The sequence below is a fragment of the Cupriavidus sp. 05N38 genome (genome assembly GCF_056397345.1).
Genome location: NZ_JBFTNF010000002.1, coordinates 1 through 111,935, shown reverse-complemented (window position 1 = coordinate 111,935; position 111,935 = coordinate 1). Strand labels below are relative to the sequence as shown.

Below are 111,935 nucleotides of genomic sequence, written 5' to 3'. Positions count from 1 at the left end.
GCGGTGATGGCGCGCGCCACGGGCATCCCGCTGATCGCGGACGCCGACACCGGCTACGGCAATGAACTGAACGTCACCCGGACCGTGCGCGAGTACGAGGCGCGCGGCGTGGCGGCAATCCATATCGAAGACCAGGTCGCGCCCAAGCGCTGCGGCCACCTCGACGGCAAGGAAGTGGTGTCGCGCGAGGCGTTCGTCTCCAAGATCCGGGCCGCGGTGCAAGCGCGCCGCACGCCTGACTTCGTCGTCATCGCGCGTACCGATGCGCGCGCCGTGCTGGGCCTGGACGAAGCCGTGTGGCGGGCCAACGCCGCGCTCGAGGCCGGCGCCGACATGGCCTTCGTCGAGGCCGCGCAGACCCTCGAGGAAGTGGCCGCGGTACCAAGGCTGGTGCGCGGCCCCTGCCTGCTCAATGTGGTGCCCGGCGGCCGCACGCCGATCTTCGACCTGCGCGAGGCCGAGGCGATGGGCTACAAGCTGGCGATACTGCCCGGCCTGATGCTCAAGGCGGCCATCGAGGCCGGGGACGCCGCGCTGGCCGAACTCAAGTCGAGCTTCACCGCGCCGGCCGTATCGGCCAGCGTGGGCCAGACCTTCCGCCGCTTCGGCGCCGACGAATGGGACGGCCTGCGCCAGCGCTTCAACGCCGGCGCGCGCGCCACCAGCCCCGACGCGCCGGCCGGCGCCAGGGCAGCCTGACCATGGCCCGCACTCTGTTCGACAAGCTCTGGGATGCGCATGTCGTGCGCGAACTGGGGGACGGCTGGGCCCTGCTGCATATCGACCGCCACCTGCTGCACGACCTGTCCGGCCCGCCCGCGCTGGGCGAGGTGGCCGCGCGCGGCTTGCCGCTGCACGATCCGGCGCTGGTGTTTTCCACGCCGGACCACGCGGTATCCAGCCAGCCGGGGCGCGACGGCCATACCTTCCCCCTGGGCGGACGCTTGTGGACCGCGCTGCGCGATCAGTCGGCCGCGGCCGGCGTGACGATGTTCGATCTCGGCCAGCCGGGGCAGGGCATCGTCCACGTGATGGGCCCCGAGCTGGGCATCGTGCTGCCGGGCCTGACCGTGATCTGCGGCGACAGCCACACTTGCACCAACGGCGGCCTGGGTGCGATGGCGTTCGGCGTGGGCTCGTCGCAGAGCACGCATGCGCTCGCCACGCAGACGCTGCGCCAGCAGAAGCCGCGCCGCATGCGCATCCGCTGCGACGGCGTGCTGGCCGAGGGCATCACCGCCAAGGATCTGGCGCTGCATATCATCGCCAGGCTCGGGACGGCCGCCGGCGTGGGCCATGCCATCGAGTTCGCCGGCACGGCCATCGACGCGCTCGATGTGGAAGGGCGCCTGACGCTGTGCAACCTCAGCGTCGAGCTGGGCGCGCGCTTCGGCATGGTGGCGCCGGACGAACGCACCATCGAGTGGCTGCGCGGCCGCCCCCATGCCCCGGCCGGCGACGCCTTCGAGGCCGCCGCCGCCTACTGGCGCACGCTGGTCAGCGACGACGGCGCGGTCTTCGACCACGAGGAAGCGATCGATGCCAGCGAGGTGGCGCCCACCATCACCTGGGGCACCAGCCCCGAGCACGCCATCCCGGTCGGCGGCACGATCCCGGACCCGGCCACCGCGGCCGACCAGCCGGCGCGCGATGCCATCGATGCCGCGCTCGAATACATGGGCCTGGCAGCCAACGCGCCGATTGCCGGCACGCCGGTCGACTGGGTCTTCATCGGCTCGTGCGCCAACTCGCGCTTGTCCGACCTGCGCGCCGCCGCCGCCGTGGCGCGCGGGCGCCGCGTGGCGCCAGGCGTGACCGCCTGGGTGGTGCCGGGCTCGGAGAACGTCAAGCGCGCGGCGGAGGCCGAAGGCCTGCGCGCCGTGTTCGAGGACGCCGGCTTCGCGTGGCGCGAGCCGGGCTGCAGCATGTGCGTGGCCGCCAACGGCGAGCAGGTCCCGCCGGGGCAGCGCTCGGTGTCGACCTCCAACCGCAACTTCGTCGGGCGCCAGGGACCGGGCGCCCGCACCCACCTCGCCAGTCCCGCCATGGCCGCCGCGGCTGCGGTGACCGGCTGCATCACCGATGTGCGCAACCTCCGATGACAATGCAACCTTTCACCGTGGTAACGGGCGCCGCCGCGCCCCTGATGCGGGCCAACGTCGACACCGACGTGATCATCCGCATCGAGCGCCTGACCAGCCTGTCGCGCGAGGCGCTGGGTCCGTACGCGCTGGAGGCGCTGCGCTATCGCGCCGACGGCAGCGAGGACCCGGACTTCGTGCTCAACCGGGCTGTGTTCCGGAGCGCGCCGGTGCTGCTGGCCGGCGCCAACTTCGGCTGCGGCTCCTCGCGCGAGGGCGCGGTGTGGGCGCTGATGGCCATGGGCGTGCGCTGCGTGATCGCGCCGAGCTACGGCGACATCTTCTACAACAACTGCTTCCAGAACGGCATGCTGCCGATCCACCTGCCGGCGCAGGCGGTGCAGGCGCTGGCCGCCCAGTGCGCGCGCGGCGCTGCGCTGCGGGTGGACCTGGTGACAGCCACGCTGACCGCGCCCGACGGCACTGTCATCGCCTTTCCGATCGACCCGCTGCGGCGCGAAGCATTGCTGCACGGCCTGGACGATATCGGCCTCACGCTCAAGGACGATCACCTGATCCGCGCCTGGCAGCAGGCGGACCGCGCGCGCAGGCCATGGGCGTGGACGGTGGAACGCAAGAGCGCGCCATGACAAGCCGGATGCCGCCCCCCTGGGTAGTGCGCTGGATCGGCCTGCTGCTGCGCGGGCGCCATGCCGGCGATACCGCGCTGGCCTGCAACGATGCATCGCTAGCGGCGCTGCCCGCCACGCTGGCGTTGCGCAGCCCCGCGTTTTCCGATGGCGGCGCGATGCCGCTGCGCAGCGCCGGCACCGGCGTCGGCGCCAACCGTTCGCCCGCGCTGGACTGGAACCCGCTGCCGGGAGCCGCCACGCACTGGCTGCTGCTGGTGGAAGACCCGGACGTGCCGCTGGCCCGCGCGCTGGTGCATGCGCTGGCGTGGGGACCGGCCGCGCGGCGCGGCCTGGCCGAAGGCGCGCTCGCCGGCGGGCAGGCGCCGGCAGGCGTGACGCTGGCGCTCAACGGCCTGGGCGCGGCGGGCTATGACGGCCCGCGTCCCCTGCACGGGCACGGCCCGCACCGCTACGTGTTCCAGCTCTACGCGCTGTCGGCTTCGCCGCCCGCGGCGCTGGAGCGCGCCACGCTGGTGGCGTGGCTGCGCCGGCACGCCGTCGCGCGTGGCCGCCTCGACGGCGTGTTCCAGCGCGACTGGCGCGGCCGCGTGCTGGCGCCGGCCGCGGCGTTGCCGTGAGCGCCCGGATGTACCCGACAAAAACACAAGGAGACGACATGCAACCCAGTACCGAACAACAAGCCGGCCGCCGGCGCCCGGGGCCGGCGCCGGCAGCACTCGCCTGCGCGGCATGGCTGCTGGCCTGCGCCGAGGCACCGGCGATGGCCGCCGCAGCGCAGGCAGCCTGGCGCCCTGAGCGACCTGTCACCCTGGTGGTGCCCTACGCCGCCGGCGGCGGCACCGACGCCACCGCGCGCGCCGTCTCGAAGCAGCTCGGCGTGCTGTGGGGACAGCCCGTGGTGGTGGAGAACCTGCCCGGCGCCGACGGCCTGATCGGCACGCGCCGCGTGATGGAAGCCAGGCCCGACGGCTACACCCTGCTGCTGCAGGTGCCCGCCATCGTCGTCACCAAATACACGCCGGGCCTGAAAGGCATCGACCCGCTCGCGCGGCTGGAGCCTGTCACGGCCATCTCGCAGTCGCCCGCCGCCGTGGTGGCGAGCGGCAAGCTGCCGGTGAGGACCATGGCCGAGTTCGTGCAGTACTGCAAGGCAGTGGGCAGGGCGTGCTCGCTGGGCACCGGCGAAAGCGTGGCGCGCATCTCCGGCAGGCAACTGGCGGAAGAAACCGGCCTGCCCAATCTCATCATCGTCAACTACCGCGGCACCGGACCCATCGTCACGGACCTGATCGCCAACAACGTCAACCTGTCGTTTACCGGCATCACCGCGGCGCTGCCGCACTACAAGGCCGGCACGCTGCGGATCCTGGCCACCCAGGGGCAAAAGCGCGCGGCCGCGCTGCCGGAAGTGCCCACCACCGCCGAGGCCGGCTACCCGCAGTTCCAGTCGGTCACGTGGTACGGCCTGTTCGCGCCGAAGGGCACCCCGGCCGCGGTCACGCAGGGCGTGGTGGCCGCGCTACGCGAAGCCGTGAAGGACCCGGACGTGCAGAAGACCATCGCCGCCGCCGGCGCCGAGCCGGTGGTCAACTCGCCCGCCGAGTTCGCGACCCAGGTGCGCCAGGACAGCGAGCGACTCGGCGCGCTGGTCAAGCGCTACCCGTTCGAGTAGGCATGCCGCACGGCAAGGCAACGACCAGGAGCAAGACATGAAGCATTCAACCGACCGGCGCGCCGCAATGACGCGCGCCGCCGCGTGCCTGGCGCTCGCGCTGGCGGGCCTGCCCGCCTTTGCGCAGCCACGGTGGCCAGCCAGGCCAATCCGCCTGGTGCTGCCGTTCGCGGCCGGCGGTCCGGGCGACATCACCACCCGCATGATCGCGCGCGCGCTTGGCGCGCAGCTGGGCCAGAGCGTGATCGTGGACAACAAGCCGGGCGCGGGCGGCATCATCGGCACCGAGTTCGTCGCCAAGAGCGCGCCGGACGGCTACACGCTGCTGATCGCCGGCAACGGCGCGGTGGCCAACGCGCTGTTGCGCCCGAAGATGCCCTATGCGGACAGCGACCTCGTGCCCGTGGTCAGCACCAACGCCGCGCCGTCGGTGATGGTGGCGGGCAGCGCCGCGCCGTTCAGCGATCTCAAATCCCTGCGGGCCTATGGCAAGGCCAGGGGCGGCATCACGTTCGGCACCGCGGGCGCGGGCAGCACCGGGCATTTCGTCGCGGAGATGGTGCAGGCGGCGCTGGGCGTGCCGGTCACGCTGGTGCACTACAAGAGCGGATCGGAGACGCTCAACGCGGTGATCGGCGGCCAGATCGACCTGGCTTCGGAAGCGCCGGTGGGCGTGATGGGCTTCGTGCGCGGTGGCAAGCTGCGCGCGCTGGCGGTGGCCGACGACCAGCGGGCGCCGTCGCTGCCCGATGTGCCCACCACGGTGGAGCAGGGCTTTGCCGGCATCCGCATGGAGCATTGGGGCGGCATCTACGCGCCCCGGGGCACGCCGGGGCCGGTGCTGGACCGAATCGCGCAGGCCACGCAGGCCGCGTTCCAGGGCGACGCGGCCCTGCGCGCGCAGTTCGAGACCTATGGCTACCGGCCCGTGGCCGGCACGCGGGTCGAGTTCACGCGCTTTATCCAGCAGGAGAAAGCGCGCCTGGGCAAGATCGTGCACGATGCGCAGATGCGCATCGACTAGCCGGCATCACTCGCTACCTCCGCCGCCACTTTTTCGCGCGCCGGCTGGCGCACGGTGTTGTCGCGCATCAGCAGGCGCACCAGCACGGCACTCGTCAGCGCCGCCGCCGCGGCCACGCACAGCACCCACGAAAAGCCGCCCGCGAACGCGCCGCGCGCGAGCGGCGCCAGCGTGTCGCGCAGCGGCGGGGCGAAGGCGGCCAGCGCGCCGTCGAGGTCGCCGGCCGCCACGCGCGCCACGACGCGGGCAGCGGCGTCCTGCGGCAAGGCGCCGGGCGCCAGGGCGCGCAAGGCCGCATCGAACAGCGCTTGCATGTGCCAGGCCAGCAGGCCGGCGAGCAGGCCGAACGACAGCACGATGGCGCTGAAGCGGGTGGTGGTGCTGATGCCCGACGCCATGCCCGAGCGTTCGCGCGGGATGCAGGCCATGATGTTCTTCTGCGTATCGCCGTTGAGCAGGCCCGCGCCGCTGCCGGTGACCGCCATTGCCAGCGCGAATGGCAGGTAGCTCATGGTGGTGGCGGCCCACGCGCTCAGCAGGTTGCCCAGGCCGACCAGCACCAGGCCGGTCACCAGCATGGTGGATGCGTCGATCCGGTGCGACAGGCGCACGCCGATGCGCGGAAAGACCAGCATGGTCAGCGCGAACGGCAACATCGCCGCGCCCGAGGCGATGGCCGAGAAGCCCAGCCCGGTCTGCAGGTAGAGCGGGATCAGCGTCATCATCACCTGCGCGCAGCCGGCGTAGGCCGCCATCGCCAGCAGCGCGCCGATCAGGCGCGGGTTACGGAACAGCGACAGGTCCAGCATCGGCCGGCGCTGCACGCGCTGCGTGACGATAAAGAGCGCGAACAGCGCCGCGCCGCCGGCCACGCGCAGCAGCGTGTGCGGATCGCCCCAGCCGATGCGGTTGGCCTCGATCAGGGCCCAGATCATCAGGAACAGGCTGCCGCTGAAGGTGAGGGCGCCGCTCGCATCGATGCGCGCGGCGCCGGCATCGCGCGAGTTCTCCACATGCCGGATCACCATGGCGCCCAGCAGCAAGCCCACCGGCAGGTTCAGCAGGAACACCCAGCGCCAGCCCATGGTCTGGCTGATGATGCCGCCCAGCCCGGGCGCCACCAGCGTGGCCATGCCCATGCACGCGCCCCAGAACGCCCAGGCGCGGGCGCGCTCGCGCTCGTCGTGGAACGCATGCGCGATGGTGGCCAGGGCCGAGGTCAGCAGCAGCGCCGCGCCCACGCCCTTGGCCGCGCGCGCCAGGTTCAGCTGCAGGCTGGTGGCGGCAAGGCCGCAACCCAGCGAGGCCAGCATGAACACCGCCAGTCCCACCAGCAGCATGCGCTTGCGGCCGAACTTGTCGGCCAGGCTGCCCGCCGGCAGCAGGCCGCCGGCGAAGGTCAGCATATAGGCGCTGACCACCCATTCGATATCGGAGAACGTGGCATGCAGGTCCGCCGCGATGCGCGGCAGCGTGACGGCCACGATATTGGTGTCGAGCACGATCAGGGCGCAGGCGCCGGACGCCGTCAGGAGCGCCGCGCGGGAGCCGGTGCCGCCGCTCATGCTATTGCCCCCGATGAAACAATTGCGCCACTTGTGCCGCGCAGGCGGCCTTTTCGCCGCTGGTTCGCCGTATACCGCATGTCGTTGCTTCCTGTCTAGAGGAGCGCCAGCATACGTCTGGCCGTGGCCGGCGTTGTTGCGCTGGCCATGCTATTTTGTTGCCTACTAGCTAACAAAGCCTTGGGAGTGGTTGGCAACCAATGGAACTGCGTCATTTCCGCTACTTCATCGCCGTTGCCCAGGACCTGCATTTCACGCGGGCCGCGGCCCGGCTTGGCATTTCCACGCCCACCCTGACCAGGCAGATCCAGGAGATGGAGTCCGCGCTAGGGATCCGGCTGCTGGAGCGCAACCAGCGGTCGGTGGCGCTGACGCCGGCCGGCGAGGTGCTGCTGGTGGAAGCGCGCGCGGTGGTGGCGCAGTTCGAGTCAGCGCAACTGCATGCGCAGCGCGAGGCGCGCGGCGAAACCGGCGAGATCCATATCGGCTATGTGGCCTCGGCGGCGTATTCGGGCGTGCTGCAGCGGCAGGTGGAGGCCTTCCGCGCCGCTTGCCCCGATGTACGCCTGCTGGTGCGCGAGGCGCCGATGGACAGCCTGCCGGACCAGGTCAGGGATGGCCGGTTCGATATTGCCTACGTGCGCTCGCCGGTGCGCGTGCCCGAGGGCGTGGACGCGCTGCCGCTGGCCCCCGAAGGCTTCATCCTGGCGCTGCATGCCGCGTCCTGGCTGCGTGGCCTGCCCGAGATCCAGCCTGCGCATCTCAAGGAAGAGACGTTTATCCTGCCCGAGCAGGTCTCGGGCACGCTTTCCACCGCGGAGCAGGGCGGCTTCGCGCCGCGGCTGGGGCCGCAGCCCGGCGGGCTGGTCGCGGTGCTGACGCTGGTATCGCTGGGCGAAGGGGTGGCGATCGTGCCGAACGCGGTGGCCGGCCATATCAGCCTGCCCAGCCTGGTGTACCGCGAGATCGCCGGGCTCGGGGTGACTTCCTACCTCTCGCTGATGTCGCGCAGGCACGAACGGGGTGCGGCGATCCGGCGCTATATCGAACTGGTGTCGCGGCCGCCGCCCGGCCCGGAACCCGTTCGATGATGGCAGCCTCGGCGGCGCGGCAGACCGCCCGATGCGCGCCGGCGGGGCGGGCGGAGGCAGGCACTCACTCCATCGACAGCCGTGCCGCAAACGCCAGCAGCACCGCCGAGAACGACCAGCGCTGGACCGCCTGCGCGCGCGGGCTGCCGCGCAGCCAGGCGGCCATGCGCGCGGCGCCGAACACGCAGGCCAGGTCGAAGGCGATGCCGGTCAGCACCAGCACCACGCCAAGTTCCACCACCTGCGACCACACCGGCGCGCCGTGCGGATCGACGAACTGCGGCAGCAGCACCGAGCAGAACAACAGCGCCTTCGGGTTCAGCAGGCTGCTCAGCGCGCCGCGCGCGACCGAGGCGCGCAGGGGCGCGGCCGCGCCGGCGCCGCCCGCGCCGGTGTCGATGCCGAAGGCGGGGCTGCGCAGGATCTGGATGGCCACCCAGGCAAGGTAGAGCCCGCCCGCCACGCGCACGCCCTGGTAAAGCCACGGCGCGGCGCGCAGCAGCGCGGCCACGCCACAGGCAGACAACGTGACATGGGTGGCGCGCGCGAGCGCCAGCCCGGCCGCGTTGGCCAGGCCATGGCGGACGCCGCGGCTGGTGCTGGTCTGCAGCACCAGCGCCATGTCGGGGCCGGGCAAGGCGTAGACCACGGCCAGCGCGCCAATGAACGTGAGCAGCAGGTGAAGCGAAACCATGATGCACTCCTGTCGGGGATGGCGTCATGATGACGCACGGCGCGGAGGGATTTTTGGCGTTTTTCCACGGAAAAGTTATGGAAATTGGGGGAATGCGCTAATCTTCCGGGATTCCGTGGAGGCAGGACGATGGAACTCGATAAAGTGGATCGCGCGATCCTGATGGCGGTACAGGCCGACGGCCGCGCCACCAACGCCAGCGTGGCGGAATCCGCAGGGCTCAGCGAGACGCCCTGCGCGCGCCGGCTGAAGCGGCTGGAGGCGGAGGGCTATATCGAGGGCTATCGCGCGTTGCTGTCGCGGCAGGCGCTCGGGCTTGGAGTGATGGCGTTCACGCAGGTGCGCTTCGGCGTGCACAGCCGCGAACTGTCCGACCGCTTCGAGCGCGAGGTGCAGGCGATTCCGCGCATCATTTCCTGCCATAACGTCTCCGGCAGCGCGGACTACCTGCTGCTGGTGGTGTCGCGGGACCTGGACGACTACGGCATCTTCATGCGCGATGTGCTGCGCACCTTGCCCGGCGTGACGGCCGTCGAGTCGATGCTGTCGCTGCGCGAGGTCAAGCGCAACGCGGGTTTGCCGTTGCTCTGAAGGCAGGCGGGGCGCCCTTCAGCCCTCGCTGTCCCCGCCGCGATGCCGGGCCGCCAGCGCTACTTCGCGCGCCACCGCGAAGCACAGCAGGGCCGCCGCCGTGGCCAGGATCGCCAGCGTGATCGCCAGTTGCCTCCCGTGCCACAGGCCGCCGAACCACTGCGAAAACTCGGCCGCCAGCACCGCTGCCTTGCCGCCGATGCGCTCGAGCTGGAAATCGTATTGCCGCTGCCAGCCCGGGCCGTACAGCAAGTCGGCGGAGGCCTCTTCGCGCGCGGCGTTCAGGTAGATCAGCGCAGCACCGATCCAGCCCGCGCCGAGGATGACGGCGCCCAGCAGGTAGAGCCGGGCCGGCAGGGTCAGGCGCTTGCGCGCGGGCGGCGGGGTTTCGGTCTCGTTCATTGGGGCGCGGGGTCGTGCCTGGATGTTCCAGGCATTGTAGGCAAAGTCCGCCTAAGCCTCCGCCCCCGCCTCCGTCCCGGCCGTGCGCCGGGGTAAATATCGCTGCCGGCGCGCCGATATAGGGAGTGGGCTAGCAAGGCTTGCGGGTGCGTTGCATCGGCGCGCTGCCGTTTTTCTAGCCAGAGCCAGACCGGCGCGCATGCTGCGACCTGGTCTGCCCCGAACAAGACAATTGGCAGGCACCCCTCCTTGCCCCATTCCATGGCTACTGACCCAGGCGATGCGAGCAACCGCTCGAAGCGCTTGCGCCGGCTTCTTCTCTTGCGCATCGTGCCGGCCCTGTTCGCGGCGCTGCTGTGCGTGCAGCCGCCCGGCGCCGCGGCCGATACGGCCCAGCCGCGCTCCGAGGCGGTGATGCGCACCGTGTACAGCCTGCTCGGCTATGCGCGCTGGCCCGTCGAACGCGAGGTGCTGCGCCTGTGCGTGGACAGCTCGGCGCGCTACGCCGGCAAGCTGTCCGACGGCGGCACGCTGGCCAGCGGGCGCCCGATACAGTCGCGGCGCATCGATGTCATGGCCGCGGGCTCGATGACAGGCTGCGACTCGGTCTACCTGGCCGCGATGACCGACGCCAGCCGCAAGAAGGTCGCGGCCGATCTGGGCGGGCGCCCCGTGCTGGTCATCACCGAAGAAGACTTCGAGTGCGAGGTCGGCAGCATGTTCTGCCTGAGCGTGGCGGACAACCGCGTCTCGTTCCGCGTCAACCTCGATTCCGTCGCGCGCAGCGGCATCCATATCCATCCCGGCGTGCTGCAGCTCGGGCGCCGGCGGGGGGCGGCGTCATGAGGCCGCGCTCCCGCCCCGGCGCGGCGGCCGCGCGCCCCACGCTCTACCACACGCTGCGCCGCATCCACCTGAGCGTGGCGCTGATCGCCGTCTGCACGGCGGGGCTCTCGCTCACGGCGCTCGGCCTGGCCGCACTGCGCGTCTACGCCGACCACAACCTGCACCTGATCGCACGCTCGCTCGCCTACACGCTGGAGGCCCCGGTGGTGTTCCGCGACCCGGCGGCGGCAAGCGAAGCGCTGGTGGCCATCGCCACCGCCGAGGTGGCGCAGGCCAGCGTCTACCACCGCGACAACCGGCTGCTGGCCGAATGGCATCACCCGGCCAACAAGCGCCTCGCCGGCCTGCAGCGCATGGCGAGCAGGCTGATGGCGCCAGGCCCGGTGGAACAGGTCATCCTGCACGAGACCCAGGTGGTAGGCACCGTGCGCCTGTCGGCCGATCCCGCCAAGCTGTTCCAGTTCGTGCTCAGCGGCCTGCTTGGCCTGCTGGCCTGCCTGTTGCTGACCGCGGTGAGCGCGCACTACATGTCGAGCCGCATGCTGGTGCATATCATCGAGCCGGTGCGCAACCTGATGCGCGTGGCCCACGCGGTGCGCTCCGGGCGCGCGTTCGACCAGCGCACGCCGCCGGCGCGCATTGCCGAGCTCAATGCGCTGGGCGAGGACTTCAACGGCCTGCTCGACGAGCTCGAAAGCTGGCAGGACCAGCTGCAGCACGAGAATCGCTCGCTGGCGCACCGCGCCAGCCACGACAGCCTGACAGGGCTGCTCAACCGCGGCGCGTTCGAGGATGCGCTGCACCGCGCCGTGCGCTTTGCCGCGATTTCCCGCTCGCACGTGGGCGTGCTCTACCTGGACAGCGATGCGTTCAAGGAGATCAATGACACCTTTGGCCATGCCGCCGGCGACGAAGTGCTGGCCGGCATCGCCCAGCGCATCCGTGCCTGCCTGCGCGAGGGCGACCTGGTCGCGCGGCTGGGTGGCGACGAGTTCGCGGTGCTGGTCACGCCCCTGCGCCGGCCCGCCGACATCGTCCAGGTGGCCGAGCACATCCTGCAGCGCATGAAGGATCCGGTCCGGCTCAGCGGCGGCACCAGCATCGAGGCCTCGCTCAGCATCGGCCTGTCGGTGTTCCCGCAGCATGGGCAGAGCGCCGCCGAGTTGCTGCACAAGGCCGACGAGGCGATGTACGAGGCCAAGCGCGGCCGCGGGCGACGCTGGCAGATCGCGGAGCCGGGACTGGTTGCCGGCGAGCCCGTCGCCGAGCCGCAATAGGCCAGTGCCGGGAGCAGGGTGCGCCGGCGCCGGCGCGAAAGCAGCGCCATGGGCGCCGTACAAATCGCAAAGAGGATAGGAGAAGCATCGTGTCATCGAACCTGTCGGGAAGCGCAAGGCGATGCCTGGCCGCCGTCCTGGCCGCCGCCACGCTGGCCCTGGGCGCCTGCCAGAGCACGAGCGGCGCCGGGCTCAGCGTTCCGCAGATCGAGACGCTCAAGGAACAAGGCTTCACGCAGACCGAGAGCGGCTGGGAGCTGAACCTGTCCGAGAAAGTGCTGTTCGGCCTGAACGAAGACACCATCGGCACCGACCACGAGGCGATCGTGCTGCGCATCGGCATGGCGTTGAAGAGCGCGGGCATCGGCCGTGTCCGGCTCGACGGCCACACCGACGACTCCGGCCCGGCCGACTACAACCAGCAACTCTCGGTGCGGCGCGCGCAGGCAGTGGCCAGGGTGCTGGCCGTGAATGCCTTCGCGGCGCAGGACATCGAGGTGCGCGGGCTGGGCAAGAGCCGCCCGGTGGCGGACAACCGCACCGCCGCGGGCCGCGCGGAGAACCGGCGGGTTGCCATCGTGGTGACGGTGGAGTAGGGGACGCGCCTTGCGTGAAGTTTGCGTGCAAGCCTGCCCGCTGATCCGGCGATTGCCCGCCGCGCATTGCGCCTAGACTGGCGGCTCCGCATCGACAACGCAGCAGCATGGACACACAACCGGCACCACATCCGGCCGGCCAGGGCGCCGCCCAGGCCGCCGCCCAGTTTGGCGCGCTGACCGCACGCCTGCAGCAAGGCGGCGTGCTGCCGCCGGACGATATTCGCCAATGGTGCCAGCTCGGCCTCGAACAGGGCTACGCCGCCGCCGTGCAGCAGGTCTGCCAGAACCTGCTGGCGGCGCCGCAGGCGCATCCGGCGCTCCTGCCGTACTGGTTGTTCTTCCTCGGCACCGCATTGCTGCATCAGCAGCGCATCGAAGAGGGCGTGCTGGTGGAGCGGCAGGCGCTCGAAGCCTTGTGCGCGGCGCCGCTGGTCCACAATCCGCAGCCCGCCATGCGCAAGCTTGCCGATCCGCAGGTACAGGCTCTGCTGTGGCAGGTGCTGGCGCAACTCGCGGGCAGCGGGGTGCGCGCCTTCGCGCATGCCGGCACCCTGCTCGGGCTGGTGCGCGAAGGCCGCCTGCTTCCGTTCGACAAGGACCTCGACCTGGGCCTGCTGGTGGCGGAACTGCCGGCCGCGCACGCCATCCTGAGCGCCCACGGCTGGCAGCGCCCGCAGCCTGTCTTCGCCATCGACAATATGGCGACCTACCATCATCCGCGCCTGGACGTGGTGCTGGACCTCTGCGGCCTGCAGCCGCAAGCGGATGGTGCCACGCTGCTGGGCGGCTTCTGGACCGGCGGCGGCACGCCCGCCAGCCACCAGCGCGTGACCCGCTTCCCCGGCCCGCTGCAACTTGAACAAGCCGGCAGCCCCGCCGGTCAGGTGTGGCAGCTGCAGGATCCGCATGGCTGGCTCGAGGCGGTCTATGGCAAGGCCTGGCGCGTGCCGGATCCGGCCTTCGACACCATCATCGGCGCGCATAACCTGCTTGGCTTCTCCGCCCTGACGCAGTGGTATGCCTACTCGCGCATCGCCAATGCCTGCCTGAACGGCTACTGGGAGAAGGCGCTGCGGCTCGTGCGGCTGGTGCTGGAGCGCCATACGCCGGAAGACAGGCTGCTGCTGCGCATCGGCGGGGTGCTCGAAGGCCGGCTGGCCGGGTTGCGCCCGCCAGCCTGAAGCGCCGCGCCCGCACCGCTACGCACCGTTAAGCGGCGCGCTCCAGGCTGGCCAGAATGCGCTCGCGCAGCGCCGTGGTCGAGACCTCGCTGGCGCGCGGCGTCCAGCTCAGCCCGATGCCGAGCGCCGCCAGCCGTGGCGCCAGCCGCTCCCAGCGCGCGCTGCCGCGCCAGTCCTCGCCGATGAAGACGTGATCGACTCCCAGGTCCGCCACCCAGCGCACCGCGCCTTCGGTGTCATCCAGCCCGCCCGGCTGGAGCAAGGCCTCGTCCACCCACCCCAGCCCCCGCACGATTTCCAGCCGCTCGGCCTCCGGCACGGCCGGCGTGCGCCCCTTCCTGGCCAGCACGGTGGCATCGCGCGTGACCACCGTCACCAGCGTGGCGCAGCGCGCGCGGATGTATTGCAGGTAGCGCAGGTGGCCGACATGGAAGAGATCGAACACGCCCACGGCCAGGCCGCGGGCCGGGAGCGCGTAGAGAGGCAGGGTGGTTGCGCCGTGCGTGTGTGGCAGGTTGTCGGTCATGGGTGAACGCTGTCGGGGATGGCTTGCCGGCGGGGACCGCACGGCGGGATCGCCCGCGATGATAGTGCGGTGGGGCGCAGGGCAATCGAGGGAATAAGGGGGGGATTGGGGGCGGCGTGTCCCGCCTCTACGCGGAATGCCCTTTCAGCGGCAGTGCCACCACCGCTTCGAGACCGCCGCCGTCGCGCGCGCGGAACCGCAGCGAGCCGCCATGCAGGCGCGCGATGCGTTCGACGATCGCGAGTCCGAGCCCGGTGCCGCCCGAATGGCCGCGCGCGTTCCTGCCGCGGCTGAACGGCGCCTTGAGCTGTTCCAGTTCCTCCGCGCCGATGCCGTTGCCCCGGTCGCACACGGCGACGTACGCCGTATCGCCTTCGGCCCAGGTGCGCACGGCAAAACCCGCCCGTCCGTAGACGACCGCGTTCTGCATCAGGTTCATCAGCAGGCGCATCAGGCTTACCGGCCTGAACGGGAACACCGGCATGCCGCCGAGCGACAGCTCGAACTCGTGCCCGAGCCCCGCGAAATCCGCCGCGAGCTGGCTGATGAGCGCATCGACATCGCCGGGCTGCGGGACCTCGCGCTCGCCGCTGCCCGCGTAGTCCATGAACTGCTGGAGGATGGTGTCGATCTGGTCGAGATAGCCCTCCACCGATGCCACGAAGGTGTCGTCGGCGCCGCGCGGGATCGCCATCGCCATGGCGAGGCGCAGCTTGGTCAGCGGCGTGCGGATGTCGTGCGACACGCCGGCCAGCATCAGCGTGCGGGTCGCTTCGGCCTGTTGCAAGGCCTGCGTCATCTGGTTGAACGCGCCGCTCACCTGGGCGATCTCGGTCGGCCCGTCCGTGGGCAGCGGCACCGGGGCTTCGCCGGCGCTGACGTGGCGCGCCGCCCGTGCCAGGTCCTGCAGCGGACGGTTGATGTGCAGCTGGATCAGGTAGCCCGTGAGTGCCGCGAGCAACGCAAAGGCCGCCGACAGCGCGAGCGCGGCGGCGATGCCGCTCGCGCGCGCGTCTTCGGTCATCGGCAAGGCGATCCAGCTGGGCGCGCCGGCCACATGCACGCGGATCCATAGCCGCTCCGCGTCCCCCTCGCCGGTCTGCCATCGTACCGGCATGTCCGGCGGCAGATAGCGCTGCAATGCTTCCATGAAGACATCGCGCTGGTACGTACGAAAAATGCGGACCGGACTGGGCGGCGGCTCGAGTGCGACTTGCCCGGGCGGCTGCGCCATGGCGCCAAGCCGCGCGGCCGCCGCGCGGCCCTCGTCGGCCGGCATGGCGGCAAGCACGCCATCGAGCGTCTTCACGTAGTTGGAAAAGATGACCGCCGCGCGTTCGATGTGCGGGCGCTGCACGAAATGCAGCAAGACAGTGAGCGAGCAGACCTGGGTGAGCGCAACGAGCGCCACCAGCAAGGCGATGTTGCGCGCGAGCAGCGAACGGGGCAGCGCGAGCCGCATCACGACTCGATGCCGGCGATCAGCATATAGCCTACGCCCCACACGGTCTTGATGAAACGCGGCTTCGAAGGATCTTCTTCGAGGATCTGGCGCAGCCGCAGGATCTGCACGTCGATGCTGCGGTCGAGCGCGTCGTGGTCGCGGCCGCGGGCGCGCGCGAGCAGGTTCTCGCGGCTCACCGGCCGGTTCGGCGACGACCCCAGGGCGTGCAACAGCAGCATCTGCGCGGAATGCACCTCGACCGGTTCGCCGCGCAGCATCAGCGTCTGCTTGCCGACGTCGAACTGGAATTCGCCGAAGCGCAGGGTCTGCGAGGTCACGGTCGGCTCGCCGGCCGCCATTCTCTGCCTGCGCAGCAGCGCACGGATGCGCGCGACCAGCTCGTCCGGCACGAACGGCTTGGCGAGGTAGTCGTCGGCGCCGGTCTCCAGCCCGGCCACCCGGTCGACCGGATCGCCCTTGGCGGTCAGCATCAGGATCGGCAGTGTCTGTCCTTCGGCGCGTAGCCGGCGGCAGATGGTCAGGCCGTCTTCCGGCTCCATCATCAGGTCCAGCACGAGCAGGTCGTACGGCTCGCGCTGCAGGTAGCGGTCGAGGCGCTTGCCGTCGGCGACCACGCGCACCTGGAAGCCGTGCCCGGTCAGGAACCGTTGCAGCATATTGCGCAACTCGGCTTCATCATCGAGCACGATGATCCTGTTCGACTGCTCCATGGTGCGTCTCCGGCGATGATCGGGGAATCAGCGGGCCATCGATTTCTGTCTCATGAATTCCTCGATCTGCGCCAACGTGACGTAGCCGGCGCGCTGCGTGTCGATTTCGTCGAAGCGGCTGGCGACCATCGGCATGCCGGCCGCCGCCTGGTCCCGGGTCAGCTTGCCGTCGTGCGTCGTGTTGGCGCTGGCGAAGCGCGCCTGCAATTGCTGCATCGCACGCTCGATCCGGGCACCGCCACCCGCGGGCGGCGCGGCGACCTGAGCGGACGCGCCTGCAGAAACAATACACAAGATAAGAACTGCGATCATCTTCTTCATGATGGACTCCGTGGTGTAGCCGACACTCGGTGCCGGCCTGGTGATGGATGCCGAAGGGTTGAAAGGGCTGGAAAGACCGGAAGGACCGGAAGGACCGGAAGGACCGGATACCGGGTGGATGATGGTGCCGTTACGCCCAGTGCGCGGGTACCAGGACGCCGCCAGCCCAGTGCGCCGGTACCCATACCGCCGCACGCGGCGCCCGCGCGAAATAGACCGCGCGCGGCGCGACATAGACGACCCTCGGCGGCGGCGGTGCGACGTACACGACCTTGGGCGGCGGGGGCGCGACATACACCACCTTGGGCGCCGGCGCGACGTAGACCGGCTGCGGGGGCGGCGGCGGCACATAGGCCACCGGCGCCGGGGCGACCGCCACCGGCGTCGGGGCGACTACCACCGCCGCCGGGGCGACCACGGCCGGGGCGGGCGCGACGACCACGGGCGCCGGGGCGATGACCGCCGGCGCGGCACCGACTGCAACCGTGGCCCCTACCGTCGTCACCGTACCGCCGGTCGTTACCGTGCTGCCGTGTACGACCGTGGTGCCGCCGGTGGTCGTCACGACACCCGGCGCCACGCGGGTCGCGGTGCCGCCGTGCGTGACGGTGCCGCCGTCCGCACCCGTCACCGTGCCCGAGCGGGCACATGTCGACCCGGCGCAACTGGTCGATGCCGCATGGCTGACAGTGTTGCCGTTCGAACGGGTGACCGTGCCGGATGAGGAATACTGGCCCGGCGCCTCGCGCGTCACGCTGCCCGCCGTGGCGGCGGTCTGGCCATTGGGCCCGGTGACATCGCCGGTGTGCGAGCAGGTGCCGCCTGCGCAGCTGGTGTCGCCGGCATGCTGGACCGAACGACCGTTCGGCCCGGTCGCGGTGCCGGCGTTGGAGAACTGCCCCGGCGCGGTACGGGTCACCGTGCCGGTGTTGGTCGCGAGCCCGCCGTAGGGGCCGACGACACCGCCGGCGTGCGAACAGCTGCCGCCTGAGCACGATCCGAAGTGCGCGCCGTTATAAGTGCCGTGCGGCGTGTAGGCCGTGCCGTGGCCGGACCAGCCCGCGAAGGCCGGGGTGCTTGCAAGGATGATCAGCGAGGCGGTGGCTGCGAAGACGTAACGGGATGTCATGGGATGTCCTTCAGGTTCGGGTCTGGCCGCGCACTGCGACGTGGCAACGGGACGAACTATAGGAGCGGGGCGCGAAATAATCGCGGTGGAAAACATGTCGCGGTGTTACACCGGCGTGACTGGGCGACGGGCGGCGAATGCCGCGCCTGTCGGCGGCGCAAGCGCGCCAGGCACGCACGGCAGGGCATCCGCGCCACGTAAAAAAGGGGAGGCACGCCTCCCGGCGTGCCTCCCCTTTCTCCTTGTCAGCCCAGCCTTGTCAGCCTTGCCTGCGCCGACTGCCCCGGGCGCCTCAGAACGGCAGGCGGAGCTTCACCGAAGCGGTCTGGTTGGTGAAGCGGTCACGCACCTCTTGCGCTGGCCTTCGTTGTGGCCGGTGCCGAAGTCTGCCTGCACGCTGACGTCGGTGCGCGCATCCAGGCTGTAGCTGCCGTAGCCGATCAGGCGATAGCCGTCGACGCTGGCGCTCTGCGCCGCCACCGGCGAGTTGCCGTAGGTGCCTTCGTTGCTCAGTGTCAGGCAAGCCGCTGAAGTAGACTTGCCGCTTGTTTGTGTTCGCGACTTTCTTGCTTTCTTGCTTTCTTGTTGTTATGTGGTGCTCAAGGTGCCGGGGAACCGGTACCGCCTTGATTTCTTCCTTACTTCAATCCGTGTGTCTTTGCGTGTGTCGCCTCCCCGTTATTCGCCTGGTCTTTCATTCGTGCGGACCAAGGTCCTGATCCTGCTGGCGGCCCTGCTGCTGGCCGCCTGTACCCATTTCTCTCCTGCCGGGCGCCGGCAGGCCGCCGACGCGCTGGCGCTCACCCATGGCTGGCAGAAACTCCGCCTGCCCACACGGGATTTCGTGCTGACCGCCTATGCGCCGGCACCGGCCGTCGCGGCCGCCGCGGCCGATACGCTGGCCGTCTACATCGAAGGCGACGGCCTGGCCTGGCTCAGCCCGACGCAGCCCTCCGACGATCCGACCCCGCTGCGCCCGGTGGCCCTCGAACTCGCCCTGGCGCATGTCCGGGGCGCCGCGGCATACCTTGCGCGTCCGTGCCAATTCGTCGACGACCAAGACCTGCGCGGCTGCGGCACGGCCTGGTGGACCGGGCGGCGCTTCTCCACCGAGGTGGTCGAGGCCACCGGCCAGGCCATCGACGCGCTCAAGCAGCGCTTCGGCGCGCGCCGGATCGTCCTGGTGGGCTACTCGGGCGGCGGCGCGGTGGCGGCGCTGGTGGCGGCACGGCGCCAGGATGTCGCGCGCCTGGTGACCGTGGCGGGCAACCTGGAGCCGCTGGCGTGGACCACCCTGCACGGCGTGCCGGCACTCGAAGGCTCGCTCAACCCCGCCGACGACTGGCGCCGGCTGCAGGACATTCCGCAGCTGCACTTCGTGGGCGCGCAGGACACCAATGTCACGCGCGAGGTGGCCGCGGCCTATGCCGCGCGCTTTCCCGCCGCCCGGCGACCGCCCGTCCATCTGGTGGAAGGCGCCACCCATGCCTGCTGCTGGGCGCAGAAATGGCCGGCGCTGTGGCCGCTGGCCTTTGCGCCGGACGCGGGTAGCCCGGGCGAGCAGGCTTTCCTGCCCTCCCTGTTATCTGTCGGTCTTGTGATTTATTAAGCGGCGGGAGAGGAAGCCGGGGGCGCGGCGGGTGCGCCCGTGCCGCCGGTCCAGTCCAGCACCACCTTGCCGCTGTTGCCCGAGAGCATGGCAGCGAAGCCGGCCTGGAAGTCGTCCGCGCGGAAGCGGTGGGTGATCATGGGCGTCAGGTCGAGCCCGCTTTGCAGCATGGCGACCATCTTGTACCAGGTCTCGAACATCTCGCGGCCGTAGATGCCCTTGATCTCTAGGCCCTTGAAGATGACCTGGTTCCAGTCGATCGCCATCTTCGACGGCGGGATGCCGAGCATGGCGATCTTGCCGCCATGGTTCATGTGCTCGAGCATGGTGGCGAAGGCGCTCGGCACGCCCGACATCTCCATGCCGACGTCGAAGCCCTCGGTCATGTGCAGCGAGGCCGCGACATCCTTCAGGTTTTCCTGCCCGATGTTGACCGCGCGCGTGGCGCCCATCCTGCGGGCCAGCTCGAGCCGGTAGTCGTTGACATCGGTGATCACCACATTGCGCGCGCCCACATGGCGGGCGATGGCGGCGGCCATGATGCCGATCGGGCCGGCGCCGGTGATGAGCACGTCTTCGCCCACCAGGTTGAACGACAGTGCAGTATGGGTGGCGTTGCCGAACGGGTCGAAGATGGCGGCGATCTCGTCAGGGATGTCGTCGGGGATGCGGAAGGCGTTGAAGGCCGGAATCACCAGGTATTCGGCAAAGGCGCCCGGGCGGTTCACGCCCACGCCCACCGAATTGCGGCACAGGTGCCGGCGTCCGGCGCGGCAATTGCGGCAGAAGCCGCAGGTGATGTGTCCCTCGCCGGAGACGCGGTCGCCGATCGACAGTCCGCGCACCTCCTGCCCGATGGCGACGATCTCGCCCACGTATTCGTGTCCCACCTGCATCGGCACCGGGATGGTGTGCTGCGCCCACTCGTCCCATTTCCAGATATGGATGTCGGTGCCGCAGATGGCGGTCTGGCGGATGCGGATCATCACATCGTTGTGGCCGACTTCCGGCTCGGGCACGTCGGTCAGTGTCAGGCCGGGCGCGCGTTCGAGTTTGGCGAGGGCTTTCATGGCTGGGTTCCTGTGCTGGCGCGGGTTGCGGCTTCAGGCAATGGCGCCGAATTTCCTGCCCACCTTGGCGAAGGCGGCCACCGCGCGATCGATCTGCTCGGCGGTATGCGCGGCGCTCATCTGCGTGCGGATGCGCGCGCGGCCCTTGGGCACCACGGGGAAGGAAAAGCCGACCACGTACACATGCTCGGCCAGCAAGGCATCGGCCATGCCGGTGGCCAGCGCGGCGTCGCCCAGCATCACCGGGATGATGGGGTGCTGGCCGGGCACCAGCGTGAAGCCCAGCGCGGTCATCTCGCGGCGGAAGTGCTCGCCGTTCTCGCGCACGCGCATGCGCAGCGCGGCGCCTTCCGCGCTGGCCAGCAGATCGAGCACCTTCAGCGTGGCGGCGGCGATGCTGGGCGCCAGCGAGTTGGAGAACAGGTAGGGGCGCGAGCGCTGACGCAGCAGTTCCACGATCTCGCGGTGGGCCGCCACGTAGCCGCCGGAGGCGCCCCCCAGCGCCTTGCCCAGCGTGCCGGTGATGATGTCCACGCGGCCTTCCACGCCGCACAGTTCCGGCGTGCCGCGCCCGTGCTCGCCGACGAATCCCACCGCGTGCGAGTCGTCCACCATCACCAGGGCGCCGTACTTGTCGGCCAGGTCGCAGATCGAGCGCAGGTCGGCGATGATGCCGTCCATGGAAAACACGCCGTCGGTGGCGATCAGCTTGAAGCGCGCGCCGGCCGCGTCCGCCTCGCGCAGGCGGGTTTCCAGGTCGGCCATGTCGTTGTTGCGGTAGCGGTAGCGCTTCGCCTTGCACAGGCGCACGCCGTCGATGATGCTGGCGTGGTTGAGCTCGTCGCTGATGACCGCGTCCTGGTCGTCGAGCAACGTCTCGAAGAGGCCGCCGTTGGCGTCGAAGCAGCTCGAGTACAGGATGCTGTCGCCGGTGTGGAGGAATTTCGCCAGCACCGCCTCGAGCGTCTTGTGCACCGACTGCGTGCCGCAGATGAAGCGCACCGACGCCATGCCGAAGCCGTCCTGCTCCAGCCCGCGGCGCGCCGCCTCGATCAGGCGCGGGTCGTCGGCCAGGCCGAGATAGTTGTTGGCACAGAAATTCAGCACATGCTCGCCGCCGGCCAGCCGGATATCGGCCGCCTGCGGGCTGGCGATGACCCGCTCCGCCTTGTGGAAGCCGTCGGCGCGAATGGTGTCGAGGGTGTCGCGGAGATGGGAGAGATAGCGGTCGCGCATGGGATTCCCTGAGGTGGTGGATCGATGGCGTGTGGCGCCTCATGCGCCGTTGCTGTATTGCGTTGCAGCATGGGGAGGTGGGGTTTTGTTATGGTATGCCTGATGTGCTGTGGGTGGGGGAAATGGTTTGTTATCGGGTTTGTTATTGGTTTCTTGGGGGGAGGGATAGTCTTGGCTTCAGGGTCAACGTCTAGGGCGTAAAGGCTTTGGTTTTAATGTCGAAGACAACTTCGAAGGCGAATTCTCAAAGTCAACGTCAACATCAAAGGCAAAATCTTAAGGTCAACGTCAACGTCAACGTCAACGTCAAAGGCTTTCGCGCCCCCGGCGCGACCTACTTTCTTTTGTCCGAAAAGAAAGTAGGCCAAGAAAGCGGACTCCTGGCCGGAGGGGCAGAAGCATCCAGGGGTTACGGGATTTGCGGATTCGTGGTGGGTGTGTCGGTTCTGCTGGAATCTGCCGGTACCGGCGCTGACGGCCACTACACTGCGAGAGGTGCTTGTTTCGTGGTGATGCCCCTGAGCGCTGGTGCACTGCTTGTTCGGGCATCTGCCGTTACCGGGTCGGGCGGCCACGGCATTGTGGCCTCGCTGGTTTCGTGGTGGGCGTGGTGGACCGGTGGTCGAGTCAAAGCCGGCAGCTGCGGTGTTCGTCGCGCTGGCGCTGCTGCGCGCCAGGCGTGATCCTGTTCAAGGCGGTGGAATGGGCGGAAGAGCGGCTGCCTTCCAGCGGGCGTACGCCACTGGCATGCACGCCGCGCACGGCCGGTAGCCTGCCGCGATGGCATGTGCCTCGTCGAGAAAGAACACGCGTTGCGGCGCATAGCCGCCGCGGGCGATGGCGCGCAGCGCGCTGCGGCAATCGAGCCGGCCGTACAGGCGCCCGCCGCGGTGGCCGCCCAGCGTGCCGGGCGCCGGACTTTGGTATGGCTTGCCGTCCGGCCCGACCAGGGTCCAGTTGCGCGCCGCGGTCAAGCCTGCCCCTCGCGCTCCAGCAAGCTCCGCTTGCGCTCCACGCCCCAGCGATACCCCGATAGCTGGCCGTCGCTGCGCACCACGCGATGGCAGGGAATCGCCACGGCGATATGGTTCGCGCCGCATGCCTGCGCCACCGCCCGCACCGCCTTCGGCGCGCCGATGCGCGCGGCAATCTCCGCGTAGCTGGCGGTGGAGCCGGGCGGGATCTCCCTCAGCGCCTGCCACACGCGCTCCTGGAAGGCGGTCCCGCGTACATCGAGCGGCAGGTCGAAGCCCAGCGACGGCGCTTCGATCAGCCCGACCACCTGCGCGATCAACTGCTCGAAGCCGGCGTCGCCGCCGATCAGGTTGGCCTTGGGGAACTGGTCCTGCAACTCGCGCGCGAGCGCATCGGGGTCGTCGCCGAGCAGGATCGCGCAGACCCCGCGCTCGCTCTGCGCCACCAGGATGGAGCCGAGCGAGCACTCGCCCACGGCAAAGCGGATATCCGTGTTGGCGCCGCCGGCGCGGTAGCGGCTTGCGGTCATGCCGAGCATCTGGCCGGAGGTTTCGTAGAAGCGGCTGTTCGAGTTGAAGCCGGCGTCGTAGATGGCTTCGGTGACGGAGCCGGCGCGCCCCAGCCGGTCGCGCAGCTTGCGTGCGCGGTGGGCGCCGGCATAGGCCTTGGGCGTAAGCCCGGTGACGGCCTTGAACACGCGGTGGAAGTGGAACGGGCTCAGGCGGGCCTGGCTGGCGAGTGCGTCGAGCGCGGGCGGCTCGTCCGCGTTCTCGATCTGGCGGCAGGCCTCGGCAATCAGCGCGGCATGCTGGGCCGCCATTGCTGACTGGTCCGCCGCGGCCCGCTTGCTCGGGCGGTAGCCGGCAGCCTCGGCGGCTGCCGGTGTATCGAAGAACTCCACGTTTTCCGGGCGCGGCAACCGTGAAGGACTGCTCGGGCGGCAGTAGATGCCGGTGGTCTTCACCGCATAGACGAAGTCGGCGTCCGCCGCCGGGTCGCGCGCCAGCACGCGGGCCCAGCGCGGGTCGTGTTCGGTCGTTGCCTTCGTTGCCGCCGTTGCCTTCTTTGCTTTCATGATGCTCACTGTATGCCGATGCCGCGCGTTGCGCACGCCGTGGCTTGTGCCGCATGCCGCATGCCGCTAGGCGGCGTCGTGGAAGATGATGCCAAGCACATGCCGGTGTCCCGAACGCAGCCGGCTCACGCCGTGGCGCAGCTTGACACGATAGCTGCCGCGCGTGCCCTGCACCGGGCGCTGGTTCACCGCGAACACCACGGCGTCGCCCTTGCGCAGCGGCACCACCTCGGCGCGCGACTGCATGCGTGGGCGCTGTTCGGTCAGCACGAATTCGCCGCCGGTGAAATCCCTGCCCGGCTCGGACAGCAGGATGGCTACCTGCAGCGGAAACACATGCTCGCCGTACAGGTCCTGGTGCAGGCAGTTGTAGTCGTCCGGCCCGTATTGCAGGATCAGCGGGGTGGGGCGCGCCTGGCCGGCATCGTGGCAGCGGCGCAGGAAATCGGCGTGCCGTGCCGGATAGCGGATGCCGATGTCCATCGCGGCGTTCCAGCGGTTGGCCACGGGCACGAGATGCGCATAGAGCGCGCCGCGCAAGGCCTCGACCAGGCCGGGCAGCGGATAGCTGAAGTATTTGTATTCGCCACGGCCGAAGCCGTGGCGGCTCATGACCACGCGTGAGCGGAACAGGTCCTCGCGCGGGTAGAGCGCGGCCAGCGCATCGCAGGCCTGCGGTGCGAGCAGCCCGGCGATGACGGCGCAGCCCTGGCGCTCCAGTTCTTCGCCGATGGCATCCCAGGGCAACGTATCGGCATGCCGGCCAGCCGCCTGCGCGCCGCCCGTCAATGCGCCGCCGCTATCTGCCATTGCATGGTCTGCCTTCATGCCCGCGCCTCGCGCTGCAGCAGTTCGCGCTTGCGTTGCACCCCCCAGCGATAGCCGGAGAGCGCGCCGTCCTGCTTCACGATGCGGTGGCAGGGAATGGCGATGGCCAGCAGGTTGGCTGCGCAAGCACCGGCCACGGCGCGCGCCGCTGCGGGCCGGCCGATGCGTGCGGCGATGTCGGCATAGCTTGCCGTGCTGCCTGCCGGTACCGCGCGCAACGCCTGCCATACCCGCTGCTGGAAGGCGGTGCCGCCAATGTCCAGGGGCAGGTCGCAGGCACTTCCGGGCGACGAAGCCAGGCTGGCGGCCCGCGCCAGAAGCCCCGCCAGGTCTGGTTGCGCCCGCCGCAGCGTGGCGGCGGGGAAGGCCGCGCGCAGTTCGCCGTGCAGCGCCTGCTCATCCTCGCCGAGGAGCAAGGCGCAGACGCCGCGTTCGCTTTGCGCGACCAGCACGTAGCCAAGCGCGCAGGCGCCGATCGCGTAGCGGACTGGCGCGAGGCCAGGACCGGCGATCTTGCCTTGTGAGGTGGATGGCATGCCTTGCATGGCGGACTCCTTTGCATAGATGGCGATGAAGCCAACTCTAGGCCAGGATTCCTCGCCGATCACTCCGTGTCTTGCTGTCGAATTCCATGCCGGCGCGCCGCCGCGCCGGTGCGGTGGTGCGATTTCGGCGGGGCACTTGCATTTGCCCCGCACTCGCCTATCATCCTGTAAATCGTTTTAGTAAACCGTTTTACTGAAACACTTAAGACCTTGATTCCACCCACGGCCGTTGCGGCGCACCATAAGCAAGAAGCGTGGCAGGTGCCGAACAAGATCATCAGCGGCGCCGCGACCAGGACGAAGGCGCCACTGCCGTCGTGGGCGGCCAGCCCGGTCAGGGCCGCCTGCATCAGCGCGGGCAGCTGCTGCACCGAAAGCGAGAAGGCCAGGCTCGAGGCAGTGGCAAACACGAAGAGGATGCCTCCGGCCATGGCCGCGGCGCGCACGAACAGCCGCACCACCGCGCGCGCATCGAGTTCGCGGAACACCAGCACGCCGGCCAGCAACGCATGGAAGCTGGCCTGAGAACCCGAACATGGCAACCATACAAGATGTGGCCAGGCTGGCAAACGTATCCGTCAGCTCCGTCTCCAACGTGCTCAACGGCCGTACCGAGCGGCTCAATCCCGCCACCTTCGCGCGCGTGGAGCAGGCTATCCGCACGCTGGGCTTTCGCCCCAGCCAGGTCGCGCGCCAGCTCAAGACCGGGCAGACGCCGATGCTGGGCTTGCTCGTGCCGTCCACCGCCAATCCCATGTACGGGCAGTTCGCGGTCCTGATCGAAGCCGAGGCGCAGCGCCAGACCGGCTTCCGCGTATTGCTGGGCAATACCAACCGCGACCGCGACCAGGAAGCGAGCATGCTCGACGACCTGCTCTCCTTCGGCGTGCACGGCGTGATCATCGTCTCCTCCCTGACCGACGAGCTGCACTTCGAGGCGCCCGCGCGCCAGGGCCTGGCGATGGTGAGCTATGACGGCGGCGTCGATCCCAGGGTGCCGGCGCGCATCGACCACGTCCAGCCCGACAACTTCCAGGCGGGCCATCTCGCCGCCTCGCACCTCATTGCCCTGGGCCACCGGCGCATTGCCTTCGTCATGCCTGCCGGGCGCACCGTCAGCCGCGCCTGCAAGATCGATGGTTTTCTCGCCGCCGCGCGCGAGGCCGGCATTGGAGACGGCGCGGAGGTGCTCGAGTGCCCGCCAAGCGCTTACTATGGCGACGCCGAGCTGGCCGAGCTCGGCCAGCTCGAGGGCATGCGGCTGGCACGCAGCAAATCGCGTCCCACCGGGCTGATCGCGGTCAACGATATGATGGCCATCGGGCTGATGTCGGGCCTGCACCAGGCTGGCTTGTCGGTGCCGGCCGACGTTTCCGTGATCGGCATGGACGATATCGGCATGTGCGCCTACACCAATCCCGCGCTGACCTCGGTGGCCATGCCCTTCGGCGAGATGGCCGAGGCCATGGTGCGCCGGGTCGTGATGCGGCTGGCACAGCCGGAACTGGCGCCGACCCGCATGTGTTTCCCCAGCGGCCTGGTGCAGCGCCAGTCCACCGCGCCGCCGCTGGCGCCACGGCGCTGACGCAGGGAGCGGGTGGCCGGCACAACGGTTTTTACGCTCGAGGCACGCGGGGGAGCCGCGCGCCGCGGGACGCAGGTCGCGCGCGCCATGCCGTGCGCGCGGTGGTTGTCCGAGGTTGATTCTTGGAGCCGATTCATGGAGGAAACTGGAAATGGTGGTGGACAAAGAGGAACGCCGGCCGGCAGGAACGGCCAGGATCCACGTCGAGGCGGGCTACGCCATCGAGGTGGACATCATGCGGGTGGAGGACGGCTCGTGGGGGGCACTGGTGCGGTTGTCGAAGCTGGCCGACCGCGGCGCGCCCGCGGCCCATTTCATGCTCAACCGCACCTTCGGGGATCGCGCCATGGCTTTCTCCTACACGCTGGCGCTCACGCGCGAATGCGTGCTGCAGTTCGCGCCGGCCGAGGCGGTGGCCATTGCCCGCATGCTTGGCACTAGCCAGGCTCCGGCGAGCGGTAGCAGCGAGGACTAGCGGAGCGCCGCGCGAGGCAAGCGCGGATGGTTTTTTTCCACAAGGCGCAGATCGCGGGGAGATGACCAAGACGACACGCACGCCCCCGGCAAGAAGGGGCAGCGGTACGTCGTGGTGTCACGAAGGAGGGGCCGCCCGGCAAGGCGAGGGGGGCGACGATCACATTTCTGCCCGACGGCGAAGGACTGGCTGGCGAGGCGGGACAAGGGGCTGCACGCCGCGCGTGCGGCCCCTTTGCATTGGCGCGGCAGGTCCGGGCATAGCCCGCCCGCGCGGATCGGGGTGACGTGGAATGCAAGTGGGCGAGGGGGGCGCACTAAGCGTTTACCCCGCCTCATTTTTCTTTGACGTCCCTCTGTGACATGTCTACTATGATCGTGACATGTCAGCAAACGCTGGCGCTGATGATCCCATCCCAGGAGCCGAAATGGTCGCCGCGCGCAAAATGAAGTCGGGGAAAGTTGACGGAGCCCGACGCAAAGTCATCCACCAACTCGCCGGGGCGGCCGTTGCCGGCCTGGCGTTTCCCTATATCGGAGGCACGGCGCGTGCGCAGGAAAAGCGCATCGTCGTCCGGGACCCGGGCGGCCCGTATGCGGACGCGTTCGCCGAAGCCTTCTACAAGCCCTTCAAGGCCGCGACGGGCATCGAGGTCGTGCCGATCGTGGCGCAGTCCGATCCCACCGCGATGATCAAGGGCATGGTCGAGGCCAGGAACTATGCGTGGGACCTGGCGCTCCTGAACCGGCAGTCGCAGGAAGTGCTGACCGACCCCAGGACCGGAGTCTTCCTGGAAGAGGTCAGGGTCAAGGCGCCGGAGATCCCGGACAAGTACAACAGCCAGTACATGATCGCGACGCTGTTGCTGCAGACCGTGCTGGCGGTGCGCACCGACAAGTTCAAGGGCCGCGCCGTGCCCGCATCGTGGAAGGACTTCTGGGACGTGAAGAACTTCCCCGGACGCCGCGCGCTGCGCCGCCATCCGCAGGACACGCTGGAGGAAGCCTTCCTCGGCATGGGCGGCAACGCCGGGTCGGTCTACCCGATCGATGCGAAGGCGTCCTTCGAGGGGCTGGCGCGCATCAAGAAGGATATCCAGGTGTGGTGGACCAGCGGCGCGCAGACCTCGCAGATGCTAAAGAGCGGCGAGGTCGACATGTGCCCCACCTGGAACGCCCGTGCGCAGGCCGCCATCGATGAAGGGGCGCCCGTCAAGATCATCTGGAACCAGGGCCTGTGGAGCACCGAAGGCTTCTGCATTCTCAAGGGCTCGCCCAAGGCGGAGCTGTGCCGCGAGTTCATCAAGTTCACCTGCGACGCGCAGCGGCAGGCCGAATACACCAGGCGCCTCGCGTACGGGCCTTCCAACCCCAACGCCTACAAGTACATCGACCCGGTGCGCGCAAAGTCGCTGCCCACCCATCCCGACAACCTGGCCACCGCGATCCAGATCGATGCGCGCTACTGGGGCAACAACAAGGACAGGATGACGGAATCGTTCAACACCTGGCTGCTGGCATGAACCCGGCTGCGAGCAAAGGATGCAGAGCATGAAAATGGTAGCCAGGAAAGACGCCGGCGACGCCGCGCACGACCATCAGGCACCGGGCCAGGCCGAGGCCGGCGCCACGCCGCCGCAGGCGTGCCCGCAGCGCGCGGAAAAGCTGCGCATCGAATGCCTGTCCAAGCACTACGGCGATACCTGTGCGCTGGAGCCGACCGATCTCGCCGTGCGGCAGGGCGAGTTCGTGACCTTGCTCGGGCCGTCGGGTTCGGGCAAGACGACGCTGCTGATGATGATCGCCGGCCTTGTGCCGCCGACCTCGGGCAGCATCTGGATCGAGCAGAAGGACGCCACGCGCGCACCGCCCTACCGGCGCGATATCGGCATGATGTTCCAGAGCTATGCGCTGTTCCCGCACATGACGGTGGGCGAGAACATCGCCTTCCCGCTGCGCATGCGCAATATGGGCAAGGAGGCCATCGCCCGCGAGGTCGATGCGATCCTGGCCCTGATCAAGCTGCCGGGCATCCGCGACCGCTTCCCGGCGCAGCTCTCGGGAGGGCAGCAGCAACGCGTGGCGCTGGCGCGCGCGATCGTGCACAAGCCGTCGATCGTGCTGATGGACGAGCCGCTGGCGGCGCTGGACAAGTCGCTGCGCATCCATATGCAGGCGGAGATCCGGCAATTGCAGAAGCAGCTCGGCATCACGGTGCTGTACGTCACCCACGACCAGGAAGAGGCGATGACCATGTCCGATCGCATCTGCCTGATGAACAATGCCAGGATCGAGCAGATCGGCACGCCGGAATCGCTCTACTTCGCACCGCAGAGCCTGTTCGCCGGCCAGTTCCTCGGCGAGTCGAACTGCCTGCGTGGGGTGCTTGAATCGGTCGACGGCGAGCGGCAGCTTGCCTGCCTGCGCACCGCGTCGGGGCAGCAGCTGCGCGGGCGGCTGGCGCAAGCGGTCGAGCCGGGCCATGAGGCGGTGATGCTGGTGCGACCGGAGTCGCTGCGCGTCTCCATGAGCGTGGCCGACAGCAGCGCCAACCACCTGCCCTGCCGCATCGAGGACAGCGTGGTCATGGGTTCGCTGTCGCGCCAGCACGTCGTGCTCGCCGATGGCCAGCGCCTGGTGGCGGTGGGCCTGACGCGCGCGGGCCGGGCCGAGGGCGCGGGCAGCAGCAGCGCGGTTCATTTCAACGAGGCGGATGCCATGATCTTCGGAGCCCAGCATGGCTAGTCAATCGCTTGCCGCGCGGCAATGGACCGGCCCGGCGCTGGTCACGCCGACGCTGCTGTTCCTGGCCGCCACCGTGTTCGTTCCCGTGGTCCTGCTGCTCTGCGCGTCGCTGTTCGGCGCCGGCGGATTCTCCTCGTCCGCCTTCACGCGGCTGGCGAGCACGCCGGTCTATATGCAGGTACTCGGCCACAGCCTGTACCTGTCGGCAGTCGCGGCCACGGTTGCCGTGATCGCCGGGTTCCCCGTGGCCGCGGCGATCTCGCGGGCGTCGGGCGGATGGCGCCAGTTGCTCTGGCTCGGCGTGCTGCTGCCGTTCTGGACCAGCTTCCTGGTGCGCACCATCGCCTGGATCGTCATCCTCGGCCGCACCGGCGTGGTCAACAGCGTGCTCACGTCGAGCGGCATCAGCCAGGAGCCGCTCGAACTGCTCTACACCAACTTCAGCGTCATCGTCGGACTGGTGCATGTATTGCTGCCGCTGGCGATCCTGACCATGCTGCCGATCCTGGAGTCGCTCGACCGGCGCCTGCTGTCGGCCGCGCAGACGCTCGGCGCGCAGCCGGGCGTGACGTTCTTCACCGTGTACCTGCCACTGAGCGCGCCCGGCGTCACGGCGGCGTGGCTGACCACGTTCATCTCCGCGCTGGGCTTCTTCATCACGCCGTCGCTGCTGGGTTCGCCCAGGCAGACCATGATGGCGCAGCTCATCATCCAGCAGGTGCAGGAGATGCTCGACTGGGGCCTGGCCGCGGCGCTGTCGGTCCTGACCCTGGTCGCCACGCTGATCATCTACTGGTGCTACGACAAGCTGGTGGGGCTGTCCACGGTGGCGGGCGAGGCCGCCGCGCCGAAGGCCGGCGCGCGTGCCGGGGGCAGGCTTCGCAGTGCCGCCTATGCAGTCTGCTGGTTCCTCGGCAAGTCGCTCGACCGCGTGGTGGTGCCGCTGGCGCAGGCGCTGCCGCAAGCGCGCAAGGGTGCCGCCGATGGCCGGGGCCGGTTGTCGGCCACCGTGGCGGTGATCGTCATCGTCGCGCTCAGCCTGCCGGTGCTGCTGCTGATTCCGGAGTCGTTCACGTCCAGTGCGTTCATCGACTGGCCGCCCACCGGCTTCACCCTGCACTGGTACGAGGAGATCTTCGCCTCGCCGCTGTGGATGGGCGCGATCCAACGCTCGCTCGGCGTGGCGGCCGGCACCGCGGTGCTGGCCAGCGTGATCGGCATTCCCGCGGCCTTTGCCTTTGCGCACCAGCGACTGCCGCTGCGCTCGCTCGTGCTCGGCGCCATCCTCGCGCCCATGATCCTGCCGCGCATCATCGTTGCGCTGGGCCTGTTCTACGTGCTGTCCCGCCTGGGCTGGCTGGGGTCCTCCCTGGCGCTGGTGATCGGCCACACGGCGCTCGCGCTGCCGTACGTCGTGATCACCGTTTCGGCGTCCCTGCGGTCGTATGACCGCCGCCTCGACGACGCAGCCAGCATCCTTGGCGCCAACACGCTGACGCGGCTGCGCCGCATCACGCTGCCGATCATCGCGCCGGGCGTGCTGTCGGCCTTCATCTTTGCCTTCGTCACGTCGTTCGACGATCTCACGCTCGCGCTCTTCGTCAGCGGCGGGCTGTTCACCACGCTGCCCAAGCAGATGTGGGACGACGCACTGCTGAAGGTCAGCCCGTCGCTCGCCGCGGTATCCGTGCTGCTGTTCGGCGCGGTGCTGGCGATCATTGCCGTGTCTTACCTGCTGCGCCGCAAGGCTGCCGGCGCCGCGAGGGCATGATGAAAGAACAAACCATCGAGCAGGACGACGTGCTGGTCATCGGCGCGGGCATCATCGGCGTCACCGCCGCCTACAACCTGATCCTGCAAGGCCGGAAGGTCACGCTGCTGGACCGGCAGGCACCTGGCTTCGGTTGCTCGTTCGGCAACGCCGGCGGACTGAGCCCGGGCATCAGCTTTCCGCTGGCCACCCCCGGCATGTACCGTCACCTGGCCGGCTGGCTGCTGGACCCGGAAAGCCCCGTCACCGTGTCCTGGCGGCGCTTGCCCGCGGCGTTGCCCTGGCTGGCGCGCTTTCTTTTCGCGGGCACGCCGGCCCGGTCGCACACGGCGGCGGCCGGCATGCGCAAGATGATGCGCAATTCGCTGGAGGACTATGCGCCGATCATCGCATTCGCCGAAGCGCAGGACCTGATCCATCGCGTCGGCCAGCTGTACCTCTACAGCACCGATGCCGCGTTCGAGGAGGAGGCCGCCGCCGTCGCGGCGCGGGAACGGCTGGGAATCGCGCAGACGCTGCTGTCCGCGCAGGCGCTGGCGGAGTACGAGCCCGAGTTGTCGCCCGTGTTCCGGCACGGCATCTTTTTCCCGGGGCACGGGCATTGCTCGAACCCGCAGCAGTTCGTCGCCCGCATCGCCGATGCCTGCGTGCGCGCCGGCGGGGCGCGCCTGGTGCGCGATGAGGTAGTGCGTATCGCCGGTGCTGACGGCGGCATCCGCGTCTTCACGGCCAATGGCGAGCGGCGCGCGGCCCAGGTGGTGGTGGCGGCGGGCATCCATTCGAATGCGCTGATCCGCCCGTTCGGCTGGAAGGTGCCGCTCGAAAGCCATCGGGGCTACCATCTCCAGGTAGCGCAGCCGGGCGTCAACGTCACGCGCAACGTCATGTGGGCGGAGCGCAAGACACTGGTGACGCCGATCGGCGGCGGCTTGCGGGTGGCCGGGACCGCCGAGATCGGCGGGCTCGCCGCGCCGCCGACGCCGGCGCGCTTCACGCAGCTGGCGCGCACGCTGCAGGAAGTCTATCCGCGTGCCAATATCGGGCAGCGCTCGGAATGGATGGGGCACCGGCCCTGCACGCCGGATTCGCTGCCGGTGCTCGGGCCGCTGCCCGGCGCGGAGCGCGTGATCTGCGCGTTCGGCCATGGCCACGTCGGGCTGACAGCCGCCTCGTTCACGGGCCGCGTGATCGGCATGGCGGCAGCCAACGCGTCGATGTCCGATGCCTGGCAGGAATTCTCGATCGCACGCTTCGGTTGACGGCACGCGATCCACTACAAGGAAAACACAATATGAACGTTCGCGATCCCCTGCTGGACCCCGAACTCGGGGACAGCAAGAAGCCCTTGCAGCACCAGATCTTCGACGATATCAAGCGCCGCGTGATCACCTGCGACCTGCTTCCCGGCGCCGAGGTCACGGAAAAGGCGCTGGCCGACGAGTACGGCGTCACCAAGGCCCCGATCCGCAGCGCCCTGGCGCGGCTGACCGAGTCCGGCTGGCTGGTGAGCGCCCCGCGCAAGGGGCATGTGGTCTCGCCATTGACCGTCAAGGACGTGATGGAGATCTTCGATGCGCGCGAGCTGGTGGAGCCGCATACCGCGCGGCTGGCCGCGGGGCATGTGTCGCGCGCCACGCTGGTCAAGCTCAACGACGCCTGCACGCGCGAGTACGACCTGGACGACACCGAAGCCAAGCGGCAGTTCCTGCTGGCCAACGCGGCGTTCCATATCGGCATCGGGCGCGCATGCGGCAACGGCCGGCTGGCGCTGATGCTCGAGCAACTCCATGAGCAGGCGCTGCGCGTGCTGTACCTGAGCATCAGCGCGAGCGACCGCTCGGCGTCCTGGCGCCACGGGCACGAGTCGATGATCGACGTACTCGTCTCGGGCGACGCGGAAGAGGCAGCGGCGCGCACCCTGGCCGGCATCAGGCGCAGCCGCCAGTCGGTCATGGACATCGTCAGGCAGCACGAAGGCAGGATCTTCGTCTGAACGATCCTTGCCTTGCGCAGAACCAGTTTTTACCAACGGCTTAGCCATGGAGAAAGAGCAGGAAATGAGCACGTCTTCCATCACACGAATCAACACCGGCCCGCGCCTGTCGGACGTCACCATCCACAATGGCCTGGTCTACCTGGCCGGGCAGGTGCCCCGCGGCACGCTGGAGGGCACCATCGAGGAACAGACCGCGGAAGTCCTCGCCACCATCGACCGCCTGCTGGGCGCCGCGGGGTCGGGCAAGGAGCGCATCCTGTCGTGCCAGATCTTCCTGGCCGACATCGGCGAGATTGCGCGCATGAACACCGCCTGGGACGCCTGGGTGCCGCAAGGCAAGTGTCCGTGCCGCGCCACCGTGCAGGCGAAGCTGGCCAATCCCGCCTGGCGCATCGAGATCGTGGTGGTCGCGGCGCTCGCCGCGCAGCAACAGGCCGCCTGACATTCCCCTGGCCGGGCATGGCGCGGTCCGGCCACGTCATCGACGCTGGCTGTCTCCCGGCACCGGACCCGCTCCGATGACGCTGGACAGCACGGGCGGCAACAACGAATAGCAGCAACCGGTGCCCGGTGGCCCGCCACCGGCAAGGGCGGCGCTCGTCCTGAAAACCCGGGGCGGAAGGCTTTCCGCCCGGCAACAACCTGGTCGCCTCGCGCGCCGGCCACCGGCTGGCGTGCGGCGGCCTCCACTGACAAAATTGGAGCGAACGTGATCTCCCACCTGAAGCAAGCCGCCATCCAAACGAATATTTCCCAATCGTCCTCGCCGCAGGTGCGCCAGGTGGTCGAGGACGCGATCGGCCAGATCCGCGCCCGCGGCGACGCCGCGGTGCGCGATCTCTCGAAGCAGTTCGATAGCTGGGAGCCGGCCTCGTTCCGTCTCAGCCAGGCGCAGATCGAGGACGCCATCGCCAGGCTGAAGAACATCCCGATCAACTCCGTGGGTGCCTACATCCCCGGCGGGCGCTATCCGCTGCTGGCTTCGGCCCATATGATCATCACCACGGCGAAGGTCGCGGGCGTCAGGCGCGTGGTCGCCTGCACGCCGCCGAACCGCGGCCGCATTCCGGACGCTTCGGTGGCGGCGGCGCACCTCGCCGGCGCCGACGAGATCTACCTGCTGGGCGGCGTCCAGGCCGTCGGGGCCATGGCCATCGGTACCGAGACCATCGCCCGCGTGGACATGCTGGCCGGACCCGGCAATGCCTTTGTCGCCGAAGCGAAGCGCCAGTTGTTCGGCGAGGTCGGCATCGACCTGTTTGCCGGCCCGACGGAGGTACTGATCATCGCCGACGAGGCCGCGGATCCCTTCGTGGTGGCCACCGACCTGATCAGCCAGGCCGAGCACGGCCCGGACTCCCCGGCGGTGCTGGTGACCACGTCCAGGGCGCTGGGCGAAGCCGTGCTCAAGGAGATGGAAACCCAGTTCTCGAACCTGGCGACGCGCGATGTCGCGCAGGCGGCCTGGCGCGATTTCGGCGAGATCATTCTCGCCGATACGCTCGACGAAGCGTTCGCGGTATCGGACGAATACGGCAGCGAGCATGTCCAGGCGCTGATCAGGGAGCCGCGCCTGGCGCTGGAGAAGCTGACCACCTACGGCGCGCTGTTCATGGGCGAGAACACCTGCGTGTCGTTCGGCGACAAGGTGATCGGCACCAACCACGTGCTGCCCACGCGCGGCGCGAGCCGCTATACGGGCGGGCTTTGGGTGGGCAAGTTCCTGAAGACGGTGACGTACCAGGAAATCACCTCCCTGGAGGCCAGCGCCGCGATGGGGGCGCTGTGCGCGCGCGCCTCGCGCGCGGAGAACTTCGAGGGGCATGCCCGCTCGGGCGATGTGCGCGCTTCGCGTGCCAGCGGCGCCAGGCCGGAGTGGGCGGCCATGGCCGACGCCTGATGCCGCGCGGGCGGGGCAAGCGCGCGTGCATCGATGCGCCTGGGCCCCGCCAGGCGCGGGCGGCGCCGCGCGGCAGCCGGCAGGCGCCTAGCCAGGGCCCTCGCTAGGGCCCTCGCCCGGCGGTTGCCACGTCCCACCAGCCCGGCAACAGCGCCAGCACCTCGGGCCGCGCGAAGCGGTCGTCGATCAGGTGGACCACGCCGCGGTCCGCCTCGGTGCGGATGACGCGGCCCGCGGCCTGCACGACCTTCTGCAAGCCGGGATAGAGGTAGCCGTACTCGTAGCCGCTGCCGAACTCGGCTTCCATCCGTTGCCGGGTGAGTTCGTTGACCTCGTTGAACTGCGGCAGGCCGAGCGTGGCGATGAAGGCGCCGACCAGCCGGTCTCCGGGCAGGTCGACGCCTTCGGCGAACGCGCCGCCGAGCACGGCGAAGCCGAGCGCGCGGCCGCCCGGCTCGAAGGCACCGATGAATTCGGCCTGTGCCGCCTCGGTCATGGCGCGTGCCTGCCTGCGCACGGGGATATCGGGCCAGCCGAGCTCGAAGGCATCGGCCACCTGCCGCAGGTAATCGTGGCTGCTGAAGAACGCCAGGTAGTTGCCCGGGCGCGCGAGGTACTGCGCGGCCAGCAGTTCGGCGATGGGGCGCACCGAGCGCGCGCGGTCGCGGTAGCGCGTGGAGATGCCGCCGGCGATGTGCACGGCGAGCTGGCCGGCGCTGAACGGCGACTGCACTTCCAGCCATACCGTGTCGCGAGGCAGGCCCAGGGTGTCGCAGACAAAGCGTGCGGGATAGAGCGTGGCCGAGAACAGGGTGGCGGAGCGCGCCGCGGCGAAGCGCGGCGCGAGGAAGGGCGCGGGGATGATGTTGCGCACCGCCAGGCGCGCCCTGGCGGGGCGGGCCTTCGCGATGCCGGCGGGCGCGCCGGCGTCGTCCCTGCTGATGTCGAACACGGAATGCTTGTCGAGCGATCCGGCCAGGCGGGAGAAATGCAGCGCATCGAAATAGAAGCGCTGCAGCGCCGGGGTGACGCTGGCGGGCGCATCGGTGAGCTGGTCCAGGATCGCGGCGGCGGCGCGCTCGAGCGCGGCCATGAATGCCGGCGGGATTTCCGCATAGGCGGCGTAGGCGCCCTCCTGGTCCTTTGCCAGCCGGCTCCATTGCGTGCCCAGCCGGCGCAGCGCGCCCGCCAGCGGTTTCGGCGCGCCTTGGCGCAGCTCCGGCAGCACAGCCGGGTCGAGTTCGGCCGAGTACATCTTGCGCGCACGCTCGAGCAGGTTGTGGGCCTCGTCCACCAGCACCGCCACGCGCCAGTCGCCGGCGGCGGCCATGCCATGCAGCATGGCGCCGCGGTCGAAGTAGTAGTTGTAGTCGCCCACCACCAGGTCGGACCAGCGTGCCATCTCCTGGCCGAGGTAGTAGGGGCAGATGCCGTGCGCCAGCGCGACCTGGCGCAACGCGGCGCGGTCCAGACGGGTTTGCGCGGCGGCCTGCTCGCGCGCGGCCGGCAGGCGGTCGTAGAAGCCGCGCGCGAGCGGGCAGGCTTCACCGTGGCAGGCCTGGCCCGGATGCTCGCAGGACTTGTCGCGCGCGGCGAGTTCCAGCACGCGCAGGGGCAGGCCGGGGTTCGCGGCGCGCAGTCCCTGCGCGGCATCGAGCGCCATCTGGCGGCCGGTGGTCTTGGCGGTGAGGTAGAACACCTTGTCGAGCTGGCCCTGCGGCGCCGCTTTCAGGGTGGAGAAGAGGGTGCCGCCGGTCTTGCCGATGCCGGTGGGCGCCTGTGCCAGCAGGCAGCGGCCCGAGCGGCCGGCGCGATAGACCGCCTCGGCCAGCTCGCGCTGCCCGCGCCGGAAGGCGGCGTGCGGGAATGCCATGGCGGCCAGCGCGGTGTCGCGCGCCGCGCGGTGGTCGGCTTCCTGCGCGGCCCATTTGACGAAGCGCTCGCACTTGTCTTCGAAGAAGGCCTGCAGCTCGGCTGCATCGCGGTCTTCGCTGAACACCGACTCGCGCTGGCTCGTCATCTCGAAATACACCACGGCCACGCGCATGGCCGGCAGGCCGAGCCTGCAGCACATCAGCCATGCGTAGATCCTGGCCTGCGCCAGGTGCAGCTGCCGGTGGTTCTCCGGCAGCGCGGCCCAGTCGCCGCGCACGGTCTTGATTTCCTCGAGCTGGTTGGCGTGCGCGTCGTAGCCATCGGCACGGCCGCGCACCAGCAGGCCCTTGTACTCGCCCTGCAAGGGGATTTCCGCCTGGTAGCCGGCGCCGCGGCGTGCCTGCACCAGGGTGTGCGCGGCCTGGCCTTCGGCCGCCGTGGGCGAGGGCGTGAAGCGGATGTCGAGATCGCCTTGCTTGGCGGTGAACTCGCACAGGGCACGCACGGCGATGGCATAGGTCATCGGCGTGGCAGGCGCGGCGGGGCGCACTTATGGACGGAGATCACGGCGGTACGGGCATGGCAGAGGGGGACTGTATGAATATACAGTATCGCCCTTCGCTGCCGCCAGCCCGGCATGTCGTCCTCGCGTCCAGGACCCGTGGCATGCGCCATGTGGCCTGGCTGGCATCGCCGCCGCGCAGGACTGCCATGCATGCGGATCTGCGGGGGCTGCGCGAAGGGGCGCCCGATATCCGCGTGCGGCCTGCCGACGCGGCAGGCCGCACGGGTACGGCGCGCATCGTAGAATTGCACTGTTACCATGCCGGCGGCCGCGCGCGCCGCCGCGCATTCGCCAGCGCCGGGCCGCTGCTACGCGGCGGCGCAAGGACCAACGAGATGACCGAAAACTTCCTGAATATCTATTCCCACGGCTTTGCGCGCGTGGCGGTGGGCGTGCCCGTCTGCCGCGTGGCCGACCCCGCCTTCAACGCTGCCGGGACGATCGCCCTGGCCCGCCAGGCCGCGGGCCAGGGCGCGGCGCTGGTGGCCTTCCCCGAACTGGGGCTGTCCGCGTACACCTGCGACGACCTGTTCCACCAGCGCGCCTTGCTCGATGCCTGCGAGGCGGCGCTCGGCGAGATCGTCGAGGCCTCGCGCACCCTGGCCACCACGCTGGTGGTGGGGCTGCCGCTGCGGGTCGAGCACCTGCTGTTCAACTGCGCCGCGGTGGTGGCCGGCGGGCGCATCCTCGGCGTGGTGCCCAAGACCTACCTGCCGAACTACTGGGAATTCTACGAGGCGCGGCAATTCAGTTCGGCGGACAACGCCACGGCCAGCGAGGTGACCTTGCTGGGCAGGAAGGTGCCGTTCGGCGCAGGCCTGCTGTTCGAAGCCGAGGACATCGGCGGGTTCCGCTTCCACGTGGAAATCTGCGAGGACGTGTGGGTGCCGGTGCCCCCTTCGTCGTTCGCGGCGCTGGCCGGCGCGACCGTGCTGGTCAACCTGTCGGCATCCAATATCGTGGTGGGCAAGTCGGGCTATCGCCACCAGCTGGTCAGCCAGCAGTCGGCGCGCTGTCTCTCCGCCTATCTCTACAGCTCGGCGGGCAAGGGCGAATCGTCCACCGACCTGGCCTGGGACGGGCAGGCGCTGATCTACGAGAACGGCGAGTTGCTGGCGGAGTCCGAGCGCTTCGCCGACGATTCGCACCTCACCTTCGCGGATGTCGATCTCGAGCGCCTGTCGCGCGAGCGCATGCACCAGACCACCTTCGGCCATTCGGTGCGGCGCCATGCCGGCGAGGTGGAGAAATTCCGGGTCATCGGCTATGCGGTCGGCATCGGCGCGCAGGACGCGCTGCCGCTGCGCCGCAAGCTCGAGCGCTTTCCCTATGTGCCGTCCGACGCGCGGCGGCGCGACGAGCGCTGCCACGAGGTCTACAACATCCAGGTGCAGGCGTTGGCCCAGCGCTTGTCCGCCAGCGGCATCAGCAAGGTGGTGATCGGCGTATCCGGCGGGCTCGATTCGACCCATGCGCTGCTGGTCTGCGCCAAGGCGATGGACCGGCTCAAGCTGCCGCGCACCAATATCATCGGCATCACCATGCCAGGCTTCGCCACCAGCGACCGCACACTGGTGCAGGCCAGGAAGCTGATGGAGGTGGTGGGCTGCGTGTCGAAGGAAATCGACATCCGTCCAAGCTGCATCGAGATGCTCAAGGACCTCGGCCACCCCTACGCGGCGGGCGAGCCGGTGTACGACGTGACCTTCGAGAACGTGCAGGCCGGCGAGCGCACCAACCACCTGTTCCGCTTCGCCAATCACAACCAGGCCATCGTGATCGGCACCGGCGACCTGAGCGAACTCGCGCTGGGCTGGTGCACCTACGGCGTGGGCGATCATATGTCGCACTACAACGTAAACGGCAGCGTGCCGAAGACGCTGATCTCGCACCTGGTGCGCTGGGTGGCGGAGACCGGGCAGATCGGCGATGCCGGTTCCGGTGTGCTGATCGACGTGCTCGAGACCGAGATCAGTCCGGAGCTGGTGCCGGGCGCTTCGGCCAATGCGCCGCAGCAGAAGACCGAGCATTTCATCGGCCCGTACGAGTTGCAGGATTTCAACCTGTACTACACGCTGCGCTTCGGCTTCACGCCGAGCAAGATCGCCTTCCTGGCGCTCAGCGCCTGGGGCGACCGCGACCAGGGTAACTGGCCGGAGGGCCAGCACGTGGCCCGCAACGAGTACACGGTGGCGGACATCAAGCGCAACCTGCGCATCTTCCTCGACCGCTTCTTCCGCACCAGCCAGTTCAAGCGCTCCTGCGTGCCGAACGGGCCCAAGGTGGGCTCCGGCGGTTCGCTCTCGCCGCGCGGCGACTGGCGCGCGCCGAGCGATTCCGAATCCGTGGTGTGGCTCAGGGACCTGGACAAGGTGCCGGATTCGGTCTGACGCACGGGCGGGGCGCTATGGCCTGGCGGCGAGGACCATGTCCGCGCAGTTGCCGGACTCGTCGAGGATCAGCCTGACCGCGTGCCGCGCCGCCAGCACGGCCCCGGCTTGCGCCGCTTCTTCGCGCGTGTCGTATTGCAGAATCGCGGTGGCTGCGCCTGCCACCTTGAGCACCCAGCCGGTCTGCGTGGGCAGCACTATGAAATCCCGGAGCATTGCCTGGCCTCTGCATGCCCTTTGCGGGCGAGTCCGTCATGCATGAAGCCTAGGCGGGCCAGGCCTGCGCTGAAATCCGGCGGCGTCCTACATGACGTGGATTTCGTCCGATGCCCGCGCCTGGCGGCCGCGCAAATCGATGCGCGACCAGGCACGGGCGTCAGGCTGCCGCTGCATGATGCGGGTCTCGGACCCGTGGTTCCGCTCCGTGCCTCATCGCTGCGCCATCGCGCTCGCTATTCGCTGTTCGCTATTCCGCCTGCCTGGTCAGCGATGCCGAGCTTGCCATGGCCTGCGGCACCGCCTCGCGCATGGTTTCGACGAAGCGGCGCAGCTTGGCCGGATAGAAGCGCGCATACGGATAGATCAGCTGCAAGGGCAGCGGGGGAGGCTGCCATTGCGGCACAAGGTGGAGCAGGCGGCCCCGGGCGATATCGTCCGCCATCATCCACGCCGAGCCCATGCAGACGCCAAGGCCCGTCACCGCGGCGTTGCGCAGCGCATAGAGGCTGTCGGTGCTTACGCGAGGGCGGAACGACAGCCGCCGGGTCTCGCCGGTGCTCACGTGGGTGAGCGACACCTCGGTGCGATAGAAGGTGCGGATCGACAGCCACGGCAGCGCGGCCAGCGTGTCCGGTTGCGTTGGCGGCGCGGCACCCGCCAGCACGGATGGCGCCGCGACCACGATGCGCGGCACCTCCGCCAGCCGGATCGCCACCAGGGACGGGTCGCCGACCTCGCCCACATGGATGGCGCAGTCGATGCCGTCGGCGATGAAGTCGGGGGTGCGGTCGTGCAGCAGCCATTCCACGTTCACGCGCGGGTGGCGTCCCAGGTACTGCGCGAGCGGGCCCACCAGCTGTTCCTGGCCGAAGGCATGGGGCACCACCACGCGCAGCGTGCCCTCCGGCTCGTCACGCGCGCCGCGCAGGTCCGCCTCGAACGCCTCCCAGCCGGCTACCAGTTCCTTGGCGCGGTCATAGCAGCGCACGCCGTCCTCGGTCAGCTTCATCGCATGCGTGGAGCGGTGCAGCAGGCGCACGCCGAGCGAGCGCTCCAGCACCTGCAGGCGGCGGCTCACGGTGGGCTGCGTGGTGCCCATCTGCGCGGCGGCGGCGGAAAGGCTGCCGGCCTCCACGATGCGCACGAAGGTCTGCATCAGTTCGATGCGGTCCATGGCGGCCGCGGGCGTGGCAGCGCGGGGAGATGCGGGCAGGGCGGCTTTTGTCATACGCGAAGCGTATATCAGTTGTGCGGAGGGCGGTACTACCGCGGGACACGCCGCAACGGCAAACTCGGGTCTCGATTTCAAGTCAAGGGTAAACACCATGTCCTCCACGCAAGCCATGCCCGCAAGCGCCACCAGCCGCGCGGCAGACGGCGCCGCCCCCCATCAAACGAGCGATACGCCACAACTTCCGGCCAGGCTGATCCTGCTGCTTGCGGCGGGCGCCGGGCTGGCGGTGGCATCGCTCTATTACAGCCAGCCCATGCTGGGGGTCCTGAGCGGCGATATCGGCGCGTCCGATTCCATGGTGGGCCTGGTGCCTACGCTGACCCAGCTGGGCTATGCACTGGGGATCCTGCTGCTGGCCCCGCTGGGGGACCGCTACGACCGCCGGCGCATCATCCTGGCCAAGGCGGCGGTGCTCAGCGCCGCGTTGCTGGTCAGCGGCGCGGCCTCGGGCATCTGGCTGCTGCTGGCGGCCAGCCTGGCGACGGGCCTGGCCGCAACCATGGCGCAGGACATCGTGCCGGCCGCCGCCACGCTCGCGCCCGAATCGCATCGCGGCAAGGTGGTCGGCACCGTGATGACTGGGCTGCTGCTGGGCATCCTGCTGTCGCGCGTGGCCAGCGGTTTCGTGGCGGAGCATTTCGGCTGGCGCATCATGTTCGTGATGGCGGCGGCGAGCATTGCGGTGATCGGCGCCGTGGCCTGGCGCGCCCTGCCGCGTTTCAAGCCCACCACGCACCTGTCGTACCGCGCGCTGCTGGGCTCGCTGGGCAAGCTGTGGCGCAAGCACGGCGCATTGCGCCGGGCGGCGCTGGCGCAGGGGCTGCTATCCGTGGGTTTCAGCGCGTTCTGGTCCACGCTGGCGGTCATGCTGCACGGCGCGCCGTTCCACCTGGGCAGCGCCGCGGCCGGCTCGTTCGGCCTGGCCGGCGCGGCCGGGGCGCTTGCCGCGCCGCTGGCCGGGCGCCTGGCTGACCGCAAGGGGCCGGAACTGGTGACGCGCCTGGGCGCCGTGCTGACCGCGGTGTCCTTCGCCGGGATGCTGTTCTCGCCCCTGCTGGCGCCGCATGCGCGGCTCTGGCTGATCGCAGTCAGCGCGCTGGGCTTCGACCTCGGCGTGCAGGTGACGCTGGTTGCGCACCAGACCATCGTCTACAGCATCGAGCCGGGCGCGCGCAGCCGTCTCAATGCGGTGCTGTTCGGGGGGATGTTCGTCGGGATGGCTACCGGCGCCGCGCTGGGCAGCATGCTGCTCGCGCATTGGGGATGGATGGCCGTCACGGCCCTGTCCACAGCCACCGCGGGCGCCGCGCTGGCCGTGCGGCTGTGGCCCGGAGCGCGGCTGGCGGAGTGATCGCCTGCCGGCGCCTGGCGCCTGCAGCCAGATGACGGCGAGGGAAAGGCTCAAGCCGGGGCGAACGCCTCCTGGTAGTCCTGATAGTCCTGGTAGTCCTGGTAGAGCAGGCACTGGTCGCAGATGCGGCCGTCCATCTCATGGATCAGCAATTCCACGTGCTCGCGGCGCGCGTCCCGCGTGCCAGCGCGGATGGCGGCTTCCTGCGTGTCGTGGTGGGAATTCGCGTAGCGGGCGCCGTCGTGGATCACGTCCCAGCCATCGCCGTAGGGCCTGACATGAAGGTAGTGCGTTGACATTGCGTCTCCCGGAAACCGCGATGGCTCCATTTTGCGCAGGTGCCGCGGCTTTGCCATCGGTGCTTGTCTGACACGACGCGGCATGCGTCGCGATGCCGGCAGCGCCCGCGGCGTCTGGCGAGGGGCATGCGCCGGCCGGGCGCTCGCCCGGCGACCGAACTGGGGACTTCGGACGTCGAAGGCGCTGCGCGCCGCTCTCGCTGGCGCGCAGCGAGGATCAGCGTGTCGAGGCTTTCGCGGGTGGCCAGTCGTCGCCGATAGTCCTCGCCATTGAGGTCGGGTCCGCCGTTTCCACGCCATTTTTCTGCCAGGCCCGCGCCGGCACGTCTTCTTGTATCGCCTTGTATCGCCTTGTATCTACCGGGCCGACAGACAAACAAGGTTTCAATTTCTCTCGCTTGCGGAAACAGGGCGGATACACGCCCGCCGTCAAATTGCACGTGCCCCGGCACGCGCGCACGGCATGGCTCGCGCCTGCCTGGCCGCCGCGTGGCCGGCGGGCAGGAACAGGGCGGGCATGCACCGCCGCGGCCATCCGGAGCCGGATGGCCGCGATTCCTGCCGGCGATTCCTATCGCCTTTTCCCGAAATGAAGAGCCACAGACGACAATTGGAAATCCGATGAAGAAGACACTCGCGGTAGTCGCCGCATCCGCGGTAGCCAGCGCCGCATACGCCGAATCCGGCGTCACCCTGTACGGTGTCGCCGATGCCGGTATCGAGTACAACAGCCACGCAGGACGCGCGGGAGACAGTCTCTGGCGGCTGAGTTCCGGGAACCAGTCGGGATCGCGCTGGGGCGTGCGCGGCGCGGAGGATCTGGGCAGCGGGCTGAAGGCAGTCTTCGTGCTGGAGAGCGGCTTCGACCTGGATACCGGCAACGGGGGCCAGGGCGGCCGCCTGTTCGGCCGCAATGCCTACGTCGGCACCGAAAGCCGGTATGGCTCGCTGCTGCTGGGCCGGCAGCAGACGGCATTGCGCGACTTCGGCAACCTCTATGACCCGGCATCATTGGCCGACCACTACGGCATCCTGGGGATCGCGCCCGAGTTCGGCGCGCGCGCGGACAATGCCGTGAAGTATGTCGGCCGGTTCGGGGGGCTGACCGCCTCCGCCTTGTATTCGTTCCAGTCCAATGGCAGCGAGGTGGGCGGCAGCGCCGTATTCGGACGCGATTACGGCGCCTACCTCAGCTATGCCGAGGGCCCCGTTTCCGTGGGCGTGGCCTATGACGACGCGCATGTGGGCACCCCGGGCAATCAGGCGCCGGTCCTGCGGCGCTATGCGGTGGCCGGTACGTACGCGGCGGGCCCCGCCAAGGTCTTCGCGGGGTATCGCCTCGCCAAGGCATTCAATGGTGCCACCCTGCCCGGCGCGCAAGCGGCCAATGCCGGCTCGAGCTTCTACTGGCTCGGCCTGGGGTACAAGCTGACGCCGGCATTCTCGGTGACCGGCGCGGCCTATTACCAGGATTTCCGCCAGACCGGATCGGACCCGTGGCAGTTCGTGGTGACGGGCGACTACGCATTCAGCAAGCGTACCGACCTCTACGCGTCGGTGTCGTATGCCCTCAACAAGGACAAATCGTACCTGGGCGTCAACGGCTACAACAGCGGCTCCGGCGCGACGGCGGTCTATAACGTGCAGCCCGGCATGAGCCAGCTGGGCGCCGTGGTCGGGGTGCGCCACCGGTTCTAGGGCCTTGGCCTTCGGGGCACGGCGGGAGTCTCTGCCGCGCGGCAGAGATGGTGCCCTGGCGGGAAGCCGCCGGCTGGCGGGCCTCCCCATGCGTGGCTATCGTCGAGCGCGCCCCGGGACCATGGCACGGCCATCACGGCCTCCTGTTGCCGCAGCACTGCCACCGCAGAGCGCCTTTTCGACGGACATCGCAGGCTCCGTTATCGAGGCGGGATGCACAGGCGCCGGACAGCGGCGCCCGGGAACGCCTTAGTGACCGGCGCTCTGGCCGCCGTCGAGTCGTCCGGCAAGAATGGCGTCACGGAAACGCGCGGTCCCGCCCTCACGCTCCGCCTGCTGCACTTCTCTTCCGCACGCCCCTTCTGCGTTGCTCGTCGGGCAACGAAACGTAAGCATAGTTGCTCTTGCTGGATCAACCCGGCCTTGCCAATATGGATGGACCCGAAGGGCCCAGAAGAACATTGATGATTGGAGACAGGCATGCAAGCAATTCAGACCGCGAATGGACGGGACGATGTCGTGGCCCTCTACGACAAGCTCAACTGGCGATTGCTGCCATTTCTGCTGATCTGTTACCTCTTCGCCTACCTTGATCGCGTCAATGTCGGCTTTGCCAAGCTGGAGATGCAGAGTGCCCTGGGCTTTTCCGATGCCGCCTACGGGGTTGGCGCCGGCATCTTCTTCCTGGGCTATGTGCTGTTCGAACTGCCCAGCAACCTGATGTTGCCGAGAGTCGGGGCAAGGAAGACGTTCAGCCGCATTCTGATCCTGTGGGGTATCACTTCGGCGTGCATGCTTTTCGTACGCAACGTGCCGATGTTCTATGCCATGCGTTTCCTGCTTGGCGTTTTCGAGGCGGGTTTCGCGCCCGGCATGATCTATTACCTGTCTTGCTGGTACGGCCCGGCGCGCATGGCCCGTGCCATCGCGATCGTATTTCTCGCGGGTCCGATCGGCGGCATTGTCGGCGGGCCGGTCTCGGCGTGGTTGATGACCACGCTCTCCGGTAGTGGCGCTCTCGCCGGCTGGCAGTGGATGTTCCTGATCGAGGGACTGCCATGCATACTGCTCGGCATACTGGCGCTCTTCCTTCTGTCGAATCGACCCGCGGATGCCGCCTGGCTGAGCGCAGACGAGAAGCGCATGCTCGCGGCCGAACTCGGGACGTCGGCGGCACGAGGCCATTCCTTCAAGGCGGTTGCGCGGGACCCGAGAGTCTACATGCTTGCGTTCGCGTACTTCTGCATCATTGCGGCCATCTACGCCATCAGCTTCTGGCTGCCGACGATGCTGAAAGCGCAGGGCATCAACGATACGATTCAACTCGGCTGGTATTCGTCCATCCCCTATGTGGGGGCCGCCCTCGGGATGTATTTCATCGGCCGCCGGTCGGACAGATACGGCGAGCGGCGTTATCACAGCGCGGTGCCGGCAATCCTCGCCGCGATACTGCTCGCTTCGTCGATCTTGTCGGACGGCAATCTGCTGGTGACTCTTGTTCTGCTGACACTCGCCACGACCATGCTGTTCATGGCGTACACGGTGTTCTGGGCCATTCCCGCCGAGTACATCAAGGGTGACGCAGCAGCGGGCGGTATCGCCCTCATCAATACCATTGGATTGTCCGGTGGCTTCTGGGGGCCAGCGATCATCGGATGGACCAAGACAGCGACCGGCAACATGCATCTCGGCCTGCTGGTCCTGGCGTGCATGTCCATGATCGGCTCGATCCTGCTCGTCGCCAACCGGCTGCCAAAAAGGCAGTGAACCGTTCACTGCCGCCGGAAAACCAATGCGCCGCGTTTCAGTGGGAACCGGCTGAACAGAGGACTTCAAATGCTTTTACACTTATCCACCTGGGCTGAAATAGGGCAATTTCTGGAGCGCAGCCGCACAATCGTGGTGCCGATCGGTTCGAACGAGCAGCACGGCCCCACCGGCCTCCTGGGTACCGACTGGCTGTGCCCGGAGATCATCGCGCACGAAGCCCAGAAGACCGCCGATATCCTGATCGCCCCCACCTTCAATATCGGCATGGCCCAGCATCATCTGGGCTTTCCCGGCACCATTTCGCTTCGCCCTTCGACCTTTATCGCCGCCATTGGCGACTGGACGCGCTCACTGGCCGTCCATGGATTCGAGAGAATCCTGTTTCTCAACGGCCACGGCGGCAACATCGCGTCGATTGAAGCGGCCTTCTCCGAGATCTACGCCGAGGCCAGCTTCGCCAGGCGCCGATCGGGGGTCGCGCTGAAGCTGTGCAATTGGTGGGACCTGGATGGCGTCAGCGAGCTGGCGCGCGAGCAATTTCCAACCGGTCATGGCATCCACGCCACGCCTTCCGAGATTGCAGTCACGCAATGGGCTTTTCCCGACACCATCAAATCGGCCAGCTACACGCCGCAGATTGCCGCCTCGGGCCCGATCCGCGAGGCGCTCGACTTTCGCGCGCGCTACCCGGACGGACGAATGGGTTCCGACCCTGCTCAGGCGACGCCGGAAAAAGGCGCTGAACTGGTGAAGATGGCGGCGGCGAGCCTGGCAAGGGAGCTGGATGCCTTTAGCCGTGAGCCGCTACCGGACTGACTCGTCACGACGACAAGGCATCCTGGCGCGTTGCGCGGGGATGCCGGCTTTACCGATATCCGTTTCCGTGGCGAGCGCACCCGCATGTTCCTGACGGTTGTTGCGCGCCGGCCACTCTGCCGATTGCCGGGAGACCAGGCTGCATCTTTCGATGCGTGAGGTCGATCGGCAACCCCTGCGCTACCTTCGTGAGGTCCTCGCCGTGGCCCGGTTCTGTCGGGCCGTGCGCGTGCGCCAGCGCATGAGCCAGCGCGATTCGCGCTGGCGACCGGCGCGCCGGGCCTGAGCCCGGCGAATCCCCTCGTCATAGAAAGAGAAAGCATGGCACGGCGCCGCTCGCGCCGTGCCATGCAATCACGCCACTTCAACGATCAGTTCGATTTCCAGGCAGGCGCCGAGCGGAAGCTGCGGTACGCCGAACGCGCTGCGCGCGTGCTGGCCGCGCGTGCCAAACACCTCGGCGAACAGTTCACTGGCGCCGTTGGTCACCAGGTGCTGCTCGGTGAAGTCGGCAGTCGAATGGACGAGGCTCGTCAGCTTGACGATCCGCACGATCGCATCGAGATCGCCGGTGGCGGCATGCAGCGTGGCGAGCAAGTCGATGGCGACCAGGCGTGCCGCCGCGATACCGTCGGCGGTGCGCAGGTCGTCGCCGAAGCGGCCGGTGCGAACCTGGCCATCGAGGCGAGACAGATGGCCGGACAAATGGATCAGGTTGCCGGATCGCACGCTTGGCACGTAGGCCGCCGCCGGGCCGGAAGCCTTGGGCAGTTCGATGCCGAGCTGCGCGAGCTTGTCGTAGACTCCCGGCGCCGGCGCGAATGCCGGACCCTCCGGCTTCAGGCGCATGCCGGGCTTGAGATGCTTCCACGGCAGGTCCGCCGGATCCGCCATGAACGGACCGGGCGCACGCACCACGGCAATGTCTTCCGCGATCGCGGCGAAGTCGGCGCGGAAATGCACCGAGCTTTTGTTCACGAGGATCTTCATCTGCGCCGGTTCGATGCCGACCGCGCGGTACATGTTGCGGTCTAGCAGTTGTGCCTTGGTCGAGCTGACGGCGACGAGCACGCCGTCGATCCGCAGTCGCGCCATCGGCCCCATGTCGGCAGCCTTGCCATGCATCATCGGCCCACCGTAGACGAACTTGCCATCGGACAGCGCTTCGACCTCGAAGGTCGCCCGCAGCGGGGCATCCTCGCGCACCTGCGGGCAGCCCCCAAGCGCGATATCGAGCTTCGCGCCGACACCGGCCTGGTGCGCGGCCGCGGCCGCGGCGGGATCGCAGATGATGCCGATCGCGGCGTCCTGCGCGCCAGCCTTGAGAAGCGCGCGCAGCATGCCCATGGTGTTGCCATCGCCGCCGACGCCGGGGTTGTCCTGCGTGTCCGCGAGGATCACCGGCCGCACGGCCTGTTGCGCGATCCGCATGGCACGCTGCACAGCCGCATCCGGCTCCTCGAACTGCACGGCCCACTGGCTCTCGGGCTCGCAGATGCGCGCGAACAGTGTGTCGACGGCCTGCTCGATGCGCGCCTTGTCGAATCCGTAGCCCCAAACCACGGGGCCGCACTCGGCGAAGTCGGCCGCGGGAAAGCCCGGGGTGAACGACAGCGACAGCACGCCTTGCTGCTCCAGTTCTTCGAGCAAGGCGTAGATGCCTTGGGCGGGCTGCATCTCCGTGGACATGCTGTTGACCGGGATCAGGAACGGCACGCGCCGTGCCACCAGATGCGCGCGCGTCTGCCGCGTGCTCAGTTCCAGCAGCAGTTCGGCCGCGCGCTTGCCCGTGGCCGCCATGTCCACGTGCGGGTAGGTGCGGTATGCCACCGCGCCATCCGCGAGGGCGAGCATCTGCCCGGTGACGTTGGCGTGCAGGTCCAGCGAGACAACGATCTTCATGTCGGGGCCCGCCACGGCACGGATGCGCGCCAGCAATTCCCCCTCGCCATCGTCGAGGTGCCGGGCCACCATGGCGCCATGCAGGTCGAGATAGATCGCGTCGTACGAGGCTGTCCTTGCCGCCTCCACGATCTCGCCTGCGATGCGCTCGTAGGCATCGGCCGCGACGTGGGCCGAGGCGCCGGCGGCCGCCCAGATCACCGGCGTGACGGTGTGACCGTACTCGCGCATGTGGTGGATGAAGCCGCTGATCGGCACATTCACCGTCAGCAGGTCATAGATCGCTTCGCCGCGGACCATGGCGGGGAAATCCTCGCCACGGACGAAACTCTCGTAGGTGGCCATGGTTGGCGCGAACGTATTGGTTTCGTGCTGGAAACCGGCTATTAGGATATTCAAGGGAGACCTTCCTGGATCGGAGTGCTGGAACGAAGCAATGCCCATGGCGACGCCGGGACTGGCGCCGCCATGGGCATTGCCGTGACGGAGGAAACTATTGCGGCGTCAGCTTGATCGAGTGGGCCAGCTTCCTGAACTTCTGAGTCTCGTCGACGTAGAACGCCGCGGAGGCCTCGAGTGTCTGCGGCTTCATCGGCTGCACGCCGGAGAGCTCAAGCGCCTTGATCAGTTCGGCGGAGCGCAGCGCCTGCTGCGATGCTTCCAGCAACAGGCGCGCGCGTTCTGCGGGGATGCCGGTCCTGCCCATGACCCCCAGCCAGATCGAATAGACGAACTCGGACTTGCGCGCGACGCTGGTTTCGGAGATCGCTGGCACATCGGGCAAGGTTCGCATGCGCTGCGTGTCCAGCACCGCGACGGCCTTGATCTTGTGTGCCTCGAGCAACTGGGTGGAGGCACCGAGGTTCGGCAGGATCGTCATGTCGATCTGGCGGCCGGTCAGGTCCGCCAGCATCGGCGTGGCGCCCTTGTACGGCACCTGCAGCATCCTGGCGCCGGTCAGCTGCGCCATGTACTCGGCGACGATGTGGTACATGGTCCCGTAGCCCGGATTGCCGAAGGTCAGGCTCGGGCTGCCCGGCTGCCTGCCGGCCGCAATGATCTGTTCGAGTGAGTTGTACGGCAGGTCGCTGCGAACCATGACCACGAGCGGGTGGATCGAGACCGGGGCCAGCAGCGCCAGTTCCTCCGACTTGTACCTGGCGCTGGCGAGCGCCAGCGGCGTCAGGATGGCTTCGTTGGGCGAACCCATGATCAGCGTGTAGCCATCGGCCGGGCGGCTCAGCAGCCGCTGCACCGCCAGCGCGCCGCCGGCGCCGGGCAGGTTTTCGATGACCACGGGCTGGCCGAGCACCTTGGCCATGGTTGGCTGCATGGCCCGCGCAAGCACGTCGGCGGGTCCCCCCGGCGGGAATGCGACCAGCATCGATACCGGCTTGGTGGGAAACGCGTCGGCGGCGGACGCCGGCGCACTGGCCAGCGCAATCCCCAGGAGGGCGGCACTAAGCGCCACCCAGTGTCTGAGGGGGGATAGTCCTTGGTCTTGCATGTCGTCCTCGGCTCTCTTATTGGCATCGCGCGCATGACGCGAATTGGTTGGTGAGGACCATTGTTGGCTGTAATATTCGTTCGAGCAACAGCAATTAATCAGACAAATCGTTGCTATATGGGCAACGGAACGCGGACGGCACACCATGCGAGAAATCAATCAGAAGCGGCTGAAGTACTTTCATGAGGTGCTGGTGCACCGCTCGATCCGTGGCGCCGCGGAAGCGCTCAATACGGCGCCCTCGGTCATCACGCGGCAGGTCGCCTTGCTAGAGGAGGAAATCGGCCTCACGCTGTTCGAGAGGCGGGCGCGCGGCGTGGTTCCCACCGACGCCGCCGAGCATCTGCTCGAGTACTGGCGCGCTTGCCAGGCCCATCAGGAGCAGCTTGCCGAGCGCTTGCGCGCGATCGAGTCCATGGATGCCGGCATGGTCCGGATCGTCGTGAGCGAGGGGTTTATCGACGGCCTTACCGAGCAGATCGTTGCCCCGTTCTGCAAAGCGCATCCGAAACTATCGGTCGAACTCGATGCACAGCCCGCGAGCGATCTGAACAATGCGGTGATCGAGGACACGGCGCACATCGGCCTTGCCTACAATCCCGAACCCGATCCGCTGCTCCATTTTGTGATGAGCGCGCCGGCGCCGGCCAAGCTCATGGTGAGGGCCGGGCATCCACTGACCCGGATCGCCGCTCCGCTGCATCTAAGCCAGATACTCGACTTTCCGCTGGCACTGATGCCGCCCGGCTACGGCGTCGAGCGGCTGGTGGAAATGCTCGAGTACGCCGAGCACGTGAAGCTGCGCCCCTCGCTGCGCAGCAACTCGGTGACGGCGCTCAAGCGCTTCGTGCGATCGACCGATGGCGTGACATTCATCGGCGCGGGACTGGCCGCGGCCAACGAAATCGAGGCAGGCCAGATGGTCGCGCTCGAACTCGCGCACCCACTCTGCCAGACGGCACAGGTGAGGCTGTTCGTGCGCCAGGGACGGCCGCTGTCGGTGGCGGCCAACCGCTTGCTGACGGAAATCGAGAAGAACTTCTCCGTGTTCCTGGATCGGCCGGCCAGCGTGTGAGCCTTGTTCGCTCGATCCAGGCGGAACACTGCTGAGCGATCGGGGCAAGCACCGCACGCAAGTATTCGCGCTGGGGGATGTCGCCCTCGATGCGATGCAAGGCTTCCGGATGCTGCCGCATGTACGCAGTTTGAGTTTTGAGCTGGTGGGTGACGCCGAAGGAAACCCATGCAAGGATTGGTGGCACTTCACCCTGTGCTTCCGCGATGCCGGGCTCGACTTTCCTTGCGTATTCAGCGGCGTTTAAATCAGCCATAAATATATTGATACGCCGCATCCGCCTTCTGGCTGATTCTGTGCGCCCGCATCCGGCCTAAGCTGGTTCGCACTCATGCCTCTTATCGCGAATCCACGCAGAGCAGGAAGGGACAACAGATGGCCAAGACGATCTCTGTTCTATGTGTGCATGGCGTCGGTCATGGCGACGCCGATCCGGACCTGCAAGGTGGCTGGACCAGCGCGATACACGACGGACTGGTAGCGTGGAACCCGGCGCTGGATGGCGCCGTCACCTGCGACTTTCTACTGTACGACTCGCTTTTCGAAAAGGCGCCTCAGAATCCGGTCGCCTACGCAAAAGCCTTTGCCGGCCTGTTGGAAAGCGGCGTCGTCCACGGCATCGGTGACCTGTTCACGCGCGACCGTGGCCTGTTCGACATCCCCGAAACGCTGCGTTGGACCGCCGGCATGACAGCGCAGTGGGTGAGTGACGAGCAACTCAGAGCCGACGCGCGCGATAGCGTCCTCGCAAAGCTAAAGGCGGGCAGCTATGACGTCGTTTGTGCCCATAGCCTGGGATCGCTGATCTGCTATGACGCCTTCATCAGGAATCCGGCCGCGGTAAAGGACATGTACTTCGTCTCCTTTGGCTCGCAGATTGGCAATCCCTTTGTGCGCGACATTTTCGCCGGACGAATCGTGGCGTTGCCCCAGGCCACTACGTGGTTCCATCTGTTCAACCCGGACGATCACGTGCTGACCGCCGATATCCGCCTCTCCGCGGAGAACTTCGAGGAAATCGGGACGAAGTTCGACATCCCCAACGACGTGCTCAACCATAGTGCCATCTGGTACCTGGGGCATCAGAACACGCGCGCGACGGTGTGGCGAAACATCTCCGGCGCCAAGGTGGCCAGGACACTGGCCCGTGGCGGGAAGGAGTATCGCAGCCTCAGCGTCAAACCGACTCGCCGTGCCTTGCTGATCGGCATCAACGACTACCCGGACCCCGCCAACCGGCTCGAAGGTTGCGTCAATGACGTATTCCTGATGAGTGCCGTGCTGCAGGAATGCGGCCTGGCCGCGGAAGACATTCGCATCGTCCTGAACGAGCGTGCCACGGCGGCGTCGATCCTCGATCGGCTCAAGTGGCTGCTGGATGGCATCAAGGCCGGGGATGAGCGCGTGCTTTTCTACTCCGGGCATGGCGCGCAGATGCCGGTCTACGGGCCCAGTGACGAGGTCGACCACATGGACGAATGCCTGGTTCCCTACGATTTCGACTGGACCCCCCAGCACGCCGTCACCGACAAGCAGTTCGCGGAGCTCTACAGCCAGATTCCTTACGATGCCTACTTCGCCGCCATCTTCGACTGCTGCCACGCCGGCGGCATGACCCGCGAAGGCGGACGCCGGGTGCGAGGCCTCACGCCGCCCGACGACATCCGCCACCGTGCGCTGCGCTGGAACCCCAGTCTTCAGGTGTGGGAGGACCGTCCGTTGCCAAGTCCAAATCCGTCGCTGACGGACAGCAGGCAGGGGGTCGACTTCCTCGGCTCCGACGGCGCCACCTATCGGATGGGGCGGGCGATCCGCCTGCGCACGCTGCCCCAGAAGACCTATGACAGCGTGCGCAGCAAGCTCAAACACCACGGCCCATACCTTCCCGTCCTCATGGAAGCTTGCCAGGAGAGCCAGCTCTCCTACGAGTATCGCGACGGCGCGCAATCCTATGGCGCATTTACCTTCTGCCTTGCGGCCAGCCTCCGGGCTGCCCGCGCCAAGAACAAGAATCCGACTTTCACGCAACTCATGGACGATGTGAGTACCCGGCTCGCCGTCATGAAATATGACCAGACGCCAAATCTGCTTGGTGCGAAAGATATCCTGGGGAGCAAGGTGCCATGGACCAGGCCGGCCAGCCCGCCGCGCGGAAAGAGAAAGCCGTAGGGCTGTGCCGGGCCGGGGATTTGTGGATTCGCAGATGGGGAGCGCGCCGGCATGAAGGCACTGTCAACCTCCGCGTTCGGCGCCCACGCAAAAAAAAGGACCGCGGCCGCGGTCCCCGGGAAAAAGCTGATCCCAAAGGGGGTCAGAAGGATCAGTTCCTCCAATATCGACTTCTTTGATCGAGATGACCAGGTGGTGATTTGCTTGAGGTCAAGAATGTGTCGAGTCTGGCCGGACGGCCTCAATATGCACTCAATGCTCCGCGTGTGGCCGGGACGTGGAAGACCGAGACGGCGTCGCTCATCCGCTCCGCCTGTTCCTCCAGCGATTGCGCTGCGGCTGCGGATTCTTCCACCAATGCAGCGTTCTGCTGGGTAACACGCTGTGTCGCATCAATGTGCCGGCACTGCGGGCCCTTGCCAGTAACCTGCCGTCGCTGCACAACAATATCCTGCGCCTGCTCTCCACCGAGGTGCAGCGCGACCACCGGATGCTCTCGACGCTTGGCGTGATGAGCGCGGAGGAGCGGCTGATCTGCTTCCTGCTTGATTTGTCGGTCCGCCTGTCGGCGCGCGGCTTTGCGTCGAGCGAGTTCCGGCTGCGCATGACGCGCGAGGAGATCGGGCGCTATCTCGGCCTGCAGCTGGAAACCGTCAGTCGACTGTTCTCGCGGCTCTCCGATGCCGGCCTGATCGAAATTCGCCATCGCAGCGTGAAGTTGCTCGACGCCACGGCGCTGCACGCGATCTATGCCCGGACAATCGCGGAGGCTCCGGCCGAGCGCTGAGGGAACGCCGCCCAGGCGCAGCAATGGCTGGACGACGCGCACCGCGCCACTCGGCTGTTTGATATCCGCTCCGCGCAGGAATTTGCCCATCGCGCATCGTGTTCGACGACGACGGTGAAATCTCGGCCTCTCTCTTGTCGCCGCACCAACCCGGCCCCCATTTCCCCGGTGCTGTCCTATAATGGTTGACACTACAATCATTGATTGGGCAACAAAAATGATATCGCAGCCTCACCCGCCGCATAGCAGCGGGCAAGTGCTACCGTTCCGGGAGTCCCTCCTGGCGATGCTGGGCATCGCGTTCGTGGTGATGCTGGTGGCGCTCGACCAGACCGTGGTCGGTACCGCGCTGCCTACCGTGGTGGCGGAACTGCAGGGATTCGAGTACTACGCCTGGGTGGCTACGGCTTACCTGCTGTTCTCGGTGATCACGGTGCCGATCTTCGGGCGGCTGGGTGACTACTACGGCCGCAAGCCATTCGTCATGGCGTCGATCGTGGTGTTCACGGCGGCCTCGGTGCTGTGCGGGATGGCGCCGAGCATGCTGTTCCTGGTGCTGGCGCGCGGCCTGCAGGGCATCGGCGGAGGCATGCTGGTGGGCACGGCCTTTGCGTGCATTCCCGATCTGTTTCCCGATTCCCATGTGCGCCTGCGCTGGCAGGTAATGATGAGCGCGGCGTTCGGCATTGCCAACGCGGTGGGGCCGTCGCTCGGCGGCTTGCTGACCGAGGCCTACGGCTGGCGCGCGGTGTTTTATGTGAACCTGCCGGTGGGCGTGCTGGGCTTGCTGTTTGCCTGGCGCTATCTGCCGCACCTGCGCCAGCAGGCGCATGCGGGTGCGATCAAGGTGGACTGGCTGGGCGCGGCGCTGATCGGCGCGGGCCTTGGCGGCCTGCAACTGTGCGTGGAACTGATGCCGGAGCGCGGCTTTGGCTGGTTGACAGGGGGGCTGCTGGTGGCGTCGGTGTGCGCGCTGGTGGGACTGTGGCAATGGGAGCGCCGTGCGCCGAACCCGATCCTGCCGCTGGAGATGTTCCGCAATCCTGGCCTGGCGCCCTTGTTCGTGCTCGCGGTGTTCGTGGGTTTCACGATGTTCTCGCTGCTGCTCTACGCGCCGCTGCTGTTCCAGGGGGGCTTCGGCTATTCGCCGAAGGAGGCGGGCGTGCTGGTGACGCCGCTGGTCGTGTGCATCACCCTGGGCAGTATCCTGAATGGCCGTATCATCACGCGCATCCGCCAGCCCAACAATATGCTGTATGCCGGCTTCGCGATGCTGGCGCTGGCCTGCCTCGGGCTGTCGCAGGCCACGCGCGGGATGCCGCACCAGCTGTTGCTCGGCATCATGCTGGTGGGCGGATTCGGGCTGGGCTTCATCATGCCGAATCTGACCGTGTTCGCGCAGCAGACGGCGGGGCGCGAGCATCTAGGCATCGCCACGGCCATGCTGCAGTCGCTGCGCATGGTGGGTGGCATGGTGGGCACGGCCATCGTCGGGACGCTGGTCACGCGCAGCTACATCAGCGGTGTGCGCGATGCGCTGCAAGGCGCCGGTGCCGGCGAATGGCAGGCGCGCATGGCGGACCCGCAGATCCTGATCGACCGCGCCGGGCAGTCCAGCCTCGTGGCGCAATTGCAGGCGGCCGGCCACAATGGCGCCTTGCTGCTGGAGCAGGCCAGGCTGTCGCTGGTCGGCGCGATCCATATCGGGCTGGCGCTGGCGGCGGTGATTGCCGTGGTTGGCCTGTGGCGCTCGCGCCGCGTGCCGCCCGTGAAGCTGGAGCGCGCCGTGAAGCAGCAGGTCATGGCCGCGGAATGATTTTGCCCTGGGCCGTCCGGGGAACGCCCCGGATCATGCCGGGGTGCCGGACAGGTCCGATGGTTTGTGAAGCCGCCGTGCGCACGCAACGCGCGGCGGGCCCAGACGGGAGAGTGGATTGGAACTGGAGCGACAAAGCCTGGCTGTGCTACAGCAGTTCGGGCGGACTTACCGGGCCTATGCGGCCGCGTTCGAGCAACGCATCGGGCACCCCTTGCCGCGCTGGCGCATTCTCTACGCCTTGCACGGCCATGCCGGTCCGATCGCGCAGAAGCCGCTGGCCGATCGCGTGGGCATGGATCCGGGCGCGCTCACGCGCCAGCTCAAGGCCCTGCAGGAGCTGGGCTGGGTGGAGCGCAACACTAGCGAACGCGACAACCGCGTGACCAACGTCACGCTGTCGGCATTGGGCCTGAGCATCGTGGAGCAGGCGCTGCCGCAGCGCGCGTCCTTCCTGCAGGACGTGCTGGAGAACGTTTCCGAGACCACCATGCGCAATCTGTCCAAAGGCCTCGAGCAACTCGAGTCGGGCATCGCCCTTGCCGTGCAGCGCGGCGCCCAGGACAAGGCCGACGCGGCCTGACGACGGCTACCCCGCCGTGGCGCCGAACAGTCGCGCCACCGCCTGCGGGTTGGACGGAAAGTAGATGTGCGTATAAGAAGCGGTCAGCGCGCCATGCCGGAACACCGGCTCGCCACGCGAGCCATCGCGTGGCACGGTCGCATGACAGTACGGCGCCAGCGGCGTCTGCGCGCTGGAGTAATGGAAGGTATGGCCGCGCACCGTGCCTTCCGGGAGCGCCAGCCACTGGTGCCCCAGCGCGGCCAGCCGCGCTTGCATGGCGACCGTGCCGGGCAGCAGGCCCGCCAGGCTGTGCGCTTGCCCGGCCTTGTCCACCAGCGTGTCGAACAACATCATCATGCCGCCGCACTCGGCCAGCATCGGCAACCCGTTTGCGTGGGCGGCGCGCAGCGAGGCCAGCATGCCGCCGTTGGCCGCGAGGCGCGCCGCGTGCAGTTCGGGATAGCCGCCGGGCAGCCAAAGCGCGTCGCAGGCAGGCAGGGCTTCATCCGCCAGCGGCGAGAAGAAGACCAGGCGGGCGCCCAGCCCCTGCAAGGTGTCGAGATTGGCGGGATAGAGGAAGCGGCAGGCTGCGTCGCGGGCCACGGCGATGGTCCTGCCAGCCAGCAAGGGCGGCAGCGGTGGCAGCGGTGGTGCGGCTGCAATCCCGACGGCCGCCGGCAAGGCGGCGATCGGCTGCCCGGCCAGTGCGTCGGCCAGCCGGTCGAGGCGGGCGGGAAGATCGGGAAGCTCGTCGGCGGCATGCAAGCCGAGGTGACGTTCCGGCAACGAGGCATCCTTGTCGCGCGCCAGCCCGCCAGCCCAGCCGATATGCGCCGGCAGGCTCTCGCGCAGCATCTCGGCATGCCGTGCGGAGGCCACGCCATTGGCCAGCACCTGCATGGAAACCAGCGGCTGGCCATAGCCCGCCAGCCCGAAGGCCAGCGCGCCGAAGGTCTGCGCCATCGCGCCGGCCTGGATCACGCTGAGCACAGGCAGCCCGAAATGACGCGCAATATCCGCGCTGCTCGGCGTACCGTCGTGCAAGCCCATCACGCCTTCCACGAGTATCAGGTCCGCCTCTCGCGCAGCCTGCGCCAGGCGCGCCGCGGCGTCCTCGGCGCCGGTCATCCACAGGTCGAGCGAGTGAACCGGCGCGCCGCTTGCAGCCGCCAGTATCGACGGGTCCAGGTAGTCGGGGCCACTCTTGAAGACGCGGACCTTGCGGCCCTGGCGGCGGTGCAGCCACGCCAGCGCGGCGGTGACCGTGGTCTTGCCTTGCCCCGAGGCCGGCGCCGCGACCAGCAGGGCTGGCACGCGCAGGCTGCCGGCGTCGGGGGATGGTTTGCCAGCGAAGGCGGGTGAGGGGGCAGACATGACGAGGGCCGTGAGGAAAATCGAAGGGCGGAGCGCGCATGCCGGGCACGTGCGTGGCCGGCATGCCGCGGCGCTGCGATTATAGCCACTCGGTATGGCTGGGCCCGTCGGCGTCGGCGTGCAGCGGCAGCACCAGGCCCTGCTGCGCGGCGAAGTCGAACAGCTCGCGCTCGTTGCTGGCTCCCAGCTTGTGCATGGCACTGTTCTTCTGGCGGCTGATGGTCTTCACGCTGCGGCACAGCTGTTCGGCGATGCCGGTGACGGAGTTGCCGCTGAGATAGAGGCGCAGGACCTCGGATTCCCGTACCGACAGATTGACGGCGCCGGCGCGGCCCGGCGCGTAGTGCGCGCCAGACTGATCCAGCACGCGCGCGGCGGATTCGCCGATGAAGCGCAGCCCGCGCTCGACGCGGATGATAGCGGTGACCAGTTCGTCCAGCTGGGAATCCTTGAGCAACAGGCCGTGGGCGCCGGTGTTGAGGATTGCGCGCAACACGAGCGGGTTGGTGATCATGGTGAGGACGACCACGCCCAGCGCCGGGTGATGGCGCCGCAGGCTGGCGAGCAGGCGGATGCCGTCACCCGCGTTGGCACAGGGCATGTGGTAATCGGTGACCACGATATCGGGGCGGAATACACGGGTGGCCTGAAGCAACTCGGCGGCGCCGCGCACGTCGGCGCAGATCTCCCATCCGGTCTGGCCCCGCAATTGGCACCTGACCGCCAGCGCGATGGCAGGATGGTCATCGGCAATCAGGATTTTCAATGGCATGGCAACGCTCCTGGGCGGGCGCGCGGTTTCCGCGCTGCGGGTGCCCAGGCAGAATAAGCGTCGCTTTCGGCATATGGCCTGAGACTATTCTCAATTTGGAGCCGAAAAGTCCGGGCTTGACGCTGGCCGGCCGCCAGCCGCCGGGGCATCCGGGGATGGCTTGCCAGGCGGCTTGCGCGCGTGTCAGGCCGCGTACGCGGTGCGGCTTTCCTGGGCCCGGTGGCGGCGGTCGATGGCGACGACCGGATCGTGGAGGACCGCGCTGCCAATCTCGAGGATGCCGCGCAAGGCGTTGCCTGTGCTGGCCCGCGCCGGCGCCCAGAAATGCAGGGCGGCCCATTCGGGAAAGCTGCTCGGCGGCGCCAGCAAGCGCGTCTTCTGGTTGCGGGTGACCAGCGGCACATTGAAGTCCAGCAGCGGACAGGTGCCGCCCGCCGCGAGCAGCAGCGCTACCTGGGTATGCCAGGATGGCACCACGGTTTCCCGGTAAGCCGGATCGTGGGCAAGCCGGTTCAGGAAACCGTGCAACGGGCTGCCCGGCTCGGTGTCTTCCTGCAGCAGGATCCATTCGTTCCTGCCTTCCGCTTCCTCGGGGCTGCCGGGCCGGATCACGCTGACCAGGCGGCGCGGCGTGGCCATGATGCTGTGCAATGCCACCTGGTCGGGCACGAAATGGCTGTCCACCACGAATGCGCAATCCAGTTCGCCGCTGTCCAGCTGGGCGGCAAGCGCGGCGTCGGCAAAGACCGGCCGCGTCATGAAGCGGTCTTCGGGAAACTGCTCGCACAGCGCGGTGAGGATTTCGGTGATGACCGGATCGCCGATCGAAGGCGAAAACCCGATCGAGATGCGCCGTTGCGGGCTGGCTGCTTCGGCGGCTGGCGTGGCGGGGCGCACCAGGTGGGACCATTTCGACAGGATCTGCCGTGCGGTCTGTTCCAGCCGCAGGGCGTGCGCGGTCGGTTCCAGCGTGCCGTTGCGGCGGATGAAGAGGGGGTCGCCGGTGATCTCGCGCAGCCGCGCGAGGCTGTAGGCAATGGTCGGAACCCGGCCTTGCGTGCAGGCGGCGACGGCGCTGAGGTCTCGATATTCCATCAGCAGAACGAAGACGTGCAAAAGCTTGGTGCTGACGTGCCGCATGGTAGCTTCTCCCGATTTGAAACTTGGTTTTTCTTTTTTAGTTTTTTCTTGTTCGTGATGTTGCCGTGGCCGGTCATGGCCCCGAGCCAGTACCGGGATGAAGCGGAGCCTGGGCCATATACGTTGCCTCTCCAGATGTCCCGGCGCATGCGGGATCCATGAAGAAGTGTTTCTCCAGAATGATGGCCCGGTATAAAGACCCGTTCGCTGAAAAAACTGCAGCCGACCCGGCTTGGCGAAGGGATCCTGTCGCCTGTTTTGCACGGGGCATGGAGCCCGGCAACCGGCGATCGAAATTTAGTTAATGCCAGACAAGATTAATACATAACTTTGAAACTTGCCAGGGGTCCTTTCGTTGGGATTATAAAAAATACATCATCTAATTCATGTTGTTCGGACATAGAGACAATAAAGAATGCATGTGTTCTGCGAATCATAACTGCGGGTCTCCTGGGTGCCGGTGGCGGCATAAAATAGCGCAAGGCTTTCATTATCCGGTTGTTTTTCATGCGCTTTCAGTGGCGATGGCGATGTCACTCCCGGTTCACTCCGCAATTCGGGAAAATAATTCGTCAATTAAGTTGAGATCGATTTTGTCATCGGATATTCACGCGTCCAGCCGCGAAGGGTGGATCTAAAAAGAACTGAATTCACTCGTGGAAAATGTTTAATTGCCTTCCGTTTCCGTAGTGTTATTCTTAAAGGTTTGCCCGGGTCAGGTGGGGCTGGGGCGATAGGGATGTGCCGGCGTCACGCCGGCGTGGTTCTCCAAATTGCTTAACTCGCGTCATGAACACACTGAATTGCCTTTTGCGGTGCGGGTGGTAACTTTGCGGCAGGGGTAGAACTGGCCACGCACGCGCCTGCCGGGCGCGAGCGGCCTTTGCTAGCGGAGGCAGGCAGTGAACAGACGATTCTCGGAGGAGCAGATCCGCGGCTACCTTGCGGAAGCGGCGACCGGCGTGCCGGTGCGCGAACTGTGCGCGCGCTATGGCTTCAGTGATGCGTCCTTCTACGGCTGGCGTATCAAGTACGCGCACGGCGCGGGAGGGGAAGCGCGGGGCGAAAGCCGCAAGCTGCGTGAGTTGCAGGAGGAAAACACCCGTCTTAAGAGTATGCTTGCCGATGCGCTGCTCAAGCTCGAGCTGCTGCGCAACCCCAATAACCGTGGCGGCAACAGCAAGGAACGAAGCTAAGTCCGGATCTTCCCGCCATGCACGATTGACGGCGCTGAGTGCTGGCGACCCATGAGCCAGGATCGTCAGGGATGGCGCGTAGCGCCCCCACTGTGGAGATGAGAAATGAGACGGGCTTCGATAGTCATGGCTGGCCTGCTGGGACTCTGGCTGCCTGGCAGCCAGCTTGCCACCGCCGCCGCGCTGGAGGTTCCCGCGCCGATGGTCGCGCCACCGCCGCCGCTGATGCTCGACCCCGCCACCGACAATGCCGGCCCGGCCGCCGACGGTACCCTGACGCCGGCCCAGCGCACGCACTGCCAGGCCTTGCTCGACCGGATCAACGGATTGCCCTCGGGCACGCAATGGTCCGCCGGCAAGTCCACGGTGACTTCCGCCGATGGCAGCACCCACCAGATGATCGAACGCCAGGCCGACCGCAAGAAGCTCAACGAAGCGTACCGGCAGGAATGTGCCCAGGAAAAACGCTGAGCGCCTTGCCTGTGCCTCCCTTGCCGTGCCTCATTTGCTGTCGCAGCGCTCCGGCGGAATCGTGACTTCCCCTACCGGCTGGTTGCCCTTGCCCTGGTAGCGGTAGTTCAGCGTGACACCCATGCGGCCGAGCACCGGCACGTCCGGGTTACGGCAGATGCCCTTTACCAGCACCGGCCCCGCACTGGCCATGAAGGCCACGGTGCCCTCGCGCGAGGCGTCGACCCCTACCAGGCTCAGGCGGAATACCACCCGCTTGCCGGGCGAAACGCTGCAGCCCTCCAGGCGGGTCGCGTTGTCGAGCGTGAAAGGTCCGGCACGCGTCAGTTCCTGGCATGCCGCGACGAGTTCGGCGTCCGCGCCACCGCCTGTCAGCCGCGTGACCCCGCTCATGCCGGTGCCTTTGCCCTCGACTGTGCCGAGCAAGAGCCTGGCCAGCTTGGAGAGCGATGCCGGCGTGTTCGCTTGCGCAGCGACTGCCGGTGCGAGTCCGGTGATCATCAGGAAGGCAAGTGGCGCCGCGCGGATGCGCGCGGCAAAAGGGGAGTCCCGCATACAGATAGATACCGGAAACCAGGTCGGGCGCCGTCGCGCGCAGAGGACCAGCGCTGGCTGGCGTCTTCTGCGTGCACTGAGGCATGGGCTGACCATAACCGCGATTGCGCGGGCAAGCTGTCGGTCTTTGTCCTACGCCGCCGGCGCGCGCACGGCCCCGCCACGCTGGTGCGGCGGCAGTGAAGCCTTGGCCGGCGAGGCATTCCGCCCGGCACCCGGCCCGGCGCCTTCCCAGGTGGGCGGATCGTCACGCGCTCGGGGTCTTCGTCAAGCACAGCGAGCAGCTCGACATAGCTTCTTCGGACGTGGCCATGCGTTCTCCAATTCCCCGGAATTGACACCAATGCAGTATAACCACGGCCCTTCTGCCGCTAACTCGGGTGTATCTGTGTTCTTTTGCGCTCCGGATCAAATTTTTTCGATGCGGTAGCGCGGCGCCCCATGCGCGCGTTGCTGCACGCAGCGGGGCGCAATGTCTGCCTTGCATGACATGTGGCTGGAAAGCGACGGCGGGCGCGCCCTGGCGGCTGTGTTATGCTGCATCGCAACAATGCAGACAGCAGGAGTCTTCATGGCCAAGAGCCTTTCGGCGGACTGGCATGCGCAACTCCGGCACATCAGCCGGGCGCAGCCGCAGTCCGTGCGCCAACTCAAGACATGGTTCGACCGTATCGCAACTCTTAACCCGGCGTCCCCCCGCCTGCGGGCGCGCTCGCCCGCTCCCTTGCGCCTGCCGTCGCGGCAGCCTCTGCCCGGCGAATGGACCGCTCACCACCACGACCTGGCGCCATTGCCGGGCGAACTGGTGCCGCACCTGCCGTACTGGCTTTATGTGCCTTCGCGCGGGGCACGCCGCCCCATGCCGCTGGTCGTGATGCTGCATGGCTGCCGGCAGACGCCGGAAGACCTGGCCGCCGGAACCCGCATGAACGCGCTGGCCGAGCGCGAGGGCTTCATCGTGGCCTATCCGCAGCAGCCGCTGCGGCGCCAGATGCAGCGCTGCTGGCAATGGTTCGACCTGGGCGCCACGGAAGGCGGCCGCGAGGCGCAGGCGCTGTCGGTGCTGATCGATGCACTGGTGACGCGGCCCGACGTGCGCGCCGACCAGGTCTACCTGGCCGGCTTGTCCGCTGGCGCCAGCATGGCGGCGGTCGTGGCGTTGCGCTATCCCGGCAAGATCGCCGCCGTGGGCCTGCACTCCGGGGTGGTAGTCGGCGCCGGGCATACCCCGCACGACGGCCTGCGTGCCATGCTGCATGGCAGCAGCGTCGACCCGGCGATGCTGCTGGATGCCGCCGGCGCCATGCCGGGCGGACCCAGGATGCCCGCCATCATCCTGCACGGCATGGCCGACGATGCGGTGAATCCGGTCAACGCACGTCTGCTGGCGCGGCAATTCCTGGCCTACAACGGCATGACCGAACGCGTGGACGACCGCATGAACGGCGACGCGAAGCGGCACCCGGACCATGCCGGAGTGCCGCCCGCCGATGCGGCGGGTACCGGCGCCGCCGTTGCGCGCGTCGATCCGCCTTCCGCGGCCCTGCCTGCCGGCGACTACCTCGAGGCCAGCTTCGGCGTGTGGAACCGCGAGATGGTGGAAGTGTGCGAGATTGCCGGTCTCAGTCACGCGTGGAGCGGCGGTGACGGCGACTTTGCCTATCACTCGCCGGTCGGGCCCGACGCCAGCGCGCTGATGTGGAAATTCTTCAGGCAGCATCGCCGCTGAGGTGGCGGCCGCAAGGCAAATAAAAAGGGCCGCACAGCCAAGTGCGGCCCTTTTGCCTTTCCGGAGCGGGACAGCTGGTTCAGGCCAGCGAGCGATCCTTGACGAACAGCGCCGTCACCATGCCCAGTGCGCACAGCGCCACCACGTAGTAGGCGGGCGCGAGCGGGTCGTTCTTGAGCATCAGCGTGACGATCATCGGAGTCAGGCCGCCGAAGATCGCGTACGACAGGTTGTACGAAAACGACAGGCCCGAGAAGCGCACCTGCGCCGGGAAGGCCTTGACCAGCACGAACGGCACCGCGCCGATGGTGCCGACGAAGAAGCCGGCCACGGCATACAGCGGGATCAGCAGGTCGGGGCGCGTGTGCAGGACGCTATAGAAGATATAGGAGCTGACCGCCAGCAGCAGTCCGCCGACGAACAGCGTCACGCGGGCGCCGATCTTGTCTGCCATCAGCCCTGCCACCACGCAGCCCACGGTCAGGCACAGCGTGGCCACGCTGTTGGCCACCAGCGCGGTGCGCGCGTCGAAGCCGTAGATCTTCTGCAGGAAGGTCGGGGTCATCAGGATCACCACCACGATGCCGGCCGACAGCATCCACGTCAGCAGCATCGATACAGCAACCGCGCCACGGTGGTCGCGCACCACCGCCTTGAGCGGCATTTCCGCGGCAAGCGCCTTGCGCTTCTGCAGTTCGGCGAACACCGGCGTCTCGTGCAGCCAGCGGCGCAGGTACATCGAGCCGATGCCGAACACGCCGCCGAGCAGGAACGGCACGCGCCAGCCCCAGTCGGTGAGTTCAGCCGGCGTGAAGATGCTGTTGATGGCGGTGGCCACCAGCGAACCCAGCAGGATGCCGGCGGTCAGCCCGGCGGTCAGCGTGCCGCAGGCGTAGCCGGTGCGGCGCGCCGGTACGTGCTCGGAGACGAAGACCCAGGCGCCGGGCACTTCGCCGCCCACGGCCGCGCCCTGCATCACGCGCAGCAGCAGCAGCGCCACGGGCGCCAGCAGGCCGATCGCGTGGTAGGTCGGCAGCAGGCCCATCAGCAGCGTCGGCACCGACATCAGCAGGATGGAAAGCGTGAACATCTTCTTGCGGCCGAGCAGGTCGCCGAAGTGCGCCATGATGATGCCGCCCAGCGGGCGGGCCAGGTACCCCGCGGCGAAAATGCCGAAGGTCTGCAGCTGGCGCAGCCAGTCCGGCACCGAGGGCGGGAAGAACAGCTGCCCGATGACGGTGGCGAAGAAGACGAAGATGATGAAGTCGTAGAACTCGAGCGCGCCCCCGAGGGCGGCGAGGGCAAGCGTCTTGTAATCCTGTCCGGTCAGGGGGCGCGCCGGGATGCTGCGCGCGTCGTCTGCTCCGGCAGTACTGCTGATGGTCGACATGAGGAGACTCGCATGGAAAAAGTTCGCATGCGAAGCGCACAACACGGTTGACGTGGAGGGATCTGGCCGGAGGGTTACAGCGCGGGAGAAGCAGGCACGAAGTGGCGGATAAGCCGCTGGCTTGCGACAAGACGCTTCGCAAAGACGGAACAATACCAGATTGGCGCGGGCCCGGCCGGCACCAGCCCAGTTGAATGGATTATTTGCAGTCCTGAAATCGCCTTGAGATTAGTTTGAATGCCTTTGCTTTGCCCCGAACCGTTGCCATAATGTGGGTAAAAAGTGAAATCAGGGCCACAAAGTGGCCGATTCGCCGGATAGCCGCATAATAAAAGCGCATCTTCTTGCGTTGGCGGCAGGCGAATTCCGCGTGCGCAGCGTGCGCGGCTTTTCGGCAGCCCGGAAATAACGGGATTTCGGGTGAGGGTGTTTCGGGGTCGAATTCTTCAGGATCACATGGCAATCAAGTTCTCCATGCAGGCGGCAACCGCCACGCCGCGCCGCCGGGCTGGCGTGCGGGTAGCCGGCGGCATCGTGGCCGCGCTGGCGGTGTTCGGCCTGGCCGGGTATTTCGGCGGGCCACCGCTGATCAAGTCGTTCGTGGCCGGAAAGGCCAGCGAAGCGCTCGGCCGCAAGGTCACCTTCGGCGGCGCCCAGGTCCGGCCGTTCTCGCTGGCGGTCACCGTTTCCGACGTCACCATCTACGAGCCCGACGGCACCACGCCGATGCTCACGCTGGGCGAAGCGGAAATCGACGGCGCCATCGCCTCGCTGTGGCACATGGCGCCGGTAGTGGACGCCGTGCATATCGACAGGCCCGCGCTGCACCTCGCGCGCGATGCCAGCGGCCGCATGAATTACGCGGACATCCAGGAGCGCTTCGCCGCCAGGCCGGCCCCGCCCAAGTCCGAGCCGGCGCGCTTCTCCGTCAACAATATCGCCCTGACCGGTGGCAGCCTGGTGTTCGATGACAAGCTGCTCCAGCAGACGCAGCGCGTGGACGACCTCACCATCACGCTGCCGTTCCTGTCCAACCTGCCGCACGACGTAGAGATCGTCACGCGGCCCACGCTGAGCGCGCGCATCAACGGCTCCGCGCTGGCGCTCGACGGCACCATGCTGCCGTTCGCCGCCTCGCACGAGACGCACCTGAACCTGAATCTCGATGCCCTGGAGCTGCCGCGCTACATGGCATTCGCGCCCAGGCTCAAGGACGCCGAGATCAAGGGCGGCCTGCTGGATACGCGGCTGACGCTTGGCTTTATCCAGGACAAGGACAAGCAGGACATCTTCCTGGCGGGCACGGCGGCGCTGCGCGAGGCCGATATCCGCAAGCACGACGGCTCGCCGCTGCTGAAGGCGGGCCGCCTGGCCGTCGATATCACCCGCATCGAGCCGCTGGGCCACAAGGCGCACCTGCGCAGCGTGACGGTGGAAGGACTGGCTGCTAACGCCACGCGCCATGCCGATGGCACGCTCGACCTGGCCCAGGCCTTCCTGCCGCAGGCCACCGCCACGGCGCCAGCCAGGCCGGCAAGGCCTGCTCCCGCACCCGGCGCCGCGGCGCCGGCCTCCGCGCCGGCCGCGAAAGCCGCGCCCGCTTCGGCGCCCGCGGCGGCGGGCATCGCGCAGCCGCAGCCGGCCGAGGCACCGTGGACCTATGCGGTCGACCAGATCAGCATCAAGCAAGCCAGTCTCGCGCTGCGCGACGAGCTTGCCGCTTCCGGGCCAGGCACGCTGGCGCTCGGACCGCTGGACGCCGAAGTCGCGGGCCTGTCCGGCGACAGCGACAAGCCTGCCAAGGTACAGGCCAAGCTGGCGCTGGGCGAGGGGCAAAGCCTCAGCCACGAAGGTGAACTGACGCTGCGTTCCGGCACCATGGCCGGCACGCTGCAGGCCAGCGGCGTCAGGCCGCAAGGATTTGCCGCGTGGTGGCCGCCCGAGCTGCGCACCAAGCTCGGCGATACCGCCGTCAACGCCGAACTGCACTACAAGATGGCCTGGGGCGGCCCCGCCTTTGCGTTCTCGCTGGACAAGTCCCGCGTGGAGCTGGCGCCGCTTTACCTGAGCACGCGCGAACCGGTCACGGTACCTGCATTGGCCACCGGCGGCGCTGCGGCCGGCAATGCCGCGGCCAACAATGCCGCAGCCAGCAATGCCGCCAGCAATGCCGCCGACAATGCCCGCCGGCGCGATGCGCGCCGCGCCCGTGGACGCGACAGTGACAGCGACACTGCCAACCTGCCGGTCATGCGTGCCGAGCGCGTGGCGCTCGACGACATCGCGTTCGATCTCGCCGGCCATACCTTCCAGGCCGGCCAATTGGTGGTGGCCAAGCCGCAGGTGGCGCTCACGCGCGATTACCGCGGCCAGCTGCTCGAGAGCGCGCGCCTGTGGGCGGCGCAGTCCGAACAGAAGGCAAGCCAGCGCACGGCCGTCGCCACGGCCAAGACCGTCCAGCCGGAGAGCGCGCCGGCGGCCAGGTCACTGCCGTGGAAGGCGCAGCTCGGCAAGTTCTCGCTCGATGGGGGCGAGGTGCGCGTGACGGACTACGAGCCGGCCGTCGCCAACCGCGACCGACCTGTCATCCACCAGTACCGCAACGTGAGCCTGGCCACCGGCATGCTGCAGTGGCCCATGGCCGGCGGCGCGATTCCGCTCAAGCTCAAGGCCGAGACCGGCCGCCGCGGCGTGCTGGCCCTGGATGGCACCATGCTGCCCACGGTGCCGGCCGTGCAGCTGCAACTGGACCTGCGCGAGATCGACCTGGCACCGATGCAGCCCTACCTGGCCGACCGCTTCAACGCCGCGCTGCGCGGCGGCACCGCGACCGTGAAGGGCCGCCTGGGCGTGGATGCGCCAAGCGGCAAGCCGATTGCCGCGCGCTTCGCCGGCAATGCGCTGCTCGGCAATGTGCGCAGCGTGGACCGCGTGACCGGCGACGATTTCCTGCGCTGGCGCTCGCTGGCGGTCAACGGCATCGACTTCGCCATGGACGAGTCGAAGGGGCCGGTGAAGGTGGGCGTGGGCAGCGTGGCGCTGTCCGACTTTTACGCGCGCGTGATCCTCAACGCCAATGGCCGGCTGAACCTGCAGGATGTCCTGGCCGGCGGCGCCGCCAAAGGCGAAGCCGCGCCGAGCACCAGCCTGACGCAGGCCAGCCCGGCCTCTGCGCCTGCCGCCGCTCCCGCTCCGGCGCCCGCCGCCGCCAGGGCGGCTGCCAAGCCGCAGGTCCGCATCGGTGGCGTGACGGTGGAGAAGGGCAACATCAATTTCTCGGACTTCTTCGTCAAGCCCAACTACTCGGCCAACCTGACCGATATGAAGGGCTCGGTCTCCAAGGTCACATCGACCGATCCGGCCCCCGCCGACCTGACCCTGGCCGGGCGCATCGATGACGATGCCCCGGTCACGATCGACGGCAAGCTCAACCCGCTGGCCGACCAGCTCTACCTCGACATCGCCGCCAAGGCCGCCGGCGTGGAACTGACGCGCCTCACCCCGTACGCGACCAAGTACGCCGGCTATCCGATCACCAAGGGCAAGCTCACGGTGGATGTGGCGTACAAGATCGAGAACGGCAAGCTGGACGCGCGCAACCATCTCTACCTGGACCAGCTCACCTTCGGCGACAAGGTCGACAGCCCCACCGCGACCAAGCTGCCGGTGCTGCTGGCGGTTTCGCTGCTGAAGGACCGCAACGGCGTGATCGACATCAACCTGCCGGTGTCGGGCTCGCTGTCCGATCCGCAGTTCAGCATCGGCGGGGTGATCGCGCGGGTCATCGTCAACCTGCTGACCAAGGCCATCACCTCGCCGTTTTCGCTGATCGCCTCGGCCTTCGGTGGCGGCGGCGGCGACGAACTGGGCTACGTGGAATTCCCACCTGGCACCGCCACGCTGACGCCGGCGGCCAAGGAGAAGATCGCCACGCTCGGCAAGGCGCTGGCCGACCGCCCCGCGCTACGGCTGGAGATCAGCGGCCGCATCGATCCGGCCACCGACATGGCCGGCGCTCGCCGGGCCTGGCTCGACGCGCGCGTGGCCGAGCAGAAGGCACGCGACCTGCGCACCAGTGCCCGCGAGGGAGCGGTGGCCGAAGAGAATGAGGAGGGCGAGCAGGGTGCCAAGGTGACGGTGTCGGCGCAGGAATATCCGAAGTACCTGGAGGCGGTCTACAAGCGCGAATCGTTCAAGAAGCCGCGCAACATGATCGGCCTGTCCAAGTCGCTGCCGCCTCAGGAGATGGAAAAGCTGCTGCTCGACAATGCACCGGTGACCGATGTGGAACTGCGGCAACTCGCCGAGCAGCGTGCGCTGGCGGTCAAGCAGGCGCTGGAACGCGATGCCAAGGTACCGGACAGCCACCTGTTCCTGACCGCCCCCAAGCTCAGCGCCGAGGGCATCAAGGACAAAGGCGCGCCCAACCGGGTCGACTTCGCCATCCGCCAGTAGGGCCGGCAAGGCAGCAGCGCACCCGGCGCCACGGGCCGGCGGCGCAAGCCGCTGCCGGCCAAAAGCTTGTATGATCTGGCCCGGAATGGAAAACAGGAGTGCGTTTTGCTGCAGGAAGTCGTTGCCTACAAGACCTGGGTTTGCCTGATTTGCGGCTGGGTCTATGACGAAGAACAGGGATGGCCGGAAGACGGCATTGCCCCCGGCACGCGCTGGGAAGAGATTCCGGAAGACTGGCGCTGCCCCGAATGTGACGTGGGCAAGGGCGAGTTCGCGATGATCGAGATCTGAGCCGGAAGGCTCAGGCAAGGCCGTGGAGCGTAGCGCCTGACGCCTGGCATTGGTGTCCGGCGTGCGGCGCCCGGCCGCCGGCGGGCGGCTCAGTGACGCTGCCTCAGTGACGCTGCAATTCCTTGCAGATACCGCCGCGCCGCCTGCGTCCGGCACAGCGGCGATAGCGCATGCGATACGGATGGCTGCAGCGCCAGATCGCGGCGCCGACGGTGACCAGCAACAAAGTCACCATGATGGTGGCCAGCAGCCCAAGCGTCATCGCGGCCTCCTTTCCACAGTCAGCCCGCAGTTCCCTCGAACGCGCAATGCGTCGGGCAGTGCTCAGATGAGCAGTGGCAGCGCCTCGAGCAGGGCCACCGCCAGCAGGGCTCCGAAGATCGCGCCGGCCGCGCGGCAACTGATGCGCAAAGCCCGGGCCGTGAACGGAATCCCGCCGAAGGCGATCATGCCAACCAGCGCCATCGGGATCAGAAATACAAGATCATGTGACGTGAAGTGCAGCACGGCTGTCTCCTGTCTCTCTCCTTGTTGTTCCAGTATAGAAAGTGTCGGCGGTACGCCAAGCCCGATCGCGTCGGGGTTGTCACCTAAGCGGCACGCGGCACCCGCGCGCACGGTTGGCGCGGCAATTCATTGTGCGCTCCGCAATTCTTCCTTTTCGCGCCGCAGAAGGGCGCCAGGGCAATGGAAGGCGCGGCCTTGCTGCGCTGCCTCATAACTTGTCCTTGTCGTCCGCGTAAAAAACACCTAAAAATTGGTCAGGCCACTTTACCTTCAGGCCTGAACGGATTCCCGGGAGTTGCGCGCCGACATGCCCCTGCAGCAGATCGAACCCCGCCGCCTGTACCGCCAGATCGCCGACCAGCTGCGCCGGCTGATCGAGAACGGCGAATTCCCGGTCGGCTCGCGCCTGCCGCCCGAGCGTGACCTTGCCGCCCAGCTCGGCGTGTCGCGCCCGTCGGTGCGCGAAGCGCTGATCGCGCTCGAGGTGGAGGGGCTGGTCGAAGTGCGCATGGGCTCGGGTATCTATGCCTGCCCACCCGAGCGCGCGCGCGCCGCCAGCGTGGTGGCCGAGCCGCCGCTGGACGTGATCCGCGCGCGCCAGACCATCGAGGGCGAGATGGCGGCCAACGCCGCGCGCCACGCCACGCCGGCGCTGCTGGCCGCGCTCGAAGAGGCCATCGCCATCATGGAAGACGAAGCCGGCAGCGGACACATCCCGGCCAAGGGTGACCGCCTGTTCCACCTGCGCATCGCCGAAGTCTCCGGCAATGCCGTGCTGCAGCGCATGGTGGCCGAGCTGTTCGACGAGCGCCATAACCCGCTCTTCGCCCGCTTCGGCAGTCATTTCGAGAACGAAGCGAGCTGGCGCGCGGCCATCGCCGAACACCGCGCGGTGGTTGCCGCGATCGCCGCGGCATCGCCCGACGCCGCGCGCGACGCCATGTGCGAGCACCTCGAAGCCTCGCACGGGCGCTTCTATGCGGCATGGCCCGGCGCCGCGCCCGTCGCCGGCGATGCCGCGCCGGCGCCCTCCCCCAATTCGCGGCGCAAGCCGCGCAAGCCTGCCAAGGAGTCGTGATGTCGCTGGTCTGCCATATCCACGGAAGCGAAGACCTGCGCTTCTCCCATGTCGATCCCGCCGCCCCCGGCCCACACGAAGTGGAAGTGCGCCTTGGCGCAGCCGGCATCTGTGGCTCCGACCTGCACTACTATTTCCACGGCAAGGTCGGGGCCTTCGTGATCCGCGAGCCGCTGACGCCGGGCCATGAGGCCGCCGGCACCGTCGCCCGCGTCGGCAGCGCCGTCACGCGCGTGGCGCCCGGCGACAAGGTGGCGATCAATCCCTCGCACGCCTGCGGCCAGTGCGACTACTGCCGCCTCGGGAGCGACAACCTCTGCCGCGGCATGCGCTTTCTCGGCAGCGCCAGCGTCTACCCGCACGTGCAGGGCATGTTCCGCGAGCACTTCCTGATGCACGAGCGGCAACTCACGCCGGTGGATGCCGATATCTCGCTGGGCGAACTGGCCTTCGCCGAACCGCTCTCCGTCGCGCTGCACGGTGTCAACCGTGCCGGCGAACTGCTCGGCAAGACCGTGCTCGTGACCGGCGGCGGCACCATCGGCAGCCTGGTGGTGATGGCCGCGCGCCTGGCCGGCGCGGCGCGCATCATCGCCTGCGATATCGCCGACCGCCCGCTCGAGGTGGCGCGCAGCGTGGGCGCGGACGAGGGCATCCGCACCGACCAGGCCGACCCGCAAGCGCTGCGCGAACTCGCCGACGTCTGCCTCGAAGCCGCCGGCAGCGCCGCCGCGCTAGGCACCTGCCTCGCCGCCGCGCGGCGCGGCGCGCGCATCGTGCAGATCGGCACCCTGAGCGCCGAGGGCCTGCACTTTCCCGCCAACGACATCATGGCGCGCGAGCTGGACTATGTCGGCGCGTTCCGCTTCGGGCGCGAGTTCGACTGGGCGGTGCGCTATCTCACGCAGCGCCGGGTCGACGTGCGGCCGCTGCTGTCGGCGCAGCTGCCGCTGGCGCAGGCCGTCGAAGCATTCAGGCTGGCCGCCGACAAGACCCGCAGCACCAAGGTGCAACTCACCACCGCATCGATGCAGCAAACCTGAGCAGACCCGAGCAGACCTGAGCAGACCCGAGTGCCGCAGCGCATCCGCAAGAGAGCGCGCGGCCATACCCAACGAAAAGGAGACCGAGCATGAAGCCATTTTCCCTGCGCCTGCCTTCCACCCTGCTGCCCGCGGCCATGCTGCTGGCGGCCTGCGCGGCCACGCTCGCATGCGGCAGCGCGCTGGCCCAGACCAAGCTCAAGTGGGCGCACGTCTATGAAACCTCCGAGCCCTTCCACAAGTGGTCGGTGTGGGCCGCCGAGGAAATCAGGAAACGCAGCAACGGCCGGTACCAGATCGATGTCTTCCCCGCCTCGCAGCTCGGCAAGGAGAACGACATCAACCAGGGCCTGGCGATGGGCACGGTGGACATCATCATCTCGGGCTCCAGCTTCGCCGCCAAGTCGTTCCCGCGCATCGGCGTGACCTACTACCCCTACACCTTCCGCGACGCCAGCCACCTGCTGGCCTATACCAGGAGCGACATCTACAAGGAACTCACGCGCGGCTACGAGGAGAAGTCCGGTAACCATATCGTCGCCACCACCTACTACGGCACGCGCGAGTCCACCTCCAACAAGCCCTTCTCGCACTGCACCGAGATGAAGGGCCTGAAGATGCGCGTGCCCGATGTGCCGGCCTACCTGGCCATGCCGCGCGCGTGCGGCGTCAATACCTCGCCGATCGCCTTCGCCGAGGTCTACCTTGCCCTGCAGAACGGCACGGTCGAGGCGCAGGAGAACCCGCTCACCACGATCGAAGCGAAGAAGTTCTACGAGGTACAGAAGTACATCGTGATGACGGGCCACATCGTGGACCACCTCAACACCGTGATCTCCGGCGGCCTGTGGAAGAAGCTCCCCGAGGCCGACCGCAAGATGTTCACCGACGTCGCGCAGGAAGCCGCCACGCGCGCCACCGCCGACGTGGTCGCGCGCGAGAAGGAGCTGGTGTCGGTGTTCAAGCAGAAGGGCCTGAGCGTGACGGAGATCAGCGTGCCGGAGTACCGCGAGGCGGTGCTCAAGAACGTGAGCTTCGAATCGCAGGGCTATCGCAAGGCCGACTGGGAAAAGATCCAGGCGGTGCATTGAGGCTGGCATGCGCCGGAGCGCCGCGGCAAGGAACGCGGCGGGAAACGCGGCAGGAAACGCGGAAGAGGGCGCCCGGGCTGCCGCGTGTCGTCGCCCCTCTCCCGCACAGTGGGAGCGGGGCGACGACACATCGCCCGCGAGTCATCCGGGCAGAAGTCGATTGATCGCACACCAGACGCAGGCCAGCACCAATCATTCGCGGAGCACACCGATGGAAATGCAATCCAGGATCACGGCCGATGCGCCGGCGCAGCCCGCGCCGCCGGACGGCACGCCGCACATGGCTTCGGTCGAGGAGCTTGTGCACAGCTTCGAGGAGGCCGACGGGCAGCCGGTGGACCTGAGCGGCTACGCCGCCGAGGACTGGTTCACGCTCGGCCTGTTCTGGCTGATGACGGTCCTGGTCTTCCTGCAGTTCTTCACGCGCTACGTGATGAACGATTCGCTGGCCTGGACCGAAGAACTGGCCACCTACTGCCTGATCGGCGTGGTATTCGCCGGCGCCGCGATGTGCGTGCGCAAGAGCCGGCATATCCAGGTGGACCTGCTGTACCGCTACCTGCCGCAGCGCCTGGCGCGCGTGCTGTCGACCCTGGTCGATCTCGTGCGCACCGCTTTTCTCGCCTACGCCGGCTGGCTGGTCTGGCGCTACATCCTGGTGGTGGGCGACGAGCCGATGACCACCATCGAGTGGAGCAAGAGCTGGGTCTATTACCTCGTCCTGGCCGGCTTCATGCTGATGTTCCTGCGCTCCTGCCAGGTGTGCTGGCAGAACTGGACGCAGGGCTATTCCATCCTGGAGCGCCCCGAGGCGTTCGAGACCATCGACGACTAACCGGGAGCGCGCCTCCATGTGGATCCTGATAGTTTCCTTCCTGCTGCTGATGCTGCTGGGCCTGCCGGTCGCGATCTCGATGGCGGTGGCGTCGCTGCTCTACATCTGGGCTTCCGGCACCGCGCCGGACGTCATACTGGCGCAGCGCATGATCGCCGGCGTGGAGAGCTTCCCGCTGCTGGCCGTACCCTTCTTCATCCTGGCCGGCAACCTGATGAACGTGGCCGGCATCACCGGGCGCATCTACAACTTCGCCGTGGCGCTGGTGGGGTGGATGCGCGGCGGCCTGGGCCATGTCAACATCATCGGTTCGGTGATCTTCTCCGGCATGTCGGGCACCGCCATCGCCGATGCGGCCGGCCTCGGCACCATCGAGATCAAGGCCATGAAGGACCACGGCTACGAGACCGAGTTCGCGGTCGGCGTGACGGCCGCGTCGGCCACGCTCGGGCCCATCATCCCGCCGTCGCTGCCGTTCGTGATCTACGGCATGATGGCCAATGTCTCGATCGGCTCGCTGTTCCTGGCCGGCATCGTGCCCGGGCTGGTGCTGACGCTGTTCATGATGGGCACGGTGGCTTGGTTCGCCCACCGCCGCGGCTGGGGCAGCGACACGCCGTTCTCGTGGAAGCTGCTGGCCAATGCCAGCATCGAAGTGGCGGTGGTGCTGGCGTTCCCGCTGGCGATCTGGCTGATGACGCGCTTCGGCGTCTCCACCAACGTGGCGGCGATGAGCGCGCTGGTTGTGCTGCTGGCGCTCGACTGGTACTTCGATTTCTCCGCCGTGATGGCGCTGATGGCGCCGGTGATCCTGATCGGCGGCATGACGCTGGGCTGGTTCACGCCGACCGAGGCCGCGGTGGCGGCGGTGATCTGGGCGCTCTTCCTCGGGCTCGTGCGCTACCGTTCCATGACGCTGCGCTCGCTCGCCAAGGCCACGCTCGATACCATCGAGACCACCGCCTCGGTGCTGTTCATCGTCACCGCGGCGTCGATCTTCGCCTGGCTGCTGACGACCAGCCAGGCGGCGCAGATGCTGACCGACGCCATCCTCGGCTTCACCCACAACAAATGGGTGTTCCTGCTGCTCGCCAACGTGCTGATCCTGCTGGTGGGCTGCTTTATCGACACCACCGCCGCCATCACCATCCTGGTGCCGATCCTGCTGCCCATCGTGCTCAAGCTCGGCATCGACCCGATCCACTTCGGGCTGGTGATGACGCTCAACCTGATGATCGGCCTGCTGCACCCGCCGCTGGGCATGGTGCTGTTCGTGCTCGCGCGCGTGGCCAAGCTCTCGGTGGAGCGCACCACGGTGGCCATCCTGCCGTGGCTGGTGCCACTGTTCCTGACGCTGATCGCCATCACCTACGTGCCTGAGATCACCCTGTGGCTGCCCAACCTGGTGGGCAGCAAATGAGCGCCGCCACGATCGTCCAGGTAGAGCTGCTGCAGGTGGACCTGCCGCCGCGCGTGCCGCGCTCCGACGCCATCCAGTCCTTCGTCACGCAGGAAACGCCGATGGTGCGCATCCGCTGCGACGACGGCTCCGAAGGCACCGGCTACGCCTACACCATCGGCACCGGCGGCTCGTCGGTCATGGCGCTGCTGCGCGATCACCTGGCGCCGCGCCTGATCGGCCGCGATCCCGCCCATATCGAGGCGATCTGGCGCGATCTCCTGTTCGCCACCCACGCGACCTCGGTGGGCGCCATCACCAGCCTGGCGCTGGCGGCCATCGACACCGCGCTGTGGGACTGGCGCTGCCGCCGCGATGCGCAGCCGCTCTGGCTCGCCGCCGGGGGCGCGCAGCAGCGCGTGCCGGTCTACACCACCGAAGGCGGCTGGCTGCACCTTGACGCCGGCACGCTGGTCAGCGAAGCCGTGGCCGCCCGCGAGGCGGGCTTTCGCGGTGCCAAGCTGAAGGTAGGCCACGCGCGCGCCAGCGACGACGTGGCGCGGCTGGCCGCCGTGCGCGAAGCGGTGGGCGACAGCTTCGAGCTGATGGTGGATGCCAACCAGTGCTTCACCGCGGCGGAAGCCATCCGGCGCGCGCCGCATTTCGAGGCCATCGGCATCGCCTGGTTCGAGGAGCCGCTGCCGGCCGAGGATGTCGGCGGCCATGCGCGCCTGGCCGCCGCCACCACGGTGCCGGTGGCGGTGGGAGAGTCGCTGTACTCGCCCGGCCAGTTTGCCGAGTACGTCCGCCAGGGCGCCTGCGGCATCGTGCAGGCCGATGTGGCGCGCATCGGCGGCATCACGCCGTGGCTCAAGGTGGCGCACCTGGCCGAAGCCCACAACATGGCGATCTGCCCGCATTTCCTCATGGAGCTGCACGTGTCGCTGTGCGCCGCGGTGCCGAACGCGGCCTGGGTGGAGTACATCCCGCAACTGGACGACATCGCCGCCAGCCGCGTGCGCATCGAAGCGGGCCATGCCATGGCGCCAGACACGCCGGGGCTGGGCATCGAGTGGGACTGGGGCGAGATCGCGCGCCGCACGGTGGCGCGGGCGCTGGTTTCCTGATTGTCTTTGCCGGCCGCCGGCCGGAAACCTGGATGGAGAACGACAGATGAGCCAACGACTCGCGGGCAAGCTTGCCCTGGTGACTGCAGCGGGGCAGGGCATCGGCCGCGCCACCGCCGAAGCCTTCCTGCGCGAAGGCGCGCGCGTGATTGCCGCTGACATCGACGAGGCCGCGGTCGAAGCCTTGTCGGTGCTGCCGGGATGCACCGCGCTGCGACTGGACGTGACCGACGCCGCTGCCGTGCGGGCCGTGGCCAGCCAGGCCGGCGCGCTCGACATCCTGTTCAACGGCGCGGGCTTCGTGCACCACGGCACCATCCTCGAGTGCGACGAGGCCGCCTTCGATTTCTCGGTGAACCTGAACGTGCGCGCCATGTACAGCATGATGCGCGCCTTCCTGCCGGCCATGGTGGCGCGGCGGCACGGCTCCATCATCAACATGGCGTCGGTGGCCGGCAGCATCAAGGGCGCGCCCAGCCGCTTTGTCTACGGCGCCACCAAGGCGGCGGTGATCGGCATGACCAAGGCGGTGGCGGCGGACTACGTCGGGCACGGCATCCGCTGCAACGCGATCTGCCCCGGCACCGTGGAATCGCCCTCGCTGCGCCAGCGCATCGCGGACCAGGCCGCCGCCGGCGGCAAGAGCCTGGCCGAGGTGGAAGCCGCCTTCGTGGCGCGCCAGCCAATGGGGCGCATCGGCAGCGCGGCCGAGATCGCCGCGCTGGCGGTGTACCTCGGCTCGGACGAGTCCGCCTTCACCACCGGCACGGCGCAGGTGATCGATGGCGGCTGGTCGAACTGAGACGGGGCCCACATGCCTTCTGCAAGCCAATCCAGTCTTCCCGCCGCACCCACGGTCATCCGCATCCATCCCGCCGACGATATCGTGATCGCCTGCCGGCAGCTGGTGCCCGGCACCGTCATCGCCTCCGAAGGCGTGACCGTGGCGGCGCTGGTGCCGCCCGGCCACAAGCTTGCCGTGCGCGCCATCGGCACCGGCGAGCCGGTGCGCCGCTATAACCAGATCATCGGCTTTGCGCGCCAGCCCATCGCGCCGGGGCAGCATGTGCATACTCACAACCTGGCGATGGGCGAGTTCGCGCGTGATCATGCCGCGGGCGCCGACGCGCATGCGACCGCCTACGTCGACACGCCGGCCAGTTTCGACGGCATCGTGCGCGCCGATGGCAGCGTGGCCACGCGCAACTACATCGGCATCCTGACCTCGGTGAACTGCTCGGCCACGGTAGCGCGCGCGATTGCCGATCATTTCCGCCGCGACATCCGTCCCGGGGCGCTGGCGCCGTTTCCCAACGTAGACGGCGTGGTGGCGCTGACACATGGCGCAGGATGCGCCACGGACAGCGAGGGCGAGAACCTGCGCGTGCTGCGCCGCACGCTGGCAGGCTATGCGCGCCATCCCAACTTCGCCGCGGTGCTGGTGGTGGGGCTGGGCTGCGAGACCAACCAGATCGACGGCCTGCTGGCCGAAGAAAGCCTGGCCGGCGCCGGCGCGCGCCTGCATGCCTTCAATATCCAGGACAGCGGCGGCACCGTCGGCGCGGTGGCGCGCGGCGTGTCCATCGTGCAGGAGCTGCTCGCGGATGTCGACCGCGTGCACAGGCAAGCCGTCTGCGCCAGCCACCTCACCGTGGGCCTGCAATGCGGAGGCTCGGACGGCTACTCCGGCCTGACCGCCAACCCCGCGCTGGGCGCGGCGGTGGACCTGCTGGTGCGCCACGGCGGCGCGGCGATCCTGTCGGAGACGCCCGAGATCTATGGCGCCGAGCACCTGCTGACGCGCCGCGCCGTGTCGCCGGCGGTGGCCGGGCGCCTGCTCGCGCGCATCCGCTGGTGGGAGGACTACTGCGCGCGCAACCAGGGCAGCATGGACAACAACCCGTCGGCCGGCAACAAGGCCGGCGGGCTCACCACCATCCTGGAAAAGTCGCTCGGCGCGGTGGCCAAGAGCGGTACCACCAACCTGGTGGAGGTCTACGAGTTCGCGCAGGCGGTCACGGCGCGGGGCCTGGTGTTCATGGATACGCCGGGCTACGACCCGGTCTCGGCCACCGGGCAGGTGGCCGGTGGCGCCAACCTGATCTGCTTCACCACCGGGCGCGGCTCGGCGTACGGCTGCGCGCCGTCGCCTTCGCTCAAGCTGGCCACCAACAGCGCACTGTGGCAGCGGCAGGCCGCCGATATCGATATCAACTGCGGCGATATCGTCGACGGCGGCGCCACCATCGCCGGCAAGGGCGAGGAGATCTTCCGGCTGATGCTGGCCACGGCGTCGGGGCGCAAGACCAAGAGCGAGCTGCACGGCTACGGGCAGAACGAGTTCGTGCCATGGTCGCTCGGCGCGGTCATGTAGGGCAGCAAGCCCAGGGCAGGGACGAAACGAGGAAGGCAGCACCGACACCAGGAGACAGCATGAAGATCACCGCCGCGCGCGTCATCGTATGCAGCCCGGGACGCAATTTCGTGACGCTGAAGATCGAGACCGACGACGGCCTCACCGGCATCGGCGATGCCACGCTCAACGGCCGGGAACTGGCCGTGGCGAGCTATCTGGAAGAACACGTCATCCCGTGCCTGATCGGGCGCGACCCGCATCAGGTGGAAGACATCTGGCAGTACCTGTATCGCGGTGCGTACTGGCGGCGCGGGCCGGTCACCATGAGCGCGATCGCGGCGGTGGACACCGCGCTGTGGGACATCAAGGCCAAGGCCGCGGGCCTGCCGCTGTACCAGTTGCTGGGCGGCAAGAGCCGCACCGGCGTGATGGTGTACGGCCACGCCAACGGCAGCGATATCGAAGCGACCGTGGACGAGGTGCTGCGCTACAAGGAAATGGGCTACCGCGCGGTGCGCGCGCAATCCGGCGTGCCGGGGCTGAACAAGGTGTACGGCGTATCGGGCGACCGCCTGTTCTACGAGCCGGCCGATGGCTCGCTGCCGTCCGAACACGACTGGAGCACCGAGCGCTACCTGGACCACACCCCGCGCCTGTTCGAGAAGGTGCGCGACGCGGTGGGCTGGGACCTGCACCTGCTGCACGACGTGCACCACCGCCTCACGCCGATCGAGGCCGGCCGGCTCGGCAAGTCGCTGGAGCCCTTCCGCCTGTTCTGGATGGAAGACGCCACGCCCGCCGAGCATCAGGAGAGCTTCCGCCTGATCCGCCAGCACACCACCACGCCGCTGGCGGTGGGCGAGGTATTCAATACCATCTGGGACTGCAAGACGCTGATCCAGGAGCAGCTGATCGACTACATCCGCGCCACCGTGGTCCATGCGGGCGGCATCACGCACCTGCGCCGCATCGCTGACTTCGCGGCCCTGCATCAGGTGCGTACCGGCTCGCACGGCGCCACCGACTTGTCGCCGGTGTGCATGGGCGCCGCGCTGCATTTCGACCTGTGGGTGCCCAACTTCGGCATCCAGGAATACATGCGCCACAGCGAGGAGACCGACGCCGTGTTTCCCCACGCGTACACCTTCGCCAAGGGCATGCTCTATCCCGGCGACGTGCCGGGCCACGGCGTGGAGATCGACGAGGCGCTCGCCGCGAAGTATCCGTACCAGCGCGCCTACCTGCCGGTCAACCGGCTTGCCCATGACGGCACGCTATGGCACTGGTAGACAGGAGCAGGCCGATCATGAGCACGCCGCGGCTTCATCCCGCCACGCTCGCGCAATTGCCGCCGGAGGTGGTGCGCCCGGGCTATCCTCGCGAGCGCCTGCGCGGCGGCATCGTCCATCTCGGCATCGGCGCGTTTCATCGCGCCCACCAGGCGGTGGTGAACGAGGCCGCGCTGCAGGCCGGCACGGCGGACCCGGACCCGGACCCGGACCCGGACGCGCTCGCCTGGGGCATCGTCGGCGTATCGCTGCGCCAGCCAGATACGCATGACGCGCTCGCGCCGCAGCAGGGCCTGTACACGCTGGCCTTGCGCGGCGTCGACGAACGCGGCGATGCCTTCGAGCGGCTGCAGGTCATCGGCGGCGTGATCGCGGTGCTGGTGGCCCCGGCCGATCCCGGCGCGGTGCTGGAGCGCATTGCCCATCCCGATGCGCGCATCGTCACGCTGACGGTGACGGAAAAAGGCTACTGCCACGCGCCCGCCAGCGGCATGCTGAACTTCGACGACCCCGGCATCACGCACGATCTGCAGCACGCGGACGCGCCGGTCACCGCCATCGGCTATCTCGCGCGCGGCCTGCAGCGGCGCATGGCGCGCGGGTTGCCGCCGCTGACGCTGCTCTCGTGCGACAACATTGCCGCCAACGGTGACACGCTGCGCAGCTTGTTGCTGGCCTTCTGCGCACGCGTGGACGGCGCGCTGCACGACTGGGTGGCGCGGCGCTGCGGGTTCCCCAATGCGATGGTCGACCGCATCGTGCCGCGGACCACGCCGCGCGACGCCGCGCGCATCAGCGCGGCGCTCGGCGTGGCGGATGCATGGCCGGTGGTGGGCGAGCCGTTCCTGCAATGGGTGATGGAAGACCGCTTCGTGGCGGGCCGGCCGCGCTGGGAAGCCGGCGGCGCTCAGTTCGTCGAGCGTGCCCGGCCGTTCGAGACGCTCAAGCACCGGCTCGTCAACGGCAGCCATTCCACCATGGCTTATCTCGGCATGGTGGCGGGGTGGCCGACCATCGACCGTGTCGTCGCCGAGCCTGCCATGCGGGCGCTGGTGCGCGAGACGATGGCGCAGGAGATGCTGCCGACCCTGCCGCCGCTGCCCGGGCTCGATACCGCCGCTTACCGGCGCGAATTGCTGGTCCGCTTCGCCAATCCCGCGTTGCAGCACAGGACTGGCCAGATCGCCATGGACGGCTCGCAGAAGATCCCGCAGCGCCTGCTCGCGCCGATCCGCGACCGCTTGCTGGCCGGCGCGCCGTTCGCGCGGCTGGCGCTCGGCGTGGCGGCCTGGCTGCATTTCCTCGACGGCCGCGACGAGCACGGCGCGACCTACGCGATCGACGATCCGCTGGCGCCCGCGCTGCGCGCGCTGCTGGCGGGGGCGCACGCGCGGGCCGCGCAGGTCGACGGCGCCGCGGCGCGCGAACGCGCCCGTATCGAGGCCATCACGGCGTTCGCCCCGGTCTTCGGCGAGCTTGCCGGCTCGGAAGTCTTCGTCGAGGCACTTGCACGGCATACGCGCAGTCTGCGCGAACTTGGCGTGCTCGCCACCGTCGAGGCGATCAACGGCTGAACGCCCCCGCCAAGTATCTGCCTTGCCACATGCGTACGGGGCCGCTCACATCGCCACACCCGTGCGCGTTGCGCGTAGTCCACCACACGCACATTTTTGCGCGCTTGCAGTCTAACTAACAGGCCCGCGTATCCTATGCTGAGCAAATATGCAGGCCAGGCCGGCAAGCGGGCCGCGGCACTGGCGGCAGCGCTACTGAGGCGCAACTGCAGCGCAAACTGCAGCGCAAATGCAGCAAACCAGTATCCGGAGGTGGCTATGGAACTTCACATGCAATCGCACCACTACGTGCGCCGTTTGCCTGACTGGATGGCGGCGGCGGTGTCCGGGCTGGCGGCCGGGGCGCTGCTGATGGTCGTCGAGCTGTTCTGGTCCACCATGGTGGCCGGCGTCAACCCGTGGGGCACCACGCGCATGATCGCTGCCATCGTCATGGGTCCGGAAGTGCTGCAGACCTCGCTGTTCAGCGTAAGCACGGTGACGGCGGCACTGGTGATCCACTTCGTGCTGGGCGCGGTGCTCGGCATGATCCTGGCGGCCATCATCGCGCCGTTCCACCTGGACTCCAGCATCGGCATGGTGCTGCTGACCGGGGCGGCCTTCGGGCTGGTGGTCTACCTGCTGAACTTCTACGGCATGACGCGCTTCTTCGCCTGGTTTGCCGATGCGCGCGGCTGGCACACGCTGGTGGGCCACATGATCTTCGGGATGACCGCGGCCATCGCCTACTGGAAGCTCGAAAACAAGGATGTATCGCACTAGACACGCATTCGACAACAGCACCTGGCGCGCGATGTAGCGCGCCCACCATCACGCCCTGCGCTGCAGCAAACGCTGCGTGGCTCGCGGGGTACGCTTTGGGGTTGCGCATTGCTACTACACGGGCGGCGCGCGCCAACGGCGGCGAAGGCAGGCCCTGGCTCTCCTTCGCCGCTTTTTGTTTGCGCTTGTGGCGCACGGCGCGCAGCACGTCGGTGTGGTGGCGCACCCAAAGCGCTTTGCACGACGCCTTGCCGGTGACGGACCACATGCACTAGGCTTATCTCAGCCTTGCGCTGAGTTCGTCCTTTAGCCGTTGGCCGTGCGCAAAGGGGGGGAGGGTCGGTATGGCGCTTGCCATTGCACTCGTCGTCATCGTCGTCGCTTCGGTGCTCTTCCATTTCATGAGCCCGTGGTGGGCGACCCCGCTTGCTTCGAACTGGAAGCAGATGGACGACACGCTGACCATCACCCTGGTCATTACCGGCCTCTTCTTCGTCGTCATCAATCTCTTCGTCGGCTACATCATCTGGCGCTTCCGCCATCGCGCCGGCTCCCGCGCTGCCTACCAGCCGGAGAACCGCAAGCTCGAACTGTGGCTCACCGCGGGGACCACGCTCGGCGTGATCGCGTTGCTGGCGCCCGGGCTGTTCGTCTATGCCGAGTACGTGCGCCCGCCCGCCGACGCCATGGTGCTGGAGGTGGTGGGGCAGCAATGGCAATGGGGCTTCCGCTTCCCGGGGCAGGGCGGCCAGCTCGGTACTTCCGATGCGCGCTTCGTCTCCGGCGCCAATCCGCTGGGCGTGAACCCGGACGATCCGCGCGGGCAGGACGACATCATCGTCGCCGGCCCCGAGGTGCATCTGCCGCTGAACCGCCCGGTCAAGGTGCTGCTGCGCTCGAAGGATGTGCTGCACGACTTCTATGTGCCGCCGTTCCGCGCCCGCATGAACATGGTGCCCGGCATGGTGACGTCGTTCTGGTTTACGCCCACCAAGGTCGGTACGTTCGAGATCCTGTGCGCGCAGTTGTGCGGCGTGGGCCACTACAACATGCGCGGCAAGGTGGTGGTGGAGGAAGATGCCGCGTTCCAGGCCTGGCTGGCGCGCCAGCCCACCTTTGCCCTGACCATGCTGAAGACACCCGCGCCGGCCGCCACGGCGGGCGCGGCGGGCGTGGCCGGCGCACCTGCCGACACGCTTGCGGAGCAGGGCCGCGCGCTGGCGCAGAGCAAGGGCTGCATCGGCTGCCACAGCGTGGACGGCACCAATGGCGTGGGCCCGAGCTGGAAGGGCCTGTACGGGCGCACGGAAACGTTCGCCGACGGCAGCAGCGCCAAGGTGGACGACGGCTATCTCAAGACCGAGATCACCGAGCCGCAGGCGCGCCTCGTCAAGGGCTTCGGGCCGGTGATGCCGAAGATGCCCCTGAGCGAAGAGGAACTGAACGCGCTGATTGCCTACATCCGCGCCAATGGCGCGCAGGCCGGCGCAACGCAGGCGGGCGCTCCTTCGGGCGCCGCATCGGGCGCGGCCGCCAAGTAGCCGCGAGGAGAAACGCAATGGCATACGCCGACCACGACACCCACGGCCCCAGCAGCTTCTTCACGCGCTATATCTGGAGCCAGGACCACAAGGTGATCGCGGTGCAGTACACGCTGGTCGCCATCTTTGTCGGCCTGATCGGCGTGTTGCTGTCCAACCTGATGCGGCTGCAGCTGGGTTTCCCGGGACGTTTCAGCTTCATCGACGCCAACCGCTACTATCAGTTCGTCACCATGCACGGCATGATCATGGTGATCTACCTGCTTACGGCGCTGTTCCTCGGCGGATTCGGCAACTACCTGATCCCGCTCATGGTCGGCGCGCGCGACATGGTGTTCCCTTTCCTCAACATGCTGAGCTTCTGGGTCTACCTGGTTTCCGTGCTGGTGCTGCTGGCGAGCTTCTTCGTGCCGGGCGGGCCCACCGGGGCGGGCTGGACGCTCTATCCGCCGCAGGCCATCCTGCCGGGCACGCCGGGCTATGAGTGGGGCATCATCCTGATGCTGGTGTCGCTGCTGATCTTTATCGTGGCGGCCACCATGGGCGGCCTCAACTACGTCACCACCGTGCTGCAGGCGCGTACCGAGGGCATGACGCTGATGCGCATGCCGCTGTCGGTGTGGGGCATCTTCATGGCTACCATCCTCGCGCTGCTGGCCTTCCCGGCGCTGTTCGTGTCCGGCGTGATGATGCTGCTCGACCGCACGCTCGGCACCAGTTTCTTCATGCCGGCCATGGTGTCGATGGGCCAGCAGCTCAACTACAAGGGCGGCAGCCCGCTGCTGTTCCAGCACCTGTTCTGGTTCTTCGGCCATCCCGAGGTGTACATCGTGGCGCTGCCGGCGTTCGGCATCGTCTCCGACCTGGTCAGCGTCCATTCGCGCAAGAGCATCTTCGGCTACCGCACCATGGTCTGGGCCATCCTGGCCATCGGCGTGCTGTCGGTGGTGGTGTGGGCGCACCATATGTTCGTCAGCGGCATGAACCCGTATTTCGGTTTCTTCTTCGCCACCACCACGCTGATCATCGCCATTCCCACCGCCATCAAGGTCTATAACTGGGTGCTCACGCTGTGGCGCGCCGACATCCATTTCACGGTGCCGATGCTGTTCGCCATCGCCTTCATCAGCACCTTCGTCATTGGCGGGCTGACCGGCCTGTTCCTGGGCAATGTCAGCGTGGACATACCGCTGTCCAATACCTATTTCGTGGTCGCGCATTTCCACATGGTGATGGGCGTGTCGCCCATCCTGGTGGTGTTCGGCGGCCTCTACCACTGGTATCCCAAGGTGACCGGCCGCATGCTCAACGACACGCTGGGCCGGCTGCATTTCTGGGTGACCTTCGTCGGCACCTACGCCATCTTCTTCCCCATGCACTATCTCGGCATCCTCGGCATGCCGCGGCGCTACTACGCCTACGACAATTACGCTTTCATTCCCGAGTCGGCGCACATCATGAACGCCTATATCTCGGTCGCGGCCTTTGTCGTGGCCGCGGCGCAGCTGGTGTTCGTCTTCAACCTGGCATGGAGCGTGCGGCACGGCAGGTCGGCGGGCGCTAATCCGTGGCGCGCCGCCTCGCTCGAATGGCAGACGCCGCAGACGCCGCCCGTGCACGGCAACTGGGGGCCTGAGCTTCCGGTGGTGCATCGCTGGGCCTACGCCTACAGCGTGCCCGGCGCGAGCGAGGATTTCATCGCGCAGAACGCGCCGCCCGAGGCGGGCGGCAACGAACCCGAGCCGCATCCGAGTCACGGAGCCGTGGCATGAACGCGAACCTGATTTTCCGCAGCGATGGCGGCGGCGAGCGCGGCGGCGGCCCCGGCCCCGGCGATGTGGGCCGGCAGCGCACCGGCCCGGCTCCGGCCAGTATCGGCCTGTGGCTGTTCATGGGGGTGGTGACTTCGCTGTTCGCGCTGTTCATCACCGCATACGCCATGCGCATGGATTCACCGGACTGGCACCCGGTTGCGCTGCCCTGGCAGGTGTGGATGTCCACCGCGCTGCTGGCGGCGGGCAGCGCGGCCATGCTGGTGGCGGCGCGTGCCGCGCGCGCGGGGCGCTTCTCGCTGGCGCATCGCGCGCTGCGCTGGGGCGGCCTAGCGGCGGCCGCCTTTGTCTGCTCGCAGCTATGGGCGTGGCAGGCCTTGCTCGCCATCCACGTGATGCCGGCCAACAATCCGGCCGGCAGCTTCTTCTACCTGCTCACCGCGATGCACGGGCTGCATGTGCTGGGCGGGCTGGCCGGGTGGGCCCTGGCGATGCACGCGGCGCCGGGCGGGGCGCGCATGACGCTGCGCATCTCGCTGTGCGCGCGCTACTGGCATTTCCTGCTGGCGGTGTGGCTGGTGCTGCTGGCCGCGCTCGGCTGGCTCACGCCGGAGCTCGTGCGCTTCATCTGCGGCCGCGGCTGAGTGGTCATGGCCAACACCGAAGGAGGTGAGCCGATGTCATCGCAACCCGTTTCCTCCGCACCCGCGCAGGCGGCCATGGCTGCCCCCGCGGCGGCCGGCTTGCGCGGGCTGGTGGCAGACTGGTCGTCGGACCAGCAGGCCTTCAAGGTGTCGTGGGGCAAGGCCATGATGTGGATTTTCCTGCTGTCCGACACCTTTATCTTCAGTTGCTTCCTGACCGGCTACATGACGGTGCGGATCGCCAACACGGCGCCGTGGCCGAACCCGAGCGAGGTCTTTGGCCTGAGCATCGGCGGCACCGAAGTGCCGTTGCTGCTGATTGCCATCATGACGTTCGTGCTCATCAGCAGCAGCGGCACCATGGCGATGGCGGTGAACTTCGCCTACCGGCGCGACCGCGTCAGATGCGCGACGCTGATGTTCCTCACCGCGCTGTTCGGCGTGGCCTTCGTCTCCATGCAGGCCTTCGAATGGACCAAGCTGATCGTGCAGGAAGGCGTGCGTCCCTGGGGCAATCCGATGGGCGCGGCGCAGTTCGGCTCGACCTTCTTCATGATCACCGGCTTCCACGGCCTGCACGTGAGCTGTGGCGTGATCTACCTGCTGGTGGTGGCCACCAAGGTCCTGCGTGGGCGCTACGAGGCCAGCGGCAACTACCAGATCGTGGAGATCGCCGGGCTCTACTGGCACTTCGTGGACCTGGTGTGGGTGTTCATCTTCGCGCTGTTCTATCTCTGGTAAGGCATGTCATGGCTACGTCGACGCCGTCTTCCGCCAATCCCGCGCCCGCGGGCCATGGCGCCCAGCATGGGCAGCAGCATCCCATCGGCCTGTACCTGAAGATCTGGGGCTTGCTGTTCGTGCTGTCCACGCTGTCCTACCTGGTGGACTATTTCCATTTCGAGGGCTACCTGCGCTGGACCCTCATCCTGCTGTTCATGGCGATGAAGGCGGGCCTGATCGTGGCGGTCTTCATGCATATGGCGTGGGAGCGCATGGCGCTGATCTGCGCCATTCTGGTGCCACCGCTGTGCCTGCTGGTGCTGGTCGGCCTGATGGCCACCGAGGCGGACTACACCTTCCTGCTACGGGGCATGTTCTTCCGCTAGGGGGCCCGGCGCGGCGCGCCGGCGGTACACTTGGCGGGTTGCCGGTCACCAAGAGGACGTCATGCACCCAGCCACGGAAGCCATCCTGATCTACAACCACGGCCGCGATCCCGAGCGGCTCACGCGCAAGCTGGCCGCCATTGCCGCCGATCCCTTCGCCTTCCTGCGCGGCACCAACCATCTGTATGCCGCCGCCGTGGGCGGCGAGGCCGCCTTGATCGAAGCGCCTGTCACCTACGTCTGCGGTGACCTCCACCTGGAAAACCTCGGCAGCTTCAAGGGCGATAACGGCCTGGTCTACTTCGATCTCAACGACTTCGACGATGCGCTGGTGGCGCCGCTCACGGTGGACCTGGTGCGCCTGCTTTCCAGCCTGATGATCGCTGCGCCCCAGCTTGGCCTGTCGGACGCCGACGCGCGCGCCGGCGCTGAAGGCATGCTCGACGCCTACGCCGGCGTACTGGCCGCCGGCAAGCCGCGCTGGGTCGAGCGCGCCACCGCCACCGGCATGGTCGCCACGCTGCTGCGCCGGGTCCGGCGCCGGCGCCGCGGCGAACTGCTGGCCGAGCGCACCGTGCGCAGCGGCGGCAAGCGCCGCCTGCTGGTCGACGGCAGGCGCGCCCTGGCGCCGCTCAAAGGCGAGCGCAAGCGCGCGGCCGCCATCCTTGGCGAATTCGACCGGCAATCCGTGCATGGGCGGCTGGTTGCCGACGACACCGCGCGCCGTATCGCGGGCGTGGGCAGCCTCGGCCTGGAGCGCTACGTGGTGCTTGCCCATGCGGACGGCAACCTCGGTGCCCAGCGCCTGGTCGATATCAAGCGGGCCGCCCCCAGCGCGTGGAAGAGCATGCCGCTGCGGGCACAGCCGGGCTGGCACAGCGAAGCCGCGCGCGTGGTGCAGATCCAGCATGCCATGCAGGCGGCGTCGCCGGCGTTGCTGTCGGCCGTGGCCATGGAGTCCGCCTCCTACATCGTCAAGGGCCTCCAGCCCACCGCGGACCGCGTCAACATCGGGCCGCGCACCGCACGCGCCGATCTGCGCGAGGTGTTGCTGACGATGGCGCGCGTTGCCGCCTGGGCGCACCTGCGCGGCTGCGGGCACGAGGCCGCGGACCGCATCGAGCAGCTGCAGGAATTCGCCGCGGCCGCGCGCTGGCGGGCGCCGGTGCTGCGCCTGGCACGGCATGGGTGCGAGGTGGCGCAGGCGCAATGGAAGGCGTTTGCGCAGGACTACCGGCAAGCGCGGGGCGCCAGCGAGACGAGGGGGGCGAAGGGGACGAAGGGGGCGGGGAAGAAGGACAGCCCGGCGCGCTGACGGCGCCGGGCGGGGGAGGCGCCCGCGTGGCCGCGGGCCGCCTGGCTCAGATCTGCGTGATGAACTTGGTCACGAGATAGCCATCGAAGGTTTCCTGGCCGCCTTCGCTGCCGATGCCGGAATCCTTGATGCCGCCGAACGGCGTTTCGGCCAGGGCCATGCCGAAATGGTTGATGTTGACCATGCCGGCTTCCAGGCCGTTGGACACCAGCGTGGCGGTCTTCAGCGAGTTGGTGAACACATACGAGGCCAGGCCGAACGGCAGGCTGTTGGCGCGGCGCAGCACTTCCTCGGCGTCCTTGAAGCGGGTGACCGGCGCGACCGGGCCGAACGGCTCGTCCACCATCAGCTTGGCGTCGTCGGGCAGGTCGGTGACCACGGTGGGGGCAAAGAAGAAGCCCTTGTCGCCGATGCGCGAGCCGCCGGCGACGACCTTGCCGCCGCGCTGGCTGGCGTCGTCCAGGAACTGCTCCATCGAGGCAATGCGGCGCTCATGTGCGAGTGGGCCCATCTGGGTGCCGTCGTCCAGGCCGTCGCCGACCTTGATCGAGCCGATCACTTCGGTGAAGCGCGCCAGGAACTTGTCATAGGCCTTTTCCTGTACGTAGAAGCGCGTGGGCGATACGCACACCTGGCCGGCATTGCGCAGCTTGAAGCGGGCCAGCATCTCGGCCGCCGGCTCGATGTCGGCGTCGTCGAACACCAGCACCGGCGAGTGGCCGCCCAGCTCCATCGTCACGCGCTTCATGTGCGCGCCAGCCAGCGCGGCCAGCTGCTTGCCCACCGGCACCGAGCCGGTGAAGGAAATCTTGCGCACGATCGGCGATTCGATCAGGTAGGTGGAAATCTCGCCCGGCACGCCCCACACGATGTTCAGCACGCCCGGGGGCAGGCCTGCGTCGTGGAACAGCTGAGCCAGCGCGACCACCGCGCTGGGCGAGTCTTCCGGACCCTTGAGGATCAGCGTGCAGCCGGCGCCGACGGCCGAGACGATCTTGCGGATGGCCTGGTTGAAGGGGAAGTTCCACGGCGTGAAGGCGGCGCACACGCCGATCGGCTCGCGCACCACGATCTGGCGCACGTTGGGCTGGCGCGGGGGGATCACGCGGCCGTAGATGCGGCGGCATTCCTCGGCGTGCCATTCGGCATGCTCGGCACAGATCATGACCTCGCCCACCGCCTCGGCCAGCGGCTTGCCCTGGTCCAGCGTGATATTGCGGCCGATGTCCTTGGCGCGCTCGCGGGTCAGCTCGGCCACGCGGCGCAGTATCTTCGAGCGCTCCAGCGGCGAGGTCTTCTTCCAGCTTTCGAAGGCACGCTGCGCGGCGGCCAGCGCGCGGTCCAGGTCGGCACGGCTGGCGTGCGGCAGCTTGCCCAGCAGTTCCTGGGTGGCCGGGTTGATGACGTCCTGCTCGCGCCGGTCCCCTCCCTTGACGAATTCTCCATCGATATAGAGGGCGAGATCCTGGTACATGCCTTTCTCCTGATTGTTGTGAGCGCGGCACTTCGGGGCTGCCTGTGCCGCAGATAGGCCAGGGCGATTGCTTCCCGGGCCAGGAATTCTTGGACGAAGCCGCAAGCTTAACGCGTCGGGCGGTTATCTGCAGCACCCGGCGCGCTCCGGGCGCGGCGTGGCTGCGCCGCGCAGGCTGTCCCCGCAAGCTGGCCGATGCCACGGTGGTTCGTCCCGCTTTGCCTGGTGCTGCTGTTCTCAAATGTGGAACAGTAGTATCGTATTTGGCAACCTTTCTATAATTCCAGCAACGCGCCCCCGCCGCCAACGCTTTGCCTTTTCCGTGGATTTTCCGATGAGTGATCTCGCACAACACGACCTGCCGCTGCAAGGCGTCAGGGTGGTGGAATTCTGTACCGTCGCAGCCGGGCCCTTCTGCGGCATGCTGCTGGCCGACATGGGCGCCGAGGTGGTCAAGGTGGAGGCGCCCGACGGCGACACCTTGCGGCAATGGCCGCCACTGTCGGATGGCTACTCGGAGAACTTTGCCTCGCTCAACCGCAACAAGCAGTCAGTGGCGCTGAATCTCAAGGATCCGGCGGACCTGGCGCTGGCGCGCAGCCTGGTCCTCGACGCCGATGTGCTGATCGAGAACAACCGTCCCGGGGTGATGGAGCGGCTCGGCCTCGGCTACGCCAGCTTCCGCGAGGCAAAGCCAGGGCTGGTGTACTGCTCGGTGTCGGCCTACGGGCAGAGCGGCCCGCGCGCGGGCGAGGGCGGTTTCGACCTGACCATCCAGGCCGCCGCCGGCGTGATGAGCGTGACCGGCGAGCCCGACGGCGCGCCCGTGAAATGCGGCGTGCCGCTCGCCGATTTCGCCTCGGGCCTCTATGGCGCCTTTGCCATCTCCAGCGCGCTGGCGCGCGTGCGCGCCGGCGGGCCGGGTGCGCATATCGACGTGCCCATGTACGGCTGTACGCTGGGCATCGCCGCGCTGCAGACCAGCGAGTACTTCGGTAACGGCAAGAGCCCGGCCAAGCTCGGCTCGGCCCATCCGCGCAACGCGCCCTACCAGGCGTTCCGCGCGGCCGACGGCTACTTCGCCATTGCCGCCGGCAACCAGAAGCTGTGGCTGGAGGTGGTGCGCGTGGTGGCATTGCCGGCACTGGCGCAGGACGGCCGCTTCGCCACCACGCGCGACCGCGCCGCCAACCAGTCGGCGCTCAAGGTATTGCTGGAAGAACGCTTCGCCGAAGCCGGCGTGGACCACTGGATCGCTGCCTTCAATGCGGCCGGCGTGCCCCACGCCCGCATCAACGACTATGCCGCCGCGCTGGACGACCCGCAGGTCGAGCATATGGAGTGGGTCCGCCCGCTGACGCTGCCGGGTGGCCACCAGACGCGCACCTTTGCTTCGCCACTGCGCTTCGACGGGCATGGCCTGCCGATCCGCCGCGATCCGCCGGCGCTGGGCGAGCATAACGCCGCGGTGCGGGCGCGCTACGCCGCGCCCGCCGCCGGCACGGACGCATGAAGCGCCGAGAGGACACGAATATGAGCGACAAGATAGAACGGCTGCGCGAGTTCGTCGCCACCATCAGCAGGGTGGTCACGCAGGCGGAGCGCGACGGCAGCGACGAGGCGGCCGTGCTGGCGCAGGCCTCGCCCGCGCTTGCCCGGCTGGTGGCGCAGGATGACTGGCTGCCCGAAGAGATGGCGCGGCCGCACCCGGTCTACTACCAGCAGCACCTGCTCTATGGCGATCCGCTGGACCGCTTCTCGCTGGTCAGCTTCGTCTGGGGGCCGGGCCAGCAGACGCCGGTGCACGATCACACGGTGTGGGGGCTGATCGGCATGCTGCGCGGCGCGGAAATCGACCAGCACTATCGCGTGGAAGGCGGACAGCTGGTGGCCGATGGCGACGAAGTCCTGCTGCACGCCGGCCAGGTGGCGGCCGTGTCGCCGTCGCTTGGCGATGTACACCGCGTGCGCAATGCATACGATGACCGTGTCTCGGTCAGCGTGCACTTGTACGGCGGCAATATCGGCCGCATCCAGCGGCATGTCTATGATCCCGCGAGCGGCGCCACCAAGCCGTTCGTGTCGGGATACTCGAATGCGCTGGTGCCCAACCTGTGGGCTGCGGCGGCGAAGGAGTGAGCGTGGACCAGGACATCATCCTGCTGGTGCGCAAGGAGGGCGACGTCACCCGGCTCACGCTCAACCGGCCCGCGCGCGGCAACGCGCTGTCGCGCGAACTGGTGACGGCGCTGACGGAAGCAGTCGACGATTGCCATCGTGACGGTACGCGCCTGCTTGTCATCGAAGGCGCAGGCAAGCACTTCTGCACCGGCTTCGACCTGGGCGACCTCGATGCCGAGAGCGACGATTCCCTGCTCGCGCGCTTCGTGCGCGTGGAGTTGCTGCTGCAGAGCGTATATGCGGCGCCGTTCGCCACGGCGGCCCTGGTGCAAGGGCGGGCGATGGGCGCGGGGGCCGATCTCGTCGCCGCGTGCGAGCAGCGCTGGGTGGAGGCAGGCAGCAGCTTCGCTTTCCCCGGCGCGGCTTTCGGGCTGGTGCTTGGAAGCGCCCGCCTGGCGCAACTGGCAGGTATTTCGCGGGCACGCGAATGGATCACCGGCGGGCGCTCGTTCGACGCCGGCGCGGCGATAGCGGGCGGCCTTGCCTCGGGCCTGCTGGAGGCCGACCCGCAGAGCGATGCCACGGCGGCGCGCGACGCCGTCGTGGCATCGCTTGCCGGGCGTGCGCGGCGCCTGGACATGCGCACGCTGGCGGCCATTCACGATGCCACCCGCGACGGCGGCGCCGAGGCAGCATCACGGCAGCTCGCCGACCTGGTCCGCTCCGCGGCGCGGCCGGGGATCAAGGCCCGGATTGCGGCCTATCGCGCTGCGGCCGCAAGCTGAGCTTCGCGCAGCGCCTCAATCGACAGAACCGCCAGAATCGCCAGAGCGGATACGCCCCGGGCCGGCACCATCGATCGACGGTGCCGGCCCGGGGCGTATCCATTGGCGGATGTATGGCGAGATCCTTTGCGCGGATCAGTTCGGCGCCGTGCCGGCGGAAGACATCTCCTGCTTCATCGCCTCGTTGTTGGCTTTCTTGTCCGCCTTCTTGTCCTGCTTGGCGGCCTTCACATCGTGCTTGTACTCGCTCTGGGCGGCCTTCTTCCTGGTCTTGTATTCGTCCGACGCCTGCTTGTTGGCGTCGCGGCGCTGCACCAGGGGATCCTTCGGCGGCTCGACCTGGGTCATGCCGGCGGGTACGGCGGTGTTGCCGGCATCGGCGGGCGCGGCCGGGGTTTGCGCGAAGGCAGCGGCACAAAGCAGGCCGGCGGCCAGGGCGGTGGAAGCTTGCAAGAAGTGAACGGGCTTGTTCTGCGACATATCGGACCTCACTGTTGATGGATCGGTACGGCCCTTCGGATCCCGCGCGGCGGCGTTGCGACGGCTGGACTGCGGGGTGCCGAGGGCCACTTGTGTTGCGCATTGGCGTTGCGCATTTCGCCATTGTTTGACCGGCCCGCTTTGCGCCGCGTGCCCCGATCCAGACAACTGCTTACAATTGGCTTTCTGTCTGACAGACGGCTACCGACATGACCCGTCGGCGGGTTGTGGGATAGTGGCTCCCGGGGGAGTTCCGCCCCGCCTGCGCAAGCTGCTTCGGGCGCAATGAGAAGAACCAGACAAGCACTCGACATGCCAACGAAATCCAAAGCGCAGCTGACCACCGGCCCGATCGGGCGCACCTTGCTGACGTTCTCGCTGCCTGTGCTGGGCAGTAACATCCTGCAGTCGCTCAACGCCTCGGTGAACTCGGTGTGGGTGGGCCACTTCCTCGGCGAGGCGGCGCTCACGGCAACCTCCAACGCCAACATCATCTTGTTCTTCCTGCTTGGGGTGGTGTTCGGCATCAGCATGGCCAACACCATCATGATCGGGCAGGCGGTGGGCGCGCGCGACCTGGGCGAAGCACGCCGCGTGGTGGGGACCAGCACGACGTTCTTCGTCCTGCTTTCGGTGCTGGCGGCGGCGCTGGGCTACGCCTTCACCCCGGCCATCCTCGCCGCCATGGATACGCCGGCCGACGCCAGGCCGCTGGCAATCAGCTACCTGCGCATCATTTTCCTGGCGCTGCCTTTCATGTATTTCTACAACTTCGTGATGATGACGCTGCGCGGCGCGGGGGATTCGCGCACGCCGTTCTATTTCATGCTGTTGTCGGTGGGCCTGGATGTGGCGCTCAACCCGCTGCTGATCTTCGGCATCGGGCCGTTCCCCGAACTCGGCATCGCGGGCTCGGCGCTGTCGACGCTGATCGCGCAGCTCGCAAGCCTGGCGGCGATGCTGGCGCTGCTCTACCGCCGCCGCCATTTCCTCGCGCTGCGCCGGCGCCAGCTCGGCTACCTGCGTCCTAATGCCGCCATCCTGCGCGCGCTGGTGGCCAAGGGCCTGCCGATGGGCCTGCAGATGGTGGTGATCTCGTCGTCGGCGATCGTGATGATGTCGCTGGTCAATCGCCATGGCTCGCAGACCACGGCCGCTTACGGCGTGGCGTCGCAGTTGTGGACCTACGTGCAGATGCCCGCGCTGGCGGTCGGCGCGAGCGTGTCGTCGATGGTCGCGCAGAACGTTGGCGCGGGACTGTGGGAGCGGGTGACGCGCATCACGCGCGTGGGGCTGCTGTTCAACCTGCTGATGACCGGGGCCCTGGTGGGCCTGATCTACCTGTTCAACCGTCATTCGCTGGGCCTGTTCCTGCCCGACGATGGCACGGCGATCGGCATTGCGCAGCATATCAATGCCATCGTGCTGTGGTCCTTCATCCTGTTCGGCTTCACCATCGTGCTGTTCGGCACCGTGCGCGCCACCGGCGCGGTGATGGCGCCGCTGGTGATCCTGTTCCTGTCGATGTGGGTGGTGCGGCTGCCATTTGCCTGGGTGCTGGAACGTACCCTCGGCGCCGATGCGATCTGGTGGAGCTTTCCGCTGGGCTCGGTGGTATCGGTGACGCTGGCGGTGGCCTACTACCGCCTCGGCAACTGGCGCACCAGCCATATCCTGCCGGCCACCCCCGCGGGGGCGCCTCCGGAGCAGGAGTTCGCGCCGCAGGCGCCGGACACCAGCATGGGCACGCCATGCGAAGAGGCCCTGACCACGGCGGGTGCCGCGGTCGAAGAAGACATGCTGGCGGAGGCCACCGCCGGCGCACCCGCGCGCCCGCGCGAGCCCTGAGCGTCGCGGCCGCGGGTGGCGGTGTCGTGGCACCCGGTGCGCGCGGCGTGCCCTGGGATGCCGGCCTGAAAGGCAATCGAAAGATCCGTCTGGCATCGTGCGGTCCGTGGCCAAGGCAGCGATTCCAGGCGTTGCCTTTCAATTGCCTTTCGGTGCCCCTCTGGGTGCCTTGGGTGCCTCCTTCTGTGTTCCTTCGGGGCCGGCGCCGATGCCGTCCCGCGATGCGTTCCCGCCGATGCTGCGCTGTCTGCCGCGCGGCGTTCTTGCGCGCCCGCATTTCCTGCCTCACAGCCAGATGCGCTGTCGGCGACGCGCACGCGTTCCTCGTACCTCCGGTCATTCCCTGCTGTTTTCGCGGGTGTTTTTGCCTGTTTTTCGCAAATACATCACAACATGATATTTATTCGATTCGACACAATCCGATGCGTATCGGTGATTACCCCTAAGTCAGGACAAATGAAAGCAAGCTGAAAGATCGCCTCTCTAAGGTTGCATCCATCCTGCAGGAGATGCCGTTCAAACCTGCCGATCCAACCGTCTTCGCAAGCGAGAGCCTGCCTGCGAAGCCGAATGCTTTCACGTACTTTGAGGAGAATCGTTTTGCGCATACGCAGCCAAAAGGACTTTGCCTCCGGCCTGATGTTCGTTCTGGTCGGTCTGGGCTTTTCCTGGGTCGCTCGCGGCTATTCCATGGGAACTGCCGCAAAGATGGGCCCCGGATATTTTCCGTTCCTGCTAGGCCTGGTACTCGCCTTGCTTGGAGCATTCGTGTTGATCGGTTCGGTGTCGAAAAAGGGTGAAGCGGACCAGCTCGCCCGCTGGGACCTGAAGACGCTGTTGTGGATCCTGGGTTCGGTGGTGCTGTTCGGCCTGCTGCTCAAGCCGCTCGGCATGGTGCTGTCGGTGTTCGTGCTGGTGCTGGTGTCGTCGATGGCCAGCCACGAGTTCAGCTGGAAGGGTGCCTTGGCCAACGCCGTGGTGCTCGTGCTGATCAGCATGGGCGCCTTCGTCTACGGTATCAATCTGCAGATGCCGGTCTGGCCTGCTTTCATTACTGGTTAAGGAGTCGGCCAGATGGAATTGTTTGAACACTTGTCGCTGGGTTTCTCCACGGCACTGACACTGCAGAACCTCGCATACGCCTTCCTGGGCTGCGTGCTGGGTACCCTGATCGGCGTGCTGCCGGGCCTGGGGCCTCTGGCCACCATCGCCATGCTGCTGCCGGTCACCTACACGCTGCCCCCGGTGGCCGCGCTGATCATGCTGGCCGGTATCTACTACGGCGCGCAGTACGGTGGCTCGACCACCGCCATCCTGGTCAACCTGCCTGGTGAATCGTCGTCGGTGGTGACCACCATCGACGGCTACCAGATGGCGCGGCGAGGGCGAGCGGGGGTGGCGCTTGCCACATCCGGCCTGGGCTCGTTCTTCGCCGGCTGCGTGGCTACCCTGATCCTGGCTGCGTTCGCCACGCCGCTGTCGGAACTGGCGTTCAAGTTCGGCCCCGCCGAGTACTTCTCGCTGATGGTGCTGGGCCTGATCGGCGCCGTGGTGCTGGCTTCGGGTTCGCTGCCGAAGGCGGTTGCGATGATCGTGCTGGGCCTGCTGCTCGGCCTGATCGGCACCGACGTGAACTCTGGCGCCGCGCGCTTCTCGTTCGACATCCCCGAACTGACCGACGGCATCGACTTCGTCGCGCTGGCCATGGGTATGTTCGGCTTCGCCGAGATCGTGGCGAACCTGGAGCAGAAGGAAGACCGCGAGACCTTCACCGACCGCGTGACCAACCTCTGGCCGACCAAGGAAGACTTCAGGCGCATGGCACCCGCGGTGCTGCGCGGCACGCTGCTGGGTTCGGCACTGGGTATCCTGCCGGGCGGCGGTGCGGCGCTGGCTTCGTTCGCAGCGTACTCGCTGGAAAAGAAGACCTCGAAGTACTCGCATGAGTTCGGCAAGGGCGCCATCGAAGGCGTGGCAGGTCCGGAATCGGCCAACAACGCCGCGGCACAGACCTCCTTCATCCCGCTGCTGACGCTGGGCATTCCGCCCAACGCCGTGATGGCGCTGATGGTGGGTGCGATGACCATCCACAACATCCAGCCGGGCCCGCAGGTCATGACCAGCAACCCCGCGCTGTTCTGGGGCCTGATCGCCTCGATGTGGATCGGCAACCTGATGCTCATCATCCTGAACCTGCCGATGATCGGCATCTGGGTGAAGCTGCTGACCGTGCCTTACCGCTTCCTGTACCCGGCCATCCTGGTGTTCTGCGGTATCGGCGTGTACTCGGTCAACAACCAGACCTTCGACGTGTTCATGGCAGCCGGCTTCGGCATCATCGGCTACCTGTTCCTGAAGCTCAAGTGCGAGCCGGCGCCGCTGCTGCTGGGCTTCGTGCTCGGACCGATGATGGAAGAAAACTTCCGCCGCTCCCTGCTGCTGTCGCGTGGCGAGTTCACCGTGTTCGTGACGCGTCCGCTGTCGATGGGCCTGCTGATCGCCGCTGCCGCACTGGTCGCCGTCGTTGCACTGCCGTCGATCAAGGCCAAGCGCGAAGAAGCGTTCCAGGAAGAGTAGTACCGAAGAAGCCCCCGTGCCGGCGCGGCCATGTGCCGGCACGCACAATGCAAGACGCAAGATCCGGGGTGCCTCGCGCACCCCGTTTTCTTTGGCAAGACGCGTTCCGGTCCAGGCTGGCACGCACGCAGTGAACCCCGCCCGGCTGTGCTCGCAGCGCAGGGCTGCGCATGATGATCAGCTCTATCGCGCCACCCGCTGGCGCGTCACAGGAGCCGCATGAGAACTCCAACGCTGGACCGCTTCGTTTCGCGGCTATACATCCTCAAGTTCGTCCAGTCGAGCCCGTCGACGGTACTGACCCTGGTCGAGCGCCTGCGCGACCACGGAGTCGAGAACAATATCCGCTCGCTGCGGCCGATCCTGCGCAGCCTGATGATCGCGCGCGCGATCACGGCGGAACTGGTCGAGGGCAGTGGCCGCGTCTACTGCATCACCGACAGCGGCAAGGACGAGTTGGATAAATACCTCTCCCACCTGGATGTCCTGCAAAGCGATATCGCACAGACGCCATAGTCCCCGGCATCCCCGCGCGCCGGATGACCCGGCGCACGCATCGAAGTGGCTCCCTGGCCCAAAGGCCAAGGCAAGGCAAAGCAAAGCAAAGGCAAAGCAACGGCGAGAAGACCCGCCTGCCGGATCTTCCCGCCGCATGGGCCCTCGCACGAGTCCGCCATTGCGCCCTGGGCGCGCAAGCCTGTCGCCGGCTGCCGTTACTGCGTGACCAGCTCCTGTGCGTTGCCGGTACCCGTGCTCGACTGCGCCACCAGCACCTTGATCTTGTTCGGTACCAGCGCGCCGATGCCGTCGACCGGGATCGTCGTGATGAGCCAGTCGGCATTGTTGCCCAGCGTCAGCGTGCCCGAGTCGAAGATCACGGTCTTGGTGCCGGCGGTGGTGATACGCAGGCGATAGGTGCCGCCGTCGAGATAGAGCGAGTCCTGGCCGGAGGCCGGGTTCGCCGTCTTGTAGCCGATCGCCGCCATCGTCGGCGTGGCCACGGTGAGATCGGCGGCCGGCACGGTAATGTAAATATCGATGTTCTGCGCGTTGAACGAGGCATTCAGGCCGCGCACGCGGGCCTTGTCCGACAGCAGGCCCTTGCCATACGGGTCGTCGATGGTGAGCACGTCGGCAGCGGTGGAGCCGGGCAGCGCGACCACGGTGTACTTGTGGCCGGTGTGGGCATCGACGGTGGCGCTGCCGATCTGCGTTGCGGTGCCGGCCACGTTGAAGGCAAACAGCTGCGCCCCGGTTCCGACGTCGAAATAGTTCGAGACGAACTTGTAGGGCTCGTTGAGGAACGACGTCTTGGTGCCGTTCTGCAGCACGTCGACATTGGGTCCGCCCGGGATGGCATGGATCACGCGCACGGAAGGCTTGCTGATGCCGATGCGGTCATCGATGCCGTCGTCGCCGCCGCCGCCACATGCCGAGAGTACGGCCGCCGCGGCCAGTGCAAGGCCTAATACCAGGCCTGATTTGGAAAGCTTCATGAGTGCCCTCTTCTTGCCGGTGAGTGAATCATCCGGTGGCCGGCGCGTGCCGTCCCGCGACGGGATGGCCATCCTTTGCCACGCTCGTTGTCAGGCTTGCTGCCGCTCGGACCGCGGCCCTGTGAGGGGATGCGCAACGGCGCCTGCCGTAATGCAACGATAGGCAGGGCATGCGGGCCGGCAAATTGACCCGTCTCCGAAACGCGTGTCGGACAATTCCCACAGGACGAATTCTCCACATGCGGCCGGCATCGCGACGACGGCGCGACGACGGCGCGGCGGCAGGCCGGGCCATGCCGCGGCGTGCGGGAGAGCTGGGGAGGGGGAGGTGGAGGGGGAGGGAAAGCGGGAGCGGGCGCGGCCGCCGGCAGCGCCCGGAGCGGTACGCTCAGGCGGTCATCACGGCCTGGTTGCGGCCGTTGCGCTTGGCCTGGTAGAGCCCGGCGTCGGCGATCTCCACCAGGCGGCTGAACGGCGTGTTCTCGTCGGGCACGACGGACGCGCCCCCGATGCTCACCGTCACGCACTGTCCTACCGGCGAGCCACTGTGCGGCACCTGCATGGACTCGATGGCGCGGCGGACCTTCTCGGCCAGCAGGCGGGCGCCGCCGGGCGAGGTGGATGGCAGGATCATGGCGAACTCTTCGCCGCCGAAGCGCGCGGGCAGGTCGGCCGGGCGCGCACAGTTCTCGCGGATCACGCCGGCGACGCGGCGCAGCACCTCGTCGCCGGCCACGTGGCCGTACGTGTCGTTGTAGGCCTTGAAGACGTCCACGTCGATCATCAGCAATGCCAGCTGGCTCTGCTCGCGCCCGGCGCGCCTCCATTCCGCGCCGAGATACTCGTCGAAATAGCGCCGGTTGGACAGCCCGGTGAGCCCGTCGGAGTTGGTCAGCCGCTGCAACTCCAGGTTGGTCTCCAGCAGTTGCTGCTGGCTCTGGCGCAGCGCGCGGTAGGCTTCGTCGCGCTGCTGCAGGTTGAGGTACGAGCGCGAGTGATAGCGGATGCGCGCCACCAGTTCGATGGTGTCGGGCAGCTTGACCAGGTAGTCGTTGGCGCCGGCGGCGAAAGCCGCGCTCTTCATGATCGGCTCTTCCTTGGTGGACAGCACGATGATGGGGATATCGCGCGTGGCGGGGTTGGCGCGGTAGCGGCGCACCAGCGTCAGGCCGTCGATGCCGGGCATCACCAGGTCCTGCAGGATGACCGTGGGGCGCGTGCGCTCGGCCACCGCCACGGCTTCGTCGGGCTTGGAGCAGTAGTGGAAATCGATGTCCTGCTCGGGCTCGAGTTCGCGCCGCACGGCTTCGCCGACCATGGCCTGGTCATCCACCAGCAGCACCATGGCCAGGTATTCCTCGGGGCGCTGACTGTAGTTCTGTTCTGTATCTGTCGACATTGTGTTCCTCGTGCGCTGCGGCCCTGTTCCCTAACCCTGCTTGTTGCCGGGATTGGTGTTGCAGGCCCGTACGATGCGGGCCGCGATCTGCCGCAATGGCAGGATTTCGCCGGCTGCGCCGATGGCGGCGGCAGCCTTGGGCATGCCGTAGACGGCGCTGGTGGCCTGGTCCTGGGCAATGGTCAGGTAGCCACGCTCGCGCATGGCCTTGAGGCCCAGCGCGCCGTCGCGGCCCATGCCGGTGAGCAGCACGCCCACCGCATCGCCGCGCCAGTGCTGGGCCACGCTTTCAAAAAAAACGTCGATCGACGGCCGGTAAAGGTAGTCGCTCGGCTCCTCGGTATAGACCATTTTCGCGGGACTGAGCAGGCGCAGGTGGTCGTTGCTGCCGGCGAGCAGCACGGTGCCGGGCTGGGGCGCCTCGCCTTCGCGGGCCAGCCGCACCGGCAGCGGGCATTGCGCGTCGAGCCAGTCCGCCATGCCGGCGGCAAAGGCTTCGTCCACGTGCTGGACGGCGATCACGGCGGCATTGAAGCCGTCCGGCAGCGCGCCCAGCACCGCGGCCAGTGCGGCCGGGCCCCCGGCCGACGCACCCAGCGCCACCAGCCGTTCGGCGCCGGCCCTGCGCGCAAGCGTCGCGTTCGCGCGCGCGGGCGCGACGCGCCCTTCGATCAGGCGGCCGATATTGCGGATCTTGCGCAGCAGCGGCCCGCTGGCCAGTTGCGAATCCGGCTGCGCCAGCGTGGGTGTGTCGACCGCGTCGATCGCGCCGTGGCCCATGGCATCGAACACCTGGCTGGCGTTGCGGCCCAGGTCCATGGTCACCACCACGATGGCGCATGGCGTGGCGGCCATGATGCGGCGGGTGGCCTCGACGCCGTCGATCCCCGGCATCAGCAGGTCCATCAGGATCAGGTCCGGCGTGCGTGCGGCGGCCATGCGCACGGCGCTCTCGCCGTCCTCGGCCACCCACGCCACTTCCAGTTCGGGATCCAGTGCGATGACACGTCGCAGCGCCACCACGGCCAGCTGCGAGTCGTTGACGATGCCGATCTTCATGCGCGCGCCTCTCCGATCAGGTCCTGTACCGCATCGAGCAACGCGGCATCCTGGAAGCTTCCCTTGGCCAGATAGTAGTCCGCGCCGGCCTCCAGGCCGCGCTGGCGATCCTGCTCCCTGTCCTTGTACGAGACCACCATCACCGGCACCTGCTGCAGGCGCGGCTCGCGCTTGATGCGCGTGACCAGCTCGATGCCGTCCATGCGCGGCATGTCGATGTCGGTGATGACCAGGTCGAAGGATTCCGCGCGCAGCACGTTCCAGGCGTCCATGCCGTCCACCGCCACGGTGACATCGTAGCCTCGGTTGGCCAGCAGCTTGCGCTCCAGTTCACGCACCGTGAGCGAATCGTCCACCACCAGCACGCGCTTGCGCCGTACCGGGGCGGCTACGGCGCCGCCGCGGCGGATGCGGTCGATCTTGCCTTCGGACAGCAGTTTCTCCACCGACCGGATCATGTCTTCCACGTCGAAGATCAGCACCGGCGTGCCGTCCTCGGTGATGCTGCCGGCGGCAATATCCTTGATCTTCCCGAGGCAGGCCGCCAGCGGCTGGACCACCAGGATACGCTCTCCCAGCAGGCGGTCCACCGCCACGCCGTATGTGCGCTCGTGATCGCCCAGCACCACCACCGGCACGGTGTCCTCGTCGCGCCGGGCCTCCGGTCGCTGCAACACCTGGGCCGTGCTGACCAGGCCCACCTGGCGATTGCCGAAGCGGAAGTGCTGGCGGTTCTGCAATTGCTCGATGTCGCGGCGCTCGAGGTGGAGGGCCTGCATCACGTAGGCCAGCGGGAAGGCATAGGCTTCGCCCGACACCTCCACCAGCAACGCGCGCACCACCGACAGCGTGAGCGGCAGCTCGAGGTGGAACTGCATGCCGCGCCCGCTTTCCTGCACCAGGCGGATGCTGCCGCGCACCTGGCGGATCATGTCCTGCACGGCATCGAGCCCGACCCCGCGCCCGGATACTTCGCTCACGGTCTCGCGCATGCTGAAGCCGGGCAGCAGCAGGAAGTCGAGCAACTCCGCCTGCGACAGCCGGGCGACGGTTTCCTCGGGCGCCAGATTGCGCCGCACGATGGCGCGGCGCAGGGCATCCAGGTCCACGCCGGCGCCGTCGTCGGAGATCACGATGACCAGCCGCCCGGCGTTGTGGCGCGCATTGAGCGTGATGCGGCCTTCGACGGGCTTGCCGGCGGCGCGGCGCACGTCGGGCATCTCGATGCCGTGGTCCACCGCATTGCGCAGCAGGTGCGCCAGCGGGGCCTCGAGCTGTTCGAGGATGTCGCGATCGACCTTGGTGCTCTCGCCGATCAGCTCGAGGTGCACCGCCTTGCCAAGCGCGCGGCCGAGGTCGCGCACCATGCGGGAGTAGCCGGCGAGGCCGTCGGCCAGCGGCCGCATGCGGCTTGCCAGCGCGCGGTCGTAGAGCTGGCGCGACAGGCGGCCGGTGCGGTGGTCGTATTGTTCGAGGTCGCTGACGCGCTGCGAGAGCTGCCGGTGGCTTTCGGCAAGCAGGTGCTGCGCGTCGGCCAGCCGGGCCTGGGCGGCGCCTTCGGCTGCGTTGCCGCCCTGGCCGCCGGCCAGCGCCGCCTGCAGGGCGTCCAGCGCCTGCAGCGCGCGCATCTGCAGGCGCCGGGTCTGCTGCAGGGCGTTGCCGAAGGGCTTGAGCCAGTTGGCCTCGATCATCGCCGCGCCGGACAATGCCAGCAACTGGTCTAGCGTGTCGGCGCTCACGCGCAGCATGCGCTCCTGGGTCTCCGGCAGCGCGCCGGCCTCGCCGGCCGGGTCGGCGGGCCGGACGTGGGCGGGCAAGATGCCGGGGGGCGCATCGGCGGGCCTGTCCATGGGCGCATCGGCCGGCGGCACGGCCGGCGCGTCCGCGCTGGCGGCCGTTGTCACCGGCATGGCTTCGGCCGTGGCTTGCGCCGGCGCCGCGGGCGGCTCGGCCGCGCTGGCGGCCTGCTCCGGCATCGTCTGTTGCAGGACGTGCGCGCTTGCCCACGGCGCGGCGTCGACCGCCTTGCCGGCCAGCAGCGCCTCCAGGCGCGCCACCAGTGCATCGATCTCGGCCTTGCCGGCGTGATCGGCCCAGCCGAGATCGCCGCCGGGCGGGCTGCCCAGGCGCAGCAGCAGGTCGGTGCCGTGCAGCAGGGCATCGATATGCACGGGCCGCAACAGCAGTTCGTCGTGCTGGGCCGCGACCAGGCAGTCTTCCATCACATGGGCCACGCGCACGCCGCCGTCGAGGCCGACGATGCGCGCCGCGCCCTTGAGCGAATGGGCGGCGCGCATGCACGCCTCGAGCTGCTCGCTGGCGGCGGGATTGCGCTCCAGCGCGAGCAGGCCGGCATTGAGGACATCCGCCTGCGATTGCGCTTCGAGCGCGAACAGTTCGAGCAGGGAGGCGTCGCGCAACTGGTCGGGATTCATGCCAGGCTCCGCGTCAGGGCTTGCTGCAGCGAGGCCGCGTCGAGCAGCCCCACGGTGCGCCCGCCGCTTTGCAGCAGCGCGCGGGCATAGCGCGAGGACGTGCGCGACAACGTGGTCGGCAGCGGCTGCAGGGCGGATTCGGCAATGCGCTCGATGCCGGCAATCTCCTCGACCGGCAGCGCGAAGGCGTTGCGGCCCTGGCCCAGCACCAGCAGGCGTGCGCCATGTCCTGCGCTGCTGGTCGTGTCGTGCGCCGCGTCGAACGCAGCATCGCTGCGCGCGCCGGCGCCCTGGGCGGGCGCGGGCGAGTCCTGCCCGAGCAGGCGTGCCAGCGAGATGCACACCAGCAGGTTGCCGCGCACGCTGACCAGGCCCAGCACCGCGGCGTGCCGCCGGTGCGGCAGCGAGTGCAGGGGGCAGGGCGCGGTGACCTCGGCCAGCGCCTCGGCCGGCAGCGCCAGCCACTCCTCGCCGATGCGGAACACCAGGCAGGAAACGGCCGGGCCCTGCGCGGCGGTGCCGGCCCGGGCGGCATCGGCCGCGGGCAGGCTCACCTCGCCCGTGGGCAGGTTGTCGAGCAGCGTCAGCGCGGCGCGCGAGTAGGTCGGGCAGTTGCGGCAGTGGATATGCGTGGGCAGCAGCGGGCAGCTGCCGTCGCCCAGTACGCCGATGCGGCGCCAGCAGTCGTCGACGACGACGCCATGCGTGCCGTGGCTGGCGCCGGGGTGGGATGTCGCGAGCGGTGCGGGCTCAGCCATGGCGGGTCGGTTGATTGCGCTGGGCGCGGTTTCTCAGGCGGGCCGCGGCCGCGCCGTCGCCTTGCGCCTCGAGGATGGCAGCCATATGGTAAAGCGCCTCCTGGTGGCCCGGGTCGAGGTATAGCGCGCGGCGATAGGCCTCGCGTGCGTCGGCGGGGCGGCCGGTGGCATCGTACAGCACGCCCAGCAGGCAGTAGCCGGCGGCCGACGGCGCCTGCGCATCGAGGTATGCCTCGCACGACGCGATGGCCGCGGCCAGGTCGCCGCGATCTGCCAGCCGCGAGATCTTCGCCAGCGGGTCGGCGCTGCCCGGCGCCTTGGTGGCGGGCGCCGGCCGCGGCTGGGCCGCCCGCTCGGGGGCCGGCGTCAGCGAGGCCTGGTAGGTGCGGAAGGACGGCGCCGGAGGCGGCGCATGCGGCAGGCGGGGCGCCGGGGCGGCATGGACTGCGCCACCGTCCGAGGGTTCATTGGGCGGGGCCGCCTGGCGCGGGGCGCGCCGCGTGAACGCAAAGGCGAGCGGCACGCCGGCCGAGACAAAGCCGTGCCGTGTCAGCAGGCTGGCTTCGGCCGGCCCCACGAAGAGCGTGGCGTCGGGCCGGCTCACCCGCTCCAGCACACGCAGCGAGCGCTGCTGCGTGGGCGCATCGAAATAGATCAGCAGGTTGCGGCAGAACACGAAATGGTAAGGCGCCTCGCCCGCCATCAGCATGGGGTCCAGCAGGTTGCCGCGCAGTAGCCGCACCTTGGCGCGCACATTGGCGTTGAGCGCATAGCCGCCCGGCGCGGCGGTGAAATGCCGGTCGCGGAAATCCAGCGGGCTGCCGCGGAACGAATTGCTGCCGTAGTGGCCGATACGCGCGCGCTCCAGGGCGCGCGCGCTGATATCGATGGCGTCGACCTGGAAACGGTTCTCGGGCACCCCGGCATCGAGCAGCGCCATGACGATCGAATACGGTTCCTCGCCCGTGGAGCAGGGCACGCTGAGGATGCGCAGCGGGCCCTCGCCGTCATGCAGGCGTGCGCCGCCGAACACGCGCATGGCGGCGAAGCGGCCAAGCGCCAGCAGCGCCTCGCGGTGGCGGAAGAACCAGGTTTCCGGCACCACCACGGCCTCGATCAGGGCCTGCAGCTCTTCCGGGTGCGAGTGCAGCAGGTTCCAGTAGGCATCGTGGTCGGGCACCGCGGCCGTCGCCAGGCGCTCGCGCACCGCGCGCTCGATCATGCCGGCGCCCACCGTGCAGGCGTCCAGGCCGATGCGCTCCTTGAGCAGCGCTTCGATATGGCTGGCCGTGGTCATGGTGCCGCGAGGCCGGGGAACAGGCGGGCGTGCACCTCGTCGGGCAGCAGCGCGTCGACCTTGACCCACTGCACCAGTCCCTGCGCGCCGCCGCGCACCGGGCCCAGGTAGCGCGCCGGCGCGGAGTCCACGCCACTGTCGGTGAACTCGCCGGGGGCGCAGCGCAAGGTTTCGGTGGCGTATTCCAGGCGCAGCCCGAGCAGGCGCGCCGGCGCATCCGCGCCACGGCGGTAGTGCACAAGGACCGTGCGCGTACTGGTGCGGTGGGCGACGGGCGTGCCGGTGGCCAGTGCGTTGACGTCGATGACCGGCACCACCTCGCCGCCGCGCGCCAGCAGCCCGCTCACCCAGGGCGGCGCCTCGGGCAGTTGCTTGAGCGTGGTCAGCGGCAGCACTTCCTCGATCTCGCTGGCGTCGAGCGCGTAGTGGTCAGGGCCGATGCGGAACAGCAGGAAGAGCTTCATGGGAAGTGGTCCGGGCCCGCAAGGCTCAGACCTTGAAGCGGGACACGCCGGTGCGCAGGTCGTTGGCGACCAGCGTCAGCTCGTCGATGGCCTGGCTGGACTGGCGCAGCGATTCCACCGTCTGCTGGGCCGCCTCGGAGAGCTGCATCAGCGCCTGGTTGATCTGCTCCGCGCCGCCAGCCTGGGCCTGCATGCCCTCGTTGACCATCTGCACGCGCGGCGCCAGCGACTGCACCTGGCCGATGATCTGGGACAGCTGGTCGCCCACCTGGGTCACCTCGGACATGCCGCGCCGCACTTCCTCGGCGAACTTGTCCATGCCCATCACCCCGGCGGCCACCGCCGACTGGATCTCCCGCACCATCTGCTCGATGTCGTACGTGGCGACCGCGGTCTGGTCGGCCAGGCGGCGGATCTCGGTGGCCACCACCGAGAAGCCGCGACCGTACTCGCCGGCTTTCTCGGCCTCGATCGCCGCGTTGAGCGAGAGCAGGTTGGTCTGGTCCGCCACCTTGGCGATGGTGGTGACCACCTGGTTGATATTGCCGGCCTTCTCGTTCAGGGTGGCCAGCTTGGCGTTGACCGAGCCGGCGGCTTCCATCACATGGTGCATGGTGGTTTCCATGCGCGACAGGCCGACCTGGCCGGTGCCGGCCAGTCCGGCGGTCTGCTCGGCGGCGCTCGACACCTCGATCATGGTGCGCACCAGGTCGCGCGAGGTGGCGGAGATCTCGCGCGAGGTGGCGCCGATCTCGGTGGTGGTGGCCGCCGTCTCGGTCGCGGTGGCCTGCTGCTGGCGGGCGGTGGCCGCGATCTCGTTGACCGAGGTGGTGACCTGGATGGCCGAGCGCTGGGCCTGGCCGACCAGCCCGGTCAGCTCGCCGGTCATCTGGTTGAAGCCTTGCTCGACCTCGAGGAATTCGTCCTGGCGTTCAAGCGACAGGCGCTGGCGCAGGTCGCCGCCGCGCATGCCGGACAGCAGTGTCACGATCGAGCGCATCGGCACGGTGATGGAGCGGAACAGCAGGTAGCCGGCCACCAGCGATCCCAGCAAGGCAGCGATCAGCGAGACTTCGATACTGATCTTGGCGGTCTCTACGGCGTTGCTGATGCTGGTGGCGCCGGTTTCCGACACCTTGTTGTTGTCTTCCAGCAGGGCCTGCAGGGCCGCGCGGCCGTCATCCCAAACGGCATGGATCGGGCCGCGCAGCCGGGCCTCCATGGCGCCGGCCTCGGCGCTGCCGGCGGCGAACACCATGGCCGAGACTTCGTCATAGTTGCGGCGAAGTTCCTTGTATTTCTCGAAGCGCTGGCGGTCGTCCGGGCGGACGATCGAGTCGGCGTATTTATGCTCGAGCGTATCCAGCCGCTTGCGCAGGGCTGTGTTGGCCTCGGCATAGGTGCGGCGCTCCGCGTCGCTGCCCGCGGTAATGCTCTGCCAGGCCAGCACGTAGGTTTCACCCCATGCGCCGCGCATCGCGGTGCTGTAGTAGAGTCCGGGCAGCGAATCGTCGCGTAACGCGACGGTGTGGGATTCAATCGTCGACAGCCGGCCGTAGGCGACCACGAAGGTCAGCAATATGACAGCCAGGATCATGGCAAAGCTTGCCAGGATGCGCGTGCGGATGGTCCAGAGGGTCGCGGTGCGGTTGCCCATTCGATGTTCTTGTATTTTCTTGCAGGAAGGGTGGCGGGCGGCGTCCGGACGCGGTGAACCTGGCACGGCGACGCCATGAGCGGCGGGTCCGCAGGCGGAGACTGGCGCCCCGGGGTGCCCGCCCGCCTTATAGCGGCGTAGGGTACTGGAAGGTTTCTGTCATTTCAATGGCGCGGGCGCGGGCTAGCGTTTTGTGATTATGTTATTTGCCGTCCCGCAACATATCGCAATATCATGGTTTGACGCGGCTTGATTTTTTCCTGGTTTTAGTCACACTTGCCAAATTGACAGATCGGATCGATGTCGACAATCACAAACAGGGCAGGGATGGTGGCTAGGTCAGAGGCGAAGGCCGGCGCCTCGCCGAACGCGGACCTCGACCCGCTGACCGGCGTTGCTTCGCGCCAGGCATTCTTGAGTATGCTGGAAGGCCGCCTGCGCACGGAGGCTGCCCCGCGCTGCGCGCTATTGCTGCTCGGCATCGACGATTTCCGGGCCTTCAACGATATGCACGGCCATGCCGAAGGCGACGAGATCCTGCGCCGGGTGGCCCGTCGCCTGCGCGACGCCTCGCCGCGCGATGCCGTGCTCGGGCGGATCGGCGGCGACGAGTTCGCCGTGCTGCTGCCCTCCATCGCCGATCCCACCCTGGTGCGCCACGTCAGCGCCGCCATCCTGTCGCTGCAGTCCGAGCCGCACGAGTACGGCAGCCGGCGCCATCATGTGCTGGCAAGCCTGGGCGCCTGCGTCATGCCCGCCGGCGGCGACAATGCCTCCGACGCGCTGGCTTCGGCCAGCCTGGCACTGGGCCGGGCCAAGCGTGACGGCGGCCGTACCATCCGCTTCTTCAAGCCGCAGATGCGCACCGACGTGACGACCCGCCTGTCGCTGGTGCAGGCGCTGCGCGACGCCTACGCGCAACGCCAGTTCGAATTGCTCTACCAGCCGCAGATCGACCTGAGCGACGGCCGCGTGGTCGGTGCCGAGGCGCTCATGCGCTGGCGCCATCCCACCCAGGGCCTGCTCACGCCGGCGAGCTTCATCGACGCACTGGCCGCCAGCAGCGTGGCGGCCGACGTGGGCGTGTGGCTGCTCCATACCGCCTGCGCGCAGGCGCGCATGTGGTCGCTGGCGTTTCCCGACGCGCCGCGCGTGGCCATCAACCTGTTCGCCGCGCAGCTCAGCGAAAGCCGGCTGCTGACCGAGGTGCGCCACGTGCTGCGCGAACTGGCGCTGGCGCCCGAGCGGCTGGAGCTGGAAATCACCGAGACCATCGCCCTGCAGCAGGGCGACGACTTCTCCGGCCAGCTGCAGACCCTGCGCCGCGACGGCGTGACCCTGACCTGCGACGACTTCGGCACCGGCTATGCATCGCTGAGCTTCCTCAAGACCTTCCCGGTCGACCGCATCAAGATCGACCAGTCCTTTATCCGCAACGTCACGCAGAGCCCGGTCGATGCCGCCATCGTGCGCGCCATGGTCAACGTGGGCGGCAGCCTGGGCATCGGCGTGGTGGCGGAGGGCGTGGAGACCGCCGAGCAGCGCGATTTCCTCATCGAGAACGGCTGCCACGAGGTGCAGGGCTACCTCTATGGC

The 111,935-nt window shown here is 68.2% G+C and carries 101 protein-coding genes and 1 pseudogene (1 of these 102 running past the window's edge); 63 read left to right on the top strand and 39 right to left on the bottom strand.

Annotation, left to right across the window (positions count from 1 at the left end):
- The 6 genes in view from AC1DK4_RS01450 to AC1DK4_RS01425 are tightly spaced (at most 38 nt apart) and all read left to right on the top strand, a layout consistent with a single transcriptional unit that may run on beyond the window.
- Positions 1-699: the 3' portion of an isocitrate lyase/PEP mutase family protein gene (locus AC1DK4_RS01450; protein WP_441612148.1), read on the top strand. It extends 201 nt beyond the left edge of the window; 699 of the gene's 900 nt are visible here — the last part of the coding sequence; its start codon lies off the left edge, out of view; the stop codon is at positions 697-699.
- A gap of 2 nt (positions 700-701) precedes the next feature.
- Positions 702-2,102: a 3-isopropylmalate dehydratase large subunit gene (gene leuC / locus AC1DK4_RS01445; protein ID WP_441612149.1), complete on the top strand. Its 1,401-nt coding sequence runs from the start codon at positions 702-704 to the stop codon at positions 2,100-2,102.
- A gap of 2 nt (positions 2,103-2,104) precedes the next feature.
- Positions 2,105-2,731 carry a 3-isopropylmalate dehydratase small subunit gene (gene leuD / locus AC1DK4_RS01440; protein WP_441612279.1) on the top strand — a complete coding sequence of 209 codons (627 nt, stop codon included), beginning with the start codon at positions 2,105-2,107 and terminating at the stop codon, positions 2,729-2,731.
- Positions 2,728-3,351, top strand: a complete 624-nt coding sequence (locus AC1DK4_RS01435) for a YbhB/YbcL family Raf kinase inhibitor-like protein (protein ID WP_441612150.1) — start codon at positions 2,728-2,730, stop codon at positions 3,349-3,351. Before leuD ends, AC1DK4_RS01435 begins: the two co-directional genes overlap by 4 nt.
- 38 nt (positions 3,352-3,389) lie before the next feature.
- The gene (locus AC1DK4_RS01430; RefSeq protein ID WP_441612151.1) at positions 3,390-4,406 is read left to right on the top strand and encodes a tripartite tricarboxylate transporter substrate binding protein; all 1,017 of its coding nucleotides are present in this window, start codon (positions 3,390-3,392) and stop codon (positions 4,404-4,406) included.
- Between the two features lie 37 nt (positions 4,407-4,443).
- The gene (locus AC1DK4_RS01425; protein WP_441612152.1) at positions 4,444-5,430 is read left to right on the top strand and encodes a tripartite tricarboxylate transporter substrate binding protein; all 987 of its coding nucleotides are present in this window, start codon (positions 4,444-4,446) and stop codon (positions 5,428-5,430) included.
- Here AC1DK4_RS01425 and AC1DK4_RS01420 read toward each other — a convergent pair.
- Positions 5,427-6,995 (bottom strand): MFS transporter, encoded by a 1,569-nt coding sequence (locus AC1DK4_RS01420; protein WP_441612153.1) that lies wholly within the window; start codon positions 6,993-6,995, stop codon positions 5,427-5,429. The genes AC1DK4_RS01425 and AC1DK4_RS01420 overlap by 4 nt on opposite strands.
- A 200-nt stretch (positions 6,996-7,195) precedes the next feature.
- On the opposite strand from AC1DK4_RS01420, the gene AC1DK4_RS01415 reads away from it, so the two are divergent.
- Complete coding sequence (locus AC1DK4_RS01415) at positions 7,196-8,086, top strand: LysR family transcriptional regulator (protein ID WP_441612155.1); 891 nt, start codon at positions 7,196-7,198, stop codon at positions 8,084-8,086.
- A 64-nt stretch (positions 8,087-8,150) separates the two neighbouring features.
- Here AC1DK4_RS01415 and AC1DK4_RS01410 read toward each other — a convergent pair whose 3' ends face one another.
- Complete coding sequence (locus AC1DK4_RS01410; protein ID WP_441612156.1) at positions 8,151-8,780, bottom strand: LysE family translocator; 630 nt, start codon at positions 8,778-8,780, stop codon at positions 8,151-8,153.
- A gap of 129 nt (positions 8,781-8,909) precedes the next feature.
- On the opposite strand from AC1DK4_RS01410, the gene AC1DK4_RS01405 reads away from it, so the two are divergent.
- Entirely contained in the window at positions 8,910-9,371 is a 462-nt protein-coding gene (locus AC1DK4_RS01405; protein ID WP_441612158.1) for an Lrp/AsnC family transcriptional regulator, read from the top strand.
- 18 nt (positions 9,372-9,389) lie between these two features.
- Here the strand turns inward: AC1DK4_RS01405 and AC1DK4_RS01400 are convergent, their stop codons facing one another.
- Complete coding sequence (locus AC1DK4_RS01400) at positions 9,390-9,773, bottom strand: hypothetical protein (protein ID WP_441612159.1); 384 nt, start codon at positions 9,771-9,773, stop codon at positions 9,390-9,392.
- A gap of 261 nt (positions 9,774-10,034) precedes the next feature.
- Here AC1DK4_RS01400 and yfiR point away from each other — a divergent pair, with 261 nt between their 5' ends.
- The 4 genes from yfiR to AC1DK4_RS01380 all read left to right on the top strand — a co-directional run bounded on the left by yfiR (position 10,035) and on the right by AC1DK4_RS01380 (position 13,676).
- Complete coding sequence (gene yfiR, locus AC1DK4_RS01395) at positions 10,035-10,619, top strand: regulatory sequestration protein YfiR (RefSeq protein WP_441612160.1); 585 nt, start codon at positions 10,035-10,037, stop codon at positions 10,617-10,619.
- The gene (gene dgcN / locus AC1DK4_RS01390; protein ID WP_477116111.1) at positions 10,616-11,896 is read left to right on the top strand and encodes a diguanylate cyclase DgcN/YfiN; all 1,281 of its coding nucleotides are present in this window, start codon (positions 10,616-10,618) and stop codon (positions 11,894-11,896) included. Before yfiR ends, dgcN begins: the two co-directional genes overlap by 4 nt.
- 89 nt (positions 11,897-11,985) lie before the next feature.
- Positions 11,986-12,492 (top strand): outer membrane lipoprotein YfiB, encoded by a 507-nt coding sequence (gene yfiB / locus AC1DK4_RS01385; RefSeq protein ID WP_441612163.1) that lies wholly within the window; start codon positions 11,986-11,988, stop codon positions 12,490-12,492.
- Between the two features lie 107 nt (positions 12,493-12,599).
- Positions 12,600-13,676, top strand: coding sequence for a hypothetical protein (locus AC1DK4_RS01380; RefSeq protein ID WP_441612164.1), 1,077 nt, complete (start codon positions 12,600-12,602; stop codon positions 13,674-13,676).
- A gap of 28 nt (positions 13,677-13,704) precedes the next feature.
- Here the strand turns inward: AC1DK4_RS01380 and AC1DK4_RS01375 are convergent, their stop codons facing one another.
- The 6 genes from AC1DK4_RS01375 to AC1DK4_RS01350 all read right to left on the bottom strand — a co-directional run bounded on the left by AC1DK4_RS01375 (position 13,705) and on the right by AC1DK4_RS01350 (position 18,307).
- Positions 13,705-14,202, bottom strand: coding sequence for an FAD synthase family protein (locus AC1DK4_RS01375; protein ID WP_441612165.1), 498 nt, complete (start codon positions 14,200-14,202; stop codon positions 13,705-13,707).
- Positions 14,203-14,329: 127 nt separating this feature from the next.
- Positions 14,330-15,664 carry an ATP-binding protein gene (locus AC1DK4_RS01370; RefSeq protein ID WP_441612166.1) on the bottom strand — a complete coding sequence of 445 codons (1,335 nt, stop codon included), beginning with the start codon at positions 15,662-15,664 and terminating at the stop codon, positions 14,330-14,332.
- Positions 15,664-16,377: a response regulator gene (locus AC1DK4_RS01365; protein ID WP_441612167.1), complete on the bottom strand. Its 714-nt coding sequence runs from the start codon at positions 16,375-16,377 to the stop codon at positions 15,664-15,666. The genes AC1DK4_RS01370 and AC1DK4_RS01365 overlap by 1 nt, the downstream gene beginning before the upstream one ends.
- Positions 16,378-16,404: 27 nt before the next feature.
- On the bottom strand, positions 16,405-16,698 hold the full coding sequence (locus tag AC1DK4_RS01360; protein ID WP_441612168.1) for an EF-hand domain-containing protein: 294 nt from the start codon (positions 16,696-16,698) through the stop codon (positions 16,405-16,407).
- A gap of 130 nt (positions 16,699-16,828) precedes the next feature.
- Complete coding sequence (locus AC1DK4_RS01355; protein ID WP_441612169.1) at positions 16,829-17,827, bottom strand: hypothetical protein; 999 nt, start codon at positions 17,825-17,827, stop codon at positions 16,829-16,831.
- 312 nt (positions 17,828-18,139) lie between these two features.
- Complete coding sequence (locus AC1DK4_RS01350) at positions 18,140-18,307, bottom strand: hypothetical protein (RefSeq protein WP_441612170.1); 168 nt, start codon at positions 18,305-18,307, stop codon at positions 18,140-18,142.
- Positions 18,308-18,527: 220 nt separating this feature from the next.
- Here AC1DK4_RS01350 and AC1DK4_RS01345 point away from each other — a divergent pair, with 220 nt between their 5' ends.
- Positions 18,528-19,436: an alpha/beta fold hydrolase gene (locus AC1DK4_RS01345; protein ID WP_441612171.1), complete on the top strand. Its 909-nt coding sequence runs from the start codon at positions 18,528-18,530 to the stop codon at positions 19,434-19,436.
- Here the strand turns inward: AC1DK4_RS01345 and tdh are convergent.
- Positions 19,433-20,506 (bottom strand): L-threonine 3-dehydrogenase, encoded by a 1,074-nt coding sequence (tdh, locus tag AC1DK4_RS01340; RefSeq protein ID WP_441612172.1) that lies wholly within the window; start codon positions 20,504-20,506, stop codon positions 19,433-19,435. The genes AC1DK4_RS01345 and tdh overlap by 4 nt on opposite strands.
- A 33-nt stretch (positions 20,507-20,539) precedes the next feature.
- Complete coding sequence (locus tag AC1DK4_RS01335) at positions 20,540-21,742, bottom strand: glycine C-acetyltransferase (RefSeq protein ID WP_441612173.1); 1,203 nt, start codon at positions 21,740-21,742, stop codon at positions 20,540-20,542.
- A gap of 215 nt (positions 21,743-21,957) precedes the next feature.
- Between AC1DK4_RS01335 and AC1DK4_RS01330 the strand changes: the two genes are divergently transcribed.
- On the top strand, positions 21,958-22,425 hold the full coding sequence (locus tag AC1DK4_RS01330) for a hypothetical protein (protein ID WP_441650010.1): 468 nt from the start codon (positions 21,958-21,960) through the stop codon (positions 22,423-22,425).
- Between the two features lie 6 nt (positions 22,426-22,431).
- On the opposite strand, the gene AC1DK4_RS01325 is transcribed toward AC1DK4_RS01330, so the two are convergent.
- The 5 genes and pseudogenes from AC1DK4_RS01325 to AC1DK4_RS01305 all read right to left on the bottom strand — a co-directional run bounded on the left by AC1DK4_RS01325 (position 22,432) and on the right by AC1DK4_RS01305 (position 25,707).
- Entirely contained in the window at positions 22,432-22,716 is a 285-nt protein-coding gene (locus AC1DK4_RS01325) for an Ada metal-binding domain-containing protein (protein WP_441612175.1), read from the bottom strand.
- The gene (gene ada / locus AC1DK4_RS01320) at positions 22,713-23,792 is read right to left on the bottom strand and encodes a bifunctional DNA-binding transcriptional regulator/O6-methylguanine-DNA methyltransferase Ada (protein ID WP_441612176.1); all 1,080 of its coding nucleotides are present in this window, start codon (positions 23,790-23,792) and stop codon (positions 22,713-22,715) included. Before ada ends, AC1DK4_RS01325 begins: the two co-directional genes overlap by 4 nt.
- 66 nt (positions 23,793-23,858) lie before the next feature.
- Positions 23,859-24,668, bottom strand: a complete 810-nt coding sequence (locus AC1DK4_RS01315; RefSeq protein ID WP_441612280.1) for a 2OG-Fe(II) oxygenase — start codon at positions 24,666-24,668, stop codon at positions 23,859-23,861.
- Positions 24,617-24,892, bottom strand: a pseudogene (locus AC1DK4_RS01310) (methylated-DNA--[protein]-cysteine S-methyltransferase); the annotation flags it as partial. The pseudogene AC1DK4_RS01310 and the gene AC1DK4_RS01315, both read right to left, overlap by 52 nt.
- A 332-nt stretch (positions 24,893-25,224) precedes the next feature.
- Positions 25,225-25,707: a TRAP transporter large permease subunit gene (locus AC1DK4_RS01305; protein ID WP_477131375.1), complete on the bottom strand. Its 483-nt coding sequence runs from the start codon at positions 25,705-25,707 to the stop codon at positions 25,225-25,227.
- On the opposite strand from AC1DK4_RS01305, the gene AC1DK4_RS01300 reads away from it, so the two are divergent.
- The 9 genes from AC1DK4_RS01300 (at position 25,701) to hisD (ending at position 35,636) form a co-directional block, all read left to right on the top strand.
- On the top strand, positions 25,701-26,750 hold the full coding sequence (locus AC1DK4_RS01300; protein WP_441612178.1) for a LacI family DNA-binding transcriptional regulator: 1,050 nt from the start codon (positions 25,701-25,703) through the stop codon (positions 26,748-26,750). The two genes, AC1DK4_RS01305 and AC1DK4_RS01300, sit on opposite strands and share 7 nt — an antisense overlap.
- A 151-nt stretch (positions 26,751-26,901) precedes the next feature.
- Complete coding sequence (locus AC1DK4_RS01295) at positions 26,902-27,225, top strand: hypothetical protein (protein ID WP_441612179.1); 324 nt, start codon at positions 26,902-26,904, stop codon at positions 27,223-27,225.
- A gap of 427 nt (positions 27,226-27,652) precedes the next feature.
- Positions 27,653-28,747, top strand: a complete 1,095-nt coding sequence (locus AC1DK4_RS01290) for an ABC transporter substrate-binding protein (RefSeq protein ID WP_441612180.1) — start codon at positions 27,653-27,655, stop codon at positions 28,745-28,747.
- Between the two features lie 28 nt (positions 28,748-28,775).
- Entirely contained in the window at positions 28,776-29,969 is a 1,194-nt protein-coding gene (locus AC1DK4_RS01285) for an ABC transporter ATP-binding protein (RefSeq protein WP_441612181.1), read from the top strand.
- Complete coding sequence (locus tag AC1DK4_RS01280; RefSeq protein WP_441612182.1) at positions 29,962-31,740, top strand: ABC transporter permease subunit; 1,779 nt, start codon at positions 29,962-29,964, stop codon at positions 31,738-31,740. The genes AC1DK4_RS01285 and AC1DK4_RS01280 overlap by 8 nt, the downstream gene beginning before the upstream one ends.
- Entirely contained in the window at positions 31,737-32,999 is a 1,263-nt protein-coding gene (locus AC1DK4_RS01275) for an NAD(P)/FAD-dependent oxidoreductase (RefSeq protein WP_441612183.1), read from the top strand. Before AC1DK4_RS01280 ends, AC1DK4_RS01275 begins: the two co-directional genes overlap by 4 nt.
- Positions 33,000-33,031: 32 nt before the next feature.
- Positions 33,032-33,733, top strand: a complete 702-nt coding sequence (locus AC1DK4_RS01270; protein ID WP_441612184.1) for a GntR family transcriptional regulator — start codon at positions 33,032-33,034, stop codon at positions 33,731-33,733.
- A gap of 64 nt (positions 33,734-33,797) precedes the next feature.
- Positions 33,798-34,178, top strand: a complete 381-nt coding sequence (locus AC1DK4_RS01265; protein ID WP_441612185.1) for a RidA family protein — start codon at positions 33,798-33,800, stop codon at positions 34,176-34,178.
- Positions 34,179-34,445: 267 nt separating this feature from the next.
- The gene (hisD, locus tag AC1DK4_RS01260; protein WP_477131374.1) at positions 34,446-35,636 is read left to right on the top strand and encodes a histidinol dehydrogenase; all 1,191 of its coding nucleotides are present in this window, start codon (positions 34,446-34,448) and stop codon (positions 35,634-35,636) included.
- A 103-nt stretch (positions 35,637-35,739) separates the two neighbouring features.
- Here the strand turns inward: hisD and AC1DK4_RS01255 are convergent, their stop codons facing one another.
- Positions 35,740-38,034 carry a helicase C-terminal domain-containing protein gene (locus AC1DK4_RS01255; protein WP_441612187.1) on the bottom strand — a complete coding sequence of 765 codons (2,295 nt, stop codon included), beginning with the start codon at positions 38,032-38,034 and terminating at the stop codon, positions 35,740-35,742.
- 377 nt (positions 38,035-38,411) lie between these two features.
- On the opposite strand from AC1DK4_RS01255, the gene AC1DK4_RS01250 reads away from it, so the two are divergent.
- On the top strand, positions 38,412-40,466 hold the full coding sequence (locus AC1DK4_RS01250; protein WP_441612188.1) for an NAD(+) synthase: 2,055 nt from the start codon (positions 38,412-38,414) through the stop codon (positions 40,464-40,466).
- Between the two features lie 15 nt (positions 40,467-40,481).
- On the opposite strand, the gene AC1DK4_RS01245 is transcribed toward AC1DK4_RS01250, so the two are convergent.
- Complete coding sequence (locus AC1DK4_RS01245; RefSeq protein ID WP_441612189.1) at positions 40,482-40,682, bottom strand: DUF2188 domain-containing protein; 201 nt, start codon at positions 40,680-40,682, stop codon at positions 40,482-40,484.
- Positions 40,683-40,932: 250 nt separating this feature from the next.
- Positions 40,933-41,913 carry a LysR family transcriptional regulator gene (locus AC1DK4_RS01240; protein WP_441612190.1) on the bottom strand — a complete coding sequence of 327 codons (981 nt, stop codon included), beginning with the start codon at positions 41,911-41,913 and terminating at the stop codon, positions 40,933-40,935.
- Positions 41,914-42,010: 97 nt separating this feature from the next.
- Between AC1DK4_RS01240 and AC1DK4_RS01235 the strand changes: the two genes are divergently transcribed.
- Positions 42,011-43,270, top strand: coding sequence for an MFS transporter (locus AC1DK4_RS01235; protein WP_441612192.1), 1,260 nt, complete (start codon positions 42,011-42,013; stop codon positions 43,268-43,270).
- Positions 43,271-43,320: 50 nt separating this feature from the next.
- On the opposite strand, the gene AC1DK4_RS01230 is transcribed toward AC1DK4_RS01235, so the two are convergent.
- On the bottom strand, positions 43,321-43,569 hold the full coding sequence (locus AC1DK4_RS01230) for a DUF2188 domain-containing protein (RefSeq protein ID WP_441612193.1): 249 nt from the start codon (positions 43,567-43,569) through the stop codon (positions 43,321-43,323).
- A gap of 621 nt (positions 43,570-44,190) precedes the next feature.
- On the opposite strand from AC1DK4_RS01230, the gene AC1DK4_RS01225 reads away from it, so the two are divergent.
- From AC1DK4_RS01225 to AC1DK4_RS01215, 3 genes are all read left to right on the top strand, one after another.
- Complete coding sequence (locus tag AC1DK4_RS01225; RefSeq protein ID WP_441612194.1) at positions 44,191-45,267, top strand: porin; 1,077 nt, start codon at positions 44,191-44,193, stop codon at positions 45,265-45,267.
- A 480-nt stretch (positions 45,268-45,747) separates the two neighbouring features.
- Positions 45,748-47,034, top strand: coding sequence for an MFS transporter (locus AC1DK4_RS01220; RefSeq protein WP_441612195.1), 1,287 nt, complete (start codon positions 45,748-45,750; stop codon positions 47,032-47,034).
- Positions 47,035-47,103: 69 nt separating this feature from the next.
- The gene (locus AC1DK4_RS01215) at positions 47,104-47,853 is read left to right on the top strand and encodes a creatininase family protein (RefSeq protein WP_441612196.1); all 750 of its coding nucleotides are present in this window, start codon (positions 47,104-47,106) and stop codon (positions 47,851-47,853) included.
- 354 nt (positions 47,854-48,207) lie between these two features.
- Here AC1DK4_RS01215 and AC1DK4_RS01210 read toward each other — a convergent pair whose 3' ends face one another.
- Both AC1DK4_RS01210 and AC1DK4_RS01205 read right to left on the bottom strand, forming a co-directional pair.
- Positions 48,208-50,154 carry an Atu1372/SO_1960 family protein gene (locus AC1DK4_RS01210; RefSeq protein ID WP_477116443.1) on the bottom strand — a complete coding sequence of 649 codons (1,947 nt, stop codon included), beginning with the start codon at positions 50,152-50,154 and terminating at the stop codon, positions 48,208-48,210.
- Positions 50,155-50,248: 94 nt separating this feature from the next.
- Positions 50,249-51,262: a tripartite tricarboxylate transporter substrate binding protein gene (locus tag AC1DK4_RS01205; RefSeq protein ID WP_441612198.1), complete on the bottom strand. Its 1,014-nt coding sequence runs from the start codon at positions 51,260-51,262 to the stop codon at positions 50,249-50,251.
- A 145-nt stretch (positions 51,263-51,407) separates the two neighbouring features.
- Between AC1DK4_RS01205 and AC1DK4_RS01200 the strand changes: the two genes are divergently transcribed.
- The 5 genes from AC1DK4_RS01200 to AC1DK4_RS01180 all read left to right on the top strand — a co-directional run bounded on the left by AC1DK4_RS01200 (position 51,408) and on the right by AC1DK4_RS01180 (position 57,692).
- Complete coding sequence (locus tag AC1DK4_RS01200; RefSeq protein WP_441612199.1) at positions 51,408-52,337, top strand: LysR family transcriptional regulator; 930 nt, start codon at positions 51,408-51,410, stop codon at positions 52,335-52,337.
- 375 nt (positions 52,338-52,712) lie between these two features.
- The gene (locus AC1DK4_RS01195; protein WP_441612201.1) at positions 52,713-54,506 is read left to right on the top strand and encodes a caspase family protein; all 1,794 of its coding nucleotides are present in this window, start codon (positions 52,713-52,715) and stop codon (positions 54,504-54,506) included.
- Positions 54,507-54,783: 277 nt separating this feature from the next.
- Positions 54,784-55,293, top strand: a complete 510-nt coding sequence (locus tag AC1DK4_RS01190; protein WP_441612202.1) for a helix-turn-helix domain-containing protein — start codon at positions 54,784-54,786, stop codon at positions 55,291-55,293.
- Positions 55,294-55,510: 217 nt separating this feature from the next.
- Positions 55,511-57,109, top strand: a complete 1,599-nt coding sequence (locus AC1DK4_RS01185; protein WP_441612203.1) for an MFS transporter — start codon at positions 55,511-55,513, stop codon at positions 57,107-57,109.
- Between the two features lie 118 nt (positions 57,110-57,227).
- Positions 57,228-57,692, top strand: a complete 465-nt coding sequence (locus AC1DK4_RS01180) for a MarR family winged helix-turn-helix transcriptional regulator (RefSeq protein WP_441612204.1) — start codon at positions 57,228-57,230, stop codon at positions 57,690-57,692.
- A 6-nt stretch (positions 57,693-57,698) separates the two neighbouring features.
- On the opposite strand, the gene AC1DK4_RS01175 is transcribed toward AC1DK4_RS01180, so the two are convergent.
- The 3 genes from AC1DK4_RS01175 to AC1DK4_RS01165 all read right to left on the bottom strand — a co-directional run bounded on the left by AC1DK4_RS01175 (position 57,699) and on the right by AC1DK4_RS01165 (position 60,960).
- Complete coding sequence (locus tag AC1DK4_RS01175; RefSeq protein ID WP_441612206.1) at positions 57,699-59,048, bottom strand: cobyrinic acid a,c-diamide synthase CobB; 1,350 nt, start codon at positions 59,046-59,048, stop codon at positions 57,699-57,701.
- Positions 59,049-59,127: 79 nt separating this feature from the next.
- Positions 59,128-59,820 carry a response regulator gene (locus AC1DK4_RS01170; protein ID WP_441612207.1) on the bottom strand — a complete coding sequence of 231 codons (693 nt, stop codon included), beginning with the start codon at positions 59,818-59,820 and terminating at the stop codon, positions 59,128-59,130.
- Between the two features lie 183 nt (positions 59,821-60,003).
- A complete protein-coding gene (locus tag AC1DK4_RS01165) occupies positions 60,004-60,960 on the bottom strand; it encodes a LysR substrate-binding domain-containing protein (RefSeq protein WP_441612281.1) in 957 nt (318 codons plus the stop codon).
- A 902-nt stretch (positions 60,961-61,862) separates the two neighbouring features.
- Between AC1DK4_RS01165 and AC1DK4_RS01160 the strand changes: the two genes are divergently transcribed.
- On the top strand, positions 61,863-62,156 hold the full coding sequence (locus tag AC1DK4_RS01160) for a transposase (protein ID WP_441612208.1): 294 nt from the start codon (positions 61,863-61,865) through the stop codon (positions 62,154-62,156).
- Between the two features lie 105 nt (positions 62,157-62,261).
- Positions 62,262-62,627 carry a hypothetical protein gene (locus AC1DK4_RS01155; RefSeq protein WP_441612209.1) on the top strand — a complete coding sequence of 122 codons (366 nt, stop codon included), beginning with the start codon at positions 62,262-62,264 and terminating at the stop codon, positions 62,625-62,627.
- Between the two features lie 30 nt (positions 62,628-62,657).
- Here the strand turns inward: AC1DK4_RS01155 and AC1DK4_RS01150 are convergent, their stop codons facing one another.
- On the bottom strand, positions 62,658-63,182 hold the full coding sequence (locus tag AC1DK4_RS01150; RefSeq protein ID WP_441612210.1) for a hypothetical protein: 525 nt from the start codon (positions 63,180-63,182) through the stop codon (positions 62,658-62,660).
- A 571-nt stretch (positions 63,183-63,753) separates the two neighbouring features.
- Here AC1DK4_RS01150 and AC1DK4_RS01145 point away from each other — a divergent pair.
- Positions 63,754-64,911 carry an extracellular catalytic domain type 1 short-chain-length polyhydroxyalkanoate depolymerase gene (locus AC1DK4_RS01145; protein ID WP_441612211.1) on the top strand — a complete coding sequence of 386 codons (1,158 nt, stop codon included), beginning with the start codon at positions 63,754-63,756 and terminating at the stop codon, positions 64,909-64,911.
- A 79-nt stretch (positions 64,912-64,990) separates the two neighbouring features.
- On the opposite strand, the gene AC1DK4_RS01140 is transcribed toward AC1DK4_RS01145, so the two are convergent.
- Positions 64,991-66,301 carry an MFS transporter gene (locus AC1DK4_RS01140; RefSeq protein WP_441612212.1) on the bottom strand — a complete coding sequence of 437 codons (1,311 nt, stop codon included), beginning with the start codon at positions 66,299-66,301 and terminating at the stop codon, positions 64,991-64,993.
- Positions 66,302-66,757: 456 nt separating this feature from the next.
- On the opposite strand from AC1DK4_RS01140, the gene AC1DK4_RS01135 reads away from it, so the two are divergent.
- Positions 66,758-70,756 (top strand): DUF748 domain-containing protein, encoded by a 3,999-nt coding sequence (locus AC1DK4_RS01135; RefSeq protein ID WP_441612213.1) that lies wholly within the window; start codon positions 66,758-66,760, stop codon positions 70,754-70,756.
- A 105-nt stretch (positions 70,757-70,861) separates the two neighbouring features.
- Entirely contained in the window at positions 70,862-71,047 is a 186-nt protein-coding gene (locus tag AC1DK4_RS01130) for a rubredoxin (protein ID WP_441612214.1), read from the top strand.
- A gap of 103 nt (positions 71,048-71,150) precedes the next feature.
- On the opposite strand, the gene AC1DK4_RS01125 is transcribed toward AC1DK4_RS01130, so the two are convergent.
- Both AC1DK4_RS01125 and AC1DK4_RS01120 read right to left on the bottom strand, forming a co-directional pair.
- Positions 71,151-71,309 (bottom strand): hypothetical protein, encoded by a 159-nt coding sequence (locus AC1DK4_RS01125; RefSeq protein ID WP_441612215.1) that lies wholly within the window; start codon positions 71,307-71,309, stop codon positions 71,151-71,153.
- A gap of 62 nt (positions 71,310-71,371) precedes the next feature.
- Entirely contained in the window at positions 71,372-71,554 is a 183-nt protein-coding gene (locus tag AC1DK4_RS01120) for a hypothetical protein (RefSeq protein ID WP_006163669.1), read from the bottom strand.
- A 307-nt stretch (positions 71,555-71,861) separates the two neighbouring features.
- Between AC1DK4_RS01120 and AC1DK4_RS01115 the strand changes: the two genes are divergently transcribed.
- The 17 genes from AC1DK4_RS01115 (at position 71,862) to AC1DK4_RS01035 (ending at position 90,489) form a co-directional block, all read left to right on the top strand.
- Positions 71,862-72,632, top strand: a complete 771-nt coding sequence (locus tag AC1DK4_RS01115) for a FadR/GntR family transcriptional regulator (protein ID WP_441612216.1) — start codon at positions 71,862-71,864, stop codon at positions 72,630-72,632.
- Positions 72,632-73,675: an L-idonate 5-dehydrogenase gene (locus AC1DK4_RS01110; protein ID WP_441612217.1), complete on the top strand. Its 1,044-nt coding sequence runs from the start codon at positions 72,632-72,634 to the stop codon at positions 73,673-73,675. Before AC1DK4_RS01115 ends, AC1DK4_RS01110 begins: the two co-directional genes overlap by 1 nt.
- Positions 73,676-73,764: 89 nt before the next feature.
- Positions 73,765-74,766 (top strand): sialic acid TRAP transporter substrate-binding protein SiaP, encoded by a 1,002-nt coding sequence (locus tag AC1DK4_RS01105; RefSeq protein WP_441612218.1) that lies wholly within the window; start codon positions 73,765-73,767, stop codon positions 74,764-74,766.
- Between the two features lie 211 nt (positions 74,767-74,977).
- Positions 74,978-75,601 (top strand): TRAP transporter small permease, encoded by a 624-nt coding sequence (locus AC1DK4_RS01100; protein WP_441612220.1) that lies wholly within the window; start codon positions 74,978-74,980, stop codon positions 75,599-75,601.
- A gap of 16 nt (positions 75,602-75,617) precedes the next feature.
- Entirely contained in the window at positions 75,618-77,021 is a 1,404-nt protein-coding gene (locus tag AC1DK4_RS01095; RefSeq protein ID WP_441612221.1) for a TRAP transporter large permease, read from the top strand.
- Complete coding sequence (locus tag AC1DK4_RS01090) at positions 77,018-78,127, top strand: mandelate racemase/muconate lactonizing enzyme family protein (RefSeq protein ID WP_441612222.1); 1,110 nt, start codon at positions 77,018-77,020, stop codon at positions 78,125-78,127. Before AC1DK4_RS01095 ends, AC1DK4_RS01090 begins: the two co-directional genes overlap by 4 nt.
- 46 nt (positions 78,128-78,173) lie before the next feature.
- Positions 78,174-78,929 carry an SDR family oxidoreductase gene (locus AC1DK4_RS01085; RefSeq protein ID WP_441612223.1) on the top strand — a complete coding sequence of 252 codons (756 nt, stop codon included), beginning with the start codon at positions 78,174-78,176 and terminating at the stop codon, positions 78,927-78,929.
- Between the two features lie 12 nt (positions 78,930-78,941).
- Positions 78,942-80,501: a UxaA family hydrolase gene (locus AC1DK4_RS01080; RefSeq protein WP_441612224.1), complete on the top strand. Its 1,560-nt coding sequence runs from the start codon at positions 78,942-78,944 to the stop codon at positions 80,499-80,501.
- A 59-nt stretch (positions 80,502-80,560) separates the two neighbouring features.
- Positions 80,561-81,772, top strand: coding sequence for a D-mannonate dehydratase ManD (manD, locus tag AC1DK4_RS01075; RefSeq protein WP_441612225.1), 1,212 nt, complete (start codon positions 80,561-80,563; stop codon positions 81,770-81,772).
- A gap of 17 nt (positions 81,773-81,789) precedes the next feature.
- The gene (locus AC1DK4_RS01070; RefSeq protein WP_441612226.1) at positions 81,790-83,346 is read left to right on the top strand and encodes a mannitol dehydrogenase family protein; all 1,557 of its coding nucleotides are present in this window, start codon (positions 81,790-81,792) and stop codon (positions 83,344-83,346) included.
- Between the two features lie 258 nt (positions 83,347-83,604).
- Positions 83,605-84,108, top strand: a complete 504-nt coding sequence (locus tag AC1DK4_RS01065; protein WP_441643131.1) for a hypothetical protein — start codon at positions 83,605-83,607, stop codon at positions 84,106-84,108.
- Between the two features lie 344 nt (positions 84,109-84,452).
- Positions 84,453-85,649, top strand: a complete 1,197-nt coding sequence (locus AC1DK4_RS01060) for a c-type cytochrome (protein ID WP_441612228.1) — start codon at positions 84,453-84,455, stop codon at positions 85,647-85,649.
- A 17-nt stretch (positions 85,650-85,666) separates the two neighbouring features.
- Positions 85,667-87,421 (top strand): cytochrome c oxidase subunit I, encoded by a 1,755-nt coding sequence (ctaD, locus tag AC1DK4_RS01055; protein ID WP_441612229.1) that lies wholly within the window; start codon positions 85,667-85,669, stop codon positions 87,419-87,421.
- Complete coding sequence (locus tag AC1DK4_RS01050) at positions 87,418-88,065, top strand: cytochrome c oxidase subunit 3 family protein (protein WP_441612230.1); 648 nt, start codon at positions 87,418-87,420, stop codon at positions 88,063-88,065. Before ctaD ends, AC1DK4_RS01050 begins: the two co-directional genes overlap by 4 nt.
- A 33-nt stretch (positions 88,066-88,098) precedes the next feature.
- Positions 88,099-88,806, top strand: a complete 708-nt coding sequence (locus AC1DK4_RS01045; protein WP_441612231.1) for a heme-copper oxidase subunit III family protein — start codon at positions 88,099-88,101, stop codon at positions 88,804-88,806.
- 8 nt (positions 88,807-88,814) lie between these two features.
- Positions 88,815-89,174: a cytochrome C oxidase subunit IV family protein gene (locus tag AC1DK4_RS01040; protein ID WP_441612232.1), complete on the top strand. Its 360-nt coding sequence runs from the start codon at positions 88,815-88,817 to the stop codon at positions 89,172-89,174.
- Between the two features lie 61 nt (positions 89,175-89,235).
- Positions 89,236-90,489, top strand: coding sequence for a DUF2252 family protein (locus tag AC1DK4_RS01035; protein ID WP_441612233.1), 1,254 nt, complete (start codon positions 89,236-89,238; stop codon positions 90,487-90,489).
- 46 nt (positions 90,490-90,535) lie between these two features.
- Here the strand turns inward: AC1DK4_RS01035 and AC1DK4_RS01030 are convergent, their stop codons facing one another.
- Positions 90,536-91,963, bottom strand: coding sequence for an NAD-dependent succinate-semialdehyde dehydrogenase (locus tag AC1DK4_RS01030; protein WP_441612235.1), 1,428 nt, complete (start codon positions 91,961-91,963; stop codon positions 90,536-90,538).
- 334 nt (positions 91,964-92,297) lie between these two features.
- Between AC1DK4_RS01030 and AC1DK4_RS01025 the strand changes: the two genes are divergently transcribed.
- From AC1DK4_RS01025 to AC1DK4_RS01015, 3 genes are read left to right on the top strand one after another with little or no spacing between them, the layout of a single operon-like run.
- Entirely contained in the window at positions 92,298-93,476 is a 1,179-nt protein-coding gene (locus tag AC1DK4_RS01025) for a CaiB/BaiF CoA transferase family protein (protein ID WP_441612236.1), read from the top strand.
- Positions 93,477-93,496: 20 nt separating this feature from the next.
- Positions 93,497-94,102 carry a cysteine dioxygenase family protein gene (locus AC1DK4_RS01020; protein ID WP_441612237.1) on the top strand — a complete coding sequence of 202 codons (606 nt, stop codon included), beginning with the start codon at positions 93,497-93,499 and terminating at the stop codon, positions 94,100-94,102.
- A 2-nt stretch (positions 94,103-94,104) separates the two neighbouring features.
- Positions 94,105-94,869 (top strand): enoyl-CoA hydratase/isomerase family protein, encoded by a 765-nt coding sequence (locus AC1DK4_RS01015; RefSeq protein ID WP_441612238.1) that lies wholly within the window; start codon positions 94,105-94,107, stop codon positions 94,867-94,869.
- 135 nt (positions 94,870-95,004) lie between these two features.
- Here AC1DK4_RS01015 and AC1DK4_RS01010 read toward each other — a convergent pair whose 3' ends face one another.
- Positions 95,005-95,322: a hypothetical protein gene (locus AC1DK4_RS01010; protein WP_441612239.1), complete on the bottom strand. Its 318-nt coding sequence runs from the start codon at positions 95,320-95,322 to the stop codon at positions 95,005-95,007.
- 339 nt (positions 95,323-95,661) lie between these two features.
- On the opposite strand from AC1DK4_RS01010, the gene AC1DK4_RS01005 reads away from it, so the two are divergent.
- The 4 genes from AC1DK4_RS01005 (at position 95,662) to AC1DK4_RS00990 (ending at position 100,290) form a co-directional block, all read left to right on the top strand.
- A complete protein-coding gene (locus AC1DK4_RS01005) occupies positions 95,662-97,197 on the top strand; it encodes an MATE family efflux transporter (RefSeq protein WP_441612240.1) in 1,536 nt (511 codons plus the stop codon).
- Positions 97,198-97,797: 600 nt separating this feature from the next.
- Positions 97,798-98,259, top strand: a complete 462-nt coding sequence (locus AC1DK4_RS01000; protein WP_441612241.1) for a tripartite tricarboxylate transporter TctB family protein — start codon at positions 97,798-97,800, stop codon at positions 98,257-98,259.
- Positions 98,260-98,271: 12 nt separating this feature from the next.
- Entirely contained in the window at positions 98,272-99,774 is a 1,503-nt protein-coding gene (locus tag AC1DK4_RS00995; protein ID WP_441612242.1) for a tripartite tricarboxylate transporter permease, read from the top strand.
- 219 nt (positions 99,775-99,993) lie between these two features.
- Positions 99,994-100,290 (top strand): transcriptional regulator, encoded by a 297-nt coding sequence (locus AC1DK4_RS00990; RefSeq protein ID WP_441612243.1) that lies wholly within the window; start codon positions 99,994-99,996, stop codon positions 100,288-100,290.
- Positions 100,291-100,487: 197 nt separating this feature from the next.
- On the opposite strand, the gene AC1DK4_RS00985 is transcribed toward AC1DK4_RS00990, so the two are convergent.
- The 8 genes from AC1DK4_RS00985 to AC1DK4_RS00950 form a co-directional block, all read right to left on the bottom strand.
- A complete protein-coding gene (locus tag AC1DK4_RS00985) occupies positions 100,488-101,270 on the bottom strand; it encodes a DUF4397 domain-containing protein (protein ID WP_441612244.1) in 783 nt (260 codons plus the stop codon).
- A gap of 388 nt (positions 101,271-101,658) precedes the next feature.
- Complete coding sequence (locus AC1DK4_RS00980) at positions 101,659-102,669, bottom strand: diguanylate cyclase (protein ID WP_441612245.1); 1,011 nt, start codon at positions 102,667-102,669, stop codon at positions 101,659-101,661.
- A gap of 30 nt (positions 102,670-102,699) precedes the next feature.
- Entirely contained in the window at positions 102,700-103,728 is a 1,029-nt protein-coding gene (cheB, locus tag AC1DK4_RS00975) for a chemotaxis response regulator protein-glutamate methylesterase (RefSeq protein ID WP_441612246.1), read from the bottom strand.
- Positions 103,725-106,163: a hybrid sensor histidine kinase/response regulator gene (locus tag AC1DK4_RS00970; RefSeq protein ID WP_441612247.1), complete on the bottom strand. Its 2,439-nt coding sequence runs from the start codon at positions 106,161-106,163 to the stop codon at positions 103,725-103,727. Before AC1DK4_RS00970 ends, cheB begins: the two co-directional genes overlap by 4 nt.
- Positions 106,160-106,921: a chemotaxis protein CheW gene (locus AC1DK4_RS00965; RefSeq protein ID WP_441612248.1), complete on the bottom strand. Its 762-nt coding sequence runs from the start codon at positions 106,919-106,921 to the stop codon at positions 106,160-106,162. Before AC1DK4_RS00965 ends, AC1DK4_RS00970 begins: the two co-directional genes overlap by 4 nt.
- Positions 106,914-108,218 carry a CheR family methyltransferase gene (locus AC1DK4_RS00960; RefSeq protein ID WP_441612249.1) on the bottom strand — a complete coding sequence of 435 codons (1,305 nt, stop codon included), beginning with the start codon at positions 108,216-108,218 and terminating at the stop codon, positions 106,914-106,916. Before AC1DK4_RS00960 ends, AC1DK4_RS00965 begins: the two co-directional genes overlap by 8 nt.
- A complete protein-coding gene (locus tag AC1DK4_RS00955) occupies positions 108,215-108,682 on the bottom strand; it encodes a chemotaxis protein CheW (RefSeq protein ID WP_441612250.1) in 468 nt (155 codons plus the stop codon). Before AC1DK4_RS00955 ends, AC1DK4_RS00960 begins: the two co-directional genes overlap by 4 nt.
- 25 nt (positions 108,683-108,707) lie before the next feature.
- On the bottom strand, positions 108,708-110,339 hold the full coding sequence (locus AC1DK4_RS00950) for a methyl-accepting chemotaxis protein (protein ID WP_441612251.1): 1,632 nt from the start codon (positions 110,337-110,339) through the stop codon (positions 108,708-108,710).
- A 327-nt stretch (positions 110,340-110,666) separates the two neighbouring features.
- Here AC1DK4_RS00950 and AC1DK4_RS00945 point away from each other — a divergent pair.
- A partial coding sequence (locus AC1DK4_RS00945; RefSeq protein ID WP_477131373.1) for a putative bifunctional diguanylate cyclase/phosphodiesterase occupies positions 110,667-111,935 on the top strand: 1,269 nt, incomplete at its 3' end.

Excerpts from the sequence above, each read along its gene's own strand:
- leuC (WP_441612149.1), top strand. The coding sequence starts at position 702 with ATGGCCCGCACTCTGTTCGACAAGCTCTGGGATGCGCATGTCGTGCGC.
- leuD (WP_441612279.1), top strand. The coding sequence starts at position 2,105 with ATGCAACCTTTCACCGTGGTAACGGGCGCCGCCGCGCCCCTGATGCGG.
- AC1DK4_RS01435 (WP_441612150.1), top strand. The coding sequence starts at position 2,728 with ATGACAAGCCGGATGCCGCCCCCCTGGGTAGTGCGCTGGATCGGCCTG.
- AC1DK4_RS01430 (WP_441612151.1), top strand. The coding sequence starts at position 3,390 with ATGCAACCCAGTACCGAACAACAAGCCGGCCGCCGGCGCCCGGGGCCG.
- AC1DK4_RS01425 (WP_441612152.1), top strand. The coding sequence starts at position 4,444 with ATGAAGCATTCAACCGACCGGCGCGCCGCAATGACGCGCGCCGCCGCG.
- AC1DK4_RS01420 (WP_441612153.1), bottom strand. The coding sequence starts at position 6,995 with ATGAGCGGCGGCACCGGCTCCCGCGCGGCGCTCCTGACGGCGTCCGGC.
- AC1DK4_RS01415 (WP_441612155.1), top strand. The coding sequence starts at position 7,196 with ATGGAACTGCGTCATTTCCGCTACTTCATCGCCGTTGCCCAGGACCTG.
- AC1DK4_RS01410 (WP_441612156.1), bottom strand. The coding sequence starts at position 8,780 with ATGGTTTCGCTTCACCTGCTGCTCACGTTCATTGGCGCGCTGGCCGTG.
- AC1DK4_RS01405 (WP_441612158.1), top strand. The coding sequence starts at position 8,910 with ATGGAACTCGATAAAGTGGATCGCGCGATCCTGATGGCGGTACAGGCC.
- AC1DK4_RS01400 (WP_441612159.1), bottom strand. The coding sequence starts at position 9,773 with ATGAACGAGACCGAAACCCCGCCGCCCGCGCGCAAGCGCCTGACCCTG.
- yfiR (WP_441612160.1), top strand. The coding sequence starts at position 10,035 with ATGGCTACTGACCCAGGCGATGCGAGCAACCGCTCGAAGCGCTTGCGC.
- dgcN (WP_477116111.1), top strand. The coding sequence starts at position 10,616 with ATGAGGCCGCGCTCCCGCCCCGGCGCGGCGGCCGCGCGCCCCACGCTC.
- AC1DK4_RS01380 (WP_441612164.1), top strand. The coding sequence starts at position 12,600 with ATGGACACACAACCGGCACCACATCCGGCCGGCCAGGGCGCCGCCCAG.
- AC1DK4_RS01375 (WP_441612165.1), bottom strand. The coding sequence starts at position 14,202 with ATGACCGACAACCTGCCACACACGCACGGCGCAACCACCCTGCCTCTC.
- AC1DK4_RS01370 (WP_441612166.1), bottom strand. The coding sequence starts at position 15,664 with ATGCGGCTCGCGCTGCCCCGTTCGCTGCTCGCGCGCAACATCGCCTTG.
- AC1DK4_RS01365 (WP_441612167.1), bottom strand. The coding sequence starts at position 16,377 with ATGGAGCAGTCGAACAGGATCATCGTGCTCGATGATGAAGCCGAGTTG.
- AC1DK4_RS01360 (WP_441612168.1), bottom strand. The coding sequence starts at position 16,698 with ATGAAGAAGATGATCGCAGTTCTTATCTTGTGTATTGTTTCTGCAGGC.
- AC1DK4_RS01355 (WP_441612169.1), bottom strand. The coding sequence starts at position 17,827 with ATGACATCCCGTTACGTCTTCGCAGCCACCGCCTCGCTGATCATCCTT.
- tdh (WP_441612172.1), bottom strand. The coding sequence starts at position 20,506 with ATGAAAGCCCTCGCCAAACTCGAACGCGCGCCCGGCCTGACACTGACC.
- AC1DK4_RS01335 (WP_441612173.1), bottom strand. The coding sequence starts at position 21,742 with ATGCGCGACCGCTATCTCTCCCATCTCCGCGACACCCTCGACACCATT.
- AC1DK4_RS01330 (WP_441650010.1), top strand. The coding sequence starts at position 21,958 with ATGTCGAAGACAACTTCGAAGGCGAATTCTCAAAGTCAACGTCAACAT.
- ada (WP_441612176.1), bottom strand. The coding sequence starts at position 23,792 with ATGAAAGCAAAGAAGGCAACGGCGGCAACGAAGGCAACGACCGAACAC.
- AC1DK4_RS01300 (WP_441612178.1), top strand. The coding sequence starts at position 25,701 with ATGGCAACCATACAAGATGTGGCCAGGCTGGCAAACGTATCCGTCAGC.
- AC1DK4_RS01295 (WP_441612179.1), top strand. The coding sequence starts at position 26,902 with ATGGTGGTGGACAAAGAGGAACGCCGGCCGGCAGGAACGGCCAGGATC.
- AC1DK4_RS01290 (WP_441612180.1), top strand. The coding sequence starts at position 27,653 with ATGGTCGCCGCGCGCAAAATGAAGTCGGGGAAAGTTGACGGAGCCCGA.
- AC1DK4_RS01285 (WP_441612181.1), top strand. The coding sequence starts at position 28,776 with ATGAAAATGGTAGCCAGGAAAGACGCCGGCGACGCCGCGCACGACCAT.
- AC1DK4_RS01280 (WP_441612182.1), top strand. The coding sequence starts at position 29,962 with ATGGCTAGTCAATCGCTTGCCGCGCGGCAATGGACCGGCCCGGCGCTG.
- AC1DK4_RS01275 (WP_441612183.1), top strand. The coding sequence starts at position 31,737 with ATGATGAAAGAACAAACCATCGAGCAGGACGACGTGCTGGTCATCGGC.
- AC1DK4_RS01270 (WP_441612184.1), top strand. The coding sequence starts at position 33,032 with ATGAACGTTCGCGATCCCCTGCTGGACCCCGAACTCGGGGACAGCAAG.
- AC1DK4_RS01265 (WP_441612185.1), top strand. The coding sequence starts at position 33,798 with ATGAGCACGTCTTCCATCACACGAATCAACACCGGCCCGCGCCTGTCG.
- AC1DK4_RS01255 (WP_441612187.1), bottom strand. The coding sequence starts at position 38,034 with ATGACCTATGCCATCGCCGTGCGTGCCCTGTGCGAGTTCACCGCCAAG.
- AC1DK4_RS01250 (WP_441612188.1), top strand. The coding sequence starts at position 38,412 with ATGACCGAAAACTTCCTGAATATCTATTCCCACGGCTTTGCGCGCGTG.
- AC1DK4_RS01245 (WP_441612189.1), bottom strand. The coding sequence starts at position 40,682 with ATGCTCCGGGATTTCATAGTGCTGCCCACGCAGACCGGCTGGGTGCTC.
- AC1DK4_RS01240 (WP_441612190.1), bottom strand. The coding sequence starts at position 41,913 with ATGACAAAAGCCGCCCTGCCCGCATCTCCCCGCGCTGCCACGCCCGCG.
- AC1DK4_RS01235 (WP_441612192.1), top strand. The coding sequence starts at position 42,011 with ATGTCCTCCACGCAAGCCATGCCCGCAAGCGCCACCAGCCGCGCGGCA.
- AC1DK4_RS01230 (WP_441612193.1), bottom strand. The coding sequence starts at position 43,569 with ATGTCAACGCACTACCTTCATGTCAGGCCCTACGGCGATGGCTGGGAC.
- AC1DK4_RS01225 (WP_441612194.1), top strand. The coding sequence starts at position 44,191 with ATGAAGAAGACACTCGCGGTAGTCGCCGCATCCGCGGTAGCCAGCGCC.
- AC1DK4_RS01220 (WP_441612195.1), top strand. The coding sequence starts at position 45,748 with ATGCAAGCAATTCAGACCGCGAATGGACGGGACGATGTCGTGGCCCTC.
- AC1DK4_RS01215 (WP_441612196.1), top strand. The coding sequence starts at position 47,104 with ATGCTTTTACACTTATCCACCTGGGCTGAAATAGGGCAATTTCTGGAG.
- AC1DK4_RS01205 (WP_441612198.1), bottom strand. The coding sequence starts at position 51,262 with ATGCAAGACCAAGGACTATCCCCCCTCAGACACTGGGTGGCGCTTAGT.
- AC1DK4_RS01200 (WP_441612199.1), top strand. The coding sequence starts at position 51,408 with ATGCGAGAAATCAATCAGAAGCGGCTGAAGTACTTTCATGAGGTGCTG.
- AC1DK4_RS01195 (WP_441612201.1), top strand. The coding sequence starts at position 52,713 with ATGGCCAAGACGATCTCTGTTCTATGTGTGCATGGCGTCGGTCATGGC.
- AC1DK4_RS01185 (WP_441612203.1), top strand. The coding sequence starts at position 55,511 with ATGATATCGCAGCCTCACCCGCCGCATAGCAGCGGGCAAGTGCTACCG.
- AC1DK4_RS01175 (WP_441612206.1), bottom strand. The coding sequence starts at position 59,048 with ATGTCTGCCCCCTCACCCGCCTTCGCTGGCAAACCATCCCCCGACGCC.
- AC1DK4_RS01170 (WP_441612207.1), bottom strand. The coding sequence starts at position 59,820 with ATGCCATTGAAAATCCTGATTGCCGATGACCATCCTGCCATCGCGCTG.
- AC1DK4_RS01165 (WP_441612281.1), bottom strand. The coding sequence starts at position 60,960 with ATGCGGCACGTCAGCACCAAGCTTTTGCACGTCTTCGTTCTGCTGATG.
- AC1DK4_RS01155 (WP_441612209.1), top strand. The coding sequence starts at position 62,262 with ATGAGACGGGCTTCGATAGTCATGGCTGGCCTGCTGGGACTCTGGCTG.
- AC1DK4_RS01150 (WP_441612210.1), bottom strand. The coding sequence starts at position 63,182 with ATGCGGGACTCCCCTTTTGCCGCGCGCATCCGCGCGGCGCCACTTGCC.
- AC1DK4_RS01145 (WP_441612211.1), top strand. The coding sequence starts at position 63,754 with ATGGCCAAGAGCCTTTCGGCGGACTGGCATGCGCAACTCCGGCACATC.
- AC1DK4_RS01140 (WP_441612212.1), bottom strand. The coding sequence starts at position 66,301 with ATGTCGACCATCAGCAGTACTGCCGGAGCAGACGACGCGCGCAGCATC.
- AC1DK4_RS01135 (WP_441612213.1), top strand. The coding sequence starts at position 66,758 with ATGGCAATCAAGTTCTCCATGCAGGCGGCAACCGCCACGCCGCGCCGC.
- AC1DK4_RS01125 (WP_441612215.1), bottom strand. The coding sequence starts at position 71,309 with ATGACGCTTGGGCTGCTGGCCACCATCATGGTGACTTTGTTGCTGGTC.
- AC1DK4_RS01115 (WP_441612216.1), top strand. The coding sequence starts at position 71,862 with ATGCCCCTGCAGCAGATCGAACCCCGCCGCCTGTACCGCCAGATCGCC.
- AC1DK4_RS01110 (WP_441612217.1), top strand. The coding sequence starts at position 72,632 with ATGTCGCTGGTCTGCCATATCCACGGAAGCGAAGACCTGCGCTTCTCC.
- AC1DK4_RS01105 (WP_441612218.1), top strand. The coding sequence starts at position 73,765 with ATGAAGCCATTTTCCCTGCGCCTGCCTTCCACCCTGCTGCCCGCGGCC.
- AC1DK4_RS01100 (WP_441612220.1), top strand. The coding sequence starts at position 74,978 with ATGGAAATGCAATCCAGGATCACGGCCGATGCGCCGGCGCAGCCCGCG.
- AC1DK4_RS01095 (WP_441612221.1), top strand. The coding sequence starts at position 75,618 with ATGTGGATCCTGATAGTTTCCTTCCTGCTGCTGATGCTGCTGGGCCTG.
- AC1DK4_RS01090 (WP_441612222.1), top strand. The coding sequence starts at position 77,018 with ATGAGCGCCGCCACGATCGTCCAGGTAGAGCTGCTGCAGGTGGACCTG.
- AC1DK4_RS01085 (WP_441612223.1), top strand. The coding sequence starts at position 78,174 with ATGAGCCAACGACTCGCGGGCAAGCTTGCCCTGGTGACTGCAGCGGGG.
- AC1DK4_RS01080 (WP_441612224.1), top strand. The coding sequence starts at position 78,942 with ATGCCTTCTGCAAGCCAATCCAGTCTTCCCGCCGCACCCACGGTCATC.
- manD (WP_441612225.1), top strand. The coding sequence starts at position 80,561 with ATGAAGATCACCGCCGCGCGCGTCATCGTATGCAGCCCGGGACGCAAT.
- AC1DK4_RS01070 (WP_441612226.1), top strand. The coding sequence starts at position 81,790 with ATGAGCACGCCGCGGCTTCATCCCGCCACGCTCGCGCAATTGCCGCCG.
- AC1DK4_RS01065 (WP_441643131.1), top strand. The coding sequence starts at position 83,605 with ATGGAACTTCACATGCAATCGCACCACTACGTGCGCCGTTTGCCTGAC.
- AC1DK4_RS01060 (WP_441612228.1), top strand. The coding sequence starts at position 84,453 with ATGGCGCTTGCCATTGCACTCGTCGTCATCGTCGTCGCTTCGGTGCTC.
- ctaD (WP_441612229.1), top strand. The coding sequence starts at position 85,667 with ATGGCATACGCCGACCACGACACCCACGGCCCCAGCAGCTTCTTCACG.
- AC1DK4_RS01050 (WP_441612230.1), top strand. The coding sequence starts at position 87,418 with ATGAACGCGAACCTGATTTTCCGCAGCGATGGCGGCGGCGAGCGCGGC.
- AC1DK4_RS01045 (WP_441612231.1), top strand. The coding sequence starts at position 88,099 with ATGTCATCGCAACCCGTTTCCTCCGCACCCGCGCAGGCGGCCATGGCT.
- AC1DK4_RS01040 (WP_441612232.1), top strand. The coding sequence starts at position 88,815 with ATGGCTACGTCGACGCCGTCTTCCGCCAATCCCGCGCCCGCGGGCCAT.
- AC1DK4_RS01035 (WP_441612233.1), top strand. The coding sequence starts at position 89,236 with ATGCACCCAGCCACGGAAGCCATCCTGATCTACAACCACGGCCGCGAT.
- AC1DK4_RS01030 (WP_441612235.1), bottom strand. The coding sequence starts at position 91,963 with ATGTACCAGGATCTCGCCCTCTATATCGATGGAGAATTCGTCAAGGGA.
- AC1DK4_RS01025 (WP_441612236.1), top strand. The coding sequence starts at position 92,298 with ATGAGTGATCTCGCACAACACGACCTGCCGCTGCAAGGCGTCAGGGTG.
- AC1DK4_RS01020 (WP_441612237.1), top strand. The coding sequence starts at position 93,497 with ATGAGCGACAAGATAGAACGGCTGCGCGAGTTCGTCGCCACCATCAGC.
- AC1DK4_RS01005 (WP_441612240.1), top strand. The coding sequence starts at position 95,662 with ATGCCAACGAAATCCAAAGCGCAGCTGACCACCGGCCCGATCGGGCGC.
- AC1DK4_RS00995 (WP_441612242.1), top strand. The coding sequence starts at position 98,272 with ATGGAATTGTTTGAACACTTGTCGCTGGGTTTCTCCACGGCACTGACA.
- AC1DK4_RS00990 (WP_441612243.1), top strand. The coding sequence starts at position 99,994 with ATGAGAACTCCAACGCTGGACCGCTTCGTTTCGCGGCTATACATCCTC.
- AC1DK4_RS00985 (WP_441612244.1), bottom strand. The coding sequence starts at position 101,270 with ATGAAGCTTTCCAAATCAGGCCTGGTATTAGGCCTTGCACTGGCCGCG.
- AC1DK4_RS00980 (WP_441612245.1), bottom strand. The coding sequence starts at position 102,669 with ATGTCGACAGATACAGAACAGAACTACAGTCAGCGCCCCGAGGAATAC.
- cheB (WP_441612246.1), bottom strand. The coding sequence starts at position 103,728 with ATGAAGATCGGCATCGTCAACGACTCGCAGCTGGCCGTGGTGGCGCTG.
- AC1DK4_RS00970 (WP_441612247.1), bottom strand. The coding sequence starts at position 106,163 with ATGAATCCCGACCAGTTGCGCGACGCCTCCCTGCTCGAACTGTTCGCG.
- AC1DK4_RS00965 (WP_441612248.1), bottom strand. The coding sequence starts at position 106,921 with ATGGCTGAGCCCGCACCGCTCGCGACATCCCACCCCGGCGCCAGCCAC.
- AC1DK4_RS00960 (WP_441612249.1), bottom strand. The coding sequence starts at position 108,218 with ATGACCACGGCCAGCCATATCGAAGCGCTGCTCAAGGAGCGCATCGGC.
- AC1DK4_RS00955 (WP_441612250.1), bottom strand. The coding sequence starts at position 108,682 with ATGAAGCTCTTCCTGCTGTTCCGCATCGGCCCTGACCACTACGCGCTC.
- AC1DK4_RS00950 (WP_441612251.1), bottom strand. The coding sequence starts at position 110,339 with ATGGGCAACCGCACCGCGACCCTCTGGACCATCCGCACGCGCATCCTG.